Source organism: Xenorhabdus sp. BG5, from assembly GCF_015163665.1.
Classification (GTDB): domain Bacteria; phylum Pseudomonadota; class Gammaproteobacteria; order Enterobacterales; family Enterobacteriaceae; genus Xenorhabdus.
This window is the reverse complement of sequence record NZ_JADEUG010000002.1, coordinates 57,672-173,014: the sequence shown is the minus strand read 5'-3', so window position 1 is coordinate 173,014 and position 115,343 is coordinate 57,672. Positions and strand designations below refer to the sequence as shown.

Here is a 115,343-nt window from a genome sequence, read left to right as displayed (position 1 = left end):
TAATGAATAAGTAATGCTTAATGACGAGGGAGATAGATTCCGCATTAATACCAAGCTGGTAAAATTTTCATCGTAACCAAAATACATTGGCTGCGAGTTGGAATTTATAACGAGAGGTTTACTATTCGTTTTTATCGAAAATTGCAATTCAGGCTGATTTGATTCGTTTAGCATCATGACTGTAACAGGCCGATTCCTTTTTTGTAAAAAAGATTCTAGTCTGATAGATTTTTCGATACCTATGATCCCTGTCATGTGACCATTAATATAAATAGGTGTAAAAACATAAAGATTACCACTATCCGATTTTGGGTTAGGTTGGATCCAAAAGAGAGCTCTTTCATTGTTTTGTTCTCTCATGTTGATCAACTTGCGGGTATTCTCATAGATAATTTTTTTTAGTGCATCAGGCTCTGTGATATTGTTATGAGGGAAAAAATTCACCATACATTTGCTTTTTACGCCAATGAAAAAAGCCTGATTTACGCTGCGTATAGCGGCAAGATTATCTCGCCAAAGTGCAATCAACTGATTTAATGAATATAAATTATTATGTGTTGTCCTACGTAATAGTTCACAATCGGAATTCTCATTCAACGGAATGTACGAGAGAATATCGTTATTATGCGGTACGATTGTTTGATTTTTATCATTATCCTGTGATAAATGCTTTTCCGCCATAAATTGAATATCTCGCAAGATATTGGCGATATGTCGTATATGAGAAAAGGCTATATCGTAGTTGGCATTATATTCTTGACGAATATCTGATTTGAGTGCATTAAAAAAACTTGTCAAATAAAAGCTGGTTAATAAGGCCCCAAGCGCCCATAGCATAAATCCAAGCACCCGAAAAAGATAACGTGATATCTTTAATGACGTCCGAAAAGAAGATAGATATCTCAAGAGATCGCCTGATGAAATATATGATTAATAATAACTGGTTACAGCATATACTAGTGTAGCAGGGAATACAAAGCAGCATTTGCATCTTGCTAATTCTTCGTCAAAAAATTGAACAAAAAAAAGCAGGCACTTAAATGCCTGCTTCTCTTTTAACTCACGGTCTTTTTATTCGCTATTCCCTTCGTCAGAAGGTGCCGCTATGTTGTCATTGTCATTGTCATTGTCATTGTCATCATCGTCATCTGGCTCAGCTACGCGCTGCAAGCCAACGACTTGTTCGTTTTCGGCTGTGCGGATCAGGGTGACACCTTGCGTATTGCGGCCAACAACACTGACCTCAGAAACGCGGGTTCGTACTAACGTTCCTCCATTAGTAATCATCATGATCTGATCAGTCGGTTCAACTTGAATTGCACCGATCACATTGCCATTACGTTCGCTAACTTTGATGGAAATGACCCCTTGGGTAGCCCTCGATTTCGTCGGGTATTCGCTTTCGGCAGTACGCTTGCCATAACCATTTTCAGTGACGGTTAGGATTTCTCCTTGCCCACGAGGAATGATCAGGGAAACAACTTTATCGCCTTCACTGAGTTTGATACCACGAACCCCAGTTGCGGTGCGTCCCATTGCACGTACACCTTTTACGCGAACAGTACCGTCTTCCAGCATTTCTTCCTCTTCTTCAAGGAAACGAACAACTTTACCCTGTGCAGAAAACAGCATGACCTCATTGCTGCCGTCTGTCAGGTCAACGCCGATTAGCTCATCCCCTTCATTCAGATTCACGGCAATGATGCCGGCACTGCGCGGACGGCTGAATTCGCTGAGCTTGGTTTTCTTAACAATACCACTGGCTGTTGCCATGAAGATATTCAGCCCATCTTCATATTCACGCACGGGTAAAATAGCTGTAATACGCTCGTTCTGATCCAATGGCAGAAGGTTGACAATTGGGCGACCACGGGCACCACGGCTCGCTTCCGGCAACTGATATACCTTCATCCAGTACATCTTGCCCTTGTTTGAGAAACAAAGGATAGTGTCGTGGGTATTGGCTACCAGTAAACGCTCAATGAAATCTTCTTCTTTGGTACGTGCGGCTGATTTGCCTTTGCCACCACGACGCTGAGCTTCATAATCGGACAGTGGCTGATATTTAACATATCCTTGATGGGACAGTGTAACGACAACATCTTCCTGATTAATCAGATCTTCAATGTTAATATCGGCTGAATTCTCAGTCAGCTCAGTCCGGCGGGCATCGTTATATTGCCCTTTGATAACCAGCAATTCTTCACGAATGACTTCCATCAAGCGTTCTGGGTTTTCCAAAATGAACAACAGTTCCGCGATGGCTTTCAGCAGATCACGATACTCATCAAGCAGTTTTTCATGCTCAAGGCCGGTCAGTTTTTGCAGACGTAGATCCAAAATCGCCTGTGCTTGCTGTTCGGTCAGGTAATACTTACCGTCATGGATACCGTATTCGGGTTCCAGCCATTCCGGGCGGGCAGCATCGTCACCCGCTTGTTCCAGCATTGAGGCAACATTACCCAATTCCCACGCTTGGGAAATCAAGCTAGCTTTCGCTTCAGCAGGCGTGGAGGCTCTGCGGATCAATTCGATAACAGGATCGATATTCGCCAGGGCAACAGCCAATGCTTCAAGGATATGGGCCCGTTCGCGAGCTTTACGTAGTTCAAAAATTGTCCGGCGTGTAACGACTTCACGGCGGTGGCAAACAAAAGCAGAAAGAATATCTTTCAGGTTAAGTAACTTAGGCTGTCCCTGATGCAGGGCAACCATATTGATACCAAATGAAACCTGTAATTGAGTCAGTGAATACAGGTTATTCAGGACAACTTCCCCAACAGCATCACGTTTTACTTCGATAACGATGCGCATGCCATCTTTATCGGATTCGTCACGCAGAGCACTGATTCCTTCAATGCGCTTCTCTTTGACCAGTTCAGCTATTTTTTCGATCAAGCGAGCTTTATTGACCTGATAAGGAATTTCATTGACGATAATGGCTTCGCGGCCATTTTTCTCATCAGTTTCAATTTCTGCGCGGGCGCGGATATAAATTTTACCGCGGCCTGTACGGTAGGCTTCCTGAATGCCTCGGCGCCCGTTGATAATAGCAGCCGTCGGGAAGTCAGGGCCCGGTATATATTCCATCAAGCCTTCGATGCTGATGTTTTCATCATCAATGTAAGCCAGGCAACCATCGATCACCTCAGATAGGTTATGAGGTGGAATGTTGGTTGCCATACCGACAGCAATCCCTGATGAACCATTCACCAGTAAATTGGGGATACGAGTTGGCATTACCTCAGGAATTTGTTCTGTGCCATCATAGTTGGGCACAAAGTCGACAGTTTCTTTTTCCAGGTCTGCCAGCAATTCATGGGCAATTTTTGCCATGCGCACTTCGGTATAACGCATCGCTGCCGCAGAATCGCCATCTACTGATCCAAAGTTCCCCTGACCGTCAACCAGCATATAGCGCATGGAGAATGTTTGTGCCAGACGAACAATCGTGTCATAAACAGCGCTGTCACCATGTGGATGGTATTTACCGATAACATCCCCAACAACGCGGGCAGATTTTTTATAAGGTTTATTCCAATCATTTCCCAATACATTCATCGCGAAAAGTACGCGGCGATGTACCGGCTTCAGTCCGTCCCGAACATCTGGCAGTGCACGTCCAACAATAACGGACATCGCATAATCCAGATACGAGCTTTTCAGCTCTTCTTCGATATTGACCGGTGTGATTTCTCTGGCAATGTCGCTCATGGAGCCACTGTCCCTCATACTCCGAATTCAAAGGCTTAGAATTATACCACAAAATGGCAGTTTTATAAAAATCTGACACGGGTATTTCAAGATTAAGGCATGTATAATAGTTTTCTATCACACATCCCCATAATACTGTTACATTTTCTGTGAACCAGTTTGCTGTGAACCAGTTTGCTGTGAAGCAGTTCCTAGGAGCGATATTGCTGATGAACGTCAAAACTCCCGATTCACACATTCAATCCCATGCCAATGTGGATCAGCAGGAAATCGAAAAATTTGAAGCCGTTGCCTCTCGTTGGTGGGATCTTGAAGGCGAATTCAAGCCATTGCACCGTATCAATCCACTGCGTTTGAATTACATTTTGCAACATGCTGGCGGCCTTTTTGGCAAAAAAGTGCTGGATGTTGGATGTGGAGGCGGTATCTTGTCGGAAAGCATGGCGCGTGAAGGTGCGGAAGTGACAGGGTTGGATATGGGTTTTGAACCCCTACAAGTTGCCCGTTTGCATGCATTGGAATCCGGCGTTTCCGTTTCTTATATTCAGGAAACGGTAGAAAGTCACGCAGAACAACACCAACATGCTTATGATGTCGTGACTTGCCTGGAAATGCTTGAACATGTGCCAGATCCAGAGTCTGTAGTTCATGCCTGTGCCAAATTAGTCAAACCTGGTGGCCATGTTTTCTTTTCAACGATTAACCGCAACCGAAAAGCCTGGTTGATGGCAGTTGTCGGCGCTGAATATATATTGAACATGGTGCCAAAAGGAACACATGATGCGAAAAAATTTATTCGACCTTCTGAACTGATCCGTTGGATTGATAAGACTACTCTGAAAGAGCAACATATTATTGGTTTACATTACAATCCGTTAACAGACAAATTTCGACTTGGACATAATGTAGACGTGAATTATATGCTGCACGCACGATCTGTCTGACAAAGGCAGCTAAGGGATTAATAAAACGGCAACTAGATATTATTTTTAAGATTTTATTTTCCCTGTTTCGCCGATAGCCTTATGAAAGTAACATCAAGTAACTACGCAGGTTATCGGCTTTTTGCCAGAATTAATCCTCAAGTTATCCACAAAACTTCTCGATCTTGTACACTTGATAAAACCCGAAAATAACATTATCTTGTTATTACCGTTTTAATTACCCCCTATATATTGTGTTTCTTGTCATCTTGTAGTAGCAACTTGTGATGTAGTCAGTATGTAGTAACAAGTCGCAATAAGCAGTAGCAAAACAATAGTGAATTGTAGCTAAGCCCCAACTGGCCCTCAGCCATATTGGGGGCATCGTGCTGTCAAGAGGTTAAGGAACGATATAGGCGGGATACGAAAAGAGAGAAGGTGTATTTCCCCATGAACCAGAGTCTGCTAGTTACCAAACGTGATGGACATAAAGAACAAATTGATCTTGATAAAATTCACCGGGTTGTTACCTGGGCTGCTGAAGGTCTGAAAAATGTCTCAGTGTCACAAGTAGAACTGCGTTCCCAGATTCAATTTTACGATGGCATCAAGACATCGGATATCCATGAAACCATGATCAAAGCTGCGGCTGACCTGATCTCCGGTGATGCTCCTGATTATCAGTATCTGGCGGCACGCCTGGCTATTTTCCACCTGCGTAAAAAAGCCTATGGTCAGTTTGAGCCACCTACACTGTATGACCATGTCGTAAAAATGGTCAACCTGGGTAAATACGACAAACATTTGCTGGAAGACTATTCCAAAGAAGAATTTGAGCAACTGGATAATTTTATTGATCATTTGCGTGATATGGATTTCTCTTATGCAGCAGTCAAACAGCTGGAAGGGAAGTATTTAGTACAAAACCGTGTGACTGGCGAAATTTACGAAAGTGCCCAGTTCCTCTACATGCTGGTTGCTGCTTGCCTGTTTTCCACTTATCCAAAAGAAACGCGTTTGAACTATATCCGTCGTTTCTATGATGCAGTGTCTACCTTTAAAATTTCGCTGCCAACGCCAATCATGGCGGGGGTTCGCACACCCACTCGCCAATTTAGTTCCTGTGTTCTGATTGAGTGTGGTGATAGCCTGGATTCTATCAATGCGACATCCAGCGCGATTGTTAAATATGTTTCCCAGCGTGCCGGCATTGGCATAAATGCGGGGCGCATCCGTGCATTGGGTAGCCCAATCCGTGGTGGGGAAGCTTTCCACACAGGCTGTATCCCATTCTACAAACATTTCCAGACTGCGGTGAAATCTTGTTCCCAAGGTGGCGTTCGCGGTGGTGCAGCAACGCTGTTCTATCCGCTTTGGCACTTGGAAGTTGAAAGCCTGCTGGTACTGAAGAATAACCGTGGTGTTGAAGGTAACCGTGTTCGTCACATGGACTACGGTGTACAAGTTAACAAACTGATGTATGAGCGCCTGATTAAAGGCGGAGACATTTCTCTGTTCAGCCCGTCTGATGTTCCGGGATTGTACGATGCATTCTTTGAAGATCAGGAAGAATTTGAGCGCCTGTACACTCAGTATGAAAATGATAGCAGTATCCGTAAAGAGAGCATTAAAGCGGTTGAATTGTTCTCTTTGATGATGCAAGAGCGTGCTTCAACAGGTCGTATTTACATCCAGAACGTTGACCACTGCAATACTCATAGCCCGTTTAATCCGGCTATTGCACCTGTACGTCAATCGAACTTGTGCTTGGAAATTGCACTGCCAACTAAGCCGTTGAACAATATTAACGATGAAAATGGTGAAATTGCGCTGTGTACACTGTCTGCCTTTAACTTAGGAGCTATCGAAAACCTGAGTGAATTGGAAGAATTGTCGGAGTTGGCCGTTCGTGCACTGGATTCCTTGCTGGATTATCAGGATTATCCGATTGTCGCCGCAAAACAAGGCTCAATGGGGCGCCGAACGCTGGGTATTGGCGTAATTAATTTCGCTTATTATTTGGCGAAACACGGTGTACGTTATTCTGATAGCAGCGCTAACAACCTGACCCACAAAACATTTGAAGCGATTCAGTATTACCTGTTAAGAGCCTCAAACGAACTGGCGAAAGAGAAAGGGGCTTGTCCGTGGTTTGGTGAAACCACTTATGCTCAAGGTATTTTGCCGATTGATACTTACAAAAAAACACTGGATACCTTGACCAGCGAGCCTTTACACATGGATTGGGAAGCTCTGCGCCGTGACATTCAACAATACGGCCTGCGTAACTCAACATTGTCTGCATTGATGCCATCAGAGACTTCTTCGCAGATCTCTAATGCGACCAATGGCATTGAACCACCGCGGGGTTATATCAGTGTGAAAGCTTCTAAAGACGGTATCTTGCGTCAGGTTGTACCAGATTACGAGCTTCTGAAAGGTGCTTACGAGCTGCTGTGGCAAATGCCGAGCAACGATGGCTACCTACAGCTGGTAGGGATTATGCAGAAATTCATCGATCAGTCGATTTCTGCCAATACTAACTATGATCCGGCGCGTTTCCCGAATGGCAAGGTCCCGATGAACCAATTGCTGAAAGATTTGCTGCTCGCTTACAAATATGGCGTGAAAACATTGTATTACCACAACACCCGTGATGGGGCAGAAGACGTTCAAGGTGATCTGGAAGAAGTTGTTGAATCAGCAGATTCCGATTGTGAAGGCGGCGCGTGTAAGATTTAATTTGAGGAAACTATGTCCTATACCACTTTTTCACAAATAAAAAATGATCAACTACAAGAACCGATGTTTTTCGGTCAGTCTGTTAATGTGGCGCGTTTTGATCAGCAAAAATATCCTATTTTTGAGAAGTTGATTGAAAAACAACTCTCCTTCTTCTGGCGTCCAGAAGAAGTAGATGTTGCCCGTGATCGTATTGACTATAACGCATTGCCGGATCATGAAAAGCATATTTTCATTAGCAACCTAAAATACCAGACGTTATTGGATTCCATTCAGGGCCGTAGCCCGAATGTGGCTTTTCTGCCATTGATTTCCATTCCGGAATTGGAAACATGGATTGAAACGTGGTCGTTTTCAGAAACTATCCACTCGCGTTCTTACACGCATATTATCCGTAATATCGTGAACGATCCTTCTATCGTATTTGATGATATTGTGGAGAACGAACAGATTTTAAAACGCGCCAAAGACATTTCCGCGTATTACGATGATCTGATCGAGATGACCAACTATTATCATCTGTTTGGCGAAGGAACGCATGAAGTTGCAGATAAAACAATTACCGTTAATCTGCGTGAATTGAAAAAGCAACTTTACTTATGCTTGATGAGCGTTAACGCCTTGGAAGCTATCCGCTTCTATGTCAGTTTCGCTTGCTCATTTGCTTTTGCTGAACGTGAATTGATGGAAGGTAATGCCAAAATTATCAAACTGATTGCTCGTGATGAAGCATTGCATTTAACGGGAACACAGCACATGTTGAACCTGTTGCGCTCTGGTCAGGATGATCCTGAAATGGCGGAAATTGCCAAAGAGTGTGAACAAGAGTGCTATGATCTGTTTGTACAGGCAGCAGAGCAGGAAAAAGAGTGGGCTGATTATTTGTTTAAAGATGGCTCTATGATCGGCCTGAACAAAGATATTCTGTGCCAGTATGTTGAATATATCACCAATATTCGTATGCAGGCAGTTGGCTTGAAGTTACCATTTGAAACCCGTTCTAATCCAATCCCTTGGATCAATTCATGGCTGGTTTCTGATAATGTTCAAGTGGCTCCACAGGAAGTTGAAGTCAGCTCTTACCTGGTTGGTCAGATTGATTCGGAAGTCAATACTGAGGATCTCAGCGGTTTCGAACTCTGATATGGCTGATTACAAAGTCACCCTGCCGTCACGGCAGGGGTTGTATATTCATTACTCTTCAGGTTTGCACGACAATTTGTTGGAAGCACTGGAACATGGCAAAGTTCAGCTTGAATACCAATGTCGGCAAGGGTATTGCGGTTCCTGCCGTGTTCGCCTGGTGAAGGGCAAGGTTGGATATCCTTGTAAGCCACTGGCATTTGTTAATGAAGGGGAAATTTTACCCTGTAGCTGTTATCCACTGACAGATATTGAAATTGAGCCCTAATTTCCCTTAATATTCCTGCTCGTGGGCATATCGATTATCACGACGATATGTCCACATCCTCCATCATTTCCCCACCTGTCTTTTTACGATTTTCCAAAAAATAAATAAACAAAACCTTTATTGCTATGTTTGTTCCTTTTATGCTGTTGGTAACAGCGGATTAGAGGTGATTTAATACTTACAGCAAAACAAATGAAGGAGAACAATAATGTATAAAATTGATTATAATTCATATCGTTCAATCAAAAGTTTTAACAGACGTTCCCGCTTTTTAGTTATGCACTATACTGCCTTGAACTTTGAGAAATCTATTCAGGCACTGACCGGGGAACTGGTCAGTGCCCACTACCTGGTCCCAAACCCAGATGATCCGACTTACCAGGCTGCTGGATTTGATAAAATTCACATATTCAATTTGGTCGATGAACTTGAAAGAGCCTGGCATGCAGGAATAAGTTATTGGGACGGGCGAGAAGGGCTGAATGATACATCCATAGGTATTGAGATTGTGAATGAAGCCAGTGATGATGGTGGCGTTTTCACTTTTCCTCCTTATCACCCTGAACAAATAGTTGCAATCAAAGAGCTAGCCAACAATATCTTACAACGTTACCCGGATATTAAACCGACTCATGTTGTAGGGCATTCAGATATTGCATGGCAAAGAAAAACCGATCCAGGCCCCTCTTTTCCGTGGAAAGAATTATATGATGCGGGGATTGGAGCATGGTATGACGAAGAAACTAAGCAAAAATATATTGAACAATTCGGGCATTGCCTGCCTGATGTCGCCAAGATTTTAGAAAAGTTCAAGCGTTATGGATATGACATCACTGGGGCAGAAAAAGAAGAAAATTTTCAATCTTTAATTAAAGCATTTCAAATGCACTTCCGTTCGTCATATTATGATGGTGTACCAGATATAGAAACCATCGCCATTTTATATGCCTTGGTTGAAAAATACATTGATAATAAATCCTGATTTCTGATGGATATCAAATTGCAGCTCATTAATTGGGTTGCAATTTGAAAGATAAAGAAAATATAGTTTAATTTAAAGAGTATTTCATGGTTTATTATAATCACAGGTATAAAAGGATTATGCCTGTGATTATATAATCTGTCAGCGTTTATGCAGAGATCACACGTGTATGATTAATGCAATGCGCTATAATTTTGTAAAGATATACAAAATATAAAAGACCAAATGTAATAAAAGAGAGAATAGCCCAAATCACAACATATCCAATTATTTGGACTAAATTAATCTCACAATTTAATTTGCCTATAATTTGTCCGCTATCTCGATCGATAACATGTGTTTTACTAATGATAAATCGAGTCATATAGTAGGGAAACACGAAGGCACCTAACCCTAATGTAAATAAAATAATCAAGAACCAGATGACGAGATGTAAAATAATCTCAAGTATTCCTAATTCTGATTTTAACTTCAGACTACGAAAGTCCATCGAATTCATCGTGTTCTCCTGATGTTTAAATAAACACTGCAAGCCAGTCAGTATAGAAATTCTATGAACTTTATACCTTCATTTTGATTTTTGCAGGTTGTTGCCTTGCCGCAGTATTGCGACTTGAAATTTATTAAGTATATAAGACAAATTTTTCGGAACAGAAGTTCAATGAATAGCGTGTAAATAATGAAATAGGCAAGAAAGCATTTACCTAGGGCTGTAGCGACGATAAAAAAGCCAGTTTTCGACTGGCTTATTTTTATCTGGCTTATTTTTATATTGTAGCAGCTCTCACATAAAACGGGTTGCTGATAACCGGATAACAACGCAGTGTACATTGGAGAGGAAAGATTTTACAGATTTCATGATGATTTCCTTTGAGGGTTATAAATTGTGATTTACTTCACGAAAATCTAAATTCTGAGGAGGATTTTATGCTCAAAAGCAAAAGAGTCAAGATATTTATTAAAATATTTTTTTAAAAATTAAAAAAAATTTGCATTAACTGATAATTTATTGATATTTAAATCATTATTTTTCATTTGGTTTTTTGTAGAGATTTTATCACCCAGTATAATTGTAGCTTTTCTGATTGTTTTTTCATCTACACTTGATCTCTGGATTGTTTCTTAGACTAAAAATAATCTTGGTGCTCAATATGGTAGCGGGGAAAATGAATGAAAATCAGTGAAAGCGGTATTAATAAACTCAAAAGTTATGAGGGCTTAAAATTGAAAGCATATCCAGATCCCGCCACTGGAGCAGCGCCGTGGACAATTGGATATGGTCATACAAAAGGAGTTGAGTCTGGACAAGTGATAACTACGCAACAGGCTGAAGAGTTTTTACATCAAGATCTTATCCCTGTTTATGCAGCCATTCAGCAGTTAGTTAAGGTACCTCTAACACAAGGGCAATTTGATGCTTTATGCTCGTTTATTTTCAATTTAGGGATCGGTAATTTTGCTCATTCAACATTATTGAAAAAATTGAATGCAGGTGATTACCAAGGTGCAGCAAAGGAGTTTGTGAAATGGGATAGTGCCGATGGGAGAGCGTTAGCAGCTTTGCGTATGCGAAGAGAATCTGAGCAGAAAACATTCTTATCGTAACATGATCAAATAAATACTATGGTGATCTTTTAGGCTATCAGAAATAAAAAATAGAAATCTAATCAAATTATCACTAATAGCCTAATAAATAAACGACCAATATGGTAAGGATGTCATCCTTTGAATAAGCAATTAACTGTAAAATAAATAACTAAATCTCTGAAGTACCAAGTTGTAATACAACACGATAACCATCGATATCTTCGAACGTTTTTCCGCTCTTATCCCAATAAGGATTATAAGAAGGAACGAGAATAAACCCGGCATTTTGCATTGATTGTACATGCTCTTGCCATTCATGTTCATTTTCTATATAAAATACTAATAAATTATCTTTAGTTGGGGCCTGACCAACATGTGTATTGTGGTGATGAGTAAATTCAAGATGCCAGGAATGGTTGGGATGCCCTAGCATAATACCATCAAAACCATCGTGATCTTTGAATTCTCCTAGTATGATAAAATCTAAGCCATGACAATACATTTCTGCAACTTTAGTAAGATTATCTGTTGGTCTGGCAATTCTAAGAATAGTTGATTTTTTCATATTTTTCTATGTGTAGAGTTGTTTTGGGTGAATATATCTTATCTGAAAAGCATTTTAATTTTTTAGAAAAAAGTGCTGGTTATTTACCTGCACTTTTTATTCTCATATTATATTTTTAAATAAAATTTCAGTTTAATTAAAAATATTATTTAATATCAACATCAATAACTTGATAGAAAGCATTGGTGGTATCAGCAATCGTCCACACGCCGAGAATAACATGATAGCCTGAGCGATCGGGAATATCACAGTTCAGTGAGACGGTTTGGCCTGGCCTTTTTCCATTATCAAAGCGTTCACAAAAGGGTTTTAGATCAAATTGTGCGCGTGTTAGCGGTTTATTTGGATCCCAACCAGGTTTGGTAATATAGAATTGCCATGAAGTGGTGCTATGTCGGGCTGTTATTGTCCAATTAAATTTGTTGATTCCTTTATTGATAGTGACATGATGCCAGCGGTCTGTACTTTGTTCATTGAGTTGTTTGAACTGACTAACACCACCACTAGCGATTTGTCCGTCTGGTGGTCCCCCTTGTGGGAAGCCTTTGGGGCCTTCAACCGATTGTGGTTCATACGTGACAGGCCCGCAGTTTTTATTGATACTTTTTTTGCATAAAAGTGCCCTGCTTGGCGGTGTGTCGACATATCCATGATTTGAATCTGGGTCAGCAATACTAGAAAATGGGGTAGTGCCAAAGGCCGTTAATCCCACTAAAAATAGAGACTTTTTAATATTCATGATGAATTTCCTATTTTTTCCTTACATGACTGTAAAATAAGTGAATTTACTTTTTTATTATTCTATTAATCACTAATGAAATTTAAATGTCTTATAATGGAAGTGCACCGAAATATTTATAACAAAATTATATAATTATAAATACTTAATTTATGATAGAGGTATGCCAGAAAGATATAATTTTCGTTGACTCTGACGCGATTACGGACAGTAGGAAACATTCTGTTTTATAAAATTTTCAACGACAAAAATCCCTCCCTGAATCCAGGGAGGGGAAGAGCGAAATAAGAAGCAAATGAGGGTGTACTAAATAAGTAGGATTTTAAGTACACATAAATAAGATAGCCTTAAATGGAAGAATACGCAATAAACCAAACTTAAACAAAGAGTGAGGGTAATAAAATCAACATAAGGTTAGATATATGATCAAAGTGGGCGAAGATGAATATTGGACAAAATCGATGCTTGTCCAGCAGCTACAGAGGATAGGCATAAAACAAGGTGATGCTGTTATGGCTCATGTTGCTATGCGATCTGTAGGTAATTGTTTGAATGGTGCAGATGATCTTATTCATGCTATTTTGACCGTCTTGGGAGTTGAAGGAGTATTACTGTGTTATACGAATTGGGAGCAAAATTATGAAGATAGTTTGGATGTAAACGGTTATATCCCATCAGAATTAAAATCTGAAATCATGCCATATGATCGATCATTTTCACGAGCAAGCAAAGATCATGGTGTATTCGCTGAGTGTGTTAGGACAACCAAAGGAGCTATTCGAAGCCAAAACCCTGGTGCTTCTGTCGTCGCTATTGGAAATAGTGCTGAGTATTTCGTAAGGAATCATTCATTAGATTATGGCTATGGTAATGATTCGCCATTTGCAAAATTGGTAGAGCGTCGGGGAAAAATTCTTATGATTGGTGCTCCATATGAAACCATGAGCCTTTTGCATCATGCTGAACATTTGGCAAATATTCCCAACACGCCCTAAATAATAGGCTGCATTAATCGAGTGATATTGCAACTGTGTGTCGTTATCTCTGAGAAAGACTGTAATATATTCGTGCAACAGCTAATTTGGAAGCAGTTCGACCAAGACAAAATAGTCATCATGCTCTATAAAATAATGGGACAGTGGATAAATTTTTCTCATCAAATCTCTTGTCTGTACAAAATTCAAGCTAAACTTAAGCTGATAATTACCCAATCAGGAGAATTTCTTATGGCTACTGGGCATTATGATCTTAAGAAAGCAAAGAACGGGCAATTTTATTTCAATCTGGTGGCGGCAAACGGTGACATTATTCTGAGCAGTGAAATGTATACTACCAAGGCGGCTGCCAATAAAGGCATTCACTCTGTGCAAGTTAATTCTCCCGATAAAACTCGCCATGAAGTGAGAAAAAACAAATCGGGCAAAGCTTACTTTGTCCTGAAAGCCCGAAACCATCAAATTATTGCTATTAGTGAAACTCATACCGATGAAGTAAGCATGAAGAAATCTATGCAATCTGTTATGAAAATCGGACCAACAGAAAGCATTCGTGACCTGACTCAACAAAATTAACAGATACATTAATGATTCGCGCCGTATCCGCGGCGCGCTTTCTCTATTTTCCATAATATATTTGTGCTAATGATAAAATAGGCGTTAAAATCCCCCTCCCTTAAACCTTACCCTTGGTAATGATATCAAGACAGGGTAAGGGCTGACTTGAACTCAGACCGAGAACGTTAAAAAATATGTTTACTCCAGAATTACTTTCTCCTGCCGGCTCGTTGAAAAACATGCGGTACGCATTCGCTTATGGTGCAGATGCCATTTATGCCGGACAGCCTCGCTATAGCTTGCGTGTCCGTAATAATGAATTTAATCATGAGACATTGGCCCAAGGCATTAAGGAGGCGCATGAATTAGGTAAGCGTTTTTATGTCGTTGTCAATATCGCACCACATAACGCAAAGCTGAAAACGTTTATTCGTGACTTAAAACCCGTCGTAGAAATGGGACCTGATGCTTTGATTATGTCTGATCCGGGCTTAATTATGATGGTGCGCGAGACATTTCCTGAAATAGATATTCATCTTTCGGTTCAAGCCAATGCGGTTAACTGGGCTACGGTCAAATTCTGGAAACAGATGGGATTGACGCGAGTCATTCTTTCCCGTGAACTCTCGCTGGAAGAAATTGCTGAAATCCGTCAGCAAGTGCCTGATATGGAACTTGAGGTTTTTGTGCATGGCGCACTTTGTATGGCTTATTCTGGCCGTTGCCTGTTATCGGGCTATATCAATAAGCGCGATCCTAATCAGGGCACTTGCACCAATGCCTGCCGCTGGGAGTACAATGTGCAGGAAGGCAAGGAAGATAGTGTTGGCAATATTGTCCATATGCATGACCCTATTCCGGTTAAGAACATTGAACCAACACTGGGCCAAGGTGCACCAACGGATAAAGTCTTCATGATAGAAGAAGCCAAGCGTCCTGGCGAATACATGTCAGCGTTTGAAGATGAACATGGTACTTATATCATGAACTCCAAAGACTTACGTGCTCTTGAACATGTGGAAAGATTAACCAAAATGGAGGTTCACTCACTGAAAATCGAAGGCCGTACCAAATCTTTTTATTATTGTGCCCGCACCGCCCAAGTATATCGCCGTGCCATAGATGATGCTGCTGCTGGAAAACCCTTCGATCCAACATTGATGACCACATTAGAAGGTTTGGCGCACCGTGGCTACACAGAAGGTTTCCTGCGCCGTCATACTCATGATACCTACCAAACTTACGAATACGGCTATTCCGTATCAGACACTCAACAATTCGTCGGTGAATTTACTGGCAATCGAGTCAACGGACTGGCAGAAGTTGCTGTGAAGAATAAATTTCTTGTCGGGGATCATCTGGAACTCATGACGCCATCGGGCAATATTAACTTCACGTTAGAATCCATGACAAATAAAAAAGGCCAGACCGTGGAAATTGCGCCAGGTGATGGGCATCTCGTTTATCTTCCTATTCCTGAAGAAATTAAGCTGGATTATGCTTTGCTTGTGCGAAACTTAAAAGATGGTAATACCAGAGCACCTCATCCAATATGAATGACCAGTGAAATAATTCAAAATAGGATTTTAAAGAAATTGATCTATTTTTTTAGAAATAGATCACATCAATGCTAATTTATTTCTCGTATTATCAGTTCTGAAAAATAAAAAACTAAAAAAGTTTTACTGTAAGACTAGGAACCACCTCCTTGGCTAGCTCAATCTCCCTTGGGCTGGCCTTTTCTTTTACGCAAATAGATAAAAACATAATAAATTCAAAGAATTAAGGAAAACATCCATCTTTAATAATCATTAAATTAATTAATATTTCCCAATATCCTAACTGGATATTTATTAGTCTTTTATTAGTAACCGTATTTATAATAATCAAAAAAACTATCTTTTGATAAATAATGTTAAGATTTATTCAGTTTAATGAAGGAAATTTTGAGAAAAAATAAACCAAATTATCCAATTTCTGAATAACGTCAATATTTATCACCACACCAGATAAATATAATTTCACTTTATGTACCAATCTAACTTCAAGATGTGTGTGATTTCTCCCCGCGAAGCGGGGGAGAAATCACGTCTCATATAGTGTTGTAAATTGCAACTTGAAGTTTAATGCGTATAGCCATATAAAATGGTTAAATTTTAGCAACATTTGTATTAACTGAAGCGATCCACTGCTGCTTCCCTCTCCACTTGCCTTGTGATCAGTTCAAATATAAACAACAATCAGTAGCGCCTTTTGCAAACTGGAGTTAATCATGACTGATATCGTTAAGTTGTTAGGAAAAGACGCAGAGAGTTTATTGGAACATCAATGTAATACCATTCCACGTGAAAATCTCTATCTTCCAGGTACAGATTTCGTTGATAGAGTCATGCTCGAAAATAACCGCCCCAATCCTGTTCTTCGCTCCATGCAAACCTTATTGAATCATGGACGTCTGGCAGGGACGGGTTATCTCTCAATTTTGCCGGTAGATCAGGGGGTTGAACATTCCGCCAGCGCTTCTTTCGCGACCAATCCTCTCTACTTTGATCCCAAAAATATCGTTGAACTGGCGATTGAGGCAGGCTGTAATTGTGTTGCTTCAACTTACGGTGTTCTGGCGTCTGTTTCTCGCCGTTATGCTCATAAGATCCCGTTTCTGGTGAAGCTGAATCACAATGAAACTTTGACCTATCCCGCCCAATATGATCAAACTTTGTATGCCAGCGTCGAACAGGCATTTAACATGGGGGCAGTTGCGGTAGGTGCAACAATCTATTATGGTTCTCCCGAATCACGTCGCCAAATAGAAGAAATTTCAGCCGCCTTTGAACGCGCTCACGAACTCGGCATGGTCACTGTGTTATGGGCTTATCTGCGTAATTCCGCTTTCAAGAAAGATGGGGTTGATTACCACACCAGCGCCGATTTAACCGGCCAGGCGAATCACCTGGCTGCAACGATTGGTGCCGATATCGTTAAACAAAAAATGGCTGAAACTAATGGTGGTTATACTGCTATTGGATTCGGGCATACGGATAAACGCGTCTATAGTCATTTGACCACTGAACATCCGATTGATCTGGTTCGTTATCAAATTGCTAACTGTTATATGGGACGCGCTGGATTAATCAATTCAGGTGGTGCCTCTGGAAACAATGACTTAAGTGATTCTGTCCGCACTGCCGTTATCAATAAACGTGCCGGAGGGATAGGATTGATCCTTGGCCGCAAGGCGTTCAAGAAATCGATGAAAGAGGGCGTTGAGTTAATCCACTCCGTACAGGATGTTTATCTCGATAAGAAAATTACCATCGCTTAATCAATTAGATTCAGTACGTTCAAATGGGGATCTCTGCATCCCCATTATTCAAAAATTCACCACCATTGATGAAAATGGTGAACTGGCCCAATGCCATGACCAACTTGCAAACTATCCGCCTGTGTCAGCGCATTTTGTAAATATGTTTTGGCAACCGGCAACGTATTTTGCCAATCAGAGTAACGTGGACGCAATGCAGCAAGTGCCGCGGATAAAGTACAACCCGTTCCATGAGTATGCCGTGTATTTATTCTGGGTGCGGTAAAACGCCATTCCCCTTTCGGGGTAAAAAGCCAATCTGGGCTTTCCTCATCATTCAAATGTCCGCCTTTCAATAAAACCGCCTGACATCCCATTGAACGTAATGCTCTGCCCTGCTGTAACATTTCATCTTCAGTATTAGCAAGATCACAGTTCAATATGGCTGCCGCTTCCGGCAAATTAGGGGTGATCAGAGAAACAAGTGGCAGCAATTGCTCTACCATTGCGGTAATGGCCTCCGGTGATAACAAGGGGTCACCGCTTTTCGCCACCATGACAGTATCCAATACAATGTAGGGAATAGGATAACGATGCAACGACTCTGCTATTACAGCGATATTGGCTGCATTCGACAACATACCAATTTTGGCGCTGTCTATCCTGATATCTGAAAGTACTGATTCTAACTGAGCAGCAACAAAAAGGGGATCGAGCTCATAAACGGATTGTACGCCCAGTGTATTTTGTGCAACCAAGGCAGTAACAACTGTCGTACCGTAAACCCCAAGCGCGGAAAAGGTTTTTAAATCGGCCTGAATGCCGGCACCACCGCTAGGATCGGTTCCTGCGATAGTTAGTGAGTTAATTCTCATTATGGTGATTCCTACCACCAGCTAAAGAAAAGCGGTATCGGAATAAGTGATACCATGACTTCCCTACGCTGGCATTATCCAGATCAGGTAATACGGGTACTTCTCAGTTCAATAAAGAACGCCCCGAGTCAAAATAAAAATCACCCTATTAGTACTCTAATAGAGTGATATTTGCAATAGATTATCGTCAGATATTAAAACCAAACTAACGATAAATAGATTTAGACAGTAATTAGATACCAGCCAAATTAAATTTGTTACTATAAAGTTGTGACGTTTGCAGCAGCAGGGCCTTTAGGACCATCCTGAATTTCAAACTCAACTCGTTGGCCTTCAGATAATGTTTTAAATCCATCTTTCATAATTGCAGAAAAATGTACAAATACATCTTTGCTACCATCAGTTGGAGTAATAAAACCAAAACCTTTAGACTCATTGAACCACTTCACAGTACCAGTGATTTTTGCCATTTCAAAAATTTCCTTTGAATCACTTTATTAGCCTGTTGGCATAAAAATAAACAAACCAGTATTAGTTGCTGTTATTTATTAACAGAACAATACTTCGTCTACCCATGTGTTTTATCACATACTCTTTATGTAATCGCAAGCCATTTTTTTCAGGTGCACGAGCCAACGCACACATTTAAAATTCTTAATATCCATTCCGATTTGAAATTACTCAATAATTTTTAATTAACATAACTTCATGAATTAACATAAAAAGAAAAATTCACCCCAAGAAATATCTTTAATAAGACTAATATATAATGCTGTTTTCCCTATCTATTAGGGTGTAGACCAGAGTGTTATCGTTATGCAAAATCCATTTTGGATAACGATAAAAATTATAGCTAATTTCACTTGTTATTTTTGAACATACAATATAGTCGTTTTACATGTAATCCGCTTACTTTTTGTTTATCATTTATTAAATATTATTAAATTATAATATTTGTAGGATGATTTTTTACTATTCATCCATATGATCATTTTCATACGATGTATTGATTTCATAAAGTACATTTTGCTGGAGTTGTTAGAGTTTAAAATGAAACTACATTGCTAAAAAAAGAGTATAAATACTCTTATTATGAATTATGGGAAGAATACAAAAATAATATTTTATTAAAAATGGAATTCACCAGATAATGGCGTTTAGTGACATAAAATAACGGTAATGTATTATTTAGCACTGACAATAACAATCAGCCGGGCATAATACCCGACTGAAAAAACATGGCATGGATTGGCAACTAATCTACTTAGCTCTTGGCCTTCTTTGAGCGAACAATCAAATAACCAATCCATAAGACACCAATCCAAAACGGCATCAAGATAACTGAAATACGAATTGGTGGCATCGTAAGTATAATAACGAGAATGAATGCCAGGAATACTAAACACAGGTAGTTTCCAAATGGATACCAGAGTGCCCGAAATTTCGTCTTGACACCTTCTTTATCTTTAGCTGAACGGAATTTCAAATGAGCACAACAAATCATAATCCAGTTAATGACCAGAGTTGTTACCACTAATGCCATTAGCAACTCAAATGCCTTACCGGGCATAATATAGTTAATCAATACACCAATTGATGTTGCCAGTGCTGATAAACCAATAGACAAGACAGGTACACTGCGTTTGTTAACTTTTGTGAGTGCATAAGGCGCATTACCTTGTTTAGCCAAACCATACAACATCCGGCTATTACAATACACGCCACTGTTATAAACAGACAACGCCGCCGTTAGTACCACCACATTCAGCATATTCGCTACCCAGAAGTTATCCAGATCATGGAAAATCAAAACGAATGGACTACCGCCTTCTACCACCTTTTCCCACGGATACAACGATAGCAGGATAGCCAATGAACCGATATAGAACAGCAAGATGCGATAAACAACCTGGTTAGTGGCTTTTGGGATATTTTTCTCAGGATTTTCTGCTTCTGCTGCGGTAATACCTACCATTTCCAGCCCACCAAATGAAAACATGATCACAGCCAACGCCATAATCAAGCCAGAAAGCCCATTTGGCATGAAGCCGCCCTGCTGCCACAAGTTGGTGATACTTGCCTGTGGGCCACCATTACCGCTAATCAGCAAATAACTCCCAAAGATAATCATCCCGACGATAGCACTGACTTTAATGATAGAGAACCAAAATTCGGTTTCACCATATAGCCGAACATTAATTAGATTGACGAGATTAATCAGCACAAAGAATATTGCAGCAGAAACCCATGTTGGAACTTCCGGCCACCAATACTGAATATACATACCAACAGCCGTTAATTCCGCCATTCCAACCAAAATAAACATTGCCCAGTAATTCCAGCCTGATAGAAAACCGGCAAAATTTCCCCAATATTTATAAGCAAAGTGGCTAAATGACCCTGCGACTGGCTCTTCAACAACCATTTCGCCCAGTTGGCGCATAATTAAAAATGCGATAAACCCGCCAAGCCCATACCCAAGAAGCACTGACGGCCCTGCCATTTTAATGGTTTGCGCAATACCTAAAAATAACCCCGTTCCTACTGCACCGCCGAGAGCAATAAGCTGAATATGCCTGTTCTTTAAACCACGCTTAAGCGTAGATTGTTGTTCTTGTTGTTCTGCCATCTAATCCTCTTTTTACGATGCTTAGAACTCGTCTCATTAGAAGTTGTTTTATTTGTTGTTTTGAATCTTTGTATCTGAATAGAGCCAGAAATTCTCCTACTCTTCTCAAATTGCGCAAAATCTGCCGAGTTCAAATTTCCTCAACATAATTCCTTCAACATATTATATGTGATTGAGTTATGTACTAATTTAACACAATATTGAGTTTGTTATTTCGTATAAAGTGGATATTAAAACACCATTTACAAAGAATGAATACTGTAGATGCATGTTAACACACATGCAGGCAGAATAATGGTTGATTAAATGTCAAAAAGGTAAGTATCGGGTGATGGAACAAACACCTAATTCGAACACATCATTACCTTGCTCACAATGTACGTCCAACGCTAACAAATACAAAAACAAACATATCAATATCAAGCACAGAGTTAAAAGGATTTTTTTAGTATTCAATGAGGTCACCTTAGGATTATTTCATTGTAGTTAACTTTATAATAAAATATTATAGTGAGTTATCATATGATAGAGTGATAATAGTGTATTAAAGTTTTTTATCTAATCACTGTCCCCCCCATTAATGATGGGTTTTGTCATCTTGAAAAGAAGTTGTGTATACTTCCCCAACCTTCAACCAATTTAAAATTGTAATGGCACAAGATAACCACTTAGCACTTGTATGCGCACTGAGTAAATGGATAGAAAACCATCTTGGCCGTGTCATTCATCTTGAAGAGCTTGCTGCTTATTCTGGCTATTCACTTTGGCACATGCAGAAAATATTCAAGGAAGTTACCGGCATATCTCTTGGGAAGTACATCCGTCAACGACGCCTGGCGGGCGCTGTTTATCTGTTGAAAAATAGTTCCTTGCCTATTTTTGATATTGCCCTGGATTTCGGGTTTGGCTCCCAATCCCATTTCACCTATATGTTCCGTAAAGAGTACGGCATTACACCTTACGATTTTCGCCAAAGTACAGATATTGAACTTGAAGTTAAGCTTCCACTACATTTAACTTACAACTGCGAATCATAAAACCTGGTATCGTTAGCGGCCATTCATCATGGCCGCCATGTCGCAACTTACTTATATCCACTTTCTCTTTCCGAAAAGCATCATTCTGTTTCTATATATTAAGCATAAATCGTTATTGATATTTTTCGACCAATGCCAAAGCTATCGCTTCCGTTTCTGCATCGGGAATGCCGCGAATGTCTGACGGGCGAAAATGCATCTGAAATGCTTGAATAGTTTTATAAGTGGCGCTATCCAAAACTCCCGTTTGAGGGATACTATAACCATAAAGGGCCAGTGCTTTCTGAACTGATACTACTGACACCGGCATATTCGGTGCCCTACCCGCCAAATATTTCTTCACCGTTGCGTGATCGGGCCAAGCACCAATTCCCTGTTCATAAAGTTTGCGCCACGGAAAAACAGGTCCAGGGTCTTCTTTTCTCAGTGGTGCGATATCGCTATGACCCACAACATTCACAGCCAGGATCTTATGCCGGCGCATAATATCTTTTGCCAATCTGATCACTGCATCAATTTGTGATGGGTGATATAAACACCATTCTTTTTTAATAAACTCTTGTTTAAATCCGCAATTAACAATTTCAATACCAATAGAATAGCGGTTCAAGCTTTGGTATCCATTCCACTCACTCTTTCCCGCATGCCATGCTCTTTCTTTTTCGGAAACCACTTGAAAAATAATCGGCTCTTTATCCTTATACCTTGGTTGCGAAGGAATAAGGTAATGAGTACTAACCCGACCTCCCGTTAATTCTCGTAAAGAGCTTTTATCATCTAACACAGTATAGTGAAGGACAAGAAATCTAATTGAGTCAATATCTTGCTTGGTCGAATAAGGATAGGAATAGTCAACAATATAACCATTTCTACTTTCTCGCTTAGGGGAATAAGAACAACCAATCAACAACGTGATAAAGATGCATATTATTAATCGTTTTATCATGATCGGTCAGCTATTTTGCAGAAAAAGATAACATTGTGATGAGTATATATTAGATTGAAACAAAAAAGATGTGATGTTCTTATCCGCATGTTTTTAAGAACAAATAAAAGCCAGCTATTCGCGGAACGAACGAATAGCCGGCTAATAAAGTTACTTGATACGAGCCATCTTTTGTTACTGATATCCTATAGACATTTCAGTATCAGCAATGACTCTTCTCGCTGTTATGCGGAGCATCATTATCCCAAATACCTTTTTCAACTTGCTGTTGGATCTCTGGGTAGCTATTAATATTAAATGTCGGTAATTTGCCTGATTTTCTCTGCTGGTTATAATCTTTCGCCAGTTTCATCGCGATACCTGACAACATCAATATGGCAATCAAGTTAACAATAGCCATACACGCCATTGATAGATTAGCCATATTCCAAACCAGAGGCACGTCCGCCAATGTACCAAACATCACCATACCCAACGCAGCCAACCGCAGAATAAATAAGCCAGCAGTGTGGTTACGCTCCAGGAATATCATGTTGCTTTCAGCATAAGCGTAATTGGCAATAATCGACGTGAAGGCAAAGAAGAAAATAGCAATCGCAACGAACATCGTTCCCCAATGTCCAACAGCGGATGACAATGCTCGCTGAGTCAATTCAATCCCACTGATCGCAGTAACGTTCTCGTTAAGAACACCGGAAGAGAGGATAATCATAGCCGTCGCACTACAGATAACGATGGTATCCATAAATACCCCCAACATCTGCACATATCCCTGAGAGGCTGGATGTGGTGGATATGGAGAAGCTGATGCCGCCGCATTTGGCGCAGATCCCATCCCTGCTTCATTTGAGAATAATCCGCGTTGAACTCCCTGAAGCATTGCCTGGGAAATGCTGTAGCCTAATGTTCCCGCTATCGCTTCCTGAATGCCAAAGGCACTCTTGATAACCAGTGCAAATACCGCTGGGATACGTTCAATATTGTGGCCAACAACCCAAATTGCCAGGATAAAATAAGCAATCGCCATAAACGGTACAACAATTTCCGCTACACGAGCGATAGAACGCAACCCGCCGAAAATAATGATGCCACTGATAATGACTAATATGATACCGACATAAACTGGCTTGATATTAAAGGCAAAGGCAGCCGCTTCCGCAATTGAGTTTGCCTGAACGGCATTAAATACAAGACCAAATGCGATAATAAGGAAGAATGAAAACAGAATTCCCATCCATCGCTTCTTCAGCCCTTTTTCCATGTAGTAAGCTGGGCCACCGCGATAATTTCCTTGATCGTCTTTCGTCTTGTACAACTGGGCAAGCGTGCTTTCCACAAAGGCAGTCGCCATACCAATAAATGCCACTACCCACATCCAGAAAACAGCTCCTGGTCCACCGGCAGTAATTGCAATAGCAACCCCGGCTAAGTTACCAGTGCCTACACGAGCGGCAAGGCTGGTACATAAGGCCTGAAAAGATGAAATGCCAGAATTATCTGACTTGTTACTATTTTTCAGAACTGAAAACATGTGGCCAAAGTGGCGAAGTTGTATAAAACCGAAACGCAGTGTGAAGTAAAGACCAACCCCAAGGAGAAGGTATATCAGTACATAGTCCCAAAGAATGTTGTTAATGAAGTTAATCAGATCCGTCAAGATATTTTCCCCTTACTAATTAGCAAACATTAGCTGACCATAGTGCCGTATATTCGGCGAAATTTTATTGTGCTTAATTCCTTTTATACTTAACAAGTAACATAATTCTGTATACGAAAAACACAGAGATACAAGCCATTAAAGCGGAAAGAATGTAACACAATATTTATTTCAATGGGTAACTTTTAATGAAATTTTTACATTTACTTTAGCGTTATTGAACATTTATCTTGATATCCATAAACGCTTCATTTCTTATTTCAAGCCACCTAATTACATTTTTAGCGCAAAAAATGCGCATTAATTTTCTTCCTATATATAAGCAAGAAACATAAATAAATTAACAATTTGACTCAAAATCCGAAACCAGTTGGCAACTAAAATACAACCTATCAAAAACAGCGTCAATCTAATATCTATTCCAATGCCCATAACATATAGAGTATATGTTAATTGGAAGTTATTGATGTCATGCCAAACAAAATGCATAGAACAAATTTAGATAATCACGCACTGCCATATCACTAATGTAGCAATAACCAAATTCATTAAAAAAATTGGGGTAATTACAAAATTTAATCTTGAAATTTCTAATATTTACGGAAACATGTAGTAATATTTCACTTAAAATGAGATTATTAAATTTTAATACTGTGATAGTTGGAAAAAGCCATCATTGCATATTAAAATTTTCAGTTGTTATTTTTACAATAGGAAACAACAATAACAGGTTAGTAATATGTTAATAATCCACTATCTGGCCATCAGATAATCTGCAAGTGAGGTTATAATTGATGTTAGAGCGAAAAAGAAAGAATCCCGCAGACAACATACTGCCCAAGAGAGTTTACAGAGGAAAATCAAAGTATGAATATCATCCTGCAACAGGTGGTTCAATCTCTATCTGCTGTTTGAACTCACCAGTATCTGTTGTTTGGAAAGAATACAATAAGATTGTGGGAAAAATAGAAAAAAATAGCACGTAGAGCCTAATATATGTTGAAGTTAATAAAAAACGGGAGCCATCACTCCCGTTGATGCTAACACCATAACCACTTATCTGAATAAAATTCAGTCATCACAACAAAAACAGCCTGTGTTACAAAATATTATTTGACTCTCTGTCATAAAGGACGCATTTTCTCTTAAATATAAAATAATAAGATAATCTAATATTTCATTTTTGGAATTTAACATTATATTCTCAATATCTATACTCAATAAACTTCAAGTTGCAATCCGCAAGACGAGGCGAGGCCTTATATTTCCCCACAGCGCGGGGAAATATAACACGCATCTTGAAATTGGATTGGTATATATACTCAATACTAAATAGGTATCAAGCTGTCCTTTCCTTTAGGAATATGGTCTTCCCAAATTCGTGCTACGATATAAATCACCCCCATACATTTGTTAAAACAAGACAGTAGACGACGGAGCATTGCTTATGCGCATAAGTAACATAATGAAAGCTATTGTTATTTCTACTCTAATTACTCTAATGTTACCAATACCTGCTAGTGCAAGAGAGGGGAAATTGATTAAATTACCAGACAAACGATTTGCCATCCTGTCCGAAGGTGATCTGGAAAATGCATCAATTGGCAGCTATTCCATTGCCATTTTTAAGGATAAAGATCTCATAGACTTTGAAACTGGAGGTGTCTTTGAACGTGACGGCTCGGTATTTGAAGATAACGGCACTCCGAGGATCAAATTTGCCGATATTGATGGTGATGGCGCCAAAGAACTCATTGTTTCCAAACTTACAGCAGGTTCTGGAAATTATCTTGAAGTCGATGCACTCAAAATTACCAAGAAAAATGTCAAACTTCTCACCCGTATCTATATAAACGGAAGCAATGATCCTATCAAGCCACTCCGTGCAACATGTAAAAGAGGAAAATGCATAGCGCAAAAACCGTAATAATCATCTCCTCACTTAACATTGCTATCCGCTGAGATTCGGCACAAACGTCGAATTATGTACTATTGTTAATGTTGTCGTTCTTGTTAAAGTTGTCACCACTATCGTGATATAGTCGATCAAGAGGAAATTATGAAACATCTTTTATTGCCAATTTTCCTTACCCCATTCTTCTCATATGCCGCACATGCTAATGCAGATAAAACCGCAAAAACTTACTGTAACTTGTTCGGGAAAGCCTCTGTAGAAGCATTTAAAACCCATGACTCACCTGACACGATAGCGCAAAAGGCGTTCAATGAATTAATTAGCAAGGGATTTGATCTTAAAGAGATCCATAGCAACAAGGATGAATTTATTACATCTATCAAGCAAACTGTCACAGAAGTCAGAAAAAATAAACAGGCCTTCCCAAGCACTCGTCATTTTGACGAATCATTGGATAAATCCGTTGAAGTATGTAAGGTACAAACAAAACAGGCTTTATCTAACAGTACAAAATAGGCTCCTGTAGAGCGACTCACTTATGTTGTCGCTCTGTTTTCATTGGCCTTGTTGTCAATGGAACCGAGCTGGATAGAAACATAACTGTGAAAAAAAACAGCATCGACTGATTATCCTTTATCGGGTTTGAATTTATTTAAATTAAATCATCCTAAAGGGATTTAATTTCAGCTTCTTAATGGCAATGCTATACCAAATATTAAAAACAATAAAAGTACTAAAAAAGTATTCATTGATTCAAAAAAATAATATCTAAACGATAATTTTTTCTCATTACCTTGATTAGACACTGCTTTATCTAACAAAAACTTATTATCCTCAATTTCAGCAAGTATCACTTTTGCGCGTTCTATATCAGTATGGTGGACAAGCAGTTTAACACCACCAAATGCCTGGGAATACATATAGTTATTCCATACAATGTCTTCATCTATCACTACTGTATAAATATCTTCTGATAACATTCTACCCAAGACAATGTGAGCATCTATTGGCGATAAGAAATTCGCTAATAACTGCATATTTCCTCTTTGGGGATGGCTATTCCACATAAGCACACCATGATCAAATGATTTATAAATCAGTATAGCCTATCGTTGCATTGTCCCCTTCATTGTTTAATAGTAAAAAACTAACGGGAACCATTAAGCCATTGTTATCTATTCGGTTAAGCAATTAATTACATATGAGAGATAATCGCATCGCAGAACTCGCTATATTTCAGAAAGTTAGCGCCTTCCATCAGGCGTTAAAAATCGTAGGTGACAGTTTTAGCGGCGATTAAGCCTTCAACACCTTTAACGATTAAATCAGCAGCCTCGAATCATCCCATGTGGCGCAGCAATATATAGCCAAAACATGCATATTCAATTGAATTTAAATGATTTTATTCCAATTTAAAAGCGGGAAATGGCGCAAGCTGAATACACATAACCACATGATTTTACAATATGTTATTGTAGTTTTGATAACCACTATTTTTCAAATCTCCTGCCTCAAATTCCACACTGAATCTTCCGGCATCTGTATACATTTCCCTCATACACTTTCATATCCCTCCAAACTCATATTTTGCACATTTATTGAACTGATGATTTGTTGAATTTCAACGCGTTCAGTAGTCGGTTACCGAATCAGCCCATTGCGTAATTCCACAAAATCTACATTATTTGGGCTGTAGGCATCTATTCATATTCTATTCAAACAGTCAAATTTGATGTCTTACTTAACGACCCCATCAACGGAGTTGGGGGAGAGGGGTTACCTTATTATTTCCGATTTCTCAATTAGAAAATGTTCAATGCTACCGTAATCGTACTTATCCATTATTGACTGTTCTCCAGTGAGTTCGATGGGAAGTATACACGAGCTAGTGCAGGATTTAGTAGGAGTTAACTCTACCCTTACTGTAAATACTCCTGCCACTTCTCCCACACATGCCAAGATCAAATCAGGGTAGCCCCTTACCTCTTCCAGAGCCAAACTCATCCCAACAGGTACAGCTACACAGTTCTATCAATGTAGTAAATTAACTGTTACGCCATTTTTTGCTTGTTGGGTATTGCACAGGCTGGATACTGCCAAATTAAGTGGGACGCATTTGGGACAGCCATCGAAAGGCAATGAACGACACAAAACGCGGTGCGAGCAAGGATAAATCTTTATATTTCAGAGTGATATTTTATGATTTACTTTCTTCTAAGCCGTAGATCACAGGTTCGAATCCTGTAGGTGGTTAAGGCTATAGGAAAGATACCAATGAATATTTTTCCTAATGAATCCCAATCAGAAACCACCGAAAAAAACAGCAAGAAAAAAGGTGCTTCAAACGCCTTTGAGAAATAACAAAACTCACTCCAAAGTTAGCCCATGTTTATCATTTTCCGTCGGCCATTTTACCCCGGTCAAATAACAGGCATAAAAAAACCAACCGCAAGTGATTGGTTTTTCTAGGGAAATTTGGTCGGCATGATAGGATTTGAACCTACGACCCCCGACACCCCATGACGGTGCGCTACCAGGCTGCGCTACATGCCGATGACTTCTCTTATATTACCGTTTTTTATTTGCAAAGCAAGCCCCTAATTTAGTGAGTGCTTGATTTTTAAACGATTAATTTGCTAAAAATCGTTTCACTTCCGTTAATATTTGTAATAATTGGGCCAGGTTTGGTTTGGCATCCTGAATTTCATTACCCTCTAAATCATACAGATGATACTGTCCATCTTTGGAAAGATAGACAGTATTTTGAGCCATTGTAACAATTAATGAACCATTATCGCCCGTAATAAGCCACGGATTTTCTCTTTGGGCGTTAAAGAGATCTTCACCCTGGGAATAATCTTCAGGAGAATTAGTAACGTGCAATAAACGGCGCATTAAGGTTGTCATGATATCTTGATGGCTAGTCAACTTATCGATAGTTTGTGCTGGAGTGCCTGGCCACTGAATTATCAGGGGAACATGGAGCTGTCCACGATTGAATTTGTCACCCGTAAACCATTTTGTTCCGTTACCAGCTGTGTTTTTACTCTGTTTAGCAGTAATCACAATGATTGTTTTATCTAAGACGCCTTTAGTCTTTAGGACGTCTAGAACATGGCTGATTTCAGTATCCAGCGCTTTATTATCAGATTTACCAGAAGAAGATACAAAACCATTAATATCTAGAAATGAAAACCATGGTGTGGAACCATTGCGTAGATCTAACCATTGGCTCCATTGCGTCACTGTTACGTTATCGTTTTGTCTTTTAGCTTCTGGCAATGAATAGTCGGTCAGTATGGCCTGGCGATAAAGTGGTGTCTGAAATCCATCTGAAGAAAAGAGGCCAAACTGATATCCTTGATGTGTCAGGGCATTAATAAGTGCTGAGGATTTTCTGGCGTTAAGAATACCGTCCAGATAGCCTGATGATATGCCATAGAATAAACCAAATAATGCCGTGTCATCTTGAATGCCTGTACTGAAATGCTGAGTGAATTGGATATTGTTCTTAGCGAAAAGTTCCAGAGTTGGCATATCATGGGTGATGTCTTGATGATCCAGCCCATCTACGACAAGCAGAAGTAAGTTATAACCGCGCCCAGCATCCTGATAAGATAAATTATTGACCGGATAATTGACACTCAAAGCTGTGGGATTGCCTTGTTGGTTAATGCGGCGTTGAAATTCTTGTTGATCCAATAGACCATGTTTTTCAAGGAATTTACGGGCGGTCATTGGATAAGAAATGGGTAAGTTTGAGCGCTGCATGGTAATCGGGCGGTAGAAATTGGCATCTGCCCAGATGTACATGAGATGTGAAGCGACAAAAGCAGTAATGAATACTGCTGCCAGTGGCTTACCAAATCGTTGACGGCTCAGGCTACGTAACTTTTGCCAACTCCATGTGCCAAAAAGCATCTGTATTAGAAAAATCAAAGGAATACAGATGAACATCAGTTGCCATTCTCTTGCTAATTCACCTTGTTCTGGGTTGGTGACTAAATCCCAAACCAATGGAGTTAAATGCAGATGGAAGCGAACATAGATGGAGGAATCAAATATCAGTAGTGTTAAACCTGCCGTTGCCAACGTGGCCGAAAGAAACCTCATTAGCCGCTGAGACATAACGATAAATGTCAGCGGAAATAAGATAAGTAAATAGATGGCAAAGACAATGAAACTGAAATGGCCAAGCCAACTGACCAGCGCGTAAATGCGACCAAACAGTGAACCCGGCCAGTCAGATGCAAATAGATAGCGACTGCCCAGCACAAGACTGAACATGATGTTGAACAGTGCGAACCAGTGTCCCCAACTGATCATCTGAGAAACTTTTTCGCGGTAATGCTGACAGCGAGTCACCATATTTTCTTTACGTCAACGTGTTAATAAAGATTAATGCGCTTTATCTTCGTTGATTGAAGACTGCAACGCGTGTGCAAACGAGTCTGCGATATGTCTGCGTTGGGCAGGAGCAATACTCGTATTGATCAAATTTGTTACCATATTACCCAAAACCATCAAGGTCAGGTCAGTTGGAGTATGGTCTTTCTCGAAAACATTTACTAATTCAGCTAATAAATGTTCAACTTTTTCATCGCTATAGCGAGATGACTGTGGCATAAATCAAAAATCCTGAATGTACAAAGCCCCATATCTTACCGTATAGAGGGGGGATTTTCTGCTTTTTTTATGACAAATTAACTCTCTGCTGCCGGAGTTGTTGCCAATATTGAATATGCTGCATCATTTTACTCTTTGATATGTAGGATGTTGACAATTAAATGGCGAGTATTTTTGTCAATTGGGTTTTTGGTTGCAGCAGAAAGATAACGGTGTTTGAATACGCCGCTAACCGCACGGCCCTATATGGCCAAAGCTGCAAAAGGAGTATAAATAATGAGTCTGGAAATTACCCAAATCGCGCTACATCGGTTGATTAAACGTGATGAACAGACGTTGGAAGTGATTTTGCGTGATGCTTTACTGGATACCAACCAAGTGGTTGAAGAGATGATGGCTGAGCTGCATCGCGTATATAGCGCGAAAAGTAAAGCTTACGGTTTGTTCAATGAAGAAAGTGAGCTGGCGGGATCACTCCGTCATCTACGTAAAGGAGATGACGATTTTCTCGGATTTAGTCGGGCTGCAACTGTTCGTTTGAAAGATGAGTTGTCAAAGTATCCGTTCGCCGAAGGGGGAACGGTGCTGTTTTGTCAATATCGTTATCTTGCTGTGGAATATTTACTGATTGCAGTTCTTAATAGTTGTAACAGCACGTCCGTTAATGATGAACTCGATGTAAATACGACGCAATATCTTGATATTCCCCATGCTGATATTATTGCAAGAATCGATCTAACTGAGTGGGAAACCAATCCTGAATCCAGTCGTTACCTGACGTTCTTAAAAGGGCGGGTAGGGCGCAAGGTTTCAGACTTTTTTATGGATTTCCTTGCCGCCAGTGAAGGTATGAATGCCAAAGTTCAAAATAAAGGTTTGTTGCAGGCTTTGGATGATTATTGTGAGTCGGCACAGTTGGATAAAAATGAACGTCAGGCCTATCGTCAGCAAGTTTATGGTTATTGTAATGAACAGTTACAGGCGGGCGAGGAAATTAAGTTACAAGAACTATCCCAAGAGTTACCCGCGTTAGGCGAGCAAAACTTTCAGCAATTTTCGCAGGAAAAAGGCTATGAATTGGAGGAAAGCTTTCCTGTCGATCGCGGAACGTTACGCCAATTAACAAAATTTGCAGGCAGTGGTGGAGGATTAACCATTAGCTTTGATGCCATGTTGATGGGAGAACGAATTTTTTGGGATCCAGTAACAGATACGTTGACGATTAAAGGAACGCCACCGAATTTGCGCGATCAATTGCAACGTCATGGTGGTGGCAATCGCTAGTATTGGCTATTGGGAAAAAACCAAGTTGTAAAAATAAATAACGCCGCAATTGCGGCGTTATTTACTCGGCGTCCCGATAAAAGCTCGACTGTGGCTAATTAAGCACGCAGGAAATCGATGTGCGTCAGTTTAGGTTTAAACGGATGACGCTGTACTGCCTGCACTTTAACTGTAGTTTCTTTACCATCAACAACCAGGGTCAGAACTTCGTAAAATTCTGGCTTACTTTCGTGGTTGATAACTGCATCGTGATCCAGTTCGATAGAAACTGGCTCTTGGTTACCACCATAGATGATTGCTGGAAATTTGTTAGCTCTACGCAGGCGGCGGCTCGCACCTTTGCCCTGCTCTTTACGTACTTCTGCATTAATAGTTAACATTATTTTTTCTCTGTAAAAGAAGAAAATAAATCCTGCTACAGGCGACCCAGCGGCAGGTTCGATACTTGGCTTAACATGAGTTATTACGCTAAGCGGGCGGCATTCTAGCGAAAAACCGATATGACAGCAAATATAAATATGTTTTCCAGTTGGTTAATGGATAGTCTATTTGACATATTTAGTACAAATTATCAGCCCGTCTAAATCGCCCTTGATAGTCAAAAACCTTTTCTCTAATTTGCCAAAATTGCCCTTTTTTACGCGCGACAACAAAATCAGGATGACGCAATAAAGGAAATTGATTAACAACGTCTGCTGCTGTTTTCCAGCGAAAAACGGTTCCTGGTGCACGCTGATGTTGGCGAAGAAATTGCAGTTCAAATACTTTCTTTTGGGCTGGGGTCGATAAACGGAACAATTCGGATACGTTCGCACCATCTTCGTCGTAATAGGTGATTTTGAGCCATTCTCCTTTATTGTCGTGACCTGGTGTTAGTTGCATGCCACCACAACGTAGCACCAGTGCATCTTTTAGTTTTAAGGCTGCTTTCAGCATATCATCGGGATCGACGAGTACTTCCTCACAACGATAGCAGCGTCGGGCCGCGATATCGTTTTCTGCACCACAATGGGAGCATGATTTAAAACGGAAACGAAAATCACATTGTTGGCGTTTCCCATTTTCGTCTTCTTCCCAACCTTGGCAGCGTCGCCCAAAATGCTCAACGATCTCTCCATCTGTCGTGCATATTCCCCAGAAAGTATTGGCAAATTGGCAGATAGGGCAAAATACCTGAATGGGCTGGCTTTGTGAGTTGGGTTTACTGTTACCGATTTCAGGCGTGTAAAGATCGTGGGGATTGCCAGCATAGTCCAAAATCAGGCAGTCTTTTTTGTCAGGAAATAAACGTAAGCCGCGCCCGACGATCTGTTGATAAAGGCTGACAGATTCTGTAGGACGCAATACGGCGATTAAATCAACATGGGGAGCATCGAATCCTGTTGTGAGTACAGCAACATTAACCATATAGCGGAGTTGCTGTTCCTTGAATGCCGAAATTAAGTGATCCCGTTCAGATGGTGGGGTATCTGCGCTGACTAGTGCGGCTTGTCCTGTAGGCAACAATTGGAAGATCTCTTTGGCATGTTCGACCGTCGCGGCGAAAATCATCACACCTTTTCGATTTTGTGCATATTCAACGACCTGCCTAATGATATGAGGAGTGATACGTTTTTGGCGTTTAAGCTCCCGATTTAATTCCGCTTCATTGAATATCCCTTGTTGGCTGGTTCGTACCTGACTGAAATCATATTGCATTACAGGCATGTCCAATCTTTCTGGAGAAACCAGAAAATGATGCTTAATCATATAACGCAATGGAAGATCATAAATACAATCGCGAAAGAAACTGCGTTCATCACCACGGATCATGCCATGATAATGATATTGATATATCCAGCCAGCGACGAGGCGATAGGGCGTTGCAGTTAAACCCAAGATGCGGATTTGGGGATTGTTTTTTCGAAGTTGCTGGATGATTTGTTGGTATTGGCTGTTTTCGTCATCGCTGATGCGGTGGCATTCATCGATGATTAGCAGAGAAAAATGGTGGTCAAAGCAATCCAGGTTGCGGGCAATGGACTGAATACTGCCAAAAACCACTTTCCCTGTACTTTGTTTTTGATTTAGCCCTGCGGAAAAAATGTCTGCATCCAATCCATAAGCACAATATTTGCTGTGGTTCTGTGCAACAAGTTCTTTGACATGTGCCAGTACCAAAACACGTCCATGTGCCAGCTTTGCCAATTCAGCGATGACAAGGCTTTTACCTGCCCCTGTTGGCAGAACAATAACAGCGGGATCTGTGTGCTGGCGAAAATAGCGAATGGTTGCGTCTACCGCTTCTCGTTGATAAGGACGTAAAGTAAAAGCCATTTTTATGTTACTGTCACAAATATCAGATAAAAGATAATTACAGCAGAGAATAACATTTTTCATTGAAACCTGCCGTCGAGAAATAATTCGTTATTATTTTTCTAGGATCAGGTGGGCTATAGCGTGTAACTTATTGTTGCTATAGTTACCGGTGTGATGATTTTTCTATGAATTATCTGCTTAATCTTGTATCACAATAGTGGCCTTGAAGTTGTTCATCATATCAAGGGCATGTTCATATATGTTTATTTTTGTCAGGTACATCTATTCATGCGATTGGATAAATTTTTATCACAACAATTAGGTATTAGCCGCAACGATGTGGGACGCGAGTTGCGGGCAGGGCTAGTCACTGTCGATGATGAGATCATCAAAACAGGGGCCTATAAATTGAAGTCCGATCAGCAAGTTGCCTATGATGGCACGGTATTGCAACAACTCAATGGTCCACGTTATTTCATGCTGAATAAACCTCAGGGATATGTATGTTCGACAGATGATCCGTCAAACCCGACAATTTTGTATTTTATCGATGAGCCTGTGGCTCATAAATTACATTCAGCAGGGCGTTTGGATATCGATACTACAGGGTTGGTTTTGTTGACTGATGATGGTCAATGGTCACACCGTATTACATCCCCCAAGCATCATTGCGAAAAAACCTATCTTGTGAGATTGGAACACCCAGTCTCTGAGGATACTGAGCAAAAATTTTTGGCAGGGGTGCAGTTAAATGGGGAAAAAACACTGACAAAACCCGCACAAATGGAAATTATCGAGCCTCAACTTGTTCGTTTGACTATTAGCGAAGGACGTTATCACCAAGTAAAACGGATGTTTGCCGCAGTAGGAAATCATGTTGTTGTGCTTCATCGGGAGCGAATCGGCGAAATTTATCTCGATCCTGCATTGGAGCCAGGAGAATATCGGGCGCTGACTGATAATGAGATCAACAGCATACAAATGCCAACCCCTTAATTTTTATCCTTCAATTGATTCAGGAGTAACTGCGTGCAACAACAGCGTTCGTCCTATTTGGGATTAGTCTTGATCCTTGGTTTGCTTTCTATGCTAATGCCATTGGCAATTGATATGTATTTGCCGAGTATGCCAACGATCGCTGAGAGTTTTGGTGTCAGTGATGGTTTGGTACAAATGACGTTAAGTAGCTATATTTTGGGCTTTGCTATTGGGCAAATGATTTATGGGCCAATGTCGGATAGCTTAGGACGTAAGCCAGTCATTTTGGGAGGTGTCATTGTTTTTGCCATCTCTTCTTCTGCGTGTGCTTTAGCACAAGATATTGATACCTTTATTTCCATGCGTTTCTTACATGGATTTTCTGCTGCGGCTGCCGGTGTGGTCATCAACGCTCTGATGCGTGATAGGTTCACAAAAGAGGAATTTTCCCGCAGTATGTCTTTTGTAACATTGGTGATGATCATCGCACCTTTATTGGCTCCCATGTTGGGTGGGATGTTGATGGTATGGTTTAACTGGCATGCTATTTTCTGGTCGATTGCTCTGGTTGCAGTCATGACTGTTGCCCTGGTGGCTCTCTTCATAGAAGAGACATTACCTAAAGAGAAAAGGCAGAAATTTAACTTAAAAACTACTGTAAGACAGTTCGTCATGCTGTTTCGGCAACGCCAGGTACTCTGCTACATCTTAGCGAGTGGATTCTCCTTTGCTGGCATGTTCTCTTTTCTCAGTGTTGGTGCATTTGTGTACATCAAACTGAACGGTGTACCTGCGCAGCATTTTGGTTACTATTTTGGGCTGAATATTATTTTTCTGTTCATTATGGCAACTATCAATAGCCAGTGTGTACGCAAATATGGCCCATTAAAAATGTTGCATATTGGGCTGTTTGTTCAATTTATCGTGGGATTATGGTTACTGTTTAGTACCCTGTTTGATCTGGGATTTATTGCTCTGGTTATGGGGGTTGCCATTTATATCAGCGGAATTTCCATGATTACGTCTAACACTATGGCTGTTGTGTTGGACGATTATCCCCACATGGCCGGAACCGTTTCTTCACTAGCAGGAACCATCCGTTTTAGTATTGCTGCATCGGTGGGCGCTATTTTGTCGCTATTGCCTGAAGAGAATGCCTGGCCTATGGTAGGCTCAATGGCATTATGCGTGACATTAGCAATGATGCTTATTATCTATGCACGCAGTAAGTCGTATAAATAATCAGCATCATAAATAAATAGTCGTTCTGAGAGTAATCAAGCGCAGGCATAAAATATTTTTAGAGGCCATCTGCCGATAGGGGATGGCCTTTTGTTTATTATCAGATGTTCTTTTTTCTGGTAGTGAATAAAAAAATATTTAGTTAAGTATTTTTCCTAAAGTGCTATGAGCCTTTAGCGGGTTATTGATTAACCTGATAAACAGGAAATATCGAGCAATCATCCAAAAAATGTAGGAAATTTTTAATATTATCATATCCAGTTAGTGTTGGAATGTTGCTTTTTTGTTAATTTTCCATAATCACTTTATGACTATGGAAGGTTATAGGGTTGTCATTATTTAACCTATTGTAAATAAAAAGATTGTGGTTTTATTGGCATTCGGTAACGTTTGAAAGAAACAAATATGTAAATAAATCTTGAATTAAAGGTTGCTGTTTTGCATAAAAATAAGTTGAATTTTTTACCTAAACAGTATAAATATATATAAAATGCGAGCTGGGTCGCACTTTTTTTGATGTGGGAAGTGAAGTAAGTGCGGTAACACGATTTTTATTTTAACCTTTTATTTACTTTTTTGTTTGGTGGTTATTCGGTTTTGACGAATCGATATGATAGGAATGATACGTGAATAATATCCAACTTTCGGTAGTACACAGACTGCCGCAAAGTTATCGGTGGTCAACTGGCTTCGTTGGTACAAAAGTTGAGATTTTACCAGCAGAAGAAACAGATTTAGGAAATAGCCTAATGGGGCTGAAATTATTAAGCCATGAAGGCGAAGAAGCACGGGAAATTTTGCATGTTATTAATCAGTCTATTGCTGATATGCAGATACCGAGTGCTGTGATTGAATGGGAAGGAGAACCCTGTTTGTTTTTTGCTAAGGAAGATGAGAGTGCAGTGATATGTCGTTTAAAGACGTTAGGCGCTGCAATTGCAGAAAATATAACTGCGCTGTATCCACTATGATTTTACCCATTGATAAAAAACGCTTCTTAAATGGAAGCGTTTTTTAATGCCTGCAAGGGAAAGTTTCAGTAATGAAACACGTTAACTGTCGGTCAAACCGCGGTTTTTATGTTATCTGATAACACTCGCCTTGCACCATAGTAACGTTTACTCCAGTAAGTATCGGTCAATTTAGAAACGATAACCCCATTACTGGTTGAAGCATGGACAAATTGATTATTGCCGATATAGATACCGACATGTCGCCTGCGAACCCCTGTCTTAAACAATACCAGGTCACCAGCCCGCAATTTAGAGCGACTAACGGTTTGTCCTATATTTTGTTGTTCTAATGTGGAACGTGGTAACTCCATACCAAATTGATCATGAAAAGTACGTTGCACAAAAGCAGAACAATCGATACCACGTTTGGTATTTCCACCAAGCCGATAGGCTACACCTTTCCAGTCAGCGTATTGATTGAGTATCTTAGACTTAATATCTAACTTGTTGACCAGAGTTTCAAATTCATCCTGAGATGCTTGCAGTAAATAATGCTTTCCAGTGTTTACTGCATGCGTCTCAGTTTGTTTATTGCGTAGGTTAGAATCTGGTGAACTACATGCGGTCAGTGTTACTGCTACTATAATTGCGGGGATCAGCCGCAAGATGTATCTCAGTGTTGGTTTAGATTTAACCATTTATTGATTTTTCCTTGCAGTCCTTGACGTGACTTATCACCACCATGAAAACACTAAATGTTCTAAAGCCTAGTCAGAATAGGGTGAGTTAACAAATTTTCTGTCCATAAAGTGTGCGAAGCAACACATTTTATTATTATCTTTACAAAACATATTATTTTAATAAACAGAACGCAGGAAAGATTACTGAAATCATGAGTAAAAAGCGAGAGACAAAAAGAGTTCTTTACAAAAAATTAGATTAAGAACTAATAGGTTAGAATGATTTGTTGCTATTTTATACTGTTTTGGTAAACATGAGATGATATTGAGGAGATACCTGTTATCTCCTCAATATTATGAGCTTAATTATTACGTCTAATATGCGGTAATTTCTTGTCTAGCCATGTTGCCATAATATCACTTAATGGGGTTAGCAATATCCAGCTCATGCCGATCAATGTTAGAGATAAAGAGCCTACTGCAATATCTGTAAACCAGTGAGCACCTGCCATAATACGGGGAAGAGCAAAAGCGACCATAATCACTAGAGCAATGCAGAATGCACTGCGGGAGATATAACGCAGAATGAAGCTGCTGAAAATTAAGAGCATTAAACCGTGATCACCAGGGAAACTATCTTTGGAGGAATCTTTTGTATGCCAGCTGGTCATTTCGTTTATGCGATTAACATTTTCAAATGTCAGCGTTGGACTTGGGCGGCTGACGGGGATTTGATGGCCTATTTGATTAATGATAACAGCAGAGATAAGCATCACTAAACCAATCATGAAAAGTCGGCGCTTGCCAGCGTGATCCTGTTTGCGAAATGCGCTGTAATAAAGTAACCCCATGCATAAAAGTGATATGACATCGAATGCCCTAACATTCGCAATAGCGACAAATAGGGAAAATTTCGAATCTGGTAATAATTTTTCATTAAAAAAATAAAAAATAGCGGAATCAAGATGGAACCAAAAGCCGTGATTCTCAGGCAAATACCATGAGAGGAACAGAGCAATACCAAGGATATTGAGAATAAATATAGCAAACGGGTGACTGCGAGTCATGAGATACCTATTGAACACGTAAAGTGGGGTTTGGTAGACAAATTAACTTGGGAAGGGACTATAACAAAATTTATGAGAAAGCGTAATCACCATCAGATGCCGTGGTTAAGGTGTGATTACATCAGTATATTTGTATAGTTCATCGCTAAACTTTATTGTTGTCAAATATGTAAATAGTTTTATGATATCGGAAAAATAGCTAAAACCCCACGGCAGTACCGATAATATATATTTGATGCAATGTCAGCATCTGACTATTATTAAATAACTATCAATTGAATTTATCATATTCTAACTTATTAGAATATTATATCGAATTGTGGTTCGAGTTAATAAAAAGTATAAAGAAAAAGTTTCATTTGACGTTATATCGTTAGATAGCAGAGCGTTACACCATTATCTGGTTTTCAAATTAGCGCGGGGCTAAAGTTGAAAAAAGATAATAACACTTGTAGTGGAGGTTGAATGCTTATGATGCGAATGTTACGAAAAATGATGACTTTTTTGTTCATGTCTTTATCTTATTATCCTGTCATGGCGAATTCTCCATCATCCTCCAGTTCTGGAACTATTTACTTCCATGGTGTTATCGTTGAACCTCCATGCCAACTTAGTTGGGATAAAGCGCATATTGAAGTGGCCTGCTGGTATAATGGTAAACAGTTAATTAAAGAAAAAAGCATAAAATATCAAAGGGATAGTAGGTCGCCATTATCTATTGAAAAACATATTGGAACAGAAGAAATAAAATGGGTCGGAAAAAATAAGGAATTGGGTATTGTTACTATAACTTATCATTAAATGTTACATAAAAGTATAATAATTATTTATTTTAGCTAAGTAATATAATATAAAATCAATAAACTTATCTGTGAATTAGTTCAAATAATGATTATTAATAACAGTTTTGCTAATTAATCAATAATAATAGTGTGCCTAATTTTAATTAAAAAATGACTTTTGATATTTATCAATAAAAGTTCTCAATGTCGTATTTTTCTTACGTGAAATAGTTATTATGGAGATGAAGGAATAAAAGGTAGCTGAGTTTTAGTTAATGGAAAAACGAAAGTGAGGTAACCATGAAAAATTATCTTAAGCTGTTAATGAGTTGTTTATTGGTTTCATGGCTTTCTTATGGATATGCCGAATCTAAAGGAGGAGTCATTCGGTTTTCAGGTGCGATTGTTGATCCAGGATGTCAAGTTATTATATCAAACACTCAAGCCAATATCTCTTGCTATCGATTAGGTAAAAATCTCACTGTTAAGCACATCATTTCAACTCACAAAACGAAAGGTGATGTCATGCTTCCTGGTAACATAGGTGTTTCCAGAGTGAAGTGGACTGATAATCAGAAACGTGTGGCAATTGTTAATGTGGATTACTTCTAACTTCAAAGACGATGAGTTGCTCTTTGCATCGAGTGTTATTCTTGTCAAAAGAGCAACTCATATTTAAGGATAAAGAATTAGTCACAACGTCCCATATAGCGACGTTCTGCAATATGAATGCGGATTTTTTCACCAGAACTCAAGTATTCAGGAACTTGAATAGTCAATCCTGTACTCATTTTAGCCGGTTTAGTGCGAGCACTCGCTGAGGCACCCTTAATACCTGGTGATGTTTCTTCAATGACCATATCAACAGTCTGAGGCAATTCAAGCGCTAATAATTGCCCGTCCATTGTCAGGACCTGCATTCCTGGTAAACCTTCTTCGGAAATAAACAGCAGTTCTTCTTCGATTTGATCTTTTTTGAAGTGATAAGGGGTGAAATCTTCGTCATCCATAAAGATATATTCATCACCATCAATATAGGAAAAACTTACGCTACGGCGGGTCAATGTGATGGTTTCAAGAATGTCATCACCTTTGAAACGTTCTTCCACTTTCTGACCCGTACGAATATCAGTAAAACGCATCTTATATAGCGTGCTGGCACCGCGTGCACTGGGTGATTGAATATCGATGTCTTTAACTAATAATAGTTTTCCATTGTAGCTGATTGCAGCGCCGCGCTTAATTTCATTGGCTTTAGCCATAGATACCTTCCGTAGAAACAAGGAAATAGTGGAATGAATATTTAAGTGGCGACAAAATTACTCGCAGTTGGCCTATTAGGCAAGAGGTGAATGAAAGCCCCAGTAAAAATACTGGGACGGAAGGGAAACATTAACGATAAACTGGCAACAAATCAAACAAAGAGAGAATGTGTGCTAGCGCATTTATTAAACCGAATAGGATAATAAAGACAATCAAAAAATTACCGCCTGGAGCCCGATAGCTGGATGTCGGAAAGCGTTTACGGCTTGCCCTGGCCATTAAAGCCGGAACAATAACTGCCCAAATGGTTGCTGCCAGGCCAGCAAAACCGATTGCATATAGGAAACCGTTTGGAAAAATCAGTGACAATGCAGCAGGGGGAACGAATGTGATCAGTGCTGTTTTAAAACGACCATTGCGAGTATCGTCAAATTTAAAGCAGTCTGCCAGATAATCAAATAATCCTAATGATACACCTAAGAATGAACTCGCTAACGCCATATATGAGAAGGCATTTAAGAATTGAGTGATTGTCGTATTATCAGAAGTATTATCCATCTGCTGCAATAAGTTACCAATATTACCGCCATCGGCAATGATTTGCTTAAAGGCTTCACGTGGAATATTTCCCTGAATGACATACTGCCATAATATGTAAATCGCTAACGTTATTAATGTTCCGTATAGCAAGCTGTGTGTGACGGCTTTACTGTCTTTATGGTAATACTTAACCAGCCCCGGAACGTTGCCGTGATAGCCAAATGAGGCTAGCAAATAAGGTAAGGAGATTAAAGCATAGGGTAAATAGTCTGAATGGGTATTGGCTTGATCAAATAAGATGACGGGCTTAACTTCGGTAAACATACCGCCGACAGACATAATAAAGGTAATCACCATGCCACCTATCAGGATAGTGCTTAAGCGATCTACTGCTTTAGTCGATACCCAAACAATAAAGGCAACAATAAAGGCAAAACATAATCCAGATATTGATTGAGGTAGCGGAATAATGCTCTCGATATTGTGAGAAAGTATTGAACCACCGGCTGAAATATAAGCATAGGTTAATATATACAGAACGAAGGCAATGGATAAGTCATTGAGAGAACACCAACCTTTGCCAAGCAAATCCTTGGTAACAGTATGGAAACTGGAACCCGCAGGGTAATTCATATTGGCTTCCAGAATCATCAGACCAGAGAAATACATACATGTACAGGTATACAGCAGCAAAATGATTGATCCTGTAAACCAGACACCTGATGTGACAATCGGAATGGAAAACATACCTGCGCCGACAGCAGTACCGGCAATGATCATAGCGCCACCAAATATAGAGGGGCGTTTCAAATTTTGCGTTACCTCAATGGTCATATAGACTCCGTGATGAATGGTGTTACCTTGTACTAGCGCAACGATACATAAATAAATTATATGTGTAAACAAATAATTAAGAAAATATATACAAAGGTAGGGCAGGTTATCTGAGAAAACCTGCCAGAAGGGAGTTTGGTATTAATTTGCGGAATAGAATTGTGCTTTTTGCCATAATTTTATGGCGTTACGGCTGGCCTCAAAATGAGGTTCGGGGAGATGATTAGGATCACACCACATTAATTGTTCACACTTATCGGGTTCCATTAATTGCGGTTTACCTCCGGTATACTGTGCCAGCAAACAGACCGAAACTGTGTGTTTTCCTTCTTCACGATAGGTTTCGAGATTATTGCAAATACCATAAACTTTGGGGTCTTGGATTGTTAGGCCAATTTCTTCTTTGATTTCACGAATCGCGCACTCTTCAAAGGATTCGCCGGGATCAACATGACCACCGAAGATTGACCAGTATGGCGCATGTTGGCTGGTACGTTTTCCCAGTAGAATTTCGCCCTTATCATTGATGATGATGACACCCACTCCGACAACGACTGACACTGATATATTCCTCCGGCTAGTAACTACTTACTTTAGTTCAGATTGATTTTAGTCATCTAATAAGAAATTATTCCGTTGCATATTCTACTGTTAGCTTGCATTAACACAATGATCGAACGGGCTGTAATTTTAACTGAAACGATTCAATTTTGATGTTATAAATAACAGATAAAACTTAATGTTACTTATGACTGTTTATTCAGGAGATATCGGGCAAGATGAGCCGCCGAGTTGCCACAATTACCTTAAATCCAGCTTATGATTTAGTTGGCTTATGCCCAGATATTGTTAAGGGAAATGTTAACCGTGTACAGACAGCAGGGCTTCACGCTGCTGGCAAAGGAAACAATGTCGCGAAGGTACTGCGTGACTTAGGCATTGATGTTACTGTTAGTGGTTTTCTGGGACGAGAGAATCAGGAAGGGTTTCAGCAGTTTTTTAGCGAAAACGGGATGGTAAATCGTTTTCATCTTGTCTCTGGACGAACGCGTATTAATGTCAAGCTGACTGAAAAACAGGGTGAAGTGACAGATTTCAATTTTTCTGGTTTCTATGTGACAGAAGAAGAATGGAATCGGTTTGTCAGTGATTCTCTGACATGGCTGGGGCAGTTCGATATGGTTGTTGTCAGTGGTAGTTTGCCCGAAGGGATCAAAGCAGAATCATTTGCAGATTGGATGATGCAATTACGACAGTCTTGTCCCTGCATTATTTTTGACAGTAGCCGTGAAGCTCTTGTTGCTGGCCTTAAGGCATTACCTTGGCTGGTAAAACCTAATCGCCATGAATTGGAGATTTGGGCGGGTAAGCCATTGCCGGATTTGGACAGCGTTATTGACGCAGCTCATGAATTGCGCAATAGAGGGATCGCCCACGTTGTTATTTCACTGGGAGAACAGGGCGCATTATGGGTCAATGCCTCTGGTTCATGGTTGGCAAAACCACCACATTGTGAAGTGGTCAGCACGGTTGGGGCAGGGGACTCTATGGTCGGAGGATTGGTCTATGGTTTGCTGATGAGAGAATCCAGCGAACACACATTGCGTCTGGCGACCGCAGTTTCTGCACTCACGGTTAGCCAGCCGAATGTTGGGATTAAAAGCCGCACTGAACTTGCATCAATGATGGCAAAGATCGAGTTAATTTCAGTCAGGTAATTAACTTTGCTGGGATTTTAGCCAGGCAATTTCTTCAGCCCAAATATCTGGATTGATCGTTTCAAGAACCAGGGGAATACCATTGAAACGGTCATCTTTCATGATATAGCTGAAAGGTGTTTTACCGATATTGCCTTCACCAAGGCTGTGATGTCGATCAACACGGCTGGAAAATTCACTTTTGGCATCGTTTAGATGCATGGCCTTAAGATATTTGAATCCAACGATTTCATCGAATGTCTTGAAAGTCGCATCGCAATCTTTTTCGGTGCGCAAATCGTAACCAGCCGCAAAAGCGTGACAGGTGTCAATACAGACTCCAACGCGGGTTTTGTCTTCGACACCGTCAATAATTGCCGCCAGTTGTTCGAATTTAAAACCAAGGTTGGTGCCTTGTCCGGCAGTATTTTCGATAACGGCAGTGACACCTTGTGTTTTATTCAACGTAATATTAATGGATTCCGCAATACGGGCGAGGCACTTATCGATGTCAACTTTGTTAAGATGGCTGCCCGGATGGAAATTCAGCAGATCAATGCCTAATTGTTCACAGCGCTGCATTTCATCAAGGAATGCTGCACGGGATTTTTCCAGACCGTCTGCTTCAGGATGGCCAAGGTTAATTAGGTAGCTGTCATGAGGAAGAATTTGTCGGCTACCATAACCGTAACGTTCACAGTTCGCTTTGAATTGATCAATGACATCTGTCGATAACGGTGGGGCATACCATTGGCGCTGGTTTTTTGTGAACAAGGCGAATGCCGTTGCATTTAATTCATGAGCACGGATCACTGCCTGATCAACACCGCCCGAAGCGCTCACATGGGCTCCAACAAATTTCATCTTATTTTCTCCTGTGTTTTCGTCATTATGGCATTGTTCACCTGATTGATAAAATTTTGGCAGCAAAAGTCGATTTAATATTCCTTCATTCTAAATTAGCCCAATAAATGATGGATGCCCTGATTGACGATTAATCCCCCCACGACTAGCCAGACAAACAAAATAAGTGCCAACAAAATAGGCTTAGCCCCAGCCTGGCGAATAGCACTGATATGGGTGGTTAACCCTAAAGCAACCATGGCCATTGCCAGCATGATGGTATCAATGGCAATAAGATGGTTAACAAGGGATTCAGGTAATAGATGAAAAGAGTTGAAACTCGCAGTGGCAATAAAAAATACAGCAAACCACGGAATAGTGATTGGGGATTTTTGAGGATAGACATGACAATTTTTAACTTTCACGCGACGGAGGTAGCCGGAAAGCAGTAATAGAAAAGGGGCTAATAGCATAACGCGGATCATTTTACTGATAACCGCTGCATTTTCGGCATCACTGCCTAACGCATGTCCAATGGCAACGACTTGGGCTACTTCATGAACAGTTGAACCCGAAAAAATACCAAATGTTTCCTGAGTAAAATTAACCCACTGGTAGTGGGCATTGAGTTGATAAATCCACGGATAAATAAAGATTGCCAGTGTACCAAAAATAACTACTGTAGAGACGGCGACAGCAACTTTGCTGGCAGGGGCTTTGACAACGGGTTCTGTTGCCATAACCGCAGCGGCGCCACAAATACTACTTCCTGCACCAATTAGGATGATGGTTTGGCTATCCAGTTGAAAGAAAGTACGCCCAATCCATAATGCCATAAAAAATGTTGATGAAAGTATGATGATATCGATCAATACTCCAGTTGCACCAACATCTGTGATTTGTTGGAAAGTCAGGCGAAATCCATAAAGAATGATGCCTGCTCGCAATAGGTAGTGTTTGGAAAAATGGATGCCGCTATCACAGACGGATTTTAAGAGGGGATACAGGGTATTGCCGATAATGATCCCCAATAGGATGGCAAGAGTCAGGATACCCAATCCCATATTTACAAGCCAAGGAATAGTCCCGATATAGATGGCGATTGCTGTCAGGATTACGGCTAATAGGATACCGGGAATTAATTTTAATACGGTGTTCTGGTGGACTTTGGTAAATTCCTCTACTTGATTTTCAGACATAGTGGCGACTCTATTAGCTTATACGTTTTAGGAATAAGTATATAGAAGATTTGTAAATCAATAAAATTTATAATATTTATACATATTAACACTAAAATAGATTAATTAAGGGTGACTTTTGTTAAGTTGCGTAATACTGTCTAAAATCAAAACTATCTTTCCCTTTTATTTTGCTTCCCGTGAGGCCATATGCGTATCACTCTGAGACAACTGGAGATTTTTGCAGAAGTTCTGAAAAGTGGTTCAACGACACAGGCTTCTCAGCAATTAGCGTTATCACAATCTGCGGTGAGTGCTTCACTAACAGATCTTGAAGGACAGTTGGGAGTACAACTGTTTGATAGAGTCGGAAAACGTCTGGTCACCAATGAACATGGGCGTTTACTCTATCCTAAGGCATTGGCATTACTTGAACAGGCTGGTGAAGTGGAACAGCTTTTCAAACTGGAATTGGGCGCATTGCGGTTAGCGGCTAGCAGCACGATTGGCAATTATATGCTACCTGAAATGTTGGCGAGGTATCGTCAGGATTATCCTGAGACACCACTGGAATTGAATATCAGTAATACTGGAGACGTAATCAAGGCAGTTGCTGAGTTTCGTGTTGATTTAGGATTGATTGAAGGATTGTGTCACGATCCTGAGTTGATCACACAACCATGGATGAAAGATGAGTTGATCGTTTTTTCCTCTCCAGAAAGCCCGCTGTTGCAAGGTGAGCTTAGCGTGGAAGATTTGATCAAGGCGCCCTGGATATTGAGAGAAAAAGGTTCAGGAACAAGAGAAATCTTGGATCATCTTTTGTTCTCACAAATGCCGAGATTCAATATTGCGATGGAGTTAGGTAATTCGGAAGCCATTAAACATGCTGTTCAATATGGAATGGGAATCAGTTGTCTTTCCCGACGAGTTGTCCAGGAACAATTGAAAAATGGCACATTATCTGAACTTGTTATTCCTAAACTTAGCCTCAATCGCACCTTGTACCTGATTTACCACCGCCAAAAACATATATCCAATGCGTTACGGAAGTTACTGAGTTATTGTAACTAATATTGAGAATATAATCGTGTAGCTAATAATTGGCTGTGGATTATGAAGGTATCTTATAACCACGAATCGTTGCTATTCTGGAGACGAGGATTTGTTACAATTCCGCATTAAATTTATTTTAAATGATATAGGAATAGAATGTCTCGCGAAGAAAGTATGCCACGGGATCAGGCTCCAACAACCCTGCGCCGTGAATTAAAAGCACGACATATGGCAATGATTGCCATAGGTGGATCAATTGGCACAGGATTATTTGTTGCTTCTGGCGCAACCATTTCTCAGGCTGGCCCTGGTGGGGCTTTACTTTCCTATGCATTAATTGGCTTAATGGTCTACTTCTTGATGACCAGTTTAGGTGAATTGGCCGCGTTCATGCCAGTTTCAGGGTCGTTTTCAACTTATGGTTCCAAATATGTTGATGAGGGTTTTGGCTTCGCATTGGGATGGAATTATTGGTACAACTGGGCGGTGACGATTGCGGTTGACCTTGTCGCTGCGCAACTGGTGATGGGATATTGGTTTGATGATGTTCCTGGTTGGGTATGGAGTGCGTTATTTCTTGCCCTGATTTTTCTTTTGAACTTCATTTCCGTCAAAGGATTTGGTGAAGCAGAATATTGGTTCTCCTTGATCAAAGTTTCCACGGTTATCGTGTTCATTGCCGTTGGCATTTTAATGATTGCTGGCATCATGAAAGGCGCTGAAGGTGCAGGTTGGCATAATTGGGCAATTGATGACGCTCCTTTTGCGGGTGGCTTTGCAGCCATGATCGGGGTGGCAATGATTGTCGGTTTCTCCTTCCAAGGGACAGAGCTGATAGGTATTACCGCAGGGGAATCGAAAGATCCGGCAAAAAATATTCCTCGTGCAGTGCGCAAGGTATTCTGGCGTATCTTATTGTTCTATGTGTTTGCGATTTTAATCATCAGCCTGATCATTCCTTATACTGATCCTAATTTGTTGCGCAATGGCGTGAAAGATATCAGTGTGAGTCCATTTACGCTGGTATTTGAAAATGCGGGTTTATTATCAGCGGCTGCAATAATGAATGCGGTGATATTAACTGCTGTTCTGTCAGCGGGAAACTCAGGGATGTATGCTTCCACCCGTATGCTATTTACGCTAGCAAAAGAGGGTAAGGCACCGAGAATTTTTGGTCATTTGTCTAAAGGTGGTGTTCCGCGTAATGCGCTTTATGCTACAACCGTGGTAGCAGGACTGTGTTTTCTTAGTTCCATGTTTGGTAATCAAACAGTCTATTTGTGGTTATTGAATACCTCAGGTATGACCGGATTTATCGCATGGCTTGGAATTGCAATCAGCCATTACCGCTTTCGTAAAGGCTATGTCGCCCAAGGTTTGGATATCAATGATCTGCCATATCGCTCAGGTTTCTTCCCGATTGGGCCGATTTTTGCCTTTATCTTATGTTTAGTTATTACGTTGGGCCAAAATTATCAGGCATTTTTGCAAGATAAGATCGACTGGTACGGAGTAACCGCGACCTACATTGGCATCCCGTTATTTCTGCTTATTTGGCTTAGTTACAAGCTGAAAAAGAAAACTCGCTTTGTTAAGTACAGTGAGATGGAATTTCCAGCATTCAAATATACCGACAAAGAATAATCCGTTAACTAATCATTAATGAATTGATAATTGTTAATTGAAGCATTGTTGCTTTTGTTTTACGAAAAACTGCCTGTTCTGTGATGGAATTGGCAGTTTTTATTTTTCAGGAAATCAGGGAAAAAATATCGATGGTAAATTTCGGCTATACCATTCCAATCGCATTGATAAGTATTCTTATTTGCTTTATTGTTAGCAGCACAATTGTTGCATGAAGAGGCTAACTAAAGTGAAGTTTGTATTTCGAGCAGTCGTGAAAAGTATGAGTATCAGTCTAATGGCGGGTTCTGCCATGGTGGCAAGTTTTGCATCTTGGGCTGAAACAGTCACTGATGTTGCTGGACGTACTGTTGAGGTGCCAGAGAAAGTCAATCGTATCTTGTTAGGTGAAGGTCGTCTATTCCATTCTGTTGCCATATTGGAAGGAGATAAACCTCTGGCTCGTATCGCTGGTTGGCAAGGTGATTTCCGTAAACTGGATCCACAAACTTACGCTATTTATAAAGCTAAATTTCCTGAAATCGATAATATCCCTCTGATTGGTAACACTAGCGCTGACAGTGTTAGCTCTGAAAAAGTGCTGACCCTTAATCCTGACGTTGCCATTTTTGGTCTGTCTGGACATGGCCCAGGAAAAAACAGTGAGTTGGTGAAGCAGTTGGAGAAAGCAGGTGTCCCTGTTGTTTTTGTCGATTTCCGCAACGATCCCCTGAAAAATACATTACCTAGCATCCGTATGCTGGGCAAAATCTTGCATCGTGAAGATCAGGCTAATGCTTACGCTGATTTTTATGAAAAAAATTTAAAATTAGTCACTGATATTACGGATCGTATACCAGACGCTGAGAAGCCTTCTGTATTTATTGAGCTTCTGGCAGGTTTTAGTGAAGATTGCTGTGGTACGGCAGGTAACGGGAATATGGGGAACTTCATTGATTTGGCTGGAGGCAAAAATATCGCCAAAGAAGTACTGCCTTCTCCATTGGGTACAATGAATCTGGAAAAAGTCATTGCTGAAGATCCTTATATTTACATCGCAAGCGGTGCGCAAGATCCAGGTGATAAAGGTAAAGGGATCAAAATGGGAGCCCAAACTTCTGCCGATACAACCCGCGCAGGCTTGAAAGAAATCACTGAACGTAAAGGTATCAATAACTTAACTGCTGTGAAGGAAGGGCGTAGCTATGCTATTTGGCATCACTACTATAACTCTCCTTATAATGTTGTTGTTACTCAAGTTTTTGCTAAATGGTTCTATCCTGAAAAATTCGCTGATTTAGATCCGCAACAAACATTGAAAGAACTTCACAATAAATTCTTGGCTATTGAACCGGTAGGCACATATTGGGTCAGCGAGAAATAAGCAGTAGCAGGTAATAAAAATGAGTGTCACTACCGAGCCTATGCCAATGGTGAAAAAACAATTGAGTGAGTGCGATATAAAAGCACATTATCGTCATATCCTGCGCCGACGTATTGCATGGATATTATTCATCGTCTTGGCGATTGGCATTTCTGTTGTACTGGATTTTACAATAGGACCATCAGGGTTATCACTGCAAGCCCTCTGGCAAACCCTGTTTTCACCAGAGAGTGTTAACGCAGCAACACGGGTAATTGTTTGGGATATTCGATTGCCTTATGCCCTGATGGCGGTAGCGATCGGCCTATCGCTTGGACTGGCCGGTGCTGAAATGCAGACAATTTTAAATAACCCGCTAGCCAGCCCATTTACGTTGGGGGTTTCCAATGCTGCTTCTTTTGGTGCGGCATTAGCCATTGTGCTTGGCATTGGTATTCCGGGAGTACCGGATCAGTGGTTTATTTCCGCAAACGCTTTTCTCTTTGCATTATTGGCCTCCTTGATGCTTGATGGCATTACCCGCTGGACGAGAGTTGCAACTTCAGGTGTTGTGTTGTTTGGGATTGCGATGGTATTTACCTTCGAAGCGTTAGTTTCGATGATGCAATTTATCGCTACGGAAGATACCTTACAGGGATTGGTTTTCTGGACAATGGGTAGCCTTGCCAGGGCGACATGGGAAAAATTGGGCATTATGGTGTTAGTTTTCTCTGTCATTGCACCTTTCTCATTGAGCAATTCTTGGAAATTGACTGCATTGCGTCTGGGAGAAGACCGTGCTATCAGTTTTGGAATCAATATTAGCCGCCTTCGTTTGGGAACATTGTTGCGTATCAGTATCCTGACGGCATTGGCAGTTGCATTTGTTGGCCCTATTGCTTTTATTGGATTGGTGGCTCCTCATATCGCCAGAATAATGTTTGGTGAAGATCACCGCTTCTTCTTGCCTGCAAGTGCGTTGATTGGTGCATTAGTTTTGTCCATGGCTTCCATTGCTTCTAAGAATCTGATACCGGGCATTATCATACCGGTTGGGATAGTGACATCGTTGGTTGGTGTGCCTTTCTTCCTTAGCATAGTCTTACGCCATAGGGGGAATGTATGAGTCAGGGATTAAAAATCAATTGCCTGACGGCGGGATATCCAAAGCACTCCGTGATTGAAAATCTGGATATCAATGCATTGCCGTGTGGTCAAATCACTGTATTGTTGGGGCCGAATGGTTGTGGTAAATCCACACTTCTACGTTCGCTGGCGGGATTGAATAAAGCCAGTGGTGAACTGTTGTTGGATGGGCAGGATCTGATGAAGATGAATTTTGCCCAACGTGCCCAAAATGTCGTTTATTTGCCTCAATCATTACCAGCAGGTGTTCATCTTCATGTATTGGAATCGGTGATCGTTGCTCAACGAGCATCGGGGGGCGTGAGTAATAGCCAATGTGAACAGGAAGTCATGGAACTGTTACGCCAGCTTGGTATTGAGCATTTGGCGCTTAGCTATTTGGATCAACTATCTGGTGGTCAAAAGCAGTTAGTTGGATTGGCTCAATCATTAATCCGCCGTCCGACATTATTATTATTAGATGAGCCATTAAGTGCGCTGGATTTAAATTACCAATACCATGTCATGGATTTAGTTGCACGTGAAACGCGCCGTCGTAATATTATTACGATTGTTGTTGTTCACGATATTAATATTGCATTGCGCCATGGTGACCATGTGTTAATGCTAAAAAAAGGTAAATTAATTTCTGAAGGTAAACCTGAGCAGGTTATTACACCAAGTAGCTTGGCAGAAGTTTATGGCATTAAAGGCCGAATTGAACGTTGTTCTCAGGGAATACTGCAAGTATTAATTGATGGTCTAGTGACAGAATTAGTGAGTTAGAATAAGGCGATAATTCACTTTAATAAAATTAAAGTGTAATTTGATAAATATAACACTAACAGGAATAATTTAATTACTATTTTTAATTAATATTTCTCTTTTTTATAAATATTAATCATTATACTTAACATCTGGACATCCTATAGAATCATCCCGTTATCAATTTTGTCATGATGGGATGATTTTTTTGCTATCAGAACATCGTAATTAAATGGTAAATAGTTCTCCTCTGTGCTAAAAACTTATCAAAGGCCAATCTACGGATCTGATGGCGTTTAGTTTCAGCACTAACTCAGTAAGAGCCTACTCCATAAGGCTCTGTAGTGTCGTAAAAAATAATAAATTTTTAGTGTTATCGCGCTTGCTATTTCTAAACTTGAAGTGCAAAATGCGTGCACTAAAAATAACTGGTGTGTAAATATGCATCAGTTATTTTTTTTGCTTTGAATTATTTTTTACAACACCAAGAGGCCGGATTCTGTTCCGGATCGATATTGACCACAAGCAACCATAATTGAAACGGGGTTGCTGTACTGAGGAATGCAAATATGGAGCAATTATTCTCTTTTGCACTTGTGCCAATTGGCGCTCGTTGCTGCAACGATGACTATGGGGCACGACCCTCTGTCAATTCACCGTTCACCAATTCTTCTTTCTTTTCTGTTTATAGACAGAAGCGAAGTCTTCCCAGTAACTATCGATTAAGTAGTTGTATCAGTACCCAAATCGAAGTTATGGGAGGTTTCGCTCATGTTGCATAATACTACTACTCCTACTGCACTTGGTATTAACCAAGCCAATGCTGACAACCGCGTTCAACTAAGAAGAACATTGACTCTGTTTCAAGTCGTTATGATGGGGCTTGCCTATCTGCAGCCAATGACTATTTTTGATACATTTGGCATTGTTTCTGGTTTGACCGGTGGGCATGTTGCGACATCTTATGCTATTGCATTAACTGCAATTTTATTTACAGCGCTAAGTTATGGAAAATTAATAAAGCGTTTTCCATCGGCGGGTTCTGCTTATACTTACGTACAAAAATCAATGAGCCCCCATCTTGGATTTATGGTGGGTTGGTCTTCTTTACTGGATTATATGTTGATGCCGATGATCAATATATTATTGGCAAAGATTTACCTACAGGCTTTGTTCCCTGGTATTGAACCATGGATCTTTGTAGTCATGTTGACTGCACTTATGACAATCATCAATCTGAGTGGCATCAATGTCGTTGCTAATATCAATAGCATCGTTGTGATTGTCCAGATTGTTGTTATGGTAATACTTGTTGGGCTAATGATCCGTGGTGTTTATAATGGAGAAGGTGCAGGAACGTTACTGAGTATTCAGCCATTTACATCAGAGGAAGCCCAATTAATTCCGATGATTACTGGTGCGACAATACTTTGCTTCTCATTTCTTGGGTTTGATGGCATTAGCTCTTTGTCGGAAGAAACACCAAATGCAGGTAAAGTTGTCCCTAAAGCGATTTTCCTGACTGCGTTAATTGGTGGTATGATCTTCATTGCAGTATCTTATTTCTTACAGCTCTATTTCCCGGATATTTCTCGGTTTAAAAACCCAGACGCTTCCCAGCCAGAAATTATTCTTTATGTTGCTGGTGCGTTATTCCAGTATGTGATTCTCATATTCTCCAGTGTCACGGTAATGGCTTCGGGTATGGCTGCACATGCGGGTGTATCTCGTTTGCTCTATGTCATGGGACGTGACGGTGTACTGCCTGAAAAAATATTTGCGTATATTCACCCTAAATGGCGTACACCAGCCATTAACGTGATATTGGTTGGTATTGTCGCCTTATCAGCATGTTGGTTGGATCTGGTGACTGCGACGGCACTGATCAATTTTGGCGCATTGGTTGCTTTTACGTTCGTTAATTTATCGGTGATTTCTCAATTCTATGTTCGTGAACGTCGTAATAATACCTTGAAAGACACCCTCAATTTCTTGATTTTGCCACTTCTTGGGGCTGCAACTGTGGGTGTTTTATGGATGAATTTAGAATCAAATTCGATGGAGTTAGGCTTGATCTGGGGAGGCATTGGTCTTATTTACATGTTTTTCCTGACTCGTAGCTTCCGCCAACCAATGCCGCAGTTTACTGAATCATAATCAGAAAACATTTCAGTATTTTGTTCTAAAAAACAGCATCGTCAGGTGCTGTTTTTTTATCTGAAATAACAAAAGAGAGCATAAATCATACAAATCTTATCAAAAAACATCATATAATAAGAAAATTTCCATGCCAGTTTTCATTAAAAGCCTGTCTGTCTGGCTCAAGTAAGGTAAGAGAACGATTATGAATGATGCCAAAAATCCCCCAAATCAGCGATTAATTGCCACTCTCACGAATATTGTTGGATCTTCTCATATTCTCACTGAACCTCGAAAAACGGAACGTTACCGTAAAGGCTTTCGTTCTGGACAAGGGGATGCCCTTGCCGTTGTATTTCCGGGATCATTATTAGAACAGTGGAGAGTATTCAAAACCTGTGTTGAGGCCGATAAAATTATTTTGATGCAGGCAGCAAATACTGGATTAACGGAAGGATCTACACCGAGTGGCAATGATTATGATCGCGATATAATTATTATTAGTACCTTACGAATGGATAAAATTCAGATTCTTCCATCAACAAACCAAGTTATTGCATTTCCTGGTAGTACATTGTGGCATTTAGAAAAAGTATTGAAACCATTGGGACGCGAACCACACTCAGTTATCGGTTCGTCCTGTATTGGTGCATCCGTTATTGGGGGGATTTGCAATAACTCAGGAGGTTCTTTGGTTCGGCGCGGGCCAGCTTATACTGAAATGGCTCTATATGGCCGGGTTAATGAGCAGGGAGACGCTGAACTGATTAACCATCTGGGAATATCGTTGGGTGATCAACCTGAAGATATCTTGACTTGTCTGGAAGAGCAACGTTATCGAACCGAAGATATTCAGCATAGTGGCGGGGTCGCTTCTGATTATGAATACTCGCAGCGTGTGCGGGATGTTGATGCAGATACACCATCAAGGTTTAATGCTGATGAGCGCAGGCTGTTTGAAGCCTCTGGTTGTGCGGGTAAATTGGTTGTCTTTGCTGTTCGACTTGATACTTTTCCGGCAGAGCTATCTTCACAGGTTTTTTATATCGGCACTAACCAACCCGAAGTACTGACAGAATTGCGGCGTCATATTCTATCGAATTTTCAGCATTTGCCAGTCGCTGGCGAGTATATGCATAGGGATATATTTGATATCGCAGAAATATATGGAAAAGACACCTTTATTATGATTGATAAACTAGGCACAGATAAAATGCCAATGTTTTTTGATTTGAAAGGACGAATGGACGCTATTTTAGGTAAGGTGCCATTTTTACCCGAACATTTAACAGATCGTGTCATGCAGGGATTGAGTCGTTTATTACCTTCCCATTTACCGACTCGCCTGAAAGAATACCGAAATCGTTTTGAACATCACCTAATGCTGAAAATGTCAGGTGAAGGTATAAAAGAAGCGAATGAATGGCTGGAAAATTACTTCCAGCAGGCTGATGGAGCGTATTTTGCGTGTACTCAAGAAGAAGGGGCGAAGGCATTCTTACATCGTTTTGCAGCCGCAGGAGCCGCTATTTGTTACCAAGCTGTTCACAGCGATGAAGTGGAAGATATTTTGGCATTGGATATTGCCTTGCGGCGTAATGATCGAGAATGGCTTGAAACTTTGCCAGCCGAAATCAATGAAGCATTAGTCCATCGGCTATATTACGGGCACTTTATGTGCTATGTATTCCACCAGGACTATATTGTTAAAAAGGGGACAGATATCCATGCATTGAAAACAAAAATGCTGGAAATTTTGCATCAGCGCGGCGCTGAATACCCTGCCGAACATAACGTCGGTCACTTGTATAAAGCTAAGCCACAGCTTAAGCATTTCTATCAAACGATTGATCCAACTAATACCTTAAATCCGGGAATTGGGAAAACCTCCAAGCTGAAAAATTGGGGCGGAGAGTGTGGTTGTCAAATTGCCGGGCATTCACATGATTAGTTTACTTTGAAGACGGAGTAAAAAGTAGAAAAAGACAAAGCCTTGGTGTTTGCCTTTTTCTTTCTTTATTTATTGGGTAATTGTATAAAGGTTTTACCCGGCTATTTGGATTGCATAATCAACCAATGCTTTTAACTGGCGGTACTTTTCTTCATCAGACTGATATTCAATAAAAAGTTTTTCAATGGCTGCAAGATATTGGCTGATGTTTTCCTGGGTTAATGTATCCTGCCGATGACGTAACCAACGCTGTTGCTCGTCATAATCCAATGTCGCTGGGTAATTTCTCGCACGATAGCGGAATAACAATGGCTTAATGCGCGCATCCTGGAATGTTAAATCCAAGGCAGGCAAGTTCTGGGGAGACGTTTCTCGTATAATTTCCATTGCAGTTTTATCGGCATCGCTGAAAAAGCCGCTATAGAGCTTAGTATCGACATTATCAGATTCTGGAAACGTTTCTGGATGAGAAAACAGTTCAACGACTTTCTCCCTGATTTGCGGATTATTGCGCAAGATAGCCAGATTTTGCTCACATTGGTTGCGATCTAACCCTACTCGCTCTGCATCTTCTGGTCGCAAGGTATTTTCTGGCGCAATGATTGGGCATTTATTAATGTGTACGAGTTTAATGGGAACGGGGCTTTGATCTGGCTGTAATTCGTCCCGTCGGGTATACAAGCGCTCGCGTAATTCATTTGCGCTAAGTTCTAAAAGTGGGGTGATATCGCCAGCCAGGTCGCACATGATCACCGCATTACGGTTACTCGGATGCCACGCCAAAGGAGCGACAAGGCTAACATTGCTGCGCAGAACTCCAAACATGCCAGATACATGAACCAGGGGTTTCATTTGTGGGATATCAATTTGATTGCTGATTTTCTGTTTATTTCTTAACTGGAAAAAGTAATCAAACAATTTAGGTTGAGCTTTTTTCACCAGCTTTGCCATTGCGATAGTGGCATAAACATCAGACATGGCATCATGGGCATGAGTATGCTCAACGCCATTGGCTTTTGTCAGATGCTCTAATTTGAAGCTAGGTAACCCATCTTCATTGTCCGGCCAGACAATGCCTTCTGGACGCAAGGCATAGCAGGCACGTAATACGTCGAGTAAATCCCAGCGAGAGTTGCCTTTTTGCCAGCTATAGGCATAAGGATCGTAAAAGTTACGATAGAAAATATTACGGCTGACTTCGTCATCAAAGCGAATGTTGTTATACCCAAGAATACATGTATTGGGTTTGCTGAATGCTTCATGGATTTGCCGGGCGAATTCGGCCTCATTAACGCCTTTTTTTAATGCTAACTGGGGGGTAATGCCCGTGATCATAACAGCTTCAGGATCGGGAAGATAATCGTCAGCGGGAGCACAATACACCACCAAAGGTTCTTCAATGATATTGAAATCACTGTCAGTGCGAACTCCGGCAAATTGTGCGGGGCGATCTAAAGCAGGATGCTTACCAAAAGTTTCATAATCATGAAAGTAGAAATTTTGGTTTTCTTTACTGGTATTCAAGGTTGTATATTCTCCGTTATCGCCAATCTAATTACTACTAATCAATGAATTACATTTCCATTGGTGTCACATTTATCTGGCTCTATCGCGAGCTTTCACACTAAAAACGATCATTTTCGATGACGTTAAATTACGTTGTCATACATGGTAAACCATAACAAGATTTGGACGAAGTAGTTCGTATGGCTATCTAAGCTCAAACTTACCGTGGCAATGGCGGTTATTGTTCACCAGATGGATGGGAAAAGAAATTTGATGAAGAAATGTATCTGAAAGGGCGTTTGTATCAATAAATTGTCGAAACTGACTTGTCTATGCGCCACTTGAAATTGTATTGTGTAGTTAGCATAAGAAATTATCGGTCTGATTAAAAAGGTGTGAAAAATGGACAACACAAATAAACCAACATTCCAAAATGTACTGGAGTTTGTGCGTATATTTCGTCGCAAAAATAAATTACAGCGCGAAATTGTAGACAATGAGAAAAAGATCCGAGATAACCAAAAACGTGTACTCCTGCTTGATAACCTGAGTGATTACATAAAGCCAGGAATGTCGATTGAAGATATTCAAGGCATTATTGCCCATATGCGCAGTGATTATGAAGAGCGTGTTGATGAATATATCATCAAAAATGCCGAGCTATCTAAAGAACGCCGTGAGTTATCCAAAAAACTTAAGGCAATGGATGGTGGAGTTAAGTAAGTTGTAGTTGTTTGAAAAGGTGATAGTTTATACTTAACCACGCCATAAGGCGTGGTTGTTTTTTAATTTGAGTTCCAATGAGGTTTGAGTTCAGGATCAATTAAAGCATAGGTTTGATAGTAAGTTTGTTCATCTTCGGCCATTTGTGCTAATTGTTTTGCTACATCTTCTCGGCTTACCATGCCATGAGCTTCCTCTTGATAACGTTTGCAATGTCCAGTGCCAGGTTGATCAGTAAGACCACCAGGGCGGATGATTGTAAAATTCAATGTGCTGGTTTGCAGGTAACTTTCAGCCAATGACTTGTGTCTGACCGATTGCCCGAATAATGACTTAGCCCGTGCTGATAATGTCTTCCAACTTTCTCCACAACCAATGGATGTTACCAATAACATGCGAGAAATTTGGGCTTGTTCTAATGCATCTATTATTGCCATGTTTCCGTAGTGATCTGCGTTTCCTCCTCCAATCGTTGAGAAAACAACGGAATTTTCTCCCGCCAGTGCAATCGCTTTTTCTATACTTTCTCTGTCACAAGCGTCACCGTGTATTACATTAACGCCTGCTGCGCTGAGTTCCGCCGCTTGTTGTGCATTACGAATTAAGGCTGTGACAGGACGGTTTTGTTTTAGTGCAATAGTGACCAAATGACGTCCAACCCCTTTTCCGGCACCAAAAATTAGCCAAGGTTTCATCAACGGGAAATTCTCCATAAAATTAACTACCTTAAATGATAATGATAACCATCCAAGTTTATTGGAATCGATGATTGAAAGGAATAAGGTTAATTCGTTTTTGTTGTGGTGAAGGCAAAAAAATGGCTCCCATTTAGGGGAGCCATTTAGGTCAAATTACAGTATCCAATTATTCGGATGGTTGTGGTTTAGACATAGCAGAAGTTGCAATATTTGTTGCAGAATGCCCGCCCGCACCGCCTTTACCTTTGAATGGATAAGCAGGGCGTTGCCATTCAGTGATAATCACAGGATTGGTTATCATATCTGGTGCTGGTGCCTTCGTCATTGGGGAGTAAGCGTGATGATTTTTTTCCACGATAATCGAAGGCTCAACAACTGTTTTCTCTTCCGTTTTAACTTCCTCTGCCTTAGGGCACATTTCCGTTGCGACAGTTGGCTGTTCTTCATGATGTTCCTGTTCAACAATCGACATCATAATGATGGGATCTACCGTGCGGCGCATTTTTTCAGCATCATGTGATACTAGAATACGTGATTCTTCATTCCCTAAAATTTCTGACCAATGTTTTTCACCATGATTGATGACAGCTTCCACGCTTGCGGGTTCCGAAACGCTAGGTCTTTCTAATTCCGGCCCTACTGGTGTCACGGTGGAAACGCTATCAATAGCAAGTCTCGCATTGTCATCATGAATGATGCTGTCTTGTCGTTCTGCTATTTCGACGTGAGGCACTATTGTAGTTGGTGCTGATTCTGTGATTGATGGCATCAGAATAACTTTTTCCTGTTGTACAGGTATTGTTTTTTCTTCAACCGTTTCGCTAATCATATCAACAGAAGCAGGGATTTCAGGTTCAGTAATGGTCACAGGAGTAACAGGATAACGAACCCACACTTTGCCTGATGCCAGTTCTGGCGATACAACGGCCATTCTCAATGGTACTGGCGATTGAGTCAGATTGCGTTCATCACGGTAGCGGCGGCGACGCTGACCGCTAACACGCAAGTGACGTGGGGAACGGCGGGAACGACGCGGCATTATGTTGTCTTGCTGCTCATTGTTTTGTGAAATAACAGATTGTGATGCAGAGTTTTGTGAATCTGCATTTTGTGGCATTTCAGGTTGGTTAGCTGCTTCAACATGAGTATCAATAACGGCTGGTACAGACGTTTTTGTCTCTTTGTGAGCGTTTTCTGATACAGATTCAGGCATTACAGCGGGTAAGGCCGCAATGTTAGTTTCTTGTTTCAGTTCGTTAGTGATACGTACTTTTTGTTCAAGCTGGCGGCGCTGACGGCGAGGCATGACTGGCTGACGCTCTTCAACTTCTTCTTCGACAATGTCAGGTTGATTAATGGTCTGCTGAGCCTTAGCTTCCAGTTGCTGCTGTCGTTTTTCTTCCTGACGACGACGTTGACGTTCAGCACGTTGTTCACGGCGTTGTTGCTGTGCTTCACGAGCTTCATTATCCAGCACAGTGCTATCTTGAACATTGTTTTTCTGCTGGGCATTACGGCCTTTGCGTTGTTCATCACGTTCACGGTTATTGCGTGCTTCACCTTCTCGACGCTGATTCTGGCGGCGTGGGTTGCGACGTTCTGATGAGCGACGATTATCATTGCCAGATGGTTTTTTGCCCTGCTCTTGGGTTTGTTGTTGTTCTTCACCACTGAACATTTTTTTCAGGGCACTAAAGAATCGGCTGAACAAACCTGGTTTTTCTGTTTGTTGCTGGTTATTGGTGACTGCTTTTTTCTCTTTTGTTTTTACTTTTGCTGTTGCCGGTGCTGTTTCTGCTTCTGCTGGCAGATCAAAAGTTGAAATGGCTGGTTGCTCTGGACGTTTGCGTTCATGCTGAATATCGTCCTGAGTATTTATCATTTCCGCTTCATGCAGTTGTGGCAGCAAATAGCTCAACGTTGAAATTTCTTCGCCTTTACGTACACGTAAGACAGAGAAATGTGGAGTTTGCATTTGATCATTTGGAACAATGACAACACCCACACCCCCTTGGCGATGCTCAATGGCGCTGACTGCCTGGCGTTTTTCATTCAGTAAGTAAGAGGCGATCTGCACAGGAACAATGGCATGAACCTGATGTGTGTTTTCTTTCAGCGCTTCTTCTTCGATTAAACGCAAAATTGACAGAGACAGCGATTCGTTATCACGAATAGTGCCGGTGCCGCTACAACGAGGACAGACATGGTGGCTGGATTCACCCAGAGATGGGCTTAAACGTTGGCGAGACATTTCCAGTAAGCCAAAGCGGGAAATTCGGCCAATTTGAATACGAGCGCGATCTTGTCGCACAGCGTCACGCAGCCGATTTTCAACTTCACGTTGATGACGTACTGGAGTCATATCAATGAAATCGATAACAATTAGGCCACCGAGGTCACGCAGACGCAATTGACGTGCAATTTCATCAGCAGCTTCCAGGTTGGTGTTAAATGCCGTTTCTTCAATATCACCACCACGAGTTGAACGGGATGAGTTGATATCGATAGCCGTTAAAGCTTCTGTCGTATCAATGACCACAGAACCGCCGGAAGGTAATCGAACTTCACGCTGGAAAGCCGATTCGATTTGCGATTCTATTTGATAATGGCTGAACAGAGGAACTTCACCACTGTACAGTTTGATTTTACTGGCAAAATCCGGGCGTCCCAAGGCAGTGATGTGCTGGCGTGCCAAATCAAGGATTTTAGGGTTGTCGATCAAGATTTCCCCAATGTCTGGGCGCAGATAATCACGGAATGCGCGCACGATAACATTGCTTTCCTGATGGATCAGGAAGGGAGCAGGATGACTGTCTGCGGCTTTTTTAATTGCTTCCCAATGTTTCAGGCGGAAGTTCAAATCTCCCTGCAAAGCTTCAGCTGATTTGCCTACACCTGCGGTACGAACGATAAGCCCCATGCCGTCTGGAATTTCCAGAGAAGAAAGTGCCTCTTTTAATTCAATGCGATCATCACCTTCAATGCGGCGAGAAATGCCGCCTGCTCTTGGGTTATTTGGCATCAGGACTAAATAGCTGCCAGCCAAACTAATAAAGGTTGTTAAAGCTGCCCCTTTGTTGCCTCGTTCTTCTTTATCAACCTGGACGATGACTTCCTGGCCTTCTTTAAGGATATCCTTAATATTAGGGCGGCCATGTGAGTGATAATTACTTGGGAAATATTCGCGAGCAATTTCTTTTATGGGTAAGAAACCATGACGTTCCGTTCCGTAATCAACAAAAGCAGCTTCCAGGCTAGGTTCAATTCGAGTAATTTTCCCTTTATATATATTTGCCTTTTTCTGCTCGTGTCCAGGGCTTTCAATATCCAAATCATAAAGACGTTGCCCATCAACAAGGGCAACACGCAACTCTTCCTGCTGGGTTGCGTTGATTAACATTCTTTTCATTCTAACTTACTCATTATTTTTTACATGAATATAGAGCTGCGAGTAAAAAAGAGGCGAGCTACTAGTTACCGATGACCTCGTGTCTTTTACAAAACCGCCAGCCTCACGGCTATCGTTTGTATAGAGGCGCCTATTTTTCGGCGAGTCTGAATTTCATTTGAACGCAGTACTCTTTATTGGGGCACTGTAATAAATAGGTACAGATTTTGCCCAATCCAGTAAGCTGCCACCCGCAGCCCATAAATTATTTGATCGAACATTACGTCTTATGCCATTGCTGCGTTTTTGCTCGATCAAACAGATAACAAACAATTTCAATCTTGCCATTCATAGTTTAGTAAACCGTGGCCAGAAAGCATTATTCCATTGCTATTGGGGTGATAGCAAGGTGACTTTGTCGCTTTACAGGTTTTTTATTAGGAAATAGTGATAAGTTGTTAATATTTAGTCTTTATCCTAAGTCACCTGAAACAATGAAGTAGGAAAAATGGCTGTTATTTAGACATAGTTAAAAATGAGTGGCGCTCTGTTTGTTGGATTATTAGAATCTCGCCCATGAAAACAGATAATCAAATTGTACAGTTTGTCACGATTGATGACGAATATGCCGGTCAGCGAATTGATAACTTTTTGCTGACTCGTTTAAAAGGTGTACCTAAGAGCCTGATTTATCGGATCTTGCGTAAAGGTGAAGTTCGAGTCAACAAAGGAAGAATCAAGCCTGAGTATAAATTGACAGCAGGTGATGTCATCAGGATCCCGCCGATTAGAGTTGCAGAAAAACAAGAAACACCTATCTCTGTCAAACTGGATAAGGTTGCTGCTTTGGCGGAATGTATCTTGTATGAAGATGACCATATTTTAGTCATAAACAAACCCTCAGGAACCGCAGTACATGGGGGCAGTGGCCTGAGTTTTGGCGTGATAGAAGGATTGCGGGCTTTGCGTCCTGAAGCACGTTTTCTTGAACTGGTGCATCGGCTTGATCGCGATACATCCGGTATTTTGTTGATTGCGAAAAAACGTTCTGCATTGCGGGCATTGCATGAACAATTACGCTTGAAACAGATGCAAAAAGACTATTTGGCGCTAGTGCGTGGGCAATGGCAATCCCATTGTAAAGTCGTCGAAGCCCCTTTGTTGAAAAACAGCCTGCAAAGTGGGGAAAGGGTGGTTAAAGTCAGTAAAGAAGGCAAACCATCTGAAACACGTTTTAAAGTTGAAGAACGATATGCGTTTGCGACATTAGTGCGAGCAAGCCCAGTAACAGGGCGAACTCACCAGATCCGCGTGCACACTTTACATGCCGGTCATCCTATTGCGTTTGATGATCGCTATGGTGACAGATCATTTGATGCCCAACTGGCAGAAACAGGACTTAATCGATTGTTTTTACATGCCAGCTCATTAAAGTTTACCCATCCATCCACGGGGGAAACGCTGCGTTTCGAAGCCCCAATGGATGATAGGTTGCGGAAATGTTTAAGAATATTGCGGCATAATAATCACTGAGAACATACCGTCAGCGGGTTTATCCCCTGACGGGTAAGCATTTCTGTCAACGTTATTAATGGTAAGCCGATAAGTGTGTTTGGATCTTTGCCGTCAAGTTTTTCGAATAATGTAATTCCTAAGCCTTCGCTTTTAAAACTACCCGCGCAATTGAAGGGTTTTTCTTTGTTGAGATAATAAATAATTTCTGTTTCTGTCAGATCTCTGAAATAGACATGGAATAACTCGCAACGAGAATCAACCACTTCTGTTTTGCTATTGAATAAGGCAATGCCAGTATAAAAAGTGACACATTTTCCACTGGCTTTTTTCAATTGTAAGAAAGCATTCTCAAAATTATGGGGTTTGCCGGTAATCTTGTCATCCAAAACACAAACTTGATCTGACGCTATAATGAGGTGGCTAGAATACTCCCGCTGTAATGCGCGAGCTTTTGCCTGTGACAGCCGGGTGACCAATTGTTTTGGACCTTCGTTTTCCAGCGGGCTTTCATCAATATTGGGAGAAGCGCAGGTAAAAGGTAATCCCAGCTTTTCTAGCAATAGGCGGCGATATTCGGAAGTTGACGATAAAATAATCGGAAGCATCTTTTTTTCCATAAAATACGTAGAGAAATATTTGCAGGCATTTTAAACTATACGCCGCTGAATAAGCGAATATTTGACGGAAAGGCGCAGATGTGTGGCCTTTTTCTTTGACTATGTCTCATTACAAAGATAATATGCGCGCCTTATGCAAAAGGTAAAATTACCCCTGACCATCGATGCACTTCGAACAGCCCAGAAAAGATTGGATTACCATGGTAGTTATTCTGCTGGGCAAGTTTCTCGTCTTGCAGAAACCGTGGTCAGTGTGGATAGTGATGTAGATAGCTCATTATCATTTGAAATTGATAATCAGCGCCTGGCAGTTGTAAAAGGGCATTCCAAAGTGGATGTTACGCTTGCCTGTCAGCGTTGTGGCAGTAATTTCAGTCATCATGTTCACACAACGTATTGTTTTAGCCCGGTCGTCAATGATGAACAGGCTGAGGCATTACCGGAAGAGTATGAGCCAATAAACGTTAACGAATTTGGCGAAATAGATTTGCTGGCAATGATTGAAGATGAAATAATTCTATCTCTGCCGGTGGTTCCGGTACATGATTCTGAACACTGTGAAGTGTCCGACGCGGACATGGTGTTTGGTACACTGCCCCCTGAAGCAGAAAAACCAAACCCGTTTGCCGTATTAGCCAGTTTAAAGAAAAGTACTTAAGGAGTAAGGTCAATGGCCGTACAACAGAATAAACCAACTCGTTCTAAGCGTGGTATGCGTCGTTCTCATGACGCACTGTCTGCAACACTTGTCTCTGTAGACAAAACTTCTGGTGAAACTCACCTGCGTCATCACGTGACTGCTGATGGCTACTACCGTGGCCGCAAGGTAATCAACAAGTAATTTCAGCTAATCATTAGCAAGTTGATATCTTGGCTAATCTAACCTTAGCGTTAGATGCTATGGGTGGGGACTTTGGTCCTCGCGTTACGGTGCCTGCTGCATTGCAGGCACTGGCATCTAATCCACAACTGAAGCTATTGTTGGTCGGTAATCCCGAAACCATCTTTCCTTTGCTTGCAAATCAAAATGCCGAGCTGCTTAGACGTTTGCAAATTGTTCCTGCGGAACATGTCGTTTCCAACGATGCAAGGCCGTCTCAGGCCATCCGTTCCAGTCACGGTACTTCCATGCGTATAGCACTAGACTTAGTTAAGTCGGGCAAAGCACAGGCTTGTGTCAGTGCGGGAAATACAGGTGCTTTGATGGGATTGGCTAAATTGATGCTGAAATCCATTGAAGGAATTGAACGGCCTGCATTGATGACAGTGATACCTAATCTAAAACAACAGAAGACAGTTGTATTAGATTTAGGCGCTAATATTAATTGTAATAGCAGCATGTTAGTTCAGTTTGCGATTATGGGCGCTGTGATGGCGGAGTATGTTGCTGGTGTGGATAATCCACGTGTTGCGTTACTCAATATCGGGGAAGAGGAATCCAAAGGGCTGGATAATATCCGCGAAGCTGCTATAACCTTGCGTAATATCCCAACGATTAATTACATCGGGTATGTGGAAGGAAATGAGTTACTGACGGGAAAAACGGATGTGCTCGTGTGTGACGGCTTCGCAGGTAATGTTACGCTGAAGACGATGGAAGGTGCGATCAGAGTGATCTTATCTCTGGTAAAGTCATCGGATGGCCAGCAGAAAAAATCATCTTGGTTGATGAAGCTATTCAAGATGAAGATAGTTAAAAAATGGTTACTAAGACAGATAACTAAACGGTTCGGCCATCTAAACCCTGACCAGTATAACGGAGCAACGTTATTAGGATTGCGTGGCATCGTCATAAAAAGTCACGGTGCTGCCAATGAACATGCTTTCAAGGCTGCTATTGATCAAGCCATTCAAGCTACAGAGAAGCAGGTTCCAGACAGAATCGCTGCCCGGCTGGATGCAGTATTACCCAAGAGTGAATAAACATAAATGTATACAAAGATCTTAGGTACGGGCAGTTACTTGCCTGAGCAGGTGCGTGCTAACGCAGATTTAGAAAAAATGGTTGATACGTCTGACGAGTGGATTGTCACTCGGACGGGCATTCGTGAACGCCGTATTGCGGCTGAAGATGAAAATGTTGCGATTTTGGGTTTCAAGGCTGCTGAAAAGGCCATTGAAATGGCGGGCATTGATAAAGCACAAATTGACTTAATCGTTGTTGCTACAACAAGCTCAACTCACGCTTTTCCAAGTGCAGCTTGCCAAATTCAGCAGTTGCTGGGCATTCAAGGCATTGCGGCTTTTGACGTTGCAGCGGCATGTGCTGGCTTTACTTATGCGTTGAGTGTTGTCGATAAATTTATTAAAACGGGTGCGGCTAAACATGCACTGGTGATTGGTTCTGATATTATTTCAAGGGTTGTCGATCCTAAAGATCGCAGCACAGTTATTCTTTTCGGCGATGCAGCAGGAGCGATGGTCGTCGGGGCTTCAGAGGAACTAGGCATCTTATCTACTCATCTTCATGCTGATGGGCGTTATGGTGATTTACTGTCCTTGCCTTATCAAAGCCGGGTAAAGTGTGATACACCAGAATACGTCACTATGGCGGGTAATGAAGTCTTTAAAGTTGCCGTTCGTGAATTAGCTAATATTGTTGATGAAACTTTAGAAGCTAATAACCTGCCTCACTCTCAGCTTGATTGGTTAGTACCTCATCAGGCGAATTTGCGTATCATTGCGGCAACTGCCAAGAAATTAGATATGACAATGGATAAGGTGGTTGTGACTTTGGATCGTCATGGCAACACCTCGGCTGCATCTATTCCGACAGCATTCGATGAAGCGGTGCGTGATGGAAGGATCCAACGCGGCCAACTTATTTTACTTGAAGCATTTGGCGGTGGCTTTACCTGGGGCTCAGCGCTGGTACGTTTTTAATTTAACAGGAAAATAAACATGTCTGATTTTGCAATGGTGTTTCCCGGTCAAGGCTCTCAATCTCTGGGTATGTTGGCTGATTTAGCCACAGAATTTCCACTGGTTGAGCAAACGTTCGCAGAGGCTTCTGCGGTTTTGGGATATGATTTATGGACGTTGGTTCAGCAAGGACCTGTAGAAGAACTGAATAAAACCTGGAAAACTCAACCTGCATTGCTGGCAGCCTCAGTAGCGATTTGGCGTATATGGCAGGAGAAAGGCGGTAAGGTGCCTTCCATAATGGCAGGTCATAGCCTTGGCGAATATTCTGCGCTGGTTTGTGCTGGAGTGATTGATTTCCAGCAAGCCATTAAACTTGTTGAATTGCGTGGGAAGTTGATGCAGGAAGCTGTACCGGAAGGGCAGGGAGCAATGTATGCCATTATCGGTTTAGATAATGAATCCATTGCAAAGGCATGTGAAGAGTCAGCACAAGGTCAGATTGTTTCACCGGTTAATTTTAATTCACCTGGGCAGGTGGTTATCGCAGGTGAAAAAGAGGCTGTAGAGCGTGCGGGAGCGGCATGTAAGACCGCGGGCGCAAAACGAGCATTGCCATTATCCGTTAGTGTGCCTTCGCATTGTGCACTGATGAAATCTGCTGCTGAGCAACTGGCGGCTGCATTGCAAGACATAGAGTTTAACCAGCCGCAATTTCCTGTCGTGAATAACGTCGATGTAAAAGTAGAAAAATCTGCTGATGCTATTCGAGACGCGTTGGTTCGTCAGTTGTATAATCCTGTACGTTGGACAGAATCAGTTGAATATGTTGCAGAGCTTGGGGTTGAACAATTGTTGGAAATCGGACCAGGTAAAGTACTCACTGGGTTAACGAAACGTATTGTTGATACTTTAAGTGCTGTAGCAGTAAATGATGTATCATCACTCACAGTTGCTCTAAATAAATAACTGGGGAAAACATGAGCTTTGATGGAAAAATTGCGCTGGTCACTGGCGCGAGCCGTGGCATAGGTCGCGCGATTGCAGAATTATTGGTTGAACGTGGTGCACGTGTTGTTGGCACCGCAACCAGTGAGAAGGGAGCTGAAGCAATCAGTGCCTTCCTTAGTGATAAAGGCAAAGGTTTTGTACTAAATGTCACAGATTCAGAATCTATTGAAAATGCACTATCGAATATTCGTGCTGAATTTGGTGAAATAGACATTTTAGTGAATAATGCAGGCATCACTCGTGATAACTTGTTGATGCGCATGAAAGATGACGAGTGGCAAGATATTATTGACACGAATCTTTCTTCGATTTTTCGTCTGTCAAAAGCAGTAATGCGCTCTATGATGAAAAAACGTTATGGACGTATTATTTCCATTGGCTCTGTTGTTGGAACGATGGGAAATGCGGGACAGGCGAATTACGCGGCAGCGAAAGCAGGAGTGATTGGTTTTAGTAAATCATTGGCTCGTGAAGTCGCTTCCCGCGGCATCACTGTTAACGTTGTTGCACCTGGTTTTATCGAAACTGATATGACCAGAGCGTTGACAGACGAACAACGTGCAGGCATTGCTGCTGGAATACCTGCTAATCGTCTTGGTGATGCAAAGGAAATTGCCAGTGCTGTAGCGTTTCTCGCTTCTGACGAGGCCGCTTACATTACGGGTGAAACATTGCATGTCAATGGTGGCATGTACATGATCTAAAAATGAGCGAACCCACTGTTTTTGATGTATTTTTTATACAAAAAAAGCTGATTGTGGTTCGACCAGCCGGGATTTGGTTGCATCTTTTCCTGTATTTTATAAACTACGAAAACCATCGCAAAAGCGAGTTTTGATAGGAAATTTAATAGTATGAGCACTATCGACGAACGCGTTAAGAAAATCATCGTTGAACAACTGGGTGTTAAAGAGGAAGAAGTTGTGAACACAGCTTCATTTGTTGATGACTTGGGCGCTGATTCTCTTGACACAGTTGAACTGGTAATGGCTCTGGAAGAAGAGTTCGATATCGAGATCCCAGACGAAGAAGCTGAAAAAATCACTACAGTTCAAGCTGCTATTGACTACGTTGAAAACGCAGGTAAATAAGCACACATACCTAGGCGGTCGTTCGACCGCCTATGTTTTTCGTCCCAAATTTTTTCCCTCCCTGGAGGATAACCGTGTCTAAGCGTCGAGTAGTCGTGACCGGACTAGGCATGTTATCTCCTGTCGGCAATACAGTAGAGTCTTCTTGGAACGCTGTTTGTGCCGGACAGAGTGGTATCGGCCTTATCGAACATTTTGATACCTCTAACCATGCAACGAAGTTTGCAGGTTTAGTGAAGAATTTTAATCATGAAGATTTCAATATTTCGCGCAAAGAAGCACGGAAGATGGATCTCTTTATTCAGTATGGTATTGCTGCGGGCAAACAAGCTATTGAAGATGCAGGGATCGAAGTAACAGAAGCCAATGCTAGCCGCTTTGGTGCTGCTATTGGTTCTGGTATTGGCGGGTTGGGCCTGATCGAAGAAAATCACAGTACGCTGTTATCGGCAGGGCCTCGTAAGGTCAGCCCATTCTTTGTACCTTCGACCATCATTAATATGGTGGCGGGCCATTTGAGTATCCTGTATGGTCTTCGTGGTCCGAGCATCTCCATTGCAACAGCATGTACGTCTGGCGTACATAATATCGGCCATGCAGCTCGCATTATTGCCTATAATGATGCTGATATTATGTTGGCAGGTGGTGCAGAAAAAGCGAGTACAGAGTTTGGCGTTGCTGGATTTGGTGCTGCACGTACATTGTCAACGCGTAATGATGATCCTCAAGGTGCAAGTCGTCCCTGGGATAAAGATCGTGATGGTTTTGTGCTGGGCGATGGGGCAGGTATTGTTGTACTTGAAGAGTATGAGCATGCGAAAAAGCGTGGTGCAAAAATCTATGCTGAAGTGATTGGCTTTGGCATGAGCAGTGATGCTTACCACATGACATCTCCGCCTCAAAATGGTGCAGGTGCGGCTTTAGCGATGCAAAATGCCCTGAAAGATGCAGGAATTTCACCAGAGCAAGTGGGTTACATCAATGCTCATGGTACTTCAACACCAGCGGGTGATATTGCAGAAGCGCGTGCAGTGGAGTCTGTTTTTGGTGAAGGCACTAAAGTGTTAGTGAGTTCAACCAAATCAATGACAGGCCATTTGTTGGGTGCAGCAGGCGCGATTGAATCTATTTTCACTATTCTTTCTCTGCGTGATCAGATTATCCCTCCAACCATTAACTTGGAAAATCAGGATGAGAATTGCCGTCTGGATTTAGTTCCAGGCCAGGCACGCAACGTTGAAGGAATGGAATACGCATTGTGTAACTCTTTTGGTTTCGGTGGCACCAATGGGTCATTGATTTTCCGCAAGATCTAAAATCACTTTGTGTTTACAAAAAGCCTCAACATTTGTTGGGGCTTTTTTATCAAAAATAAGAAGTTAACATGACGTATTGGATTAATGGTAATCAGTGCGATCATATACCTGTTAATGATCGTGCGGTGCAGTTTGGTGACGGCTGTTTTACCACAATAAGGGTTGAGCAAGGGATACCGGCTTTGCTACCTTTGCACATAAAACGGTTGCAGAAAGGTGTTGAAAAACTCTTTATGCCAGCGCTGGATTGGTTCCAACTTGAGAACCATATTAAACAGGTAGTGAAAGGGTGTGATTCTGGTGTTTTGAAAGTCATTCTTTCCAGAGGGACGGGAGGCCGTGGCTATAGTTTTGCTGACACGATTTCGCCTACCCAGATCTTGTCTTTGAGTTCATATCCTGAACGATATGTGACTCAGCGTCAAAAAGGTGTGTTATTGGCTCTTAGCCCTATTCCAATGGGAATTAATCCCTATCTGGCGGGTATTAAGCACTTAAATCGTTTGGAACAGGTTTTGATCAAACGGTTTATTGAACAATCAGGAGCAGATGAAGCCCTGGTACTTGATAGTGATGGTTTACTAGTTGAATGCGGCACTGCCAATATCTTTTGGCGAAAAGGAAAAAATGTTTATACGCCTGACCTCAGCCAGTGTGGGGTGGAAGGGGTTATGCGACAAAAGATCATCGAATTGTTGGCGAAAAGTGATTATAGCTTATCATTTGTTATGCGCTATCCCGAAGCTTTAGCTTATGCAGACGAAGTGATTATCTGTAATTCCTTGATGCCAGTGTTGCCAGTAAGTCAAATTCAAGCGCATAAAAATCAACCGACGTGGAAATATCAATCAAGAGAGTTGCATGAATATTTATTACCTGAATGTTTAAAACCTTAGCGAGTCAGTATTCAGAAGCACAAATAAAAGTGATTACCGGATGAAACTAAAAAAGCGCATTTTCATTCTGCCCGGCTTGCTTATTGCAATCGCTGTGATCGTATTTTTTTCTTTTATGAAGAAAATAGAGAACTTTGCTGATCAAGATATCAATCTTAGCCAAGAGCTTATATTGACTGTGCCAGCGGGAACTGGACGTGTTGGACTGCAAGCTTTACTGACCCAGTATAAATTAATTGAAGATAGTCAATTACTGCCATGGCTATTCCGTTTTAAACCAGAGCTGGCAAAGTTTAAGGCTGGCACTTACCGTTTGCAAAAGGGTATGTCTTTGCAGTCTGTCCTGCAACTGTTTGCCAGTGGCAAAGAAACTCAGTTTACCATTCGCTTTGTTGAAGGTAGTCGCCTTTCTGATTGGGTAAAAATATTGCAGAATGCGCCATACTTAAAACATGAAATAGAAAATAAGACACCGAAAGATCTGCTTGACGTTTTAGGCATGCAAGAGGGCGAGTCACTGGAAGGCTGGTTTTATCCTGATACCTATTTGTATACAGCCGGCACGAGTGACGTGGAGTTGCTTAAACGAGCCCATAACAAAATGAAAACAGTCGTCGGGCAGGAATGGGAAAGCAGGGAAAAGAATCTGCCATATAACAGTGCCTATGAAATGTTGATCATGGCCTCTATTATTGAAAAAGAGACAGCAATTGAATCTGAACGAACCAAAGTTGCCTCTGTATTCGTGAATCGTCTGCGGTTAAAGATGAAACTGCAAACTGATCCAACCGTCATTTATGGATTGGGAGATAAATATACGGGTACGATTTTTCGCAGCAATCTCAACACGTTTACACCATACAATACGTATATGATTGATGGGTTGCCACCAACCCCTATCGCCATGTCAGGTTTGGCTTCAATTAAGGCCGCAGCACATCCTGCTGTCACAGAATATTTATATTTTGTGGCGAATGGCGATGGGGGGCACACATTCACCACCAATCTGGTAGCACATAATAAGGCAGTAAGTCTTTATCGCCAAAGGTTAAAGCAGGATAAATGAGTAGCAAATTTATTGTAATTGAAGGGCTTGAGGGTGCTGGAAAAACAACGGCAATCCAAACAGTGGTTGAAACCTTGAAGCAGCAGGGTATTTCTGATTTGGTTTTAACCCGTGAACCTGGCGGGACACCGTTAGCAGAAAAATTACGTGAGCTGATTAAACAAGGGGTTGAAGGAGAATCACTGACAGATAAAGCAGAATTATTAATGTTATATGCTGCCAGAGTTCAATTGGTGGAAAATATTATTAAGCCAGCTTTAGCAAAGGGAACGTGGGTCATTGGTGATCGTCATGATCTCTCTTCCCAGGCTTATCAGGGGGGAGGCCGAGGTATCGATCAGCATTTGATGGCGTCACTACGCAATGCTGCATTGGGTGATTTTTCTCCAGATTTAACCCTTTATCTTGATGTACTTCCAGAAGTGGGCTTACAACGTGCTCTTGAGCGCGGTGAATTGGATCGGATTGAAAAGGAATCCTTAGACTTCTTCCACCGCACCCGTACAAGATATCTCGAACTTATGGCGAAAGATGACAGTATCAAAAAGATTGATGCAACCCAACCACTGGAAAAAGTGCAGGGTGATATTCGCCATACCTTACTTGCCTGGTTAAAAAACATTGACTAAAAGCACAGGAAATTCAGACAAGAACTGGTATCCGTGGCTCAATCATGCATACCGTCAGTTAGTTGAACTCCACCAACAAGGGCGCGGACATCATGCTATTTTGCTTCATGCTCATGCAGGAATGGGCGCTGATGCATTATTATATGGTTTGAGTCGTTGGTTAATGTGTCAGAATAAACAGGGCATTAAAAGCTGTGGCGAATGCCACGGCTGCCATTTGATGTTGGCGGAAACGCATTCTGACTGGCATGTTCTTGCGCCTGAAAAGGGAAAAAATGTCATTGGGGTAGATGCAGTACGTCAGCTCAGCGAGAAGCTCTATGAATATTCTCAGCAAGGGGGAGCCAAAATTGCCTGGATCACATCCGCAGAATCCCTGACTGATGCTGCTTCTAACGCCTTATTGAAAACGTTGGAAGAACCGCCGCAAAACACCTACTTTTTGTTGCAATGTCAAAGCCCTATAAATTTGTTGGCAACACTACGCAGCCGCTGTTTTTACTATTTTATTCCAGTCCCTGAAATCTCGACGGGGCTTTATTGGCTACAAAAACAGCTTCCAGCGATATCCTCTTTGGATGCACAAACAGCATTGAAACTTTCTCAGGGAGCGCCATTAGCCGCGGAGCAACTACTCCAAACTGAAAAATGGCAACAGAGGAATTCACTTTGCCAGGCGATTGAACAGGCATTACATAAATGTGATACCCTGTCACTTTTACCCTTACTGAATCGTGATGATGTGCAGCAATCTTTACATTGGTTGATCAGCTTATTATCCGATGCAGTGAAATGGCAGCAGCAGGCGCAAAATTACTGTATTAACCAAGATCAGCAGGCTCTGATTCATTATCTTGCTGCTAGCCAAAGTGTAGAAACATTATTAAAGACAGTTGATGATTGGGTGTATTGTCGTCATCAATTATTATCTGTGGTGGGAGTCAATCGGGAATTGTTGTTAACGGAACAATTACTCAATTGGGAAAGGCAATTTTGTCCTGCACAATAACTTAGTTAGATATGAGCATATTATGTTTTTAGTTGATTCACATTGTCATCTCGATTGCCTTGATTATGAAACGCTGCACCAAAGTGTAGATGATGTTGTGGCGAAAGCGGCCGAACGGGATGTGAAATATATGCTGGCGGTGGCAACCACGTTGCCTGGTTTCCGGCAAATGAAGGAATTGATTGGTAAGCGGGAGAACGTCGCGTATTCCTGTGGCATCCACCCATTGAATTTGGATGAGGGCTACGATTTCGAAGAGCTTGCCCGGCTAGCTGCGGATGAAGACGTTGTCGCAATGGGAGAAACTGGCTTGGATTATTATTATCAGCAAGAAAATGCTGAACTCCAGAGAACTTCATTTCGTCAACATATTCGCATTGGCCGTGAATTAAATAAGCCAGTGATTGTGCATACCCGTGACGCAAGAGACGATACATTGATGGTTTTGCGGGAAGAAAAAGTCCAGGATTGTGGCGGCGTGTTGCACTGTTTCACAGAAGATAAAGAAACGGCAAGGGCTTTGCTGGATTTGGGTTTTTATCTCTCTTTTTCTGGTATTGTGACCTTCCGTAATGCCGAGCAGATCCGTGAAGCGGCAAGATTTGTGCCACTCGATCGCATTCTGGTGGAAACTGATTCACCTTATCTGGCACCGGTTCCCCATCGAGGTAAACAGAATCAGCCAGCTTATGTACGTGATGTTGCTGAGTATATGGCAGTGTTGAAAGGTGTCAGTATTGATGAATTGGCGGCGGTGACGACAAGAAATTTTTGTGAACTATTTCATGTCAATATTAAAGAAAACTAAATTAGTGTCACATGGTGTTTTTAGGCCTCACAATAAACAGGAGAAGTAAAATGGCAGAAGAAACTATTTTTAGTAAAATCATCCGTCGAGAAATTCCTTCTGATATTATTTATCAGGATGATTTGGTCACTGCATTTCGCGACATTTCCCCGCAGGCACCAACCCACATTTTGATCGTACCGAATATATTGATCCCAACCGTTAATGATGTTACCGCTGATCATGAACTTGCGTTGGGACGTCTATTTACAGTAGCAGCGAAAATAGCAAAAGAGGAAGGCATTGCAGAAGATGGTTATCGCTTGATCATGAACTGTAATCGCCATTCTGGACAGGAAGTTTTCCATATCCACATGCATTTAGTGGGTGGACGTCCATTGGGACCGCTATTAGCCAAATAATAACCTAATTTATGTATATCGGTACAAAGTAGTGATGTAACTGGAGTAGATTAATGAAAAAAATTCTCTTTGTTATGTTATCGGCAATGTTGCTGGCGAGTTGTGTTGCTCCAGAAACACAGCAGCCTGCTCCTGTTACACCGGTAGAGCCAGAGAAAAAACCGGAACCGTCGGTAGGACCATCAGAAAAAGTTCCCCAGCCGCCTAAAATTCAATCTATTAATTGGGATAGCATTGTGCAGCCGTTAATTGATCAGATGATTAATGCTAATGGTGTGGAAGCGGGAAAATTACTGTTGGTTGATTCTGTCAAGAACAACACTAATGGTTCATTACGAACCCTGAAAGCCACAGATGTGATCACGAATGTCATCAGCAATAAACATACTTTTCAGGTTGTACCGAAATCTCAAGTCCATTTAGCCAGACAGGCGCTGGGATTATCATCGGAAGATAGCCTGGGATTGCGCAGCAAGTCCATTGGATTGGCACGTTATTTAAATGCCGATTATGTTCTCTATTCTGTTGTCTCCAATAATCGTGGTCAACGTGACCTGGAGATGCAGTTAATGTTGGTTAAAACTGGCGAAATACTCTGGTCAGGCCGTGGTGACGTTAACTAATGGCAACGTTTTGCTCAGGGTGTTGTGTCAGTTATGGCCTGATATTCCCGCAGACTCTTGGGAAATTAGGTCATTAACGGGTTTGACACAGGGAAGTTACTCTATTGCTAATACAACGACAAATGAAGTATGTCAGATGGTTGGACGCGCACAAACACCGCATAATGGAACGCTTGGCATAGATCGCCAACGAGAAAACCAGATCTTGCGACGTGTATCTTCCACAGGCATTGCGCCTAAAGTCGTGGCTATGCACGGTTCCTGGCTATTGCTTGAATGGATCATGGGAACAAAAGTCACACCAGATACATTGAGTCAGCCGATTTTGCAGCAAGGACTGGCGCAAACACTTGCTATTCTTCACAGTCATTCCCCACTGGGTTATCCCCTGCAATTAAGAAAGCAAATTGCCGTCCAGTGGCAGCAGATTGACAGAAAACGCTTATCTCCTCGTTGGTTACGTCTGCACAAATTTTTTATGGCAACCCGATTACCCACCGCACTAAAAATCGCTCCGGCTCATATGGATGTTCACTCTGATAATCTATTAATGACTGAAAAAGGGTTAAAATTGATTGATTGGGAGTACGCTGCGGATGTCGATATTGGCTTTTCACTGGCTGTACTATTCAAGGGAAATCAATGGGATGAGGCGCAGCAAAAAGCTTTTTTGGATTATTATTGTACTCAGGCATCAGGATATTCAGATATCCACCTATTGCAGCAACAAATTAAGCGATGGGAGCCGTGGGTCAGTTATATGATGTTAATGTGGTATGAAGTGCGCTGGCAGCAGACAAGAGACCAACAATTTTTATCGTTGGCGCATCCCTTACGCCAAGCTTTTAACCTGTCGTAATGAATCTAATAACCAATATAAAGAGAAGTGAGGAAGGCTATGGGGCCAGTAATGTTAGATGTTGTTGGCTATGAATTGGATCACGAAGAGCGCGAAATTCTACAGCATCCATTAGTGGGTGGCTTAATTTTGTTTACCCGCAACTTCCACGATACGGAGCAATTACGTGAATTGGTTCGCCAAATTCGCGCAGCTTCCCGCCACCGTTTGGTGGTTGCTGTTGATCAGGAAGGCGGACGTGTTCAGCGTTTTCATGAAGGGTTTACGCGTTTACCTGCGGCACAATCTTTTGCTTGTGTACATGACATGTTGATGGGAGCACATCTGGCAAAAGAGTCTGGTTGGTTAATGGCATCAGAAATGATCGCAATGGATATCGATATCAGCTTTGCGCCAGTATTGGACTTAGGGCATAAATGTGTAGCCATTGGTGAACGTTCATTCCACGAAGAGCTTGAACCTGCGATGGCAATGGCAGAAAAATTTATCCAGGGAATGCATTCTGCGGGAATGAAATCGACGGGGAAACATTTTCCGGGACATGGGGCAGTGACGGCAGATTCTCATAAAGAAACGCCAAGGGATAACCGTCCCATGGATGCTATTAGTTGTCATGATATGGTGATTTTCCGCGATTTTATCCAGCGTAATCTGCTGGATGCCATTATGCCTGCTCACGTGATTTATCCGCAGATAGATCACCGTCCTGCAAGTGGCTCACCCTATTGGTTGAAATCCATACTTCGTGAGCAATTAGGCTTTAAAGGCGTTATTTTTTCCGATGATTTGTCGATGGAAGGCGCCGCAGTGATGGGCTGTTATGCTGAACGAGCTAAAGCCTCATTAGATGCTGGTTGTGACATGATTTTAGTGTGCAACAATCGAGCAGGGGCGGTCAGTGTGCTGGATAATTTGCCGATAATTGAATCACCTAAAGTCAAACAGTTATATCATCAAGGCAAACAATTTAGTTTGGAAGAATTACAGCAATCTGAACGTTGGCAAAAAGCTAACCAGGCGTTACAGGGTTTGTGTGAACAATTTTTGTGATTGATGTCTAATTAATCAAAAGAATTTAGTTGTGACTATTTTCGGTATGACCAACTGACCTGCCATGATATTCTGGAGATATTTGCAATATGAAATTTGTTTAGCTTGAAGTTATTTAAGGACGTTATTTAAGGTTTTTACTCAAAGAAACGACTTAGCGCCTTACATAACATTATGTTGTATTTTCAGTGGGGTATTCATGACAACGCCAAAGACAAGAATTGTCATCATTGGTGGGGGCGCTGGTGGTTTAGAGCTAGCAACGCGTTTGGGACACAAATTAGGGCGTAAGAAAAAAGCCGAAATTACTTTGGTGGATCGCAATAATAGCCATTTATGGAAACCACTATTGCATGAAGTTGCAACGGGGTCTCTGGATGATGGTGTTGATGCATTGAGTTATTTAGCTCATGCAAGCAACCATTATTTCAATTTCCAGCTAGGCACACTCACGAATATCAATCGTGAAGGGAAGAAAATTACTCTGGCTGGGATCAGTAATGAAGATGGTGATTTGTTGATACCAGAGCGTGAACTGGCTTACGACATTCTTGTCATGGCATTGGGCAGCCAATCTAACGATTTTGGCACGGCGGGTGTGAAGGAAAATTGTATTTTCCTTGATAACCCGCAGCAGGCACATCGTTTCCACAATGAAATGTTGAACCTGTTCCTGAAATATTCTGCAAATCATCGTGCAGAAGAAAAAGTGAATATTGCGATTGTTGGTGGTGGTGCGACGGGCGTAGAGCTTTCCGCGGAACTCTATAATGCGGTTAAGCAACTTAACAGTTATGGCTTTGAAAGCCTGAATTCAGATGCCCTTAACGTGACGTTGGTTGAGGCAGGGGAGCGTATTCTGCCTGCATTGCCGACACGCATTTCCAGTGCAGCCCATCAAGAGTTGACTAAGCTGGGTGTTAAGGTATTAACCAAGACAATGGTGACCAGTGCCGATGAGCATGGGTTGAATACCAAAGAGGGTGAGCAGATCAAAGCTTCCTTGCTGGTTTGGGCTGCGGGAATTAAAGCACCTGACTTTATGAAAGATATCGGTGGATTGGAAACCAATCGTATTAACCAATTGGTGGTAAAACCAACGTTGCAAACCACACGGGATGATCATATTTTTGCCATTGGGGATTGTGCATCATGCCCGAAAAAAGAGGGGGGTTTTGTTCCTCCTCGTGCGCAATCCGCTCACCAGATGGCAAGCCGGTGTTATGACAATATCCTGGCATTGTTGAATGAAAAACCATTGAAAGAGTATGTTTACAAAGATCATGGTTCATTAGTTTCATTATCCAAGTTCAGTACTGTTGGTAGCCTGATGGGGAACTTGATGCGTGGTTCAATGATGGTTGAAGGCCGTATTGCTCGTATAGTCTATATTTCTTTGTATCGTATGCATCAGGTAGCGCTGCATGGATATATTAAAACAGGTTTGATGATGCTGGTTGGAGGAATTAACCGCGTTATTCGACCACGCCTGAAGTTGCATTAATTAGTTACAAAATGGCTCATCTTAAAGTACTTTATTGAGGTGGGTCATTTATCTACTCATTATGTTTATTATTATACATATCATAATTATTCTTCTCTAAAGTTAACCTGATTATTTACTATAATGAATAAAACTGTATTTGAATAAAATTTGGCTCTCGTTTTAATTAATTCATTATTGTTATATGTGATAATTTTTTTAAATAATAACCCGTAATTATATTGATATGTTATACAAGATATATTTAATTGATGTAGTTATGCATACCTACCTAATAGATAATCAAATAATTTATCAGCAGATTTAATTAATCGTTATAATAAAGCTTGTTTTAGTCAGGTTACCTTGGCATCACAATTTTGTTCAGTCTGTAGGATCAGGACATTAGGGGTATATCTTTTATTTTTGGGGTTGTATGTGCTTTTTATATGGCAACTTTTATTGTGACAATTTTTTATGTACTAACTCTTAATGAAATAGGTATAGAAGCTATTTTTTTCGTAAAATCAATGCTGAAACTATTTATCATAATAAATGACCACACGAATAAGTGCTTAATGATTTTACTGATTTAATGGAATAGGATTTTTCTCAATAATTAACTTAGCGCACTTTTAGCTTATTTAAAATAGTTGCGAAATATTCTCTTAATCAAATTTTGTGGAAAACTATTAATATATCAAGGTGCTATGTGGTTAAGCTAACGATAAGACAGTATGTAATGAGTGCTATAATGACTATTATTGCTATTGCCATCATTGGTATAGCCGCAACGTTATATTTTGAATCTCCACGCCCCAGCGTTGCGCATGTATTATCTTCGAAACCTATCAGATCAACGGTTGTTTTTCGTCAATCCTATTGCCATATTGCCGTATTTCCCATTCCTGTTACAGTAAAAGGTATTGCGCATAATCATTTGATTAAATATGAATATCGTATTTTAACCCTTCTTAACCATTTGAAAGCTAATAGAAAATATCCTGCTTTAATCCACTCGGTGTTAAAAAACTGTACAGAATTTCATTTTAAGAAACCACGTGTTGTTGCCTATGACGTAACTTATGTTATTGGTGAGCAACCAGGAAAAGTTAGGATAGAGTACAAGCCCAATGGCACTATCCCTTTAAATGAGAAAGGACAATTGATTCTGAAATCACATTCACAACAATGAGTTTTTCTAACTATTTAGTGGAGAGTAAAAAAGATTGCACTGTTCCGTGTTTAGTTCGCATTGAGTGGTAATTTAGCGAACTGGGCAAAATAGTGCAATCATGACATGACTTTTATCGCTCAAGTGGCTTGATTAGACATCACTTTTGTGTAGATCGAAATTTTCTAATAATTGCTGGATAAACGATAAACGAGTGGCCCGTTCGGTTAACTCAGTAATAAATTTCAATTTATAAGGTCCATCCAATCGGTAAATATTGGGCTGCGTTTGTAACAAACTAATGAGATAATTCGGATCGACTTTATTATGATGACCAAATTCAATAAACCCTCCTTTTTCATGTGCTTCAATGCGTTTGATACCGAGTTGTTGGGCGATCAGGCGAATAGAAGCAGATTGCAGCAGTTGGCGCCCTGAATCGGGTAGAATACCAAATCGGTCAATAAGTTCGACTTTCAGTTCATCCAATTCGAGATTATTTTGTGCACTGGCAATGCGCTTATAGAAAGATAAGCGTATGTTGACATCTGGAATATAGTCATCAGGTAAAAGCACAGGCATACGCAATTCTATCTCAGTCTGGTTGTTGGTGAGATCTTCAAGCGAAGGCTCCCGCCCATTTTTAAGGGCATCAACGGCACTTTCCAATAATTCCATATAGAGAGTAAAGCCGATGCTGGTCATCTGCCCACTTTGGTCTTCACCCAACAATTCGCCAGCTCCCCTAATTTCCAAATCGTGGGTAGCCAATGCAAAACCAGCCCCCAGATCTTCGAGAGATGAAATAGCCTCCAGCCGTTTTTGTGCATCGCTGGTCATGGTTTTTGGATGCGGTGTCAGCAAATAAGCATAAGCCTGATGATGGGAGCGCCCGACACGCCCACGTAATTGGTGCAATTGGGCCAGGCCAAAATGATCGGCACGTTCGATGATGATGGTATTGGCGCTGGGAATATCGATGCCCGTTTCGATGATAGTGGTACACACCAGAACATTAAAGCGTTGGTGATGGAAATCCGTCATAACGCGTTCCAGATCACGCTCACGCATTTGCCCATGTCCCACAACAATTCTGGCTTCGGGAACCAACTCTTCCAGTCGGGCTTTTGCCTTTTCGATATTTTCAACATCGTTATACAGATAGTAAACCTGCCCGCCGCGCAAAATTTCACGCAGGATAGATTCACGTACCACCAGGCTATCATATTCACGTACAAACGTTTTTACTGCCAGACGACGGGCGGGGGGCGTCGCAATAATGGAAAGATCACGCATGCCACTCATTGCCATATTGAGCGTTCGAGGGATAGGGGTGGCGGTGAGTGTCAGGACATCAACATCTGCCCGAAGAGCTTTGATACGCTCTTTATGGCGAACGCCGAAACGATGTTCCTCATCAACGATCAACAAACCGAGATCTTTCCAGCGCAGATCACTTTGCAGGAGTTTATGAGTACCAATAATGATATCCACTTTGCCTTCCGCTGCCATATTAATGACCTGTTGTTGTTCTTTTGCACTACGAAAGCGTGACATAACTTCAATATGCACAGGCCAATTGGCAAAGCGATCGCGGAAATTATCATAATGCTGCTGTGCTAATAAGGTGGTTGGCACAAGCACTGCGACTTGCTTATTATTGATGACGGACAGGAACGCGGCACGCATGGCGACTTCTGTTTTTCCAAACCCGACATCGCCACATACCAGCCTATCCATAGCAATAGGTTCGCACATATCATCAAGTACTGCATTGATGGCTTGTTCTTGATCAGGCGTTGTGTCAAAGGGAAAACTTTGGCAGAACAGTTGGTACTGTTCGCGGTCGTTTTTGAAAGCAAAACCCAGTTTCACGGCCCGTTGTGCGTAAACATCCAGGAGTTCGGCTGCAACATCACGCACCTTTTCAGCCGCTTTCTGGCGCGCTTTGTTCCATGCCTCTCCGCCCAATTTATGCAAGGGAGCACTCTCCTCAGCACCACCCGCATAGCGGCTGATGAGATGAAGTGAAGAGACAGGCACATACAATTTGTCTTCTCCGGCATAAGTCAGGATAAGATACTCTGCCTTAATGCCACCCGCTTCTAATGTTATCAGCCCCTGATAGCGGCCAACGCCATGTTCAAGGTGAACAACAGGTTGTCCATGCCGTAATTCAGCGAGATTGCGGATCAATGTATCAGTATTAATCGTGCGCCGGTTATCCTGGCGGCGACGGCTGACACGTTCGCCAAGCATGTCACTTTCACAAATCAGGGCGAGATTGTTATCTTCATCAATAAAACCATGCTCTGCGGCGCCAACCATCAAATAATGGCCGGGATTATTGGCATCAGTGAGCTGATTTATTTTTTTCGGTTTGACTTTGATTCGGGACAACAATTCTTTTATGGATTCCCGGCGCCCTTCACTTTCCACTGAAAACACGATCTTGCCGCTGAATTGTTCCATAAAACGGCGTAATTTATCCAATGGCTCTTTTTGCTGTGCAGCAACCGATAAATCAGGCAAAGGATGATAGGCTAAGTTGATATTCCTTGCTTTTTGGGGAAGGGATTCATTATCAACTTCAATCCGAGGCCAATTTTTCAATTCCGCGAATAGCTTATTGACAGGCAACCAGAGCTGTTCAGGAGAGAGTAACGGGCGCATGGGATCAACGTTGCGGCTTTCAAAACGTAATTTGGTATCTTGCCAGAAACGCTCCGCAGCACTGACCAAATTCTGGGTAATCAGCAGGGTATTTTCGGGCAGATATTCAAAGATGGCGGTTAAGGGGTGTTCAAAGAACAATGGCTGCCAATATTCAATGCCAGCAGGTAGCATTTTTTTACTGACTTGCTGATAAATATGTTCAGCATCACGACGGACTTCGAACTGTTCGCGCCATTGGCTGCGAAACAGCTCAATCGCATTTTGGTCGGTTGGGAACTCATGGGCGGGCAATAAATTGATTTTTTCTACTTCGGTCAAGGTGCGTTGGCTATCCACATCAAAAGTGCGTAGGCTGTCTATCTCATCATCAAAAAAATCAATGCGATAAGGATATTCGCTGCCCATAGGGAAAAGATCAAACAAAGCTCCGCGTGTCGCAAATTCGCCATGTTCAAGTACCTGTTCAACACTGCGATAACCCGCTTGTTCCAGCTCCGACCGCAGTTTGTCACGTGAAAGACGTTGCCCTTTGTGCATGACCAATGCATGTCCTTTGAGATAATCGTGTGGGCAGACACGTTGCATCAAGGTGTTGACGGGAAGGATTAATACCCCCTCCATCATAAAGGGTAAGTGATAAAGCGTGGACAGGCGGTTGGAGATAATTTCTTGGTGAGGAGAAAAACTATCGTAGGGCAAAGTTTCCCAATCTGACATAGTATTTATTGGTGCGTCGGTGAACTGTTGAATTTCATCACGCAATCGTAGGGCATTTTGCATATCTTTGGTCACCAGCAATATTGGCCCTGGGTGACGTTCAATGATTTCGGCACATTCAACGGCGCAGGCTGCACCCGTCAAATGACCTAAGTAGCGGGTATCGCCGCGGCTTTCAGGAAGTTGATAACGATATTTTGCTGACATAAGCGTTTGATGTGTTCTCTAAGATTCAGTCCATTCCCAACACATTTTTGCCCCAGTAGCCTTACAATAAATACGCTGGTAGGTTGAGAGAAAGTAAAAAAAACCACAGAACCGGGATACGGGTGGTTCCATAAAGTATTGCTACCCTTTATTATCCCCGAACACTTTGCTTTGGCAACAGGGGCGTAACAGATTTCATGTTTCAATCTGTCTCATTATTTATAGGATTGCGCTATATGCGCGGGCGGGCGGTCGATAAATTTGGCCGTTTTGTTTCATGGTTGTCAGCGATTGGCATTACGCTAGGCGTGGCGGCTTTGATTACGGTATTGTCAGTCATGAACGGTTTTGAGCGTTCATTAGAAAGTAGCATCCTGGGCTTTATGCCGCAGGCTATCATTACATCGGAAAAAGGCGCTATTAATCCGGTTGAACATCCGGTTAGCCAGCTGGTGGGATTAAAGGGGGTTAATCGCATCACCTCTATCGTACAAGGGGATGTGGTGCTACAGAGTCACCACAATGTAGGTGTTGGTGTCATGTTAGGTATTAACCAGGACGAATATGCGCCATTGGCAGAACATCTTGTTAATGTCAATCGAAGCCAGCTACAACCCGGAGGTTATTTTGTCATTTTGGGCGAAAAATTGGCGGCTACATTAGGGGTAAAACGGGGTGATAAAATCCGTATTATCGTGCCGAGTGCCAGCCAGTTAACGCCAATGGGCAGAATTCCCAGCCAGCGTTTATTCACGGTAGCGGGGACATTTTTCGCCAATAGTGAAGCCGATGGTACGGAAATATTGGTGAATCAACAGGATGCAGCCAGATTGTTACGCTATCCCATTGGTAATATCACGGGCTGGCGCTTGTTCCTCAATGAACCACTAACCGTAGATGAGTTGAGCCAGCAAACTCTGCCAAAAGGGTTGATATGGAAAGATTGGCGCGAACGCAAAGGGGAATTTTTTCAGGCGGTTCGCATGGAGAAAAACATGATGGGGTTATTGCTGAGCCTGATCATTGCTGTCGCTGCTTTTAACATTATTACCTCTCTCTCTTTATTGGTGATGGAAAAACAGGGTGAAATCGCTATCTTGCAGACGCAAGGGCTGACCCGCCGTCAGGTGATGGCCATTTTTATGATCCAAGGCGCGGGAGCCGGCATTATTGGTGCTGTATTGGGAACAGGGTTGGGAATATTGCTTTCCAGTCAGTTAAATAATCTCATGCCAATTATCGGCTTGCTGGCTGAGGGCATTCAGTTACCTGTTGCGATTGACACTACGCAAGTGATGCTGATCGCCATCAGTGCCATGTTGATCTCCTTAATCTCGACGCTGTACCCTTCCTGGCGCGCGGCTGCCACCCAACCTGCTGAGGCTTTACGTTATGAGTAAACACCCTTTATTACTGTGTCACCAACTGTGCAAAAAATATCAGGAAGGAAAAATTTCTACAGAAGTATTAAAGAATGTCACTTTTTCCATGCAACAGGGTGAAATAATGGCCATTGTCGGGAGTTCTGGCTCTGGTAAAAGTACCCTCTTGCACTTGCTTGGTGGTTTGGATTCACCTACGTCTGGTGAAGTCCGGTTCAAAGGGCAATCACTCAACCAAATGTCTTCGTCTGCGCGGGCAGAATTACGTAACAGTGAAATTGGTTTTATTTATCAGTTTCACCATTTATTGCCTGATTTTACCGCGTTAGAAAATGTTGCGATGCCGCTTTTGATTGGTGGACAAAAACGCCATTCTCAACAAAAAGCGCTGGATATGCTGGCAGCGGTTGGGTTGGAACATCGGGCGCACCATCGGCCATCTGAGTTGTCAGGGGGAGAACGCCAACGTGTTGCCATTGCCCGGGCGCTGGTAAATGAACCGTCATTGGTGTTGGCGGATGAACCAACGGGTAACCTTGATCAACGAAATGCAGACAGTATATTTCAGCTTTTGCAAGAATTGAACCAACAGCAAGGTACTGCGTTTCTTGTTGTCACCCATGATATGAAATTAGCTAAGCAATTGGCACGTCAGGTAGAAATGCGTGATGGGTATTTGCAAGATGAATTAACCCTGACGGCGGGGGAGATGTAATGGTAAATCTGCCTCTTGCACTATTTACCGCATTACGATTTAGTCGTGGCCGGCGTCGTTCAGGCATGGTTTCCCTGATTTCTGTCATTTCGACGCTGGGTATCATGCTGGGTGTGGCGGTGCTGATTATTGGCCTGAGTGCTATGAACGGGTTTGAACGAGAATTGAACAATCGGATACTTTCCGTTGTGCCACATGGACAAATTTATGCTGTGGAGCAGCCTTTCCAGGATTGGGAAACCGCCCTTAAGCGGGTGAGACAGACACCAGGTATTGCTGGAGCCTCTCCCTATATTGAGTTCACTGGTCTGATGGAACGCGGTGAAAAACTTCATGCTATACAGGTACGTGGCGTCGATCTGGATACCGAGACGGATGTGAGTACCTTACCTCAGTTTGTGCGTAACGGGGCATGGAAAACGTTCAGGGCAGGAAAAAATCAGGTGATTTTAGGGCAGGGGGTAGCTAATTCACTGCACGTGGAACAGGGTGATTGGGTGACTGTCATGATCCCCAATAATGATGCGAGCCTGAAACTTTTGCAGCCTAAACGCATCCGTTTACAGGTTGCGGGTATTTTCCAGTTGAGTGGCATGTTAGATCACAGTTTGGCCCTTGTTCCTTTGCCTGATGCCCAGAACTATCTGGATTACGGTAATGCAATCACCGGTATTGCCATTAAAGCCGATAATGTTTTTGCCGCAGAGCAACGTGTGTGGGATGCAGGTAACGCGACAGGAAAATATGTCTATATCAGCACCTGGACAAAAGATTACGGTTATATGTACAACGATATCCAGATGGTACGTAGCATTATGTACCTGGCGATGGTATTGGTTATTGGTGTTGCTTGCTTTAATATTATTTCAACACTGATTATGGCTGTGAAGGATAAAAGCAGTGACATCGCTATCTTGCGTACTTTGGGAGCAAAGGATGGCCATATCAGGGCAATTTTTTTATGGTATGGATTACTAACAGGCATGGTAGGTAGCATAACGGGTGTCGTTGTTGGGATTTTCACATCATTAAATTTGACGGCTATCATTAAAGGGTTAGAAAAACTGCTTGGACACCAACTCCTTTCAGGAGATATCTATTTTATCGATTTTCTGCCGTCAGAACTGCATCTTATGGATGTGCTTTATGTTCTGTTAACGGCATTAGTATTAAGTTTGTTGGCGAGTTGGTATCCTGCTCGTCGGGCCAGTAAACTTGATCCAGCGCGAATTTTGAGTGGACAATAATATATCGGGGTATCAACGCGTATCTAAGCACGCTATCGTATATCAAGGAAATAATCTATGCGGGTTCTTCATCGGCACAGTAAATTTTACCGAACCAGGCGATTACGGCGACAGCGATCACATAGACAAAACTTTTACAGGGATATCCGATTGGCAAATAAAATAAAAAAACCTTATGTGGTGGTCCTGACAGGAGCAGGAATTTCTGCTGAGTCAGGTATTCAAACATTTCGCTCTGCCGATGGTCTGTGGGAAGAGCATCGTGTCGAAGATGTTGCGACTCCGGAAGGTTTTCAGCGTGATCCTGATCTGGTTCAGGCATTTTATAATGCCCGCCGCAAGCAGCTACAACAACCGGATATCCAGCCTAATGCTGCACATCATGCCCTAGCGGAACTCGAACAGGAGCTTGGTGACCATTTTTTATTGGTGACACAGAACATTGACGATCTGCATGAACGTGCGGGAAGTCGTCGTGTTTTGCATATGCACGGTGAATTACTGAAAGTTCGGTGTTGTCAATCTGGACAGGTCGTTGAATGGACAAATGATCTCACTATGGAAGATCGTTGCCATTGTTGCCAATTCCCGTCGCCATTACGTCCTCATGTAGTATGGTTTGGGGAAATGCCATTGGGTATGGAACAGATTTACTCTGCTTTAGCTGATGCCGATATCTTTATTGCTATCGGAACATCGGGCCATGTTTACCCGGCTGCGGGTTTTGTGCATGAGGCTAAATTGTCTGGAGCACATACTGTTGAGCTGAATCTTGAACCTAGCCAGGTCGAGAATTTGTTTGATGAAAAACATTACGGTTATGCCAGTAAAATAGTGACGCAATATGTTCAATCCTTAATTCAGCAGATGAAGACGGATAAAAGCTGACTTGACGCAATGCCTACGCTATCCATCTTTTTCATAATAAATCCACATGAACCAGGGAGAAGAAGATGGATAGATTATTAGAGCGTTTTTTTAAATATATTGCATTTAATACGCAATCAAAACCATCCGCTAAAACCATTCCCAGTAGTAACGGTCAACTGGATCTTGCCAAGGTATTATATGAGGAGTTGATCCAGCTTGGTTTTGCCGATGTCACTCTCAATGAACGGGGATGTGTGATGGCAACATTGCCATCAAATGTTGCAACGCCAGTTCCAGTCATTGGTTTTATTGCCCACCTCGATACTTCACCGGATTTTTCCGGTAAGCATGTTAATCCCCAGATTGTGGAAAACTATCGTGGCGGTGATATTGCGTTAGGGATGGGAGATAACGTGTTATCGCCAGTCATGTTCCCCGTATTACATAGCTTACTGGGAAAAACATTAATTACGACCGATGGCAAAACACTGTTGGGTGCCGATGATAAAGCCGGGATCGCTGAAATTATTACCGCAATGGTACGCTTGAGACAGAGAAATATTCCACATGGCGATATTCGGATTGCATTCACGCCAGATGAAGAAATTGGCAGGGGAGCGCACTATGTTGATATAGCCGCTTTCGGCGCAGAATGGGCCTATACCGTTGATGGAGGCGGAGTAGGAGAACTGGAATTTGAAAATTTCAATGCTGCATCCGCAGTCATTAAGATTGTGGGTAATATGGCTCATCCGGGCAGTGCCAAAGGTGTCATGGTTAACGCATTGACATTAGCCATGCGCATTCATCATGCTTTGCCTGCTGAAGAAACGCCTGAACAGACGGAAGGTTATGAAGGTTTTTATCATTTGCATAGCATAAAAGGGACTGTTGAGCGTGCCGAGATGCACTATATCATCCGGGATTTTGACAGGGCCAATTTTGCGAAACGTAAAAAAAATCTCATTGCTATTGCGGAAACTATCGGAGAAGGATTACATCCAGACTGCTATATTGAGCTGGCGATTGATGATGATTATTACAACATGCATAGCGAGGTGCTTAAATCTCCCCATGTCATTGCCATTGCTAAACAAGCGATATTGGATTGTCATATTGAGCCAATAATCCAGCCGATCCGCGGTGGGACCGATGGTGCAGAGTTATCCTATCGTGGACTCCCTTGCCCGAACATATTCACAGGTGGATATAATTATCACAGCAAGCACGAATTTATTTCACTGGAAGGTATGGAACAAGCCGTTAATGTGATTATGAGGATTGCTGAATTGACGGTAAGTCACGGAAGTCACGTACTGCCTGAATAACACACCGTCATTTAGAAAATAAGGGGCAACCTATCTTGCCCCTTGGTTTGGATTAATCGTTAAAATACCAATAACCGCTATTGACCAAAGCCGTAAGCAGGCTGATAAATCGGACGTCGTCGATAGCATCACTCAACAGTTCAGCATTGACTTTGTCATATTGGCAAAGGGCATCAGTAGCCTGGGTATGAGGAGTATCCATCAATTCCCCATTGACGAAACATTGATTGCCAACCCGCAGGACGCGCAGGCCACTCAACCGATTTAATTCTTCACCTTGTTTCAGTAAATCATAAATCTCATCGCTCTCATAAGGCGGTTCAGGTGGTGCCAGATCTAATTCGTGGCGCGATTGAGAGATAAATTCACCAAACCAATGTTGGAAAGTTTCTGGCTGTTCCAACAATTCACGCATCATTGAACGCAGTGTGTCCAGCTCGTTTGTCTGGATCAGGGCTGGGTTGTCACGAAATGTCAATCCAGGATCGCTGTAGCGGTGGCTTCCCAGCTCGTTTGCCAGAATGTAGTCAGCAAATCCACTGAATAATTCGCGGGCATTGGGGGCGCGGAATCCCACTGAATAGTTCAGTGAATCCTCAATAGCATAGCCTTCATGTGGGAAACCCGGTGGAATATAGAGTATATCGCCCGGTAACATCTCTTCGTCAATAATTGCCTCAAAAGGTTCAACCTGCAATAAATCAGGGTGAGGGCAATGTTGTTTCATGGAAATTTTTTCACCTACCCGCCAGCGTCTGCGCCCTTTTCCTTGAATGATAAAAACATCATACTGGTCAAGGTGTGGGCCGACACCACCGCCGGGTACGGAGAACGAGATCATCAAATCATCCATGCGCCAGTCAGACAGTACACGGAATGGCTTCATCAGTGCAGAAGAAGGGAGATGCCAATGGTTAACGGCTTGTACAAGCAAAGACCAGTTTTTTTCGCCTAAATGGTCGTAGGTTTCAAAGGGTCCGTGGGAAACTTCCCAGCGCCCATTTTTCTGACTGACCAAACGGCTATCGATTTCATTTTCCATCGCCAGTCCCGCCAGCTCATCGGGGGAAAGAGGATCAATAAACTGATGGAAACCCTGTTTAATCAGCAATGGTCGTTTTTGCCAATGGTTTTGCAAAAACGCCTGCCAGTCCAGATTTAGCTGATAATCCATGGTGACATCCTGAAGTGAGAAGTGAATTTCTCGCTATTATAACGAATAGTCAATGACGATATCAGATTTGGTTGAAATATTTTGCGATTGTGCTAACTATCGCCTGATCGTTATTGTGTGGTGGCCGCATTATGCTGGGCACGAAATATCACGCTCACCCTGGTGCCACCAAGTGGACTATCATCAATGCTGATATCACCTGCATATTGCTCGACAATTTCAGACGCTATCGATAAGCCAAGGCCTTGGCCTGATCGTAATGTGTCAGCGCGTAAGCCACGTTGAAAAATCATTTCTCGCTTATCAAGAGGAACGCCTAATCCATCATCATCGACCAGAATGGTGACTGAATTTTCTCCCATTGTGGCGGTGATTTTGACCAATTTCAGGCAATATTTACAAGCATTATCCAGAATGTTTCCCATCACTTCCAAAAAGTCATTTTTTTCCCCTAGCCATGTCACTTCAGGAGAGACATCTAGCATAATTTTGATGCCCTTATGTTGATATACCTTGGTTAGGGCACGGATTAATCCATCCAGCAAGATGGGGACAGAAGAAATCTGCCTCAGAAGTAAGCTATGGTCGCTGCGCATATTAGCTCTATGCAGGTAATAGCCAATTTGTTGGGATATCCGGTCAATTTGTTCAAGCATAATGGGTTCAGCTTGTTCAATGGTCAGCTTTTGAGGAGGACGCAGAGAGCGCAGGGTTGATTGCAATACCGCTAGAGGTGTTTTCAGGCTATGCGTCAAATCCGAGAGTGTCGTGTGATATTTTGTATAACGTTTACGTTCATTGGATAGCAAGTTATTTAAGTTTCTGACCAGCCCCTTTAGTTCAGTCGGAGGATTCTCATCCAGTTCTTTCCTTTCCCCATTTTCTAATGAACTGATCTGGGTAATTAAGGATTTTATTGGCCTAAGGCTCCAGTCAGCAGCAAGCCAGATTAATGGAATGATTAAAAGTAAGTTAGCGATCAGGACATATCCAAACCATTCCCATACTTTTGCTGATTCCTGTACATCTTGTGGGATGGTATCAATGATAACAATGGTCATGGCAGGCAGTTTGTCAGTGGCAGAATAAATATTTACAGCAACTGAATAGGTTAATAACACGTCCTTACTATTTTTTGCCTTTTTTGCATTATCTTGATTTGGTGTTGCTGTGGGATTATAGAAAAAATCTCCTTTCTCTTTAAAATAGGCTTCTAGTGTATATAAACCCTCTTTCTTCAACCAATCAGGATCAATCATTCTTTCCAATTCAGGCACATTATTCTGGCGCCAAAGGATATTCCCATCATTATCATAGATCAGTGCTAATGAGCGGTAATTCATAGAAAAATCTTTGGGAACAAGGATTTCTAGCTTGTTATTTTGCCATCTCGCTAATGTGAAAAATAGATTACTTTGGCTACGGAGTATGGAATAGCTTGTTTTATCAAAGCTGACTAAATATCCAGCGATAGCAACAATGCCATATGACAGTGTCAATGCAAGAATAATAGCAGCCGTAGCCATGAGAAACCGTGTTCTCAAAGAAAAAGGTTTTTCAGAGAACTTAAGCATTATAAGATTTCACATCGAAGCGATACCCTTGACCACGAACAGTGACAATGACCTCTTCCGGCCATTCATTCAATATTTTTTTTCTCAAACGCCCCATTAATACATCAATTGTATGACTCTCGCGTAATTCAGCGTCTGGATACAATTGGCGCATTAGCGTTTCTTTACTGACAACTTTGCCATTATTGCGCAGTAAGGTTTCGATAATAATGTATTCAAAAGCGGTCAACTTAATATTGGCTTCATTGATAAAAAACTCCTTTCTTGAGAGATTGATCAAAAACGGTGATATTTCAACTAATTGTGATGCCAAACCACTATTGCGTCGCATTAATGCTTGTATGCGGGCATTAATTTCTTCCAGATGAAAGGGCTTGGTAACATAATCATCTGCGCCCGCGTTTAGCACGTTGACTTTTTCTTGCCAGCTTTCACGGGCGGTAAGAACAAGGATAGGGAGATTAATTTGCTCACTGCGCCAGCGCCGTAACATGCTAAGGCCATCTTCTCCCGGTAACCCTAAATCAACGATAGCAATATCAGGGTGACTCTCTTTAAGATAATAATCTGCTTCTTTCGCATTCTCCGCAGCATCAACTTGATGTCCGATATCCCGTAATTGTACGGTTAAGTGATGGCGAAGTAATGCGTTATCTTCAACGATCAATATCCGCATAATGATTCCTTATGCTAATCAGTAATTAATGTTTATCAAATAAATTTAAAATAGCTAAGTAATCAATTTCGTCAATAAAGATTAAATAAAATTATAGGTATACGATTATGAGTAAACTAAGTATAGTAACTATTTAAGTTTTTGTTGGTATATTAATGATTGGCGCATTTAAAAACAAATGGTTAGGTTGAAATAGTAAATAAATTTACAATTTATTTAACTTCTATATAAGTTCATATACTTATTAACGGGGCAGCAATTTACCTCGTGTGAGGAATCTAGGTTTTATGCGGCTTACAGCCACATAAAATCCGATCTAAATACCCCGCGGGTTAATAATAGCATTCAGGTTGCTACGTGGTGGCAGGGAGTCTGTTGGGATTACGCAGTTAGGGTGAATTTGTAGCACAAAAATCGTGCATGAGCGGGATAGAACCCGCCCATCTATATGGATAAATAGATTATTTTAACTGGTCAACCAGTGAAGTCGCGTATCCAATATAATTTGCTGGCGTCATGGATTTAAGGCGCTCTTTTTCCGCTTCAGGAAGTTCAAGACTATCAATAAACGCTTTCATACCTTCAGCATCAACACGTTTACCGCGAGTCAGTTCTTTCAGTTTTTCATACGGTTTTTCAATGCCATAACGGCGCATAACAGTCTGGATAGGCTCTGCCAGTACTTCCCAATTGCTATCCAGTTCATTCAGTAAGTGCTGTTCATTGACTTCCAGCTTATTCAACCCCTTCATCGTGGATTGATAAGCAATTAATGCATATCCCAGACCGACGCCCAGATTACGCAGTACTGTTGAATCTGTCAGGTCACGCTGCCAGCGGGAAACAGGCAGTTTGCTGGCAAGATGTCCCAGGACCGCATTTGCCAGGCCCAGGTTTCCTTCTGAGTTTTCGAAATCAATCGGATTGACTTTATGTGGCATAGTAGAAGAACCAATTTCCCCAGCAATGGTTTTTTGCTTGAAATGGTTCAAGGCGATATAGCCCCAGATATCGCGATCAAAATCGATGAGGATAGTGTTGAAACGCGCCACACAATCAAACATTTCTGCAATGTAATCATGAGGTTCAATCTGAGTGGTATACGGGTTCCACTGAATGCCCAAAGAGGTTACAAATGACTCACTGAATTGGTGCCAGTCAACTTGTGGATAGGCGGATAAGTGTGCATTGTAGTTACCAACCGCCCCGTTGATTTTGCCCAGAACTTCTACCTGCTCAAGCTGACGGAATTGGCGCTTCATACGATAGGCCACGTTAGCAAATTCCTTTCCGACAGTGGAAGGGGTAGCGGGTTGACCGTGTGTACGCGATAGCAGTGGCAGATCGCGATAATCATGTGCCATGCGTGTGATGGTATCGATTATTTGGCGCCATTGAGGCAGCAAAACTTCCTCACGGGCTGTTTTAAGCATCAAGGCATGTGACAGGTTATTAATATCTTCTGATGTGCAGGCAAAATGAATAAATTCTGCAACCTGATGCAGGGCTGGGATATGCGCGACTTTTTCTTTCAGAAAATATTCAACAGCCTTAACGTCGTGATTGGTGGTGCGCTCAATTTCTTTAATACGCAGTGCATCCTGCTCATTGAAATTTGCAATAATTTCATCAAGGTAAGCGTTTGCGTTGGCGTCAAAAGCAGGAACTTCTTGGATTTCTGTGGTTGCAGCCAGTTTTTGCAGCCAACGTACTTCGACTTGCACACGGAATTTTAGTAAGCCGAACTCACTAAAAATAGCGCGTAGTGCGCTGACTTTATCGCCGTAACGGCCATCAATTGGAGAAACAGCGGTCAGTGAGGATAATTCCATTGGTAGCAACTCCCGGATTTTATTTAATAATGTATGTTTAACAGCTTAAATTTAACAGTTTTCGCTAACAGTCTTTATCATCTAACAGTTAGCAAGGATCTCTTTTGCCTGTCGGATCAGGCGCTGACGAGAAAACATGATTTGCAGTCGGCTACCGCCAACTTGTTGCCATAAAACGGCACTGCGGATACCGGCCAGTAACACCGATCTGACTTTTGCTTGAATCAATGAATTACGTAATACGTCAGGTGAACCGGTCACCTGAATACGTGGCCCCAGGGGACTGATAACATCGACATAAATTCCAGCCAGGGCGTTGAGCATTCCTTCTGACATCGGTTCAAAATAGGCTTGCTGACGTTCTAATTGTTCAATGCGATTTGCCAATTGATTGACAGCCGATGGGTTTTTATTCAAGCGGCGTTCCAGTGCCACCAAACTCAGCATATAGCGGGTAAGATCGGCAGAAACGCCACTATGTGAACCATTGAACATACCCAACATGGCGTCAAGGCCAACACGCAGGTTACAGGCGTTATTGCCGAAGACATCCAGCGTAGAGGTTGGATTCATGTTCAGGACGCTGTTGATCATGATCTCAAAAGCATCCGTATCACACTGGCCTTCATGGGCAAGTTTTTGGACCAGACGACCTGACTGGCAGATACCTGCCAGAGCCAGTGTAATATCGTAATAATTTTTAGCCACAACTACTCCTGTATACGTTGTTCGATCACGCCACCACCGAGACAAACTTCACCTTGATAAAACACGGCTGATTGACCAGGGGTGACAGCGGCAACAGGGCTATCAAAACGAACCTCAATTTTATCTTCGCCCAGAGGGACGACAGTGCAGGGAATATCATGCTGACGGTAGCGTGTTTTGACTACACAGCGCATTTCTGCTTGCAGTGGTTGGCGATCAACCCAATGTAGTTGCTGGGCTATCAAACCGGCAGACATCAGGCGAGGATGTTCATGGCCTTGGGCAACAATCAGTATGTTATTGTCGACATCTTTATCAACAACATACCAGGGTTCTTCACCACCCTCTTTCGTTCCCCCAATTCCTAGTCCTTTGCGCTGGCCGAGTGTATGGTACATCAAGCCAGTATGCTGGCCGATGATCTGCCCATCCACCGTCATAATTGGGCCAGGCTGGGCGGGTAAATAGCGCCCAAGGAAATCACGGAACTTACGCTCACCAATAAAGCAGATGCCTGTCGAATCTTTTTTCTTTGCGGTGATCAGGCCAATTTCTTCGGCAATGCGGCGTACTTCGGGTTTTTCCAATTCCCCGACCGGAAACAGGCTCTTGGCAACTTGCTGGTGGCTTAAGGTATATAAGAAATAGCTTTGATCTTTATTATCATCCAGGCCACGGAGCAATTGGCTGATGCCGTTCACATCCCGACGACGGACATAATGCCCGGTTGCGATATAGTCAGCCCCTAAATCCTCTGCGGCAAACTCTAAAAATGCTTTGAATTTGATTTCCTTATTGCAAAGAATGTCCGGGTTTGGGGTTCTGCCTGCTTTATATTCAGCAAGAAAATGTTCGAATACATTATCCCAATACTCGGCTGCAAAATTGATGGTATGCAATTCTATGCCCAGTTTGTCACAAACGGCTTGGGCGTCGGCAAGATCGGTAGCCGCCGAGCAATACTCTTCACTATCGTCTTCTTCCCAGTTTTTCATGAACAGGCCAGCTACCTGGTAGCCCTGCTGTTGCAGAAGGTAGGCGGAAACGGATGAATCAACACCGCCGGACATGCCGACAATGACTTTTTTCTGGCTGTTATCTGACATGGATATATCTCACTGCGGAAAAAAACAAACGCAATACTTTAGCACGTTGGCAACCAAGGTGCACCAAACGTCTTCATTTGGCGAAAGGTGAACCATAATAATCCAGTATCGAGAGTGGATAAGCTTTGTGCTCAAGGTAGCAAAGAAGACTTTCGGCAACCAGAGGGGAACGTAACTGTGAACTGTTAAGGATTTCTTCTGCACTTAACCAATGGCAGCAATGGATATCGCTATCGTGTGGATGGGTGTCCATGATTTTTTCCATTTCAACCAGGAATAGAAAACGGATAAATGGAGTTCTGTCCGGCGCAACCCATTGGTGTAGCTTTAAAAATGCTTGTGGTTGTGCACGAATTCCGGTTTCTTCCCATAATTCCCGTTCAGCGGCTTCCAGTAATGTTTCATCAGCTTCAAGATGGCCTGCTGGTTGATTCCAGAGAGGCTTGCCGTTGATAAACTCTTCAACAACCAAAAACTTATTTTCTGCATGAACAATGCAGGCAACCGTGACGTGTGGACTAAACAAGATTAATTTCTCTCCATTCTCCAGGGGATAGTGACTCTAATTGTATTGAACCCATACTAAAACGGATTAGGCGCAGTGTAGGATAACCCATATGAGCGGTCATTCTACGTACTTGTCGATTACGCCCTTCATATAACGTAATTTTAAGCCAACTTACCGGAATGCTTTTTCGTTCCCGAATCGGAGGCGTTCTCTCCCAGAGCCATTCAGGCTCTTCTACTAATTCAGCGCCGGCGGGTAAGGTTGGGCCATCTTTTAATAAAACGCCGTTACGAAGTTGATTCAGAGCTGTTTCATCAGGAATGCCCTCGACTTGAACATAATAAACTTTAGCGGTTTTTTTATTAGGTTGAGTCAATCTAGCCTGTAATTTGCCATCATTGGTTAACACCAGTAAACCTTCACTATCACGATCCAGACGACCCGCGGCATAAATATCAGTAAACGGGATAAAATCTTTTAACGTTGTTCTTCCCATTTCATCGGTGAATTGGGGTAAGACATCATAAGGTTTGTTAAAAATCAATACCCGACGAGGGCCTATTGGTTTTTTTATGGCTCTGTTATTTTTTCTCTGGCTGAATCGGTTAAGTTGGCGTTTTTTAAAAGCGATATTTGTCATGATAAGCCATCGTTAAAAATTAGGGTGCGTATTATACCTTAAATCTGTGACCGTTGGCGTTTGCAGAATATTCAAGTAGTATTGACACGTCCCTTACAAAAAATTAACAAGGCATTGCGCTTATTTGAAAGGAGAGGTTAATGGAAAGCAAAGTAGTTGTTCCGGCGGAAGGTAAAAAAATTACTATTGATGCCAAAGGTAAATTAAGTGTTCCGAATAACCCTATTATCCCTTATATCGAAGGGGATGGCATTGGTGTTGATGTGACGCCGGTCATGCTAAAAGTTGTTGATGCTGCGGTTCAGAAAGCATATAGCGGTGAGCGCAAAATTTCCTGGATGGAAATCTACACAGGTGAAAAATCCACGCATGTCTATGGTAAAGATGTTTGGTTGCCAGATGAAACGCTAGATTTGATTCGTGAATACCGTGTTGCTATCAAAGGCCCTCTGACAACACCAGTAGGTGGTGGTATCCGTTCGCTGAATGTCGCATTGCGTCAGCAATTGGATCTGTATGTCTGCCTGCGTCCAGTTCGTTATTACCAAGGTACGCCAAGCCCTGTTAAGCAGCCTGAATTGACCGATATGGTTATTTTCCGCGAAAACGCTGAAGACATTTATGCGGGTATTGAGTGGAAAGCAGGTTCAGCGGAAGCGGACAAAGTGATTAAATTCCTGCAAGATGAAATGGGTGTTAATAAGATCCGTTTCCCTCAACAGTGTGGTATCGGTGTCAAACCTTGCTCAGAAGAAGGTACTAAACGTTTAGTACGTGCTGCGATTGAATATGCCATTGATAATGACCGTGAATCAGTCACTTTGGTTCATAAAGGCAATATCATGAAATTCACTGAAGGTGCTTTTAAAGACTGGGGTTATGAACTGGCTCGCACTGAATTCGGCGGAGAATTGTTGGATGGTGGTCCGTGGGTTAAGATCAAGAATCCTAAAAATGGCAAAGATATCATCATTAAGGATGTGATTGCAGATGCTTTCTTGCAACAGATCCTGCTGCGTCCAGCAGAGTATGATGTTATTGCGTGTATGAACCTGAATGGTGACTACATTTCTGATGCTTTGGCTGCACAGGTAGGTGGCATCGGTATTGCCCCAGGTGCAAACATTGGTGACGAATGCGCACTGTTCGAAGCAACACACGGTACGGCACCTAAGTATGCAGGCCAGGATAAAGTCAACCCGGGTTCGGTGATCCTTTCCGCTGAAATGATGCTGCGCCATATGGGATGGTTCGAGGCCGCTGATTTAATCGTTAAAGGTGTTGAAGGTTCAATAGCCGCTAAAACTGTCACCTACGATTTTGAACGCCTGATGGAAGGTGCTAAGTTGCTGAAATGTAGCGAGTTCGGCGATGCCATTATCTCTCATATGTAATTAATTGCTTAACTGAATAGATAACGGGGGCTTAATGGTTCCCGTTGTTTTATTATTACGTGTGAAACGGTTATCAAAACCTATCAAATTTGAACGACTCAGACGACAATTTTTATCCAGTCTTTACCGCGGTCATCATGATATTTATCGGTTTGTTGTTGCGTTTTCTGCCCTAATAAATCTTTTGTATTGATACCTTGTTTTCGGTATAGACATTCCGATAATGTCGGTTACTGTGTCACATCAAACGACAGATTTCGGCTTCCCAACGATAACCCAATCCATAAATGGAACGGATAAAAGATTTATCCTCATCCAGTTGCTCCAGTTTTCTGCGCAAATTTTTAATATGGCTATCAATAGTACGGTCATTCACAATGCGATGATCGTTATAAAGGTTATTCAATAGTTGATCACGGGAAAAAACACGCCCTGGTTGGCTGGACATAATTTTGAGCAGGCGGAATTCAACCGGCGTTAATTCAAGCGCCTGTTCAAAATAACGCGCCTGAAAGTCTTTTTCATCAATGGTCAGTGTACCTTGCTCACTGATGATCTCTTTCGGACGGTAACAACGGCGTAAGATTGTCTTTACTCTGGCTACCATTTCCCGCGGGCTATAAGGTTTACAGATATAATCGTCAGCGCCGATTTCTAAGCCGAGCAGTCGGTCAATTTCTTCCGTTTTTGCAGTCATCATGACAATCGGGATATCTGAAAATTTACGCAGTTCCTGACAGATCGATAATCCATCAAGACCGGGCAACATAAGATCAAGCAAGATAATATGAGGATGGTATTTTTGCACATGAGCGATGACTTCGTCACCACGTTTGAGCCATTGGGTTTGGTAATCTACGGATTGTAGATAATCAACCAGCAGTTGCCCCAACTTGGGTTCATCTTCAACGATGAGAACAGTATATTGTGTAAGATGTGTACTCATTGTGTTCCAAGTTCAGACGATGTAATCAACGGTAATTTTACGTGAATTCTACGTGAATTTTAATACCACCTAAAGATGAGCTTTCTGCATGAATTATTCCATTATGGGCTTCAGCGATGTTATAGCAAATCGCCAGCCCAAGCCCTGAACCTCCGCTTGTGCGGTTACGGGAAGATTCGCAACGATAAAAACATTCAAAAACCTGCTGGTATTGTTCAACAGTCAAATTTTGGGTCAGAAAATGCCAGTTGCCATATTGCTGGTATTGTTCTGTCAATGCTTGTGCCAGCATATTCGCCCGATTTTGGCTATTCTGTTTGATATAGCCTATAAAACCGTGATGAAAGCTGAGGTAAATGCCCCAGTGCATTGTGATCAATACCAGCATACAAATAGCAAAAATGGCCAGAAAAAGTTTACTACTGATACCCATTTTTATCCTGAATGTCATTCTGGCTAAGTTACCTGGGTAAACTATCATGAGAGGGTATTGCTTTGCGAAGGCGCCATTTTTCACGTAATCGGTCAAAAAACAGATACACAACCGGAGTGGTATACAACGTGAGAAGCTGGCTTACTACCAGGCCACCAACAATCGTGATCCCCAGCGGGAAACGTAATTCTGCACCATCCCCATTGCTCAATACCAAAGGTAAAGCACCAAACAGGGCAGAAAGCGTCGTCATCATAATCGGACGGAATCGCAATACACTGGCCTGAAAAATCGCTTCCTGAGCACTGAGCTTGCTGTTTCGTTGAGCTTCAAGGGCAAAATCCACCATGATAATGGCATTTTTCTTAACAATGCCCACCAACAGCATAATCCCAATCATGGCGATTAGGCTAAAGGGGGTATTGAATAGTTCCAGAGCCAGCAAAGCACCTATACCCGCAGAAGGCAGAGTAGAAAGGATTGTCAGCGGGTGAATATAACTCTCATAGAGTACACCAAGGACCAGATAAACAGTGACTATAGCCGCCAGGATCACCAATAATTGCGAACGTTCACTCTCTTGAAAATCCTGTGCTGTACCTGCAAAAGAGCTACGTACTGCTGAAGGAACGCCCAGTTCTGTTATTGTTCTTTCTATTGCACTGATTGCATCAGACAGCGTATAGCCTGGCGCCACATCAAAGGCAATGGTAGAAGAAGCCGAAAGTTCCTGGTGATAAACATCCAATGGTGCATTGGCAGGGCGCCATTGAGCAAAGTAGGAAAGGGGAATGCGTTCTCCTTTGCTATTAATGACAAACATCTTCTCCAATGCACTGGGATCTTGGTTATATTGTGGTGCCACTTCCATGACCACTTTATATTGATTCAAAGGGGCGTAAATCGTGGAAACCTGTCTCTGACCAAAAGCATTGTTGAGTAAATTATTTGCCTCAGCAACATTGATGCCTAAACGAGCCATCACATCACGATCATAAGTAATCGCTATTTCAGCGCCTTTAGCCTCTTCGTCTTCATCGCCGTTGACATCCACCAATTGAGGCAATTTTTCCAGTGCTTTCTTGACGATAGGACTCCATTTGCGCAGTTTGTCAAAATCATCTGACAGTAAATTAAACTGGTAAGTCGATTTACCGCCTCGTCCTCCGCTGCTTAGATCCTGAACAGGAACTAAATAGAGACGTGCTCCCGCTTCATTGGTCAGTTTGCTTCTTAAGCGGGTGATAACTTGTTGGATACTTTCGTTACGCTCTTTCAATGGCTTTAGCGAAACAAACATAAAGCCTGTATTGATGCTGTCACCACCAGTAAAACCCACGACATTATCTACGGTTGGGTCATTATTGATGACCTGCATAAAGCGTTTCATTTTTTCATGCATGGCCTGAAATGAAATGCTTTGATCAGCAACCACAAATCCTAACATTTTTCCAGTATCTTGTTGCGGGAAAAATGTTTTCGGAATGCTGATATAGAGCCAGATATTCAGGGCAATAATGCCGATCAATGCCAACAATACCCAGCGAGTATGATTGAGTATCCATTTCAGTGAACGGGCATAGCCTTGCTGAATGCTCAACAATACCTTACCGAATCCCCGTGTCTGATTCTGGGTATTTTTAGGTGTGGATTTGAGCAGATGTGCACACATCATCGGGGTTAAGGTCAGTGAAACTAACAGCGAAATCCCAATGGCAGTTGCCAAGGTAATAGCAAAATCCCGGAATAACCTGCCGAGTAATTCATCGATCAATACAAGGGGAATAAATACCGCAATCAGTGACAAGCTCATAGCCAGCACAGTGAATCCGACTTCTCTACTTCCCTTGAGAGCCGCCTGCATGGGGGTTAAGCCCGCATTTAAATGACGGGAAATATTCTCCAATACCACAATGGCATCATCGACAACAAATCCGGTGGCAATAGTTAACGCCATCAGAGAAAGATTGTTTAAACTGAAACCACATAAATACATGGCGGTAAAAGTACCAATCAGCGATACCGGAACGGCAATTGCCGGGATCAGCGTAGCTCGGCCGGAACGCAAAAACAGGAATACGACCAGAATCACTAAAGCGACGGCAATGGCTAATGCGCGTTTTACTTCGTGCAGGGAAGCCTGAATAGTTGGTGAACGATCCTGAGCAACGTTGAGCTGAATATTAGCAGGCAAGGAGGCTTGCAGGGCAGGGAGCTGATCACGAATGCGTTGCACGGTTGAGATGATATTTGCACCCGCTTCGCGGCGGATAATAAGCACAATTGCAGACTTATTCCCAGACATGCCTGCGGCGCGGATATCCTCGACAGAGCGCTTAACATTTGCAACATCCTGCAACCTGACAGGTGCTCCATTATTATAATGGACAATAATCGAACGGTAACTGTCAGGTGTTTTTAATTCATCATTGGTGCGTAGCTGCCAGATCTGGTTATTGGTATCAACATGGCCGGTCGGCAGCCGAACATTCGCATTATTGATGGCATTACTGACATCGTTAAGAGAAACACCTTGGTTGAAGAGCGCATTAGGGTTGAGTTCAACACGTATAGCCGGTAATGAACTACCACCGACACTGACTTTGCTGACGCCTTCTATTTGAGAAAGCTTTTGCGCCAATCGGGTAGAAGCCAGATCATACAGTTGCCCCTCACTATAATTATCTGAGGTGAGGGTTAAGATCATGATTGGGGCGTTTGATAGGTTAGCTTTATGATACCTTGGCTTGTCTGGCATACCGGAAGGTAATAAGCTTTGAGCGGCATTGATGGCGGCCTGGACATCCCGTGCTGCGCCATTGATATCCCGGTTGAGATCAAATTCCAGGTAAATAGAAGAACTTCCCAACGAGCTGGCAGAAGACATCTCTTTTACCCCCGCTATCCTGCCTAATGCGCGTTCCAGAGGCGTCGTTACGGAGGACGCCATCGTTTCTGGTGACGCGCCGGGCATGAAAGCCTGAACTGTTATCACGGGAAAATCAACTTGTGGCAACGGCGATACAGGCAACAGGATAAAACTGAGTGCACCACATAGGGTGATGGCTAAACTCAGCAATGTGGTGGCAACTGGCCGCTGGATAAATAGGGCGAAGAATTTCACAGCGGCTCCTGATGATTATCTAAGGATTTATCTAGCCTTATTTGTTGATCTTTCTTATTGTTTTTATTTCGATGGTAGTGTACTAACTGATCAAACAGCAGATAAATAACAGGCGTTGTGAACAAGGTTAGGATTTGGCTCATAATCAGACCTCCCACCATACTGACGCCTAACGGACGGCGCAGCTCTGCACCAATACCGGTGCTCAACATCAGTGGCAATGCGCCCAGCAGTGCTGCCATTGTTGTCATCAAAATTGGCCTGAAACGTAACAGACAGGCCTGATAAATAGCTTCATAAGGCGTCATCCCTTTTTCCCGCTCTGCGGCCAGAGCAAAATCGATCATCATGATGGCGTTTTTCTTCACAATGCCAATTAAGAGAATGATCCCAATGATGGCAATAATATCCAGTTCGTACCCGCCAGCCATTAAAGCTAACAATGCGCCAACCCCCGCAGTAGGTAAGGTTGATAAGATAGTGACAGGGTGAATAAAGCTTTCGTACAAAATACCGAGCACGATATACATGGCGACGACAGCCGCTACAATCAGCCAAAGGGTATTGCTGAGCGCATCCTGGAACGCCAGAGTTGCTCCCTGAAATTGCGTAATGATATCTTTTGGCATTTGGATTGCTTGTTCTGCCTCTTTGACGGCATTGACAGCTTGTTCAAGGGATGAATCTTTCGCTACGTTGAATGAAAAAGTGGCCGCAGGAAATTGTTGCAGATGGTCGATAGACAAATTCCCTAACCGTTGTTCAACCGTGGCAATGGTATTGAAAGGTACCATTTTGCCATCATTACCGGTCAGATAAAGATTGTTTATCGCTTCCAGCCCCGATGAATTCTTCGTATCTTGCTCAAGGATAACGCGATATTGATTTGACTGAGTGTAAATAGTTGAAATCAGGCGTTGGCCAAAAGCGTTATACAAAGCATTGTCTACGGCGGCCATAGAGATCCCAAAGCGGCTAGCCATGTCCCTATTCACATTGAGGTAGGCTACTAACCCCTGATTTTGCCAATTGTTACCGACATCCACCAATTCTGAACGTTGTTTCAGGGCATGTTGCAATTTCGGAACCCAGACAGCGAGTTCATCAAGCGAAGCCGCTTGCAACGTAAATTGGTATTGCGTGCGCGATAGTTGGGTATCAATGGTCAAATCCTGAGTTGGTTGCAGGTACAACTTAACGTCGGGGATTTTAGCTAACCGCGCTTGCAGGCGTGGGATCACCTCGTCAATCCGGTCGTCACGCTCCCGGAGAGGTTTCAACGTGATTTGGAGACGGGCATTATTCAATGTTGGATTGTTACCATCGACACCAATAAAGGTCGTGACGTTGTCCACAGCAGGATCTTTTAATAACAGAGCCGTCACTTGCCGCTGCTTATCTGCCATTGCATTGAATGAAATGGATTGTGGTGCTTCCAATGTGCCTTGGATCAGGCCGTTGTCTTGCAAGGGAAAGAATCCTTTAGGGATCATGATATAGAGTAGGGCAGTCAAAGCCAATGTACCGAATGCAACGCTAAGTGTCATCCAGGGATGATTCAACACCCGTTTCAGGAAGACGGCATATACTGCAATCATGCGTTCAAAGAAGCGTTCGCACGCTTGCTCGAAGCGATTGTGTTTAATATCAGCTTCGGGTTTCAGCATCCTTGCACACATCATTGGCGTTAGCGTCAGTGAGACAACGGCAGAAATTAAAATAGCGACAGCGAGGGTAATGGCGAATTCCCTGAATAGCCGACCGACGATATCCCCCATAAACAGCAGAGGGATCAAGACGGCGATTAATGAGAACGTCAGGGAAATAATCGTAAAGCCAATCTCTCCCGCACCTTTTAACGCGGCCGCCAACGGTTTTTCTCCCCGTTCAATGTAACGGGAAATATTTTCTATCACTACAATAGCATCATCCACCACGAAGCCAGTTGCGATAGTTAATGCCATTAAGGTGAGGTTATTGACAGAAAAGCCGCAAAAATACATCACAGCAAATGTACCCACTAGCGAAAGTGGTACGGCAATACTTGGGATCAAGGTTGCCGTGACATTGCGCAAAAACAGGTAGATCACCATGACGACCAGCGCAATAGCCAGCAACAATTCAAATTGAACATCTTTGACTGAATGGCGGATTGAGACTGTACGATCTGTCAGCATTTCCACATTGACAGATTTGGGCAGGCTGTTGATCAATTCTGGCAACATGACGCGGATATTGTCCGTAGTCTCAATAACATTTGCGCCAGGCTGGCGCTGAACATTGATGACAATGGCAGGTTTTTCATTTGCCCATGCACCCAATTTGCTATTCTCCACTCCCTGTTCAATGGTAGCGACATCACGCAAGCGGATCGGCGCGTCATTTTTATAGGCCACGATTAAATTGCGATAATCATCGACAGATTTCATCTGATCGTTGGAGGATATGGTGATGGAGCGAGTGGGACCGTCAAAACTGCCTTTTGCCGAATTCACATTGGCTTTCATGATGGCAGAACGGATAACGTCGCTGTCTAATCCTTGTGCAGCCAAAGCCTGTGCGTTCAATTTCACGCGCACAGCGGGACGTTGCCCGCCCGCCAATGTCACCAAACCGACACCACTGACCTGGGAAATACGCTGGGATATGCGCGTTTCTACCATATCTTGCACCTGACTCATCGGCAGGACATCAGAGGTTACCGCTAACGTCAATATAGGCGGATCAGCCGGATTGACTTTGCTGTAAATGGGGGGATACGGCAGATCATCAGGCAATAGGTTACTGGCTGAATTGATCGCTGCCTGCACATCTTGCTCCGCCACATCCAAGGGCAGTGAGAGCTGGAATACCAACGTGATCACAGAAGCTCCACCGGAACTTCTGGATGACATTTGCTTTAAGCCGGATATTTGACCGAACTGGCGTTCCAGCGGTGCAGTGACAGCAGATGTCATTACATCTGGATTGGCGCCAGGATACAGTGTTACCACCTGAATAGTGGGATAATCCACTTGCGGCAATGCAGAAACTGGCAGCATCCGGTAACCAATTAATCCGGCCAGCAAGATCGCAATCATAAACAGTGTCGTGGCAACAGGGCGCAGAATAAACAGGCGGGATGGCCCTCCGCCTGTCATTGGAGAGTCTGATTGCATCAGGAATTATCCACCTTACCGTTTGATTGCTCTGAATTTTTCTTATTTTGATCCGCATTGAGTGCTTCGATTGTCAAAGGTTTGACAATCTCAACGTTGGTGCCTTCGGTCAGGTTATCAATACCATCAGTGACGACATGCTCGCCTGCTGACAGCCCGCTATTGATGACCACCAATTGATTATCTTGTAGACCTGCAACGACCTTATGCTTACTGACTTTGTTCTCTTTATCCACTTTCCAGACGAAATTACCGCTATTTCCCAGCTGTAATCCCGCCGTAGGGATCACGACGACATCGCTCAGCGTATTGACTTTCATCTGAATATTGACGAATTGATTAGGGAACAACACATTATCTTGATTATTGAATTGGGCCTTCATCTTGATCGTGCCAGTAGTCACATCAATCTGATTATCGATACTGATGAGTTTTCCTTGTGTTAACTGTTGCTGATTATTGCGATCCCACGCAATGACAGCCACATTTTTATGATCTTTTTGCGCCTTTAACACCGCACCAATATCGTTTTCAGGCAGGGAAAACACGACATCAATAGGATCGACTTGCGTAATGACCACAATTGGCGTTGCTCCTCCACCAGATACGTAGTTGCCAATATCAATGCGTTTTAATCCGACGCGACCGGAAATTGGTGCTGTAATACGGCTATATGCCAATTGCAGTTTGGCTTCGTCGATATCTGCCTGATCGGCCTGTAAGCTGGCTTCACTCTGGCGAACCAAAGAGATTTGTTTATCCAGATCTTGTTGAGAGATAAGTTTACTTTTCGCCAATTGCTGAAAACGGAGCAAATCCTGTTTAGTGTTAGCTAATGTTGCTTGATCTTTGGCATATTGTCCCTGCGCTCTTGCCAGCTTGACTTGAAAGGAACGAGGATCGATTTCTGCCAGTAAATCCCCTTTTTGGACATATTGACCTTCATTAAAATGCAGGGCGATTAACTGACCTTCCACCTGGCTGGTGACAGTGACGGTATTGGCCGCCAGAACTGTTCCTAATCCCCCTAAGTAATGGGGTATCGATTTGATTTCAGCCGTCGCTACTTGCACTGGTGGTTGAGCGGGATTAGGTAAACTCTGTTTTGATTCTGAATCCTGAGAGTCATCTGCTGATGAAGGTACGTTGAAGTATTTCCACGCAAAGAAAACGACCCCGACGATCACGGCTAGCACCGCAGCGAGTCGGAAAAAGTAGGAACGGCTTTTATTATTCATTTGCTCGACATTCTCTTAGTGTTATGGCGGTAACCAATCATGCGGCATCTTACGCTAAGTTAGATGCAAGAATATATTATTAGTGTAACCAACAGGAATTCGTCAATAATGAAGAAAATGTGGAGGTTATGTCAAAAAGATAATGTTTCTGGTAGTGATTTTTCATGGTATTTGTGATGGGGTATCCAATAGAGTAAAGAGAAGAAAAACATCCTGCCAATGGGTCGAACATTAATGCCGATGCAATGATCGGCGTTTATGTAAACTTAATTAAAATGAATTAAACCAAAAATAATGTTGCCAGTCCCAAAAAGATAAAGAAGCCGCCAGTATCGGTAATGGCAGTAATCATGACACTGGAGCCGATGGCGGGATCTCTTCCCAATTTCATCATAATAAATGGGATTAAGACGCCCATCAGCGCAGCCATCAGTAGGTTTAATATCATCGCCATTGTCATGACTCCCCCCATGGCAAGGTCACTATAGAGCAGATAAGTGACGACGCCCATGATCCCTCCCCAGATAATGCCGTTGATAAAGGCAACACCAAGTTCCCTTAATAGCAGATAAGAAAAACTCCCCGTCTGGATTTGATGTAGCGCGAGTGCCCGGACGATCATGGTGATGGTCTGGTTACCGGTATTGCCGCCAATGCCGGCTACGATAGGCATTAAGGTTGCAAGAGCAACAAGTTGCGAAATGGTATGCTCAAAGAGCCCGATAACGCGTGATGCTACAAATGCGGTGCACAAATTGATGGCAAGCCATGCCCAGCGGGTTTTGACGGCCTGACCAACTGGCGCAAAAACATCTTCTTCGCGGCTTAAGCCTCCCATGCGGCGAATATTGGTATCCGTTTCTTCACTCAAGGTATCAACAATATCTTCAACCGTTAGGCGTCCCATTAGACGCCCGTTATTGTCTACCACAGCGGCAGAAATCAGGTCATAACGTTCAAATGCACTGGCGGCATCTTCACCTTTTTGCTCCGGTAAGAAAGTAACGGTATCCGTGTTCATGACTTCGGAAACTAATTTATCCGGTACGTTGATCAGCAAAGTGGTGAGTGGCAGCTCTCCCTGTAGACGATTTTTGCGGTCAATAACAAAGATCTTATCTGTTGTTTCAGGGATGACGTCTCGGGAACGTAAAAAGCGCTGAACGGTGCCGAGTGTAACGTTGCTTCGCACTGTCACGAACTCGAAATCCATCATTTGGCCGATACTGTCTTTGTGGTACTGCAATACTTCTCGGATACGATTGCGTTGGCCCGGCTCTAAATAGGTCAGCAAGCGTCGGGTGGTATCACGGGGAAGATGTTCTGCGATATAGGCTTGTTCATCTACGTGCAGTTTACCGATGGCACGTAACAGCTCAACATCAGTCATGTCCTTGATTAGATTATCCCAAACGGGAATGGAGGCTTCTACCAGAACCTCACCGCGCTGGTTATTGTCGATCAAACGCCATAAAGCGAGACGTTCATCATAAGGTAAGGCTTCCAGAATGTCGGCAATATCGGCGGTATGCAGGCTGGTCAGCAGCGCACTGACTTCCTCTATTTTTTCCAATAACTGTTCGTCACTGATTGCTGAATGTTCATCAGCCTGACCTAATAATGTATCGACAAATAATTCATCGTGGGTAAATAGAGAAAGCAGGCGTTGACGAATATGTGCCAGTTTTTGGGAATGCTGATTGGCAAAAGTGAGATGATCAGGTGTAAAGGTCGGTTGTGACATAGTAAACCTTTAAGGCAGAAAATAGGGCTAACAACCGGCGATTGCAATAATATCGCCATAAATTTAACAGCTATTGGGTATTATATTCTGTTTTCGAACTATTTAGGGGCGTCACCCATTGCTGCTGGGTTTGCTGATGATGCTCCAATGCTGCCATAAATGAATAGATAAAGCGTCCAAAGAAAATAAAGAAGCTAATAAACAGTACCAATTTTATAATTTGAACAGTTTTCTTTTTCTTTTTCATAACGCGATATCGTTAAGTCGATTCCTCTTCAATGTGTAAGTGCCAGCCCGCCACATCATCCCAGTAACTTTGCTCTTGCTCCAAATCGAGCAACACAAGCGCATTTTGTTTTAGATAGTCTTTAGGTAAGTAGAGCGTCCAATGACTATGATCAGTTTCTAGCCTTAGTGTATGCGGTGTCGTGGTAGCCTGGCGTTGGTTATTCAACAAGGTTGCCAATCGCAATATTTTAAGCATGGGAAGATACTGTTTTTTCTTAAACAGATAGAAGCGGGGATGTTCATGTACTTTAACTGCCTTACGGTGGTAACGTACCAGCGTAGCCAGCAACGATTGCTGCTCTTGGGTAAACCCAGGGAGGTCGGTATTTTGCAGGATGTAAGCTGAATGCCGTTGCAATCCACTCAGATTGATGCTTAAACCGACTTCATGCAGCATGGCTGCCCACAGTAGAATAGATTCCAGTTGTGGATGGACGCGTTTGGGATTTTGTTCTGACCATTGGTCATAAAGGTTTTTGGCGGTGCTCCAAACGCGGGCTGCTTGTTCTCGATCGATGTTATAGTGTTTGGCAAGGCTCTTGGCAGTACGTTGACGAATATCCTGATGGCGGAAACGATCTTCCATTTCATACAGTACACCTTCCCGCAGTGCGCCATGAGACAAGCGTAATTCTTGAATATGCAAAGCATCAAAAATACCGCACAAGATTGATAATCCAGGAACAAAAGTTTGTTTACGGTCATTAGATAATCCCGGCAATTCCAGTGCATTGAAATTTTTGTATTTCAGGACACGTTTCACCAGCATGTTTAGACGCTCTGGGGTAATCAGGCCATCTTTCTCACCCAGTTCGACCAACAGTTCGTGTATTGCCTTGATCGTTCCCGACGCACCTAAAGCAAAATCCCAGCCTTTTGTCCGAAATTGCCAGACGAGATTTTCCAATTTTTGCGCCGCCTGGAGTCGTGCCTTGCGAAAATGATGCTCGCTAATGATACCGTCGGGGAAGAACTGGCGGGAAAAACTGACACACCCCATACGACGGCTTTCAATTAATAGGGGTTCAAAATCTTCACCAATGACCAATTCCGTCGAGCCGCCACCAATATCAATCACCAGTTTTCGGCCTTTTTCCGGCTGTGTGTGCTCAACCCCCATGAAAATCAGGCGAGCTTCTTCATGACCAGAAATAATTTCAATGGGATAGGGGATAACGTCTTTTGCCTGTTGCAAAAATTCTTGTACGTTGGTCGCTTCACGTAAACTATGCGTTCCCACCAAACAGACATTACCTGCGGAAAAACCTTGCAACCGCTCAGCAAACAGAGCGAGGCATTTCAGGCCTCGGTTGATGGCTTCTTCGCTTAACTCATTCTTACTGTTTAAACCATCGGCAAGATAAACCCGTTTCTTTAAACGCCCGATAACCTGTAATGCACCGTTTACGATACGGGCGATGACCATATGAAAGCTATTGGAACCCAAATCAATCGTGGCAATTTCTTGCGGTTTAGGCATTGGTGTGTCGTGTTTCAACGGCATAGGTCAGGCTCTTGGTTCCGGTTGTTCAAGGTTTTTCAAATAATCATAAACAGCAAGCTGAGCGCGGATTTTACGCTTATTTCCTCGCGGAACATAGCGGTTGCTCAATTCCTTATCAATATATCGTGCCTTGACGGTATCACTGAATTGTAGTTCAAGGATATCTATAACTTGTTGTTTTAGACCGGGGTCGAGCAGACAAACTGCCACCTCAATGCGATAGTCAATGTTACGGGTCATCCAATCGGCCGAAGAAAGGAAAACTTTTTCATTGCCTTTGTTGGTGAAAACATAAACACGATCATGTTCCAGAAAACGATCCACAATACTGGTGACTTGAATGTTTTCACTAAAGCCAGGTTGATTGGGAACCAAAGAGCACATGCCTCGTACCAGAACGCGGATCTTGACGCCCGCTTCTGAGGCATCATACAGGCGGTTCACTAACTCCTTATCTACCAGGTTATTGATTTTCAGCGTGATGCCTGCCAATTCACCGGCTTGTGCATTTTCGATTTCCTGAGTAATCAGTCGATTGAGCATAGCCCGCGAATTTTGGGGCGATACCATTAAATTATCAAATGTGACGGGCCGATAAGGGTTTTCAATAAAGTTAAACACGCGGCGAACTTCATTGGTGACTTCAGGTTTGGCGGTTAGCAGAGAATAATCGGTATAGAGCCGCGCCGTTTTTTCGTTGAAATTTCCTGTACCAATATGGGCATAACGGATAATTTCTTCCCCTTCCAGACGCGAAATAATGAAGAGTTTTGCGTGAATTTTCAGACCAGGCGCGGAAAAGATAACATGTACACCGGCTTCAGTGAGGCGTTTCGCCCAATGAATGTTAGCTGCTTCGTCAAAACGTGCCTGTAACTCCACAACGACAGTGACTTTCTTGCCGTTGTAGGCGGCGTGGATCATGGAGTCAATAATGCGTGAGTCTTTTGCGACGCGGTAGATATTAATCTTAATCGAGAGCACACTGGGATCGAAAGAAGCCTGACGCAGCAATTCCAGCACGTGTTCGAATGTGTGATAAGGATAATAAAGCAGAACATCTCTTTCACGGATCGCGTCGAACCCGTTGCGGAAATGGTCGAACCAGGTATGGCGCAGTCGCGGCATAGGTTTATTCTGGAGATTCCGATTTCCTTCATTGGGAAATTTGATGAAATCTTTAAAGTTATGATAACGGCCACCTGCAATCACCGAGTCATCATTGGATAACCCCAGCTTGCTCCGCAGTAGTTCCACCATTTCATCAGGCATATCACGCTGATAAACAAACCGTACAGGCTCCGCCGTCAGTCTCTGTTTCAGCGTGGAAGACATCAGTTCCAGCAAGCTGGATTCCATCTCTGTTGCCAGATCATATTCGGAATCACGGGTCATTTTCATCGAATAAACGTTCAGGGTATCGTAATCGAAGAACCCTTTGAAAATTTCATCCAGCGTGTAACGCAAAATATTATCAAGTAATATCATTGACTTGCGTTTTTTCGGCATTTCTGGAGGCAGGTTAACGAAACGCGGTACTTTGTCTGATGGAATTTCCAATAAAGCATATTGCGTTTCTTGCCCATGAATAATTTCAACGGCTAAATAGGTGTAATCATCTTTGAGAAACTCAACCAAATTAGTTTCTGGGTTGATGACGATTGGCGTGATATGTGGCCGCAAATGCTCGCGAAAATATTGCCGCAGCCAGATCTGTTGATTCGGGGATATCTGCCGTTCATTGATCAAGAAAATCTGGTTACGTGCCATTTCTAGCAGCAAATCGTTATAGAGAGCATCGAACTCTTGATCAATTTTGGCAACCTTAGTCTGAATCTTTTTCAACAATTGGCGGGCAGCCGTGGCTGAACCTCGCTCTTCACTGATAAGAATACGCCGCTTTACATCAGCAAAGCGCACTTTATAAAACTCATCTAAGTTGTTGGAGTAGATCCCTAAAAACCTCATTCTTTCAATCAGCGGGTTACTTTTGTCAGCCGCTTCCTGAAGTACACGTTCGTTGAAAGAGAGCCAACTGAGTTCTTTCTCGTTATAAAGACGATCGTGGGACATGACTACTCCTTTCTACTCCATTGGGTTTTCCACTTAGTGTAATGGTGGGCGTTTAACGAGTCGATGTGCTGATTTGGGCTTCACGGGTTTTCCTGGCGAAATAGTGGTGCTGGAAAGTACACATCCTGATAGCGGTATGATAAGAGCCGTTGACAAAAAACTCATCGATTAATTCACCTTCAGTATAGAACCCCAATTTATTGTATATATGAATTGCTTTCACATTCTCTTTATCTACAATCAGATACAGCTTGTAAAGATTTAAGACAGCAAAAGCGTATTCCATCACAAGTTTGACGGCTACCGCTGCGTAACCTTGTCCTTGATAAGCCGGGGCGATGATAATCTGGAATTCTGCCCGACGGTGGACATAATCAATCTCGACCAGTTCCACCAAACCGACTTTGGAATTCAGGCTTTCGATAATAAAACGGCGCTCACTTTGGTCATGAATATGCTTGTCATAGAGGTCGCATAATTCAACAAAGGCTTC

Annotated in this window: 100 protein-coding genes, 1 tRNA gene, 4 pseudogenes and 1 riboswitch (2 of these 106 cut by a window edge); of the genes and pseudogenes, 55 read left to right on the top strand and 50 right to left on the bottom strand. The window is 42.2% G+C overall.

All coding sequences use genetic code 11. The features are described 5' to 3' along the window. Together rcsC and gyrA are read right to left on the bottom strand one after the other, a co-directional pair. Positions 1-906, bottom strand: the 5' end (the start) of a protein-coding gene (rcsC, locus tag IQ209_RS02785) for a two-component system sensor histidine kinase RcsC (RefSeq protein ID WP_193848776.1). Its footprint begins 1,932 nt before the window's first position; 906 of the gene's 2,838 nt are visible here — the first part of the coding sequence; its start codon is at positions 904-906; its stop codon lies off the left edge, out of view. Between the two features lie 165 nt (positions 907-1,071). Beyond that, on the bottom strand, positions 1,072-3,714 hold the full coding sequence (gene gyrA, locus IQ209_RS02780; protein WP_193848774.1) for a DNA topoisomerase (ATP-hydrolyzing) subunit A: 2,643 nt from the start codon (positions 3,712-3,714) through the stop codon (positions 1,072-1,074). A 209-nt stretch (positions 3,715-3,923) separates the two neighbouring features. Here gyrA and ubiG point away from each other — a divergent pair, with 209 nt between their 5' ends. From ubiG to IQ209_RS02755, 5 genes are all read left to right on the top strand, one after another. Next, the gene (gene ubiG, locus IQ209_RS02775; RefSeq protein ID WP_193848772.1) at positions 3,924-4,658 is read left to right on the top strand and encodes a bifunctional 2-polyprenyl-6-hydroxyphenol methylase/3-demethylubiquinol 3-O-methyltransferase UbiG; all 735 of its coding nucleotides are present in this window, start codon (positions 3,924-3,926) and stop codon (positions 4,656-4,658) included. Positions 4,659-5,087: 429 nt separating this feature from the next. Then, positions 5,088-7,379: a class 1a ribonucleoside-diphosphate reductase subunit alpha gene (gene nrdA / locus IQ209_RS02770; protein WP_193848770.1), complete on the top strand. Its 2,292-nt coding sequence runs from the start codon at positions 5,088-5,090 to the stop codon at positions 7,377-7,379. Positions 7,380-7,391: 12 nt separating this feature from the next. Continuing rightward, a complete protein-coding gene (gene nrdB, locus IQ209_RS02765) occupies positions 7,392-8,522 on the top strand; it encodes a class Ia ribonucleoside-diphosphate reductase subunit beta (RefSeq protein ID WP_193848768.1) in 1,131 nt (376 codons plus the stop codon). A 1-nt stretch (position 8,523) separates the two neighbouring features. Further along, positions 8,524-8,790, top strand: a complete 267-nt coding sequence (gene yfaE / locus IQ209_RS02760; protein WP_047769355.1) for a class I ribonucleotide reductase maintenance protein YfaE — start codon at positions 8,524-8,526, stop codon at positions 8,788-8,790. A 208-nt stretch (positions 8,791-8,998) separates the two neighbouring features. After that, entirely contained in the window at positions 8,999-9,772 is a 774-nt protein-coding gene (locus tag IQ209_RS02755; RefSeq protein ID WP_193848766.1) for an N-acetylmuramoyl-L-alanine amidase, read from the top strand. A gap of 148 nt (positions 9,773-9,920) precedes the next feature. On the opposite strand, the gene IQ209_RS18695 is transcribed toward IQ209_RS02755, so the two are convergent. Continuing rightward, positions 9,921-10,262: a DUF6693 family protein gene (locus IQ209_RS18695; protein ID WP_370588381.1), complete on the bottom strand. Its 342-nt coding sequence runs from the start codon at positions 10,260-10,262 to the stop codon at positions 9,921-9,923. Positions 10,263-10,942: 680 nt separating this feature from the next. Here IQ209_RS18695 and IQ209_RS02750 point away from each other — a divergent pair. After that, complete coding sequence (locus IQ209_RS02750) at positions 10,943-11,377, top strand: lysozyme (RefSeq protein ID WP_193848764.1); 435 nt, start codon at positions 10,943-10,945, stop codon at positions 11,375-11,377. Between the two features lie 151 nt (positions 11,378-11,528). Here the strand turns inward: IQ209_RS02750 and IQ209_RS02745 are convergent, their stop codons facing one another. Beyond that, positions 11,529-11,924, bottom strand: a complete 396-nt coding sequence (locus tag IQ209_RS02745; RefSeq protein WP_193848762.1) for a VOC family protein — start codon at positions 11,922-11,924, stop codon at positions 11,529-11,531. Positions 11,925-12,069: 145 nt separating this feature from the next. Then, complete coding sequence (locus tag IQ209_RS02740) at positions 12,070-12,663, bottom strand: lytic polysaccharide monooxygenase (RefSeq protein ID WP_193848760.1); 594 nt, start codon at positions 12,661-12,663, stop codon at positions 12,070-12,072. A 422-nt stretch (positions 12,664-13,085) separates the two neighbouring features. Between IQ209_RS02740 and IQ209_RS02735 the strand changes: the two genes are divergently transcribed. The 4 genes from IQ209_RS02735 (at position 13,086) to fbaB (ending at position 17,538) form a co-directional block, all read left to right on the top strand. After that, complete coding sequence (locus IQ209_RS02735; protein WP_193848758.1) at positions 13,086-13,658, top strand: aminoglycoside N(3)-acetyltransferase; 573 nt, start codon at positions 13,086-13,088, stop codon at positions 13,656-13,658. A 231-nt stretch (positions 13,659-13,889) separates the two neighbouring features. Then, positions 13,890-14,234, top strand: coding sequence for a YegP family protein (locus IQ209_RS02730; RefSeq protein WP_193848756.1), 345 nt, complete (start codon positions 13,890-13,892; stop codon positions 14,232-14,234). A gap of 176 nt (positions 14,235-14,410) precedes the next feature. Next, entirely contained in the window at positions 14,411-15,772 is a 1,362-nt protein-coding gene (yegQ, locus tag IQ209_RS02725; protein ID WP_193848754.1) for a tRNA 5-hydroxyuridine modification protein YegQ, read from the top strand. Positions 15,773-16,488: 716 nt separating this feature from the next. After that, positions 16,489-17,538 carry a class I fructose-bisphosphate aldolase gene (fbaB, locus tag IQ209_RS02720; RefSeq protein ID WP_193848752.1) on the top strand — a complete coding sequence of 350 codons (1,050 nt, stop codon included), beginning with the start codon at positions 16,489-16,491 and terminating at the stop codon, positions 17,536-17,538. 56 nt (positions 17,539-17,594) lie between these two features. On the opposite strand, the gene thiD is transcribed toward fbaB, so the two are convergent. The 4 genes from thiD to IQ209_RS18690 all read right to left on the bottom strand — a co-directional run bounded on the left by thiD (position 17,595) and on the right by IQ209_RS18690 (position 21,486). Continuing rightward, positions 17,595-18,392, bottom strand: coding sequence for a bifunctional hydroxymethylpyrimidine kinase/phosphomethylpyrimidine kinase (gene thiD, locus IQ209_RS02715; RefSeq protein WP_228005674.1), 798 nt, complete (start codon positions 18,390-18,392; stop codon positions 17,595-17,597). Between the two features lie 43 nt (positions 18,393-18,435). Next, positions 18,436-18,528, bottom strand: a riboswitch (TPP riboswitch). 124 nt (positions 18,529-18,652) lie between these two features. After that, positions 18,653-18,862 (bottom strand): cold shock-like protein CspC, encoded by a 210-nt coding sequence (gene cspC / locus IQ209_RS02710; RefSeq protein ID WP_193848750.1) that lies wholly within the window; start codon positions 18,860-18,862, stop codon positions 18,653-18,655. 794 nt (positions 18,863-19,656) lie between these two features. Next, the gene (locus tag IQ209_RS02705) at positions 19,657-21,021 is read right to left on the bottom strand and encodes an amino acid permease (protein WP_193848748.1); all 1,365 of its coding nucleotides are present in this window, start codon (positions 21,019-21,021) and stop codon (positions 19,657-19,659) included. Positions 21,022-21,330: 309 nt separating this feature from the next. Then, entirely contained in the window at positions 21,331-21,486 is a 156-nt protein-coding gene (locus IQ209_RS18690) for a PhoP/PhoQ regulator MgrB (protein WP_193848746.1), read from the bottom strand. 185 nt (positions 21,487-21,671) lie between these two features. Between IQ209_RS18690 and IQ209_RS02695 the strand changes: the two genes are divergently transcribed. Continuing rightward, positions 21,672-22,058, top strand: a complete 387-nt coding sequence (locus IQ209_RS02695; RefSeq protein WP_099118784.1) for a helix-turn-helix domain-containing protein — start codon at positions 21,672-21,674, stop codon at positions 22,056-22,058. Between the two features lie 112 nt (positions 22,059-22,170). Here IQ209_RS02695 and IQ209_RS02690 read toward each other — a convergent pair whose 3' ends face one another. Both IQ209_RS02690 and IQ209_RS02685 read right to left on the bottom strand, forming a co-directional pair. Continuing rightward, complete coding sequence (locus tag IQ209_RS02690) at positions 22,171-23,001, bottom strand: N-acetylmuramoyl-L-alanine amidase (RefSeq protein WP_193848836.1); 831 nt, start codon at positions 22,999-23,001, stop codon at positions 22,171-22,173. 205 nt (positions 23,002-23,206) lie between these two features. Then, the gene (locus tag IQ209_RS02685; protein ID WP_193848744.1) at positions 23,207-24,661 is read right to left on the bottom strand and encodes a sodium:alanine symporter family protein; all 1,455 of its coding nucleotides are present in this window, start codon (positions 24,659-24,661) and stop codon (positions 23,207-23,209) included. 1,465 nt (positions 24,662-26,126) lie between these two features. Here IQ209_RS02685 and IQ209_RS02680 point away from each other — a divergent pair. Both IQ209_RS02680 and IQ209_RS02675 read left to right on the top strand, forming a co-directional pair. Beyond that, a complete protein-coding gene (locus tag IQ209_RS02680; protein WP_228005672.1) occupies positions 26,127-26,588 on the top strand; it encodes a PliI family lysozyme inhibitor of I-type lysozyme in 462 nt (153 codons plus the stop codon). A gap of 132 nt (positions 26,589-26,720) precedes the next feature. Continuing rightward, positions 26,721-27,092, top strand: a complete 372-nt coding sequence (locus IQ209_RS02675) for a hypothetical protein (protein WP_193848740.1) — start codon at positions 26,721-26,723, stop codon at positions 27,090-27,092. Positions 27,093-27,259: 167 nt separating this feature from the next. Here the strand turns inward: IQ209_RS02675 and IQ209_RS02670 are convergent, their stop codons facing one another. The 5 genes and pseudogenes from IQ209_RS02670 to IQ209_RS02655 all read right to left on the bottom strand — a co-directional run bounded on the left by IQ209_RS02670 (position 27,260) and on the right by IQ209_RS02655 (position 31,202). Then, positions 27,260-27,643 (bottom strand): hypothetical protein, encoded by a 384-nt coding sequence (locus IQ209_RS02670; protein WP_193848738.1) that lies wholly within the window; start codon positions 27,641-27,643, stop codon positions 27,260-27,262. Between the two features lie 128 nt (positions 27,644-27,771). Continuing rightward, positions 27,772-27,939: pseudogene (locus IQ209_RS18185) on the bottom strand (NADP-dependent isocitrate dehydrogenase); the annotation flags it as partial. A gap of 1,113 nt (positions 27,940-29,052) precedes the next feature. Continuing rightward, positions 29,053-29,129 (bottom strand) — tRNA-Pro (locus tag IQ209_RS02665). 75 nt (positions 29,130-29,204) lie between these two features. Then, positions 29,205-30,944, bottom strand: coding sequence for an LPS biosynthesis-modulating metalloenzyme YejM (gene yejM / locus IQ209_RS02660; RefSeq protein WP_193848736.1), 1,740 nt, complete (start codon positions 30,942-30,944; stop codon positions 29,205-29,207). A 30-nt stretch (positions 30,945-30,974) separates the two neighbouring features. After that, on the bottom strand, positions 30,975-31,202 hold the full coding sequence (locus IQ209_RS02655) for a YejL family protein (RefSeq protein ID WP_099140284.1): 228 nt from the start codon (positions 31,200-31,202) through the stop codon (positions 30,975-30,977). Positions 31,203-31,478: 276 nt separating this feature from the next. Between IQ209_RS02655 and yejK the strand changes: the two genes are divergently transcribed. Continuing rightward, positions 31,479-32,486: a nucleoid-associated protein YejK gene (gene yejK, locus IQ209_RS02650; protein ID WP_193848734.1), complete on the top strand. Its 1,008-nt coding sequence runs from the start codon at positions 31,479-31,481 to the stop codon at positions 32,484-32,486. 98 nt (positions 32,487-32,584) lie between these two features. Here yejK and rplY read toward each other — a convergent pair whose 3' ends face one another. Together rplY and IQ209_RS02640 are read right to left on the bottom strand one after the other, a co-directional pair. Then, complete coding sequence (gene rplY / locus IQ209_RS02645) at positions 32,585-32,866, bottom strand: 50S ribosomal protein L25 (RefSeq protein WP_086953583.1); 282 nt, start codon at positions 32,864-32,866, stop codon at positions 32,585-32,587. A gap of 178 nt (positions 32,867-33,044) precedes the next feature. Continuing rightward, complete coding sequence (locus IQ209_RS02640; protein ID WP_193848834.1) at positions 33,045-34,802, bottom strand: DEAD/DEAH box helicase; 1,758 nt, start codon at positions 34,800-34,802, stop codon at positions 33,045-33,047. Positions 34,803-35,072: 270 nt separating this feature from the next. On the opposite strand from IQ209_RS02640, the gene rsuA reads away from it, so the two are divergent. The 3 genes from rsuA to IQ209_RS02625 all read left to right on the top strand — a co-directional run bounded on the left by rsuA (position 35,073) and on the right by IQ209_RS02625 (position 37,975). Continuing rightward, the gene (gene rsuA / locus IQ209_RS02635) at positions 35,073-35,780 is read left to right on the top strand and encodes a 16S rRNA pseudouridine(516) synthase RsuA (RefSeq protein ID WP_193848732.1); all 708 of its coding nucleotides are present in this window, start codon (positions 35,073-35,075) and stop codon (positions 35,778-35,780) included. A 33-nt stretch (positions 35,781-35,813) separates the two neighbouring features. Then, positions 35,814-37,004, top strand: a complete 1,191-nt coding sequence (locus tag IQ209_RS02630; RefSeq protein ID WP_193848730.1) for a Bcr/CflA family multidrug efflux MFS transporter — start codon at positions 35,814-35,816, stop codon at positions 37,002-37,004. A gap of 626 nt (positions 37,005-37,630) precedes the next feature. Next, the gene (locus IQ209_RS02625; RefSeq protein ID WP_193848728.1) at positions 37,631-37,975 is read left to right on the top strand and encodes a YejG family protein; all 345 of its coding nucleotides are present in this window, start codon (positions 37,631-37,633) and stop codon (positions 37,973-37,975) included. A gap of 92 nt (positions 37,976-38,067) precedes the next feature. On the opposite strand, the gene mepS is transcribed toward IQ209_RS02625, so the two are convergent. Both mepS and IQ209_RS02615 read right to left on the bottom strand, forming a co-directional pair. Then, positions 38,068-38,655, bottom strand: coding sequence for a bifunctional murein DD-endopeptidase/murein LD-carboxypeptidase (gene mepS / locus IQ209_RS02620; RefSeq protein ID WP_193848726.1), 588 nt, complete (start codon positions 38,653-38,655; stop codon positions 38,068-38,070). A gap of 344 nt (positions 38,656-38,999) precedes the next feature. Beyond that, on the bottom strand, positions 39,000-39,704 hold the full coding sequence (locus IQ209_RS02615; RefSeq protein WP_193848724.1) for a phosphatase PAP2 family protein: 705 nt from the start codon (positions 39,702-39,704) through the stop codon (positions 39,000-39,002). 471 nt (positions 39,705-40,175) lie between these two features. On the opposite strand from IQ209_RS02615, the gene IQ209_RS02610 reads away from it, so the two are divergent. Together IQ209_RS02610 and IQ209_RS02605 are read left to right on the top strand one after the other, a co-directional pair. Next, entirely contained in the window at positions 40,176-40,505 is a 330-nt protein-coding gene (locus IQ209_RS02610) for a type 1 fimbrial protein (protein WP_228005671.1), read from the top strand. A 281-nt stretch (positions 40,506-40,786) separates the two neighbouring features. Further along, complete coding sequence (locus IQ209_RS02605; protein WP_193848722.1) at positions 40,787-41,098, top strand: type 1 fimbrial protein; 312 nt, start codon at positions 40,787-40,789, stop codon at positions 41,096-41,098. A 77-nt stretch (positions 41,099-41,175) separates the two neighbouring features. Here IQ209_RS02605 and yeiP read toward each other — a convergent pair whose 3' ends face one another. The 3 genes from yeiP to IQ209_RS02590 form a co-directional block, all read right to left on the bottom strand. Continuing rightward, positions 41,176-41,748 carry an elongation factor P-like protein YeiP gene (gene yeiP, locus IQ209_RS02600; RefSeq protein WP_193848720.1) on the bottom strand — a complete coding sequence of 191 codons (573 nt, stop codon included), beginning with the start codon at positions 41,746-41,748 and terminating at the stop codon, positions 41,176-41,178. 130 nt (positions 41,749-41,878) lie between these two features. Continuing rightward, positions 41,879-43,123: a tryptophan permease gene (gene mtr / locus IQ209_RS02595; protein WP_193848718.1), complete on the bottom strand. Its 1,245-nt coding sequence runs from the start codon at positions 43,121-43,123 to the stop codon at positions 41,879-41,881. Between the two features lie 141 nt (positions 43,124-43,264). Next, a complete protein-coding gene (locus IQ209_RS02590; protein WP_193848716.1) occupies positions 43,265-43,684 on the bottom strand; it encodes an NUDIX domain-containing protein in 420 nt (139 codons plus the stop codon). A 218-nt stretch (positions 43,685-43,902) separates the two neighbouring features. Here IQ209_RS02590 and fruK point away from each other — a divergent pair, with 218 nt between their 5' ends. Further along, positions 43,903-44,841 carry a 1-phosphofructokinase gene (fruK, locus tag IQ209_RS02585; RefSeq protein ID WP_193848714.1) on the top strand — a complete coding sequence of 313 codons (939 nt, stop codon included), beginning with the start codon at positions 43,903-43,905 and terminating at the stop codon, positions 44,839-44,841. Here the strand turns inward: fruK and nfo are convergent, their stop codons facing one another. After that, positions 44,842-45,684, bottom strand: a complete 843-nt coding sequence (gene nfo, locus IQ209_RS02580; RefSeq protein ID WP_193848712.1) for a deoxyribonuclease IV — start codon at positions 45,682-45,684, stop codon at positions 44,842-44,844. 95 nt (positions 45,685-45,779) lie between these two features. After that, positions 45,780-46,862 (bottom strand): YeiH family protein, encoded by a 1,083-nt coding sequence (locus tag IQ209_RS02575; protein WP_193848710.1) that lies wholly within the window; start codon positions 46,860-46,862, stop codon positions 45,780-45,782. A 189-nt stretch (positions 46,863-47,051) separates the two neighbouring features. On the opposite strand from IQ209_RS02575, the gene yieE reads away from it, so the two are divergent. The 8 genes from yieE (at position 47,052) to dld (ending at position 56,863) form a co-directional block, all read left to right on the top strand. Continuing rightward, positions 47,052-47,915, top strand: coding sequence for a DNA-binding transcriptional regulator YeiE (gene yieE, locus IQ209_RS02570; RefSeq protein ID WP_193848708.1), 864 nt, complete (start codon positions 47,052-47,054; stop codon positions 47,913-47,915). A 138-nt stretch (positions 47,916-48,053) separates the two neighbouring features. After that, on the top strand, positions 48,054-49,541 hold the full coding sequence (locus IQ209_RS02565) for an amino acid permease (RefSeq protein WP_193848706.1): 1,488 nt from the start codon (positions 48,054-48,056) through the stop codon (positions 49,539-49,541). A 262-nt stretch (positions 49,542-49,803) separates the two neighbouring features. Then, positions 49,804-50,904, top strand: a complete 1,101-nt coding sequence (locus tag IQ209_RS02560) for an ABC transporter substrate-binding protein (RefSeq protein ID WP_304952567.1) — start codon at positions 49,804-49,806, stop codon at positions 50,902-50,904. A 19-nt stretch (positions 50,905-50,923) separates the two neighbouring features. Next, positions 50,924-52,009, top strand: a complete 1,086-nt coding sequence (locus tag IQ209_RS02555; RefSeq protein WP_193848702.1) for an iron ABC transporter permease — start codon at positions 50,924-50,926, stop codon at positions 52,007-52,009. Further along, the gene (locus IQ209_RS02550) at positions 52,006-52,794 is read left to right on the top strand and encodes an ABC transporter ATP-binding protein (protein WP_193848700.1); all 789 of its coding nucleotides are present in this window, start codon (positions 52,006-52,008) and stop codon (positions 52,792-52,794) included. The genes IQ209_RS02555 and IQ209_RS02550 overlap by 4 nt, the downstream gene beginning before the upstream one ends. Before the next feature lie 548 nt (positions 52,795-53,342). Further along, entirely contained in the window at positions 53,343-53,555 is a 213-nt protein-coding gene (locus IQ209_RS02545) for a hypothetical protein (protein ID WP_193848698.1), read from the top strand. Then, positions 53,545-54,930, top strand: a complete 1,386-nt coding sequence (locus IQ209_RS02540) for an APC family permease (protein WP_193848696.1) — start codon at positions 53,545-53,547, stop codon at positions 54,928-54,930. Before IQ209_RS02545 ends, IQ209_RS02540 begins: the two co-directional genes overlap by 11 nt. Before the next feature lie 187 nt (positions 54,931-55,117). Beyond that, positions 55,118-56,863, top strand: coding sequence for a D-lactate dehydrogenase (dld, locus tag IQ209_RS02535; protein ID WP_193848694.1), 1,746 nt, complete (start codon positions 55,118-55,120; stop codon positions 56,861-56,863). Positions 56,864-56,956: 93 nt separating this feature from the next. Here dld and sbcB read toward each other — a convergent pair whose 3' ends face one another. Then, complete coding sequence (sbcB, locus tag IQ209_RS02530) at positions 56,957-58,387, bottom strand: exodeoxyribonuclease I (protein ID WP_193848692.1); 1,431 nt, start codon at positions 58,385-58,387, stop codon at positions 56,957-56,959. 384 nt (positions 58,388-58,771) lie between these two features. On the opposite strand from sbcB, the gene tmaR reads away from it, so the two are divergent. Further along, on the top strand, positions 58,772-59,092 hold the full coding sequence (gene tmaR, locus IQ209_RS02525; protein ID WP_074018717.1) for a PTS system regulator TmaR: 321 nt from the start codon (positions 58,772-58,774) through the stop codon (positions 59,090-59,092). 62 nt (positions 59,093-59,154) lie between these two features. On the opposite strand, the gene IQ209_RS02520 is transcribed toward tmaR, so the two are convergent. Both IQ209_RS02520 and rne read right to left on the bottom strand, forming a co-directional pair. Then, complete coding sequence (locus IQ209_RS02520) at positions 59,155-59,787, bottom strand: SDR family oxidoreductase (protein WP_193848690.1); 633 nt, start codon at positions 59,785-59,787, stop codon at positions 59,155-59,157. A gap of 169 nt (positions 59,788-59,956) precedes the next feature. After that, positions 59,957-63,199, bottom strand: a complete 3,243-nt coding sequence (rne, locus tag IQ209_RS02515; protein ID WP_193848688.1) for a ribonuclease E — start codon at positions 63,197-63,199, stop codon at positions 59,957-59,959. 555 nt (positions 63,200-63,754) lie between these two features. On the opposite strand from rne, the gene rluC reads away from it, so the two are divergent. Then, entirely contained in the window at positions 63,755-64,711 is a 957-nt protein-coding gene (gene rluC / locus IQ209_RS02510) for a 23S rRNA pseudouridine(955/2504/2580) synthase RluC (protein ID WP_193848687.1), read from the top strand. Here the strand turns inward: rluC and IQ209_RS02505 are convergent. After that, positions 64,705-65,298: a nucleoside triphosphate pyrophosphatase gene (locus IQ209_RS02505; protein ID WP_193848685.1), complete on the bottom strand. Its 594-nt coding sequence runs from the start codon at positions 65,296-65,298 to the stop codon at positions 64,705-64,707. The genes rluC and IQ209_RS02505 overlap by 7 nt on opposite strands. Before the next feature lie 145 nt (positions 65,299-65,443). On the opposite strand from IQ209_RS02505, the gene yceD reads away from it, so the two are divergent. The 19 genes from yceD to umoD all read left to right on the top strand — a co-directional run bounded on the left by yceD (position 65,444) and on the right by umoD (position 81,609). After that, positions 65,444-65,968 carry a 23S rRNA accumulation protein YceD gene (gene yceD / locus IQ209_RS02500; RefSeq protein WP_193848683.1) on the top strand — a complete coding sequence of 175 codons (525 nt, stop codon included), beginning with the start codon at positions 65,444-65,446 and terminating at the stop codon, positions 65,966-65,968. A 12-nt stretch (positions 65,969-65,980) separates the two neighbouring features. Further along, a complete protein-coding gene (gene rpmF, locus IQ209_RS02495; protein ID WP_004240653.1) occupies positions 65,981-66,151 on the top strand; it encodes a 50S ribosomal protein L32 in 171 nt (56 codons plus the stop codon). Positions 66,152-66,180: 29 nt separating this feature from the next. Then, positions 66,181-67,233 (top strand): phosphate acyltransferase PlsX, encoded by a 1,053-nt coding sequence (gene plsX, locus IQ209_RS02490; RefSeq protein ID WP_193848681.1) that lies wholly within the window; start codon positions 66,181-66,183, stop codon positions 67,231-67,233. A gap of 6 nt (positions 67,234-67,239) precedes the next feature. Continuing rightward, positions 67,240-68,193 (top strand): beta-ketoacyl-ACP synthase III, encoded by a 954-nt coding sequence (locus IQ209_RS02485; protein WP_193848679.1) that lies wholly within the window; start codon positions 67,240-67,242, stop codon positions 68,191-68,193. A gap of 18 nt (positions 68,194-68,211) precedes the next feature. Then, positions 68,212-69,141 carry an ACP S-malonyltransferase gene (gene fabD, locus IQ209_RS02480; RefSeq protein WP_193848677.1) on the top strand — a complete coding sequence of 310 codons (930 nt, stop codon included), beginning with the start codon at positions 68,212-68,214 and terminating at the stop codon, positions 69,139-69,141. Between the two features lie 11 nt (positions 69,142-69,152). After that, a complete protein-coding gene (gene fabG / locus IQ209_RS02475; RefSeq protein ID WP_193848675.1) occupies positions 69,153-69,887 on the top strand; it encodes a 3-oxoacyl-ACP reductase FabG in 735 nt (244 codons plus the stop codon). A gap of 150 nt (positions 69,888-70,037) precedes the next feature. Beyond that, entirely contained in the window at positions 70,038-70,274 is a 237-nt protein-coding gene (gene acpP, locus IQ209_RS02470; protein WP_012989255.1) for an acyl carrier protein, read from the top strand. A gap of 74 nt (positions 70,275-70,348) precedes the next feature. Further along, positions 70,349-71,590 (top strand): beta-ketoacyl-ACP synthase II, encoded by a 1,242-nt coding sequence (gene fabF / locus IQ209_RS02465; RefSeq protein ID WP_193848673.1) that lies wholly within the window; start codon positions 70,349-70,351, stop codon positions 71,588-71,590. Between the two features lie 68 nt (positions 71,591-71,658). After that, the gene (pabC, locus tag IQ209_RS02460; protein WP_193848671.1) at positions 71,659-72,486 is read left to right on the top strand and encodes an aminodeoxychorismate lyase; all 828 of its coding nucleotides are present in this window, start codon (positions 71,659-71,661) and stop codon (positions 72,484-72,486) included. Positions 72,487-72,526: 40 nt separating this feature from the next. Then, positions 72,527-73,552: an endolytic transglycosylase MltG gene (gene mltG, locus IQ209_RS02455; protein WP_193848669.1), complete on the top strand. Its 1,026-nt coding sequence runs from the start codon at positions 72,527-72,529 to the stop codon at positions 73,550-73,552. Next, positions 73,549-74,181 carry a dTMP kinase gene (gene tmk / locus IQ209_RS02450; protein WP_193848667.1) on the top strand — a complete coding sequence of 211 codons (633 nt, stop codon included), beginning with the start codon at positions 73,549-73,551 and terminating at the stop codon, positions 74,179-74,181. The genes mltG and tmk overlap by 4 nt, the downstream gene beginning before the upstream one ends. Beyond that, positions 74,174-75,190 carry a DNA polymerase III subunit delta' gene (gene holB, locus IQ209_RS02445; protein WP_193848665.1) on the top strand — a complete coding sequence of 339 codons (1,017 nt, stop codon included), beginning with the start codon at positions 74,174-74,176 and terminating at the stop codon, positions 75,188-75,190. The genes tmk and holB overlap by 8 nt, the downstream gene beginning before the upstream one ends. A gap of 22 nt (positions 75,191-75,212) precedes the next feature. Further along, positions 75,213-75,998 (top strand): metal-dependent hydrolase, encoded by a 786-nt coding sequence (locus IQ209_RS02440; RefSeq protein ID WP_193848663.1) that lies wholly within the window; start codon positions 75,213-75,215, stop codon positions 75,996-75,998. 50 nt (positions 75,999-76,048) lie between these two features. After that, positions 76,049-76,399 carry a purine nucleoside phosphoramidase gene (gene hinT / locus IQ209_RS02435; protein ID WP_193848661.1) on the top strand — a complete coding sequence of 117 codons (351 nt, stop codon included), beginning with the start codon at positions 76,049-76,051 and terminating at the stop codon, positions 76,397-76,399. Positions 76,400-76,452: 53 nt separating this feature from the next. After that, positions 76,453-77,022: a penicillin-binding protein activator LpoB gene (lpoB, locus tag IQ209_RS02430; protein WP_193848659.1), complete on the top strand. Its 570-nt coding sequence runs from the start codon at positions 76,453-76,455 to the stop codon at positions 77,020-77,022. Next, on the top strand, positions 77,006-77,881 hold the full coding sequence (locus IQ209_RS02425; protein ID WP_339378873.1) for a phosphotransferase: 876 nt from the start codon (positions 77,006-77,008) through the stop codon (positions 77,879-77,881). The genes lpoB and IQ209_RS02425 overlap by 17 nt, the downstream gene beginning before the upstream one ends. A 39-nt stretch (positions 77,882-77,920) precedes the next feature. Next, positions 77,921-78,931: a beta-N-acetylhexosaminidase gene (nagZ, locus tag IQ209_RS02420; RefSeq protein ID WP_193848657.1), complete on the top strand. Its 1,011-nt coding sequence runs from the start codon at positions 77,921-77,923 to the stop codon at positions 78,929-78,931. Positions 78,932-79,130: 199 nt separating this feature from the next. Then, a complete protein-coding gene (locus IQ209_RS02415) occupies positions 79,131-80,435 on the top strand; it encodes an NAD(P)/FAD-dependent oxidoreductase (RefSeq protein ID WP_193848655.1) in 1,305 nt (434 codons plus the stop codon). A 691-nt stretch (positions 80,436-81,126) separates the two neighbouring features. Beyond that, the gene (umoD, locus tag IQ209_RS02410) at positions 81,127-81,609 is read left to right on the top strand and encodes a UmoD family flagellar biogenesis regulator (RefSeq protein ID WP_193848653.1); all 483 of its coding nucleotides are present in this window, start codon (positions 81,127-81,129) and stop codon (positions 81,607-81,609) included. 132 nt (positions 81,610-81,741) lie between these two features. Here the strand turns inward: umoD and mfd are convergent, their stop codons facing one another. Beyond that, a complete protein-coding gene (gene mfd / locus IQ209_RS02405) occupies positions 81,742-85,188 on the bottom strand; it encodes a transcription-repair coupling factor (protein ID WP_193848651.1) in 3,447 nt (1,148 codons plus the stop codon). A 197-nt stretch (positions 85,189-85,385) separates the two neighbouring features. Here mfd and lolC point away from each other — a divergent pair, with 197 nt between their 5' ends. The 5 genes from lolC (at position 85,386) to pepT (ending at position 90,730) form a co-directional block, all read left to right on the top strand. Next, positions 85,386-86,588, top strand: a complete 1,203-nt coding sequence (gene lolC / locus IQ209_RS02400) for a lipoprotein-releasing ABC transporter permease subunit LolC (protein ID WP_193848649.1) — start codon at positions 85,386-85,388, stop codon at positions 86,586-86,588. Beyond that, positions 86,581-87,285 carry a lipoprotein-releasing ABC transporter ATP-binding protein LolD gene (gene lolD / locus IQ209_RS02395; protein ID WP_193848647.1) on the top strand — a complete coding sequence of 235 codons (705 nt, stop codon included), beginning with the start codon at positions 86,581-86,583 and terminating at the stop codon, positions 87,283-87,285. Before lolC ends, lolD begins: the two co-directional genes overlap by 8 nt. After that, positions 87,285-88,532 (top strand): lipoprotein-releasing ABC transporter permease subunit LolE, encoded by a 1,248-nt coding sequence (gene lolE / locus IQ209_RS02390; RefSeq protein ID WP_193848645.1) that lies wholly within the window; start codon positions 87,285-87,287, stop codon positions 88,530-88,532. The genes lolD and lolE overlap by 1 nt, the downstream gene beginning before the upstream one ends. 57 nt (positions 88,533-88,589) lie before the next feature. Further along, positions 88,590-89,420 (top strand): Sir2 family NAD+-dependent deacetylase, encoded by an 831-nt coding sequence (gene cobB / locus IQ209_RS02385; RefSeq protein ID WP_193848643.1) that lies wholly within the window; start codon positions 88,590-88,592, stop codon positions 89,418-89,420. A gap of 65 nt (positions 89,421-89,485) precedes the next feature. Beyond that, positions 89,486-90,730 (top strand): peptidase T, encoded by a 1,245-nt coding sequence (pepT, locus tag IQ209_RS02380; protein WP_193848641.1) that lies wholly within the window; start codon positions 89,486-89,488, stop codon positions 90,728-90,730. Between the two features lie 52 nt (positions 90,731-90,782). Here the strand turns inward: pepT and IQ209_RS02375 are convergent, their stop codons facing one another. The 8 genes from IQ209_RS02375 to rluE all read right to left on the bottom strand — a co-directional run bounded on the left by IQ209_RS02375 (position 90,783) and on the right by rluE (position 98,948). Continuing rightward, a complete protein-coding gene (locus tag IQ209_RS02375) occupies positions 90,783-91,904 on the bottom strand; it encodes a cupin domain-containing protein (RefSeq protein ID WP_193848638.1) in 1,122 nt (373 codons plus the stop codon). A 110-nt stretch (positions 91,905-92,014) separates the two neighbouring features. Then, a complete protein-coding gene (gene phoQ, locus IQ209_RS02370) occupies positions 92,015-93,478 on the bottom strand; it encodes a two-component system sensor histidine kinase PhoQ (RefSeq protein WP_193848636.1) in 1,464 nt (487 codons plus the stop codon). Next, positions 93,471-94,154, bottom strand: a complete 684-nt coding sequence (phoP, locus tag IQ209_RS02365) for a two-component system response regulator PhoP (RefSeq protein WP_228005668.1) — start codon at positions 94,152-94,154, stop codon at positions 93,471-93,473. Before phoP ends, phoQ begins: the two co-directional genes overlap by 8 nt. A gap of 461 nt (positions 94,155-94,615) precedes the next feature. Further along, on the bottom strand, positions 94,616-95,986 hold the full coding sequence (gene purB / locus IQ209_RS02360) for an adenylosuccinate lyase (RefSeq protein WP_193848635.1): 1,371 nt from the start codon (positions 95,984-95,986) through the stop codon (positions 94,616-94,618). A gap of 81 nt (positions 95,987-96,067) precedes the next feature. After that, positions 96,068-96,694 carry a high frequency lysogenization protein HflD gene (gene hflD / locus IQ209_RS02355; RefSeq protein ID WP_193848633.1) on the bottom strand — a complete coding sequence of 209 codons (627 nt, stop codon included), beginning with the start codon at positions 96,692-96,694 and terminating at the stop codon, positions 96,068-96,070. Positions 96,695-96,696: 2 nt separating this feature from the next. Beyond that, positions 96,697-97,800, bottom strand: coding sequence for a tRNA 2-thiouridine(34) synthase MnmA (mnmA, locus tag IQ209_RS02350; RefSeq protein ID WP_193848631.1), 1,104 nt, complete (start codon positions 97,798-97,800; stop codon positions 96,697-96,699). A gap of 73 nt (positions 97,801-97,873) precedes the next feature. After that, on the bottom strand, positions 97,874-98,326 hold the full coding sequence (locus tag IQ209_RS02345) for an NUDIX hydrolase (RefSeq protein WP_193848629.1): 453 nt from the start codon (positions 98,324-98,326) through the stop codon (positions 97,874-97,876). Next, positions 98,319-98,948, bottom strand: a complete 630-nt coding sequence (rluE, locus tag IQ209_RS02340; protein ID WP_193848627.1) for a 23S rRNA pseudouridine(2457) synthase RluE — start codon at positions 98,946-98,948, stop codon at positions 98,319-98,321. Before rluE ends, IQ209_RS02345 begins: the two co-directional genes overlap by 8 nt. Before the next feature lie 140 nt (positions 98,949-99,088). Between rluE and icd the strand changes: the two genes are divergently transcribed. Next, positions 99,089-100,342 (top strand): NADP-dependent isocitrate dehydrogenase, encoded by a 1,254-nt coding sequence (gene icd, locus IQ209_RS02335; RefSeq protein ID WP_193848625.1) that lies wholly within the window; start codon positions 99,089-99,091, stop codon positions 100,340-100,342. A 98-nt stretch (positions 100,343-100,440) separates the two neighbouring features. Here the strand turns inward: icd and IQ209_RS18180 are convergent. From IQ209_RS18180 to speG, 12 genes and pseudogenes are all read right to left on the bottom strand, one after another. Then, positions 100,441-100,569 (bottom strand): annotated as a pseudogene (locus tag IQ209_RS18180) (integrase); the annotation flags it as partial. Positions 100,570-100,580: 11 nt separating this feature from the next. Beyond that, a complete protein-coding gene (baeR, locus tag IQ209_RS02330; protein ID WP_193848623.1) occupies positions 100,581-101,288 on the bottom strand; it encodes a two-component system response regulator BaeR in 708 nt (235 codons plus the stop codon). Between the two features lie 37 nt (positions 101,289-101,325). Continuing rightward, positions 101,326-101,517: pseudogene (locus IQ209_RS02325) on the bottom strand (ATP-binding protein); the annotation flags it as partial. Beyond that, positions 101,515-101,739: pseudogene (locus tag IQ209_RS18175) on the bottom strand (two-component system sensor histidine kinase BaeA); the annotation flags it as partial. The pseudogenes IQ209_RS02325 and IQ209_RS18175, both read right to left, overlap by 3 nt. 10 nt (positions 101,740-101,749) lie before the next feature. Next, positions 101,750-104,845: a multidrug efflux RND transporter permease subunit MdtC gene (gene mdtC, locus IQ209_RS02320; protein WP_193848621.1), complete on the bottom strand. Its 3,096-nt coding sequence runs from the start codon at positions 104,843-104,845 to the stop codon at positions 101,750-101,752. Next, on the bottom strand, positions 104,842-108,003 hold the full coding sequence (locus tag IQ209_RS02315; protein ID WP_193848619.1) for an MdtB/MuxB family multidrug efflux RND transporter permease subunit: 3,162 nt from the start codon (positions 108,001-108,003) through the stop codon (positions 104,842-104,844). The genes mdtC and IQ209_RS02315 overlap by 4 nt, the downstream gene beginning before the upstream one ends. Next, positions 108,003-109,241, bottom strand: a complete 1,239-nt coding sequence (locus IQ209_RS02310; RefSeq protein ID WP_193848617.1) for an MdtA/MuxA family multidrug efflux RND transporter periplasmic adaptor subunit — start codon at positions 109,239-109,241, stop codon at positions 108,003-108,005. Before IQ209_RS02310 ends, IQ209_RS02315 begins: the two co-directional genes overlap by 1 nt. A gap of 280 nt (positions 109,242-109,521) precedes the next feature. Next, on the bottom strand, positions 109,522-110,985 hold the full coding sequence (gene mgtE, locus IQ209_RS02305) for a magnesium transporter (protein WP_193848615.1): 1,464 nt from the start codon (positions 110,983-110,985) through the stop codon (positions 109,522-109,524). A gap of 70 nt (positions 110,986-111,055) precedes the next feature. After that, complete coding sequence (locus IQ209_RS02300) at positions 111,056-111,232, bottom strand: YfgG family protein (protein WP_193848613.1); 177 nt, start codon at positions 111,230-111,232, stop codon at positions 111,056-111,058. Between the two features lie 12 nt (positions 111,233-111,244). Next, positions 111,245-112,777 (bottom strand): exopolyphosphatase, encoded by a 1,533-nt coding sequence (ppx, locus tag IQ209_RS02295; RefSeq protein ID WP_193848612.1) that lies wholly within the window; start codon positions 112,775-112,777, stop codon positions 111,245-111,247. Positions 112,778-112,780: 3 nt separating this feature from the next. Further along, entirely contained in the window at positions 112,781-114,850 is a 2,070-nt protein-coding gene (gene ppk1 / locus IQ209_RS02290; protein WP_193848610.1) for a polyphosphate kinase 1, read from the bottom strand. A 52-nt stretch (positions 114,851-114,902) separates the two neighbouring features. Next, positions 114,903-115,343: the 3' portion of a spermidine N1-acetyltransferase gene (gene speG / locus IQ209_RS02285; RefSeq protein ID WP_193848608.1), read on the bottom strand. The gene runs 123 nt beyond the window's last position; only the last 441 of its 564 coding nucleotides appear in the window; its start codon lies off the right edge, out of view — the gene reads right to left on this strand; it ends in the stop codon at positions 114,903-114,905.

Coding starts and splice junctions, on each gene's coding strand:
- rpmF (WP_004240653.1), top strand. CDS start 65,981: ATGGCCGTACAACAGAATAAACCAACTCGTTCTAAGCGTGGTATGCGT.
- IQ209_RS02680 (WP_228005672.1), top strand. CDS start 26,127: ATGAAAGCTATTGTTATTTCTACTCTAATTACTCTAATGTTACCAATA.
- fabG (WP_193848675.1), top strand. CDS start 69,153: ATGAGCTTTGATGGAAAAATTGCGCTGGTCACTGGCGCGAGCCGTGGC.
- rplY (WP_086953583.1), bottom strand. CDS start 32,866: ATGTTAACTATTAATGCAGAAGTACGTAAAGAGCAGGGCAAAGGTGCG.
- IQ209_RS02655 (WP_099140284.1), bottom strand. CDS start 31,202: ATGCCACAGTCATCTCGCTATAGCGATGAAAAAGTTGAACATTTATTA.
- mnmA (WP_193848631.1), bottom strand. CDS start 97,800: ATGTCAGATAACAGCCAGAAAAAAGTCATTGTCGGCATGTCCGGCGGT.
- IQ209_RS02300 (WP_193848613.1), bottom strand. CDS start 111,232: ATGAAAAAGAAAAAGAAAACTGTTCAAATTATAAAATTGGTACTGTTT.
- IQ209_RS02440 (WP_193848663.1), top strand. CDS start 75,213: ATGTTTTTAGTTGATTCACATTGTCATCTCGATTGCCTTGATTATGAA.
- IQ209_RS02545 (WP_193848698.1), top strand. CDS start 53,343: ATGGAGCAATTATTCTCTTTTGCACTTGTGCCAATTGGCGCTCGTTGC.
- IQ209_RS02745 (WP_193848762.1), bottom strand. CDS start 11,924: ATGAAAAAATCAACTATTCTTAGAATTGCCAGACCAACAGATAATCTT.
- acpP (WP_012989255.1), top strand. CDS start 70,038: ATGAGCACTATCGACGAACGCGTTAAGAAAATCATCGTTGAACAACTG.
- IQ209_RS02550 (WP_193848700.1), top strand. CDS start 52,006: ATGAGTCAGGGATTAAAAATCAATTGCCTGACGGCGGGATATCCAAAG.
- mtr (WP_193848718.1), bottom strand. CDS start 43,123: ATGACCATTGAGGTAACGCAAAATTTGAAACGCCCCTCTATATTTGGT.
- ppk1 (WP_193848610.1), bottom strand. CDS start 114,850: ATGTCCCACGATCGTCTTTATAACGAGAAAGAACTCAGTTGGCTCTCT.
- IQ209_RS02560 (WP_304952567.1), top strand. CDS start 49,804: ATGAGTATCAGTCTAATGGCGGGTTCTGCCATGGTGGCAAGTTTTGCA.
- yejK (WP_193848734.1), top strand. CDS start 31,479: ATGAGTCTGGAAATTACCCAAATCGCGCTACATCGGTTGATTAAACGT.
- rluC (WP_193848687.1), top strand. CDS start 63,755: ATGAAAACAGATAATCAAATTGTACAGTTTGTCACGATTGATGACGAA.
- IQ209_RS02640 (WP_193848834.1), bottom strand. CDS start 34,802: ATGGCTTTTACTTTACGTCCTTATCAACGAGAAGCGGTAGACGCAACC.
- IQ209_RS18695 (WP_370588381.1), bottom strand. CDS start 10,262: ATGGACTTTCGTAGTCTGAAGTTAAAATCAGAATTAGGAATACTTGAG.
- IQ209_RS02520 (WP_193848690.1), bottom strand. CDS start 59,787: ATGAAACCTTGGCTAATTTTTGGTGCCGGAAAAGGGGTTGGACGTCAT.
- mltG (WP_193848669.1), top strand. CDS start 72,527: ATGAAACTAAAAAAGCGCATTTTCATTCTGCCCGGCTTGCTTATTGCA.
- hinT (WP_193848661.1), top strand. CDS start 76,049: ATGGCAGAAGAAACTATTTTTAGTAAAATCATCCGTCGAGAAATTCCT.
- yeiP (WP_193848720.1), bottom strand. CDS start 41,748: ATGGCTAAAGCCAATGAAATTAAGCGCGGCGCTGCAATCAGCTACAAT.
- IQ209_RS02310 (WP_193848617.1), bottom strand. CDS start 109,241: ATGAATAATAAAAGCCGTTCCTACTTTTTCCGACTCGCTGCGGTGCTA.
- nrdB (WP_193848768.1), top strand. CDS start 7,392: ATGTCCTATACCACTTTTTCACAAATAAAAAATGATCAACTACAAGAA.
- fbaB (WP_193848752.1), top strand. CDS start 16,489: ATGACTGATATCGTTAAGTTGTTAGGAAAAGACGCAGAGAGTTTATTG.
- IQ209_RS02605 (WP_193848722.1), top strand. CDS start 40,787: ATGAAAAATTATCTTAAGCTGTTAATGAGTTGTTTATTGGTTTCATGG.
- gyrA (WP_193848774.1), bottom strand. CDS start 3,714: ATGAGCGACATTGCCAGAGAAATCACACCGGTCAATATCGAAGAAGAG.
- IQ209_RS02750 (WP_193848764.1), top strand. CDS start 10,943: ATGAAAATCAGTGAAAGCGGTATTAATAAACTCAAAAGTTATGAGGGC.
- dld (WP_193848694.1), top strand. CDS start 55,118: ATGAATGATGCCAAAAATCCCCCAAATCAGCGATTAATTGCCACTCTC.
- nagZ (WP_193848657.1), top strand. CDS start 77,921: ATGGGGCCAGTAATGTTAGATGTTGTTGGCTATGAATTGGATCACGAA.
- yfaE (WP_047769355.1), top strand. CDS start 8,524: ATGGCTGATTACAAAGTCACCCTGCCGTCACGGCAGGGGTTGTATATT.
- IQ209_RS02315 (WP_193848619.1), bottom strand. CDS start 108,003: ATGCAATCAGACTCTCCAATGACAGGCGGAGGGCCATCCCGCCTGTTT.
- IQ209_RS02730 (WP_193848756.1), top strand. CDS start 13,890: ATGGCTACTGGGCATTATGATCTTAAGAAAGCAAAGAACGGGCAATTT.
- phoQ (WP_193848636.1), bottom strand. CDS start 93,478: ATGCTTAAGTTCTCTGAAAAACCTTTTTCTTTGAGAACACGGTTTCTC.
- IQ209_RS02505 (WP_193848685.1), bottom strand. CDS start 65,298: ATGCTTCCGATTATTTTATCGTCAACTTCCGAATATCGCCGCCTATTG.
- IQ209_RS02735 (WP_193848758.1), top strand. CDS start 13,086: ATGATCAAAGTGGGCGAAGATGAATATTGGACAAAATCGATGCTTGTC.
- baeR (WP_193848623.1), bottom strand. CDS start 101,288: ATGAGTACACATCTTACACAATATACTGTTCTCATCGTTGAAGATGAA.
- IQ209_RS02415 (WP_193848655.1), top strand. CDS start 79,131: ATGACAACGCCAAAGACAAGAATTGTCATCATTGGTGGGGGCGCTGGT.
- mepS (WP_193848726.1), bottom strand. CDS start 38,655: ATGGTTAAATCTAAACCAACACTGAGATACATCTTGCGGCTGATCCCC.
- fabD (WP_193848677.1), top strand. CDS start 68,212: ATGTCTGATTTTGCAATGGTGTTTCCCGGTCAAGGCTCTCAATCTCTG.
- thiD (WP_228005674.1), bottom strand. CDS start 18,392: ATGAGAATTAACTCACTAACTATCGCAGGAACCGATCCTAGCGGTGGT.
- IQ209_RS02565 (WP_193848706.1), top strand. CDS start 48,054: ATGTCTCGCGAAGAAAGTATGCCACGGGATCAGGCTCCAACAACCCTG.
- IQ209_RS02485 (WP_193848679.1), top strand. CDS start 67,240: ATGTATACAAAGATCTTAGGTACGGGCAGTTACTTGCCTGAGCAGGTG.
- yieE (WP_193848708.1), top strand. CDS start 47,052: ATGCGTATCACTCTGAGACAACTGGAGATTTTTGCAGAAGTTCTGAAA.
- ubiG (WP_193848772.1), top strand. CDS start 3,924: ATGAACGTCAAAACTCCCGATTCACACATTCAATCCCATGCCAATGTG.
- IQ209_RS02555 (WP_193848702.1), top strand. CDS start 50,924: ATGAGTGTCACTACCGAGCCTATGCCAATGGTGAAAAAACAATTGAGT.
- lolD (WP_193848647.1), top strand. CDS start 86,581: ATGAGTAAACACCCTTTATTACTGTGTCACCAACTGTGCAAAAAATAT.
- pabC (WP_193848671.1), top strand. CDS start 71,659: ATGACGTATTGGATTAATGGTAATCAGTGCGATCATATACCTGTTAAT.
- IQ209_RS02375 (WP_193848638.1), bottom strand. CDS start 91,904: ATGGATTATCAGCTAAATCTGGACTGGCAGGCGTTTTTGCAAAACCAT.
- purB (WP_193848635.1), bottom strand. CDS start 95,986: ATGGAATTATCCTCACTGACCGCTGTTTCTCCAATTGATGGCCGTTAC.
- tmaR (WP_074018717.1), top strand. CDS start 58,772: ATGGACAACACAAATAAACCAACATTCCAAAATGTACTGGAGTTTGTG.
- IQ209_RS02705 (WP_193848748.1), bottom strand. CDS start 21,021: ATGGCAGAACAACAAGAACAACAATCTACGCTTAAGCGTGGTTTAAAG.
- mgtE (WP_193848615.1), bottom strand. CDS start 110,985: ATGTCACAACCGACCTTTACACCTGATCATCTCACTTTTGCCAATCAG.
- phoP (WP_228005668.1), bottom strand. CDS start 94,154: ATGCGGATATTGATCGTTGAAGATAACGCATTACTTCGCCATCACTTA.
- IQ209_RS02675 (WP_193848740.1), top strand. CDS start 26,721: ATGAAACATCTTTTATTGCCAATTTTCCTTACCCCATTCTTCTCATAT.
- IQ209_RS02695 (WP_099118784.1), top strand. CDS start 21,672: ATGGCACAAGATAACCACTTAGCACTTGTATGCGCACTGAGTAAATGG.
- cspC (WP_193848750.1), bottom strand. CDS start 18,862: ATGGCAAAAATCACTGGTACTGTGAAGTGGTTCAATGAGTCTAAAGGT.
- IQ209_RS02740 (WP_193848760.1), bottom strand. CDS start 12,663: ATGAATATTAAAAAGTCTCTATTTTTAGTGGGATTAACGGCCTTTGGC.
- lolC (WP_193848649.1), top strand. CDS start 85,386: ATGTTTCAATCTGTCTCATTATTTATAGGATTGCGCTATATGCGCGGG.
- yceD (WP_193848683.1), top strand. CDS start 65,444: ATGCAAAAGGTAAAATTACCCCTGACCATCGATGCACTTCGAACAGCC.
- rluE (WP_193848627.1), bottom strand. CDS start 98,948: ATGACAAATATCGCTTTTAAAAAACGCCAACTTAACCGATTCAGCCAG.
- yejM (WP_193848736.1), bottom strand. CDS start 30,944: ATGGTGACTCGCTGTCAGCATTACCGCGAAAAAGTTTCTCAGATGATC.
- IQ209_RS02615 (WP_193848724.1), bottom strand. CDS start 39,704: ATGACTCGCAGTCACCCGTTTGCTATATTTATTCTCAATATCCTTGGT.
- ppx (WP_193848612.1), bottom strand. CDS start 112,777: ATGCCGTTGAAACACGACACACCAATGCCTAAACCGCAAGAAATTGCC.
- IQ209_RS02575 (WP_193848710.1), bottom strand. CDS start 46,862: ATGTCTGAAAATCAAGTAGAGGAATTTACCAAAGTCCACCAGAACACC.
- pepT (WP_193848641.1), top strand. CDS start 89,486: ATGGATAGATTATTAGAGCGTTTTTTTAAATATATTGCATTTAATACG.
- fruK (WP_193848714.1), top strand. CDS start 43,903: ATGAGCCGCCGAGTTGCCACAATTACCTTAAATCCAGCTTATGATTTA.
- nfo (WP_193848712.1), bottom strand. CDS start 45,684: ATGAAATTTGTTGGAGCCCATGTGAGCGCTTCGGGCGGTGTTGATCAG.
- cobB (WP_193848643.1), top strand. CDS start 88,590: ATGCGGGTTCTTCATCGGCACAGTAAATTTTACCGAACCAGGCGATTA.
- tmk (WP_193848667.1), top strand. CDS start 73,549: ATGAGTAGCAAATTTATTGTAATTGAAGGGCTTGAGGGTGCTGGAAAA.
- IQ209_RS02755 (WP_193848766.1), top strand. CDS start 8,999: ATGTATAAAATTGATTATAATTCATATCGTTCAATCAAAAGTTTTAAC.
- IQ209_RS02670 (WP_193848738.1), bottom strand. CDS start 27,643: ATGTGGAATAGCCATCCCCAAAGAGGAAATATGCAGTTATTAGCGAAT.
- rsuA (WP_193848732.1), top strand. CDS start 35,073: ATGCGATTGGATAAATTTTTATCACAACAATTAGGTATTAGCCGCAAC.
- nrdA (WP_193848770.1), top strand. CDS start 5,088: ATGAACCAGAGTCTGCTAGTTACCAAACGTGATGGACATAAAGAACAA.
- yegQ (WP_193848754.1), top strand. CDS start 14,411: ATGTTTACTCCAGAATTACTTTCTCCTGCCGGCTCGTTGAAAAACATG.
- IQ209_RS02540 (WP_193848696.1), top strand. CDS start 53,545: ATGTTGCATAATACTACTACTCCTACTGCACTTGGTATTAACCAAGCC.
- lpoB (WP_193848659.1), top strand. CDS start 76,453: ATGAAAAAAATTCTCTTTGTTATGTTATCGGCAATGTTGCTGGCGAGT.
- IQ209_RS02610 (WP_228005671.1), top strand. CDS start 40,176: ATGATGCGAATGTTACGAAAAATGATGACTTTTTTGTTCATGTCTTTA.
- icd (WP_193848625.1), top strand. CDS start 99,089: ATGGAAAGCAAAGTAGTTGTTCCGGCGGAAGGTAAAAAAATTACTATT.
- rne (WP_193848688.1), bottom strand. CDS start 63,199: ATGAAAAGAATGTTAATCAACGCAACCCAGCAGGAAGAGTTGCGTGTT.
- lolE (WP_193848645.1), top strand. CDS start 87,285: ATGGTAAATCTGCCTCTTGCACTATTTACCGCATTACGATTTAGTCGT.
- mfd (WP_193848651.1), bottom strand. CDS start 85,188: ATGTCAGCAAAATATCGTTATCAACTTCCTGAAAGCCGCGGCGATACC.